Consider the following 115,343-nt stretch of genomic DNA (forward strand, 5'->3'; position numbering starts at 1 on the left):
TTAGAACTCCTCTTATCTATGTAATCACATTTATTATGTGTGTAGCATCACTTGGATATGCATATGTGACTATACTAAAAATCGGGTTGAATTTTACTAACCCTATGCTCGTAGTATCAATCCTCCTTGGCATATTAGGTACATTGCTGTTTTTCTTTAGTTTATCTGGATTTATATTATATGTTGTAAAGAAGAATAAAAAAGTCTATTTTAAAGGTTTAAATATATTTATCATCAAACAAATAAATAGTAAGGTTAACACAAATTTTATATCCATGTCTGTAATCTGTTTAATGTTATGCCTTACAATGGTGGCTTTATCTACAGGAATCAGCTTTAACAGAATGATGGACGCAACAACGAAAGAAGTAACACCATTTGATGCCAGTATTACGTTGGAGAATAAGGATGAAAGTTACACTATAGAAGAAGTATTAAAGAAAGCTAACTTTAAAATAAGTAATAATGAAAAATATATATCTTATAATGTATATCAAACAGGGATGAAAGTGGTGGACTTTGTACCAGAACTTAAAGATTATAATATGAGTATAGATTTCATTAAAGTATCTGATTATAATAAAATTTTAAATCTTAAAAGCGAAAAGGAAATCACTTTAAATAACAATGAAATTTTACTTTTATCAAATGAAGGCCGGTTTGTTAATTCGACAAATGAAAGATTAAAAAATAGCAATAAGATGAATGTTAAAGAAAAAGAATATTCGGTAAAAAACACTAAAGTTATACAAGAGAATCTTTACACTTATGATGTGCGAACTAATTACTTCACAATCGTTATAAATGATGAGTTTTTATCAGGCTACAAAATTACTGAATCCGTACTTAATGTAAATTATTTAGATGGAAATAGAGAAGAATATAATAAAAAATATGATAACGTTGCACGGGGCTTTTATGACGAAAATGGCCCGAAATTAAATATTAATCGTATAGCAGGCAAATCAAAGGATGAAGTTTATGCAGGAAGTAAGGGATTGAAAACTATTGTACTGTTTATTGGGATATATATAGGTATTGTATTTTTAATAACGAGTATGGCCGTATTAGCTCTTCAACAATTATCAGAAGCCAGTGATAGCATAGATCGATATAAATCTTTGAAGAGAATTTGTTCAAACGGAACAATGATCGACAAAACGATTTTTATTCAAACTTTCGTATACTTTAGTCTTCCAGTTTTTCTTGCCATAATTCATTCTATAGTTGGAATTTATGTAGTCAATTATTATATTAACACATTTCAACAAACAGACATTATTTTACCAGCATTGATGACGGGCTTAGTACTTCTTGTAGTGTATGTAGTATATTTCTACACGACATATGTCGGGTATAAAAATATTGTAAAAAGTAATACTTGATTTTATAATGCTTATTAGGGCTATTACACCTTGTTTCTCAAGATGTAATAGCCTTATATTCTGTATAGGGAGGGAAAAGTCATGAAAAAAATCATTCTGATTGAAGATGACGAAATTATCAGAGAAGAATTACAAATTTTTTTTGTAAAGTATGGATATGAAGTAAAGGCTCCCACAGATTTTAATCATATTATCAAATATATAGAAGGTGAGAATGCAGACCTTATATTACTAGACATAAATCTTCCTGTGTTCGATGGCTATTATATATGCAGAGAAATACGTAAAACTTCAGATGTTCCAATCTTCATGGTTACAAGTAGAGATAGTGATGTAGATGAACTGATAAGTATGAATTTAGGAGCAGATGATTTTATAACAAAGCCTTATAATACAGAAATACTATTAGCAAGGGTAACAAATATTTTAAGAAGAACATCTGGAGATTTCAAAATGAATCATATCTTAATGTATAGGGATTTTACTTTAAATCTTTCAAATGCAACAGTTACTTATCAAGACAAGTCTGTAGAATTAACTAAAAATGAAGTTAAAATACTCTCATGCTTAATAAATAATCGTGGGAATATTGTAAAAAGAGATTCACTCATAGAAACTTTATGGAAATCTGATTATTTTGTGGATGATAGCACCTTAACTGTTAATATAAATAGATTAAGAAAAAAGCTTGAAGAGATAGGTATAGAAAATCCGATTGCAACAAGAAGAAGCTTAGGGTATATAATGCCATGAATATAGGTGAATTTATTAAAGATAAAATGATAGTAATGCTATCAAACGTACTGGTATTTATTATACTAGCAGGTGTATTGCTAACTGCGAATGTTCAGTTCATTATAATATTCTTTGTCTTTTGTATTTGGTTCTTTCCATTGATTTCATATATGGCTATGGAATTCATAAGATGTAAAAATTATTATAATGAGATTAATGGCATATTAGAAAACTTGGAGAAAAAATACCTACTTCCAGAGGTCGTAAAGGAATCAAACTTTATACATGGAGAAAAGCTTAACGCTATACTGCAAGAAACAAGTAGAGATATGCATGAAAATGTAAAGTATTATAGAGATATGCAATTGGATTATAGGGAATATATAGAAACATGGGTACATGAAATTAAGACGCCTATAGCTTCTACAAAGCTAATAATTGAAAATAATCAAAATGAAGTAACTAATAAAATAGATTCCCAATTGGATCGAATCGAAGGGTTTGTAGAACAGGTGTTATATTATTCTCGAAGCAATAATGTCGGTAAGGACTATATTATAAAACCACTCAACCTTGATGATGTAGTAAGAACTGTAATTAAAAGAAATTATAGAGATTTTATTCATAAGAGAATAAAATTAGATATACAGGATATTGATGAAATCGTATATAGTGATGGAAAATGGGTTGGATTTATTGTTAATCAAATAATAGGGAATTCTATAAAGTACTCAAATAACAAAGAACAAATGATACGTATATACTCAATTAAGAAAACTAATTCAGTAATACTAACTATAGAGGATAATGGAGTAGGGATAGTAACTAAAGATATAAATAGAGTTTTTGAGAAAGGATTTACTGGAGAGAATGGAAGGAAATTTAGCAAAAGTACAGGAATGGGCTTGTATCTATGCGAAAAACTGTGCTCAAAATTAGGTATGAAAATTACCATTGATTCTGAAGTTAATAAGGGAACTAAGGTTACATTAATATTTCCGTTGTCAGGTATGGTAACTTTTGAGCCTTATTTATAAAATAGATGCTGTCATCTTTCCACGAATTTCGTATGAAACTTAAGAACAAACGTAAAACGGTATGAAAAGACTAGAAATTCTCTTCATACCGTTTGTATTATTTAGTCATTTAACACATTGGTATATTTAATTGTGAATCAGATCAATGTTAATCTGGATTAGTCATTACTATTTTTGATGCCCACTAATACTTAACGTAAGATTTGGTTTGGTTGCTACACAGACCTCGTAAGCGAGAAATTGTACACTATATAAAACAGTAAAATAAATATCCGATCCCTTAGCGTACAAGGAATCGGATATTTTGTGTCTAAATGCTGTTCAAACGCACAGTTTTCTTTTTTGATATTGTGACTCTATGCCCATCAAGCTAAGTTTTTAAATTACCCCTAAAACGAAAAAGTTATTTCTCTACAGTCATTTATGAAAAATTAATCGAATTTCTTTTTTTACAGATGATTAATTTTTAAAAATTATACTCAAGGATTAGGGTTTTAAAATAACTTTTATGAACTATTAATATTTCATAAAAGTTATTGTGAATTTTGTGAATGAGTGTTTTTGGCTTTCTACTTTAATAAATCCATGGTGAGCTTCGATAATTGATTTCGCTAGTGCTAAGCCAATTCCAATGGAGCCTTCTTTATTAGAATTTTTTGTTTTGTAAAATCTATCGAATATATATGGCAAATCTTCTGATGCAATACCTTCACCAAAATCTTGAATTATTATTTCAGTATGAATAGGAGAGTTTGTGACTTCAATATAAATAGAACTATTATCATTTGAATGTTCAATGGAATTCTTTAAAATATTTAATAAAGCTTCTTGCATCCAAATACTGTCATGGAAAAGTGATATTTTTTCATTGGTTTTTAAATGTATGTTCATATTTTTTTTATTTAATTTACTGTTCAAACTAGCAATGACCTCATAAATTGTATCAATAATATCAGAGTTTTCTTTTTCAAATAGTATTGCTCTAGCATCTATTTTTGAAACTTTTAATAAATTATGTATTAAAAAGTTGATTCTTGAAATTTGAACATCATTATTGTGTAAAAAATGATATTGTTGTTCATTTAATTTACCTTGTAATAAGATATCATTGTTCACTGTTAGTGTTGAGAGTGGTGTTTTTAGTTGATGAGAAATATCTTGTAAAGTTTGAATTAAAAATTGTTTTTCTTCCATTAAATTATGCATACTTTTTCTAATAACATTTTTCAGTTTATGAAAAGAATTAGCAAGTTTAGCTAGATCACCTTCTCTATTTTCCTTGATATCAATGGTGTAATCACCTTCAATAATTTTATTCGCTGCAGCTGTTACATTTCTAATTTTTAAGAAAAAAGATTTATATTGTAAGTAATTTAGAAAAATTAGGATTAAGCTGAACCCTATTGCTCCAAGGAACATATATATATTGTTTTGAGATATATGTTTATTTAAATAAGGAAAAAGTCTTGAATCCAATTCAGTAGAGAGACCATATTGATTTAATAGCATTTCTCCATCACTGGAATAATCTTTTTTATTCGCTGTATCATTTGTAAGTGCTTGTATTATTTCGTATTCATTTTCTGGGTTTTGTGCAATTAGTTTTCCGGTAATTTCACTCCAAATAGTAATATAATCATTTTTTAAATGGTCATATAGAATATGAACTGTGATAACTTGATATATAATAAATAAAAAAGAGATTAATGCTAATGTAAGTATATTAATTTTTATTTCTCTATTTATCATTAAATTACTCCTTACTGACGTCTTTATTCCAAAAATATCCGATACCTCTTTGAGTGATTATACAATTAGGATTTTGTGGAGTATCCTCAATTTTACTTCTCAATCTTTTTACATAAACAGAAAGAGTATTTTCATCGAAAAACACTTCACCTTCATCTGCTATTTTTTTCAATATCTCATTTCTTTGTAACACTTTATGAGGATTTAGCATTAACGTTAATAAGAGTTTGTATTCTAAATGTGTTAAATTTATACTTTTCTCATGCTTAAAAGCTCTGGCCGCTTCAACTTCAAGCTGTATATTTTCAGACCTCAATATAGTATTAGAAGCTGTTTTAATTTTTTTTCTTAATTGTACTTTTACTCTAGATAATAGCTCTTTTACCCTGAAGGGCTTTGTTATATAATCATCTCCACCAATATCAAGGCCCATTACTACATTTGCCTCCTCATCCAGTGCTGTGAGAAAAATAATAGGTATATCACCTTTTCTTTTAAGATAGGTACATAAATCATACCCATTTCCATCTGGGAGTCCAACATCCAATATAGCTAAGTCAAATTTATTATTTTCGTATTGGTCTTTTGCATCTTGTACAGTAGAAACTCTTATAACCTCAAGTCCTTCTCCTTTTAGAGTAAACTCAATAGCCATTCCTAGATCGTTATCGTCTTCAACGAATAATACTTTATCCACAGTATCTCTCCTCATTTGTCTTTGATTATGGCAGTATTTTAGATTATGAAAGTTATTTTACACGTTGATTGGCTAATTTAAAATAGCTTAGTATGGAAATGGATTTTTAGAGGCTTTTCTGAGTATAAGCATAATACCCAAATCGGCTTGAAGCTTTTCAGTACATAATGAGATACAACAATTACTTAAAGTAGAATATTTACGTAATTCATACATGTACTTGCTTATATTTTGAAAAACCTTGTAATAGTGTCTTGTTGAATTTGTACGTTTTTATACAATCAGTAATGTTTTGTTTAAGTTATCTTATACAAAAATGTTAAATGAAATTTGAATTCGCATTAATTATGTAAATAAATTTTAAAAAAAGATCAATGAGAATAAGAGCCGAATGGGAGCTGATTTTTGAGAATTTGAAAAGTATGTGTGTACTTAAATAAGTGTATAAAAGCCATTTAATTTTAAAGTATATCTTGATCAGAGTTACGAGTATATAAAAAGTTAGATTTAGTAATCTTACTAAATTGTAAGATTAAAGTATATATAGTAAGACAAGAGTTATTCAATTAACAATTAAAGACGTCTATACTGAAGGTAATCATTCTTTATTAAGACTTGTAGCATTTTAGCGCCTGTTTATATAAAGAAAAACCCTACTGTTCTAATCCCAGATTAAACACAGTATATGAGGAGGAAGAAAATGAAAAAGATAATAGGATTTCTAGCAGTAACAGCAATTTTTATAGGTATAGGGTTTGCTGTAAATCGTTATATAAATGGTCCCTCACAACCAGTAAACGGTATCATGGTATCTGGATCGAAAGAAAATATATCTGCTGTTAAAAATCTGTATAAAGATCAAAACGTACAAACAGCAGATTATAGTTATAAATTGGTCACAGAATTAATAAAACAAGAACTCACTACCGAACAGAAAGAAGTTATTAAGAAAGAATGGAAAGAAAAAGGAGAAAATATGACTGAAGAAGAGATGGACAATCAACTTGATAAGTCATCTGTTAGAAAGAAACAATACGCGGTTATTACAAAATCTACAGCAGAAAAATTCTTGAAAAAAGGAATTGTAAGAACACCCTTATCTAAAGAAGATAGTTCAATAACTTCAACCCAGGTAAAAGAAATAAAAGAATTAGCGAGTGAAAAAAATTTATTTTATAGAAAAAAAGCGGAAGATGAGGAAGTTAAGGATGGAAATTTAAATTTAAATGGACAAATGATACCTGTTCAACATATTGAACAAAATAATTGGATTGGCTATTTTTCATCACCGATAGTAATTGTTAATGAGGAAACGTATAAACAATTAAAAGAAAAAGAAGTAAGCCTTTCGTTAATTCAGTTTGCAAAAGAAAATCTTGATTATAAAAATAAAAACAAGGTAAAAAAGGTGGTCGAATACGTTTCAAAAGTGTATGCAGTGAAAGACGAGAATGGTGAGTACGATAAGGATAAAATCTATTTTGTAGAGATTCAAAATTAATCTGTGAAAAGGATGAGTTGTATGGAGGTTGTTAGATTAGAAAATGTAGTAAAAACATATGGAGAAGGAGAAACACAAGTACAGGCGTTAAAAGGAATTAATCTTTCCATTCATAGGGGAGAATTCGTAACCATAGTTGGAGCATCAGGTTCTGGTAAAAGTACCTTATTGCATATTTTAGGAGGGCTGGATCGTCCGAGTTCGGGAAATGTGTTTATAGGTGATGAAAATATCTACAATTATAAAGATAATGAACTCTCTATTTTTCGCCGAAGAAAAGTTGGCTTTATATTTCAGTTTTTTAATTTAATTCCTGTCTTGAATGTACAAGAAAATATTGCTTTGCCAGCTCTATTGGACGAAGAACAGGTAGATAATCATTACCTGGATGAAATTATAAGAACTCTAGGGTTAAATGAAAGACGAGATCATTTGCCTTCTGAATTATCGGGTGGTCAACAACAAAGGGTATCTATTGGTAGATCTCTTATAAATAAACCCGATATTATCTTAGCGGATGAACCAACCGGAAATCTAGATACAAAAAATACAAAAGAAGTTCTGAATTTATTAAAAGTAACGGCTAAAAAATATAATCAGACGGTGATTTTAATTACTCATGATCCTGCTATCGCATCAAACTCTGATCGAATTATAACCATTACAGATGGCATAATTATTTCAGATAAAAAATTAGTGCAAAATCAAGAAAAATGTGGAGGGGAGGAGTATTGATTCATAGTTACAAACAGTTAAGTCAAAAATATCTCAGAAGTAATATAAAACGTACTCTGCTAACATTAACAGGTATTATTTTAGCATTGGGGCTAATAACAACGATTGGACTTTTTTTTAATAGTGGATACACTTCGGGAATTGAAAATGCTAAAAAAGGTTCTATGGGTTCTGCAAATATTTCGGTTGAAAATTATAATCAAAAGCTTTTCAATATGATAAAAAGTAATCCGAATATATCTTCTTATGGCATCATAACTCCAGGAGAGGTGCTCCATGTTGATGATATAGCTGTTTCTTATATGTATGCAGATCATCAAGCATTGAAGCTGTTAAAGTCTAGTATTCCTGTAGAAGGTAAGCTGCCTTCAAATGAAAACGAGGCTGTTTTGGAAAAATGGATGCTGCCTTACTTCGGTCCCAATCTTAAATTAGGCGGTATGTTTACTATTCATGAAAAAAAATATAAACTTGTTGGTTTGCTAAATAAGTCTAGTAGTATTCAGGAAAATAAAACTGGTCAATTATTGACATATAAAAATAAGTCCAAAGTTGGTGAAGGTAGCGTATTGATTGAATTGCATAAGTACGCAAACTTTGATGAAGTTGAAAATCAATTTAAATTATTGACGAATAAAGAAAATATAAGAGTGAATGACCAATTAAAGAAAGCCTTAAAGCCTAGTGTGGAGATAATGGCAGCAGCCGCTATTAGTATTGGGATTGTTGTGATTTCTACAATTGTTATTATTTATAATGCATTTCAAATTAGTATAGTAGAGCGAATGAAACAGTTTGGCCTATTGAGGAGTATAGGGGCTACAAAAAAACAAATCAGGAAAATTGTGATAAGAGAAGCAACATTTCTTTCTATTATTGCTATCTTTTTTGGGATTTTGTGCAGCATATTAGTAGTCTTTTTACTTAATCAAGTACTGATAAACATACTTAAAAACTCTATGGGATATACAATTAAATTAGATTGGTTAATTATATGTGTATGTTCTTTAATTACATTGATAACTGTTTATATTTCAAGCTATTTTCCTGCTTTCTTTGCAGGTAGAATTTCACCGTTATTGGCCGTAAGTAGCCGATTAGCTATAAAAAAAGAAAAAATAAAGAAAAAAAAGAGAACAAAATTAAAGAAACCACTATCTTTTCCGTTAAGTATGGCATTAAAAAACATCCAAAGGAATCCCAATAGATATACAGTTACAATTTTGTCTATTATTATAAGTAGTGTACTGTATATCACGTTTACGTTTCTCATAGATACTGCCATTCAGCGTAAACAACCGGAAATTCAAGCTCTAAAATCGGATATATCAGTTACAGTTAATACAAATTTAGACGAGTCTAGCATAGATCGTATGAGTCAAAATATTTATAAAGTTAATAACGTAGAGAAGCTGTACAAGCAATATCAGGCAAATCATTTTTATACGAAAGTACCAAAAAATAAACAAATTAAAGAATTACAGGGAAATGAATCGCTGTATCAAAAAGTAAAATACAATAATCAAACTGTAGAAATTATGGAAACACAAATAAAAGCATACGATGAGAATAGTTTAAAGAAACTAGCTGAAAATGTAACTAGTGGAAGAATTGATATTTCAAAATTAAATCGTGAAAAAGAAGTTATTTTAGTAAAACAAGCTGCATCAAATGATATGAATACAAGTAAAAAATATATAGGTTCTCTAAGTACTTTTCAGGTAGGGGATGAAATCCAAATAACAAGTCAGCAGGAAAGAAAATCTAAAGAGGAAATCTCTTACAATGAAGAAAAACTAGAAACTTTAAAAATAGCTGCTATTGTAGAATTGGACATTTTTAATATGAGCAGAGTGATGGATACCATAACTTTTATTACTAGTGAACAAATAGCCGAATATATTACACCATCTCCACAAAAATTAACAGGTTTTGAAATTGATTTAGAGAATCAATCTCGGGCTGATGCTACAATTTTAGATATACAAAAGAAACTGGGTGGAGATGCATCTATAGATGTACAAAATAATATTGTTCAAAGTAATTTCCATACAGACAATATACTTTATATAAAAATATTAGGGTACGGATTTATAGCTGTTATTACACTAATTGGTTGTGTAAATATTTTAAATACCATTACAGTCAGCATCATTATGAGAAGAAAAGAATTGGCTGCTTTAAAATCGATTGGTATGTCGCAGAAGGATTTGAAAAAGATGGTTATATATGAAGGACTTCTGTACGGTTTCTTTGGAAGCATACAAGGGATCTTTTTCGGCTGTATGCTGTCGTATATTCTTTATGTAGCACTGTCAAATACGGTGTCGTTTGAATGGATTATACCTTATCAATCTAGCTTTATCACATTTATAACTGCACTTTTGATTAGTTATGTATCGGTACTAATTCCTCTTCGGAAAATTAAAAAGGATAACGTTATAGATGTAATTAGAGAAGAATAGCAGTGATTATAACAATATGTGATTCTGAAGTTCAACCGAGATACGTGTAAAACAGTTCGTAATAGGAGTAGCTAGAAATTTTTCGTAAAGGTAATGAATAGTAAAATCTTTATTATTAATGAAGAAGCCCTAGAGTTAGGGCTCTAGAGCTTCTCGTGATGGTAAATCTCACACGGTTTTATAAATAGAAAAGAACGTATTCAAGATAACACATGAATGTTTCATAAATGTATCAAAAAGTGAACAAAATCTTTGTTTTGTAAATTGAGGTAGTCAGCACAATTAACTAACGGCTTGTAAAAAAAGCCCTGCAGAAAATGTTACAGGGCGGGATAAGATTGAGTTATGTCGTACTCAAAAAAGATTTTAACATGAATCTAAAGATGAATAAATTGGTAAATATGTCCAAGTTCCCTAGAGTAATTATTTTAGCGAAAATGTTATTTTGAATGTAGTTATAAAAGCATTTCGGAAAGTACTCTTCTGTAACAACTATATATTCTAAAAAGAATGGATGCATAATATCATTTGACCTACCCCCACTTTTACATCTTATAGAAAAAGGGGGAGGTCAAGAAAATAAATGTATCTTTGAAAACAAGATGGATTTGTTGAAATGAATCTATCCCCGCAATGACTCATTGTAAGTCTAAGAAGGGGAGAAAACAAAACAATTAAAGTAAAATTCAAACCACACTTTACGGTTCAAATCGAGAAATTCTAAAACAAAAAATACAACAAGCGCCCCTTCCTAGAGGCGCTTGTTGTATTTTTTTAAATGACATAAGATACGTTTACTTGAGTTCTTTAGGGGGTACCGCCAGCATTTCGGAAAAAAACCACGCTAAGCAAATTTATATGAAAAAAGAGCCGTATTTTACTCCGTTAAGAGTAAATCGGCTCTTTTATATTCAAAGGGCGTAAGGATTGTAAACTTGTTGCATGTAATCCCTCAAACTTATATTCACCTAAGAAATTGATGTGTTCCCAACCTAAAGGCCATATATACGGCATTAAATCCTCTCGAAATTCGCCTGTATCTTTTAATTCTTCTACGGCTTTTTCCATATAGACCGTATTCCATACACTTATCGCATTAATAATAATATTAAGTGCACTGGCCCGTTGCAATTGATCTTGGAGGGCTCTTTCTCTAAACTCTCCGCTCTTTCCGAAAAATATAGCTCTGGCTAAGGCATTTGTGGCTTCGCCTTTATTTAAGCCTTTTTGTATTTTTCTCCTCACTGATTTACTCGAAATATAATCTAAGGTAAAGATCGTTTTTTCTATTCGACCCATTTCACCAAGGGCGGTCGCTAATTTATTTTGTCTTGCATAAGATCCAAGTTTCCCCATTATAAGTGAGCTAGATACTTTACCTGTTCTTACGGAGTATGCTAACCGTAAAACATCATTGTAATTTTCTTGAATAACCTTTAAATTAATTTTCCCTTTTAATAGTGACTGAACATTTGGATATTCTTGCACACCGTTAATAGTAAAAAGTTTTGTATCCATTAAGTCACGAATACGTGGTGCAAAGCGGAAGCCTAGAAGATGTGTTAATCCGAAAACTTGATCTGTATATCCGGCGGTATCTGTATAATGTTCTTCAATCATGAGGTCTGTTTCATGATGAAGTAAACCGTCAAGGACGTATAGTGCATCTCGGGCATTTGTATTAATTACTTTTAAATAGAAGGAAGCAAATTGATCACTTATAAACCTATAGATAGTTGCTCCTCTTCCTGTTCCATAATGCGGGTTTGAATCAGCATGTAAAGAGCGAACGCCAATAGGTACCCGCATTCCATCTGAAGACGATGTATTACCGTCTCCCCAATATGTTGCTAATTGTCGCCTGTGTTGAAAGTTAACTAGAACAGACTGAGCTCGAACCATAGCATCATCATACATTCTCCATTGTGCAGTGTTTGCCATTTGTCTATAAGAGATTCCAGGAGTAGCCTCTGCCATTTTTGTAAGACCAATATTTGTACCCATTGCCATCAGAGTTGCTAATACTACATTCTTCTCTTCTTTATCAGGAGATTTGTTCGTTGAAGCATGAATAAATTGCTCATGAAATCCAGTCCAGCTGGAAACTTCTAATAGTAAATCTGTGAGCTTTATTCTTGGTAACATATTATGTAGACGGATACTAAATGCTTTTGCTTCTTCTGGAGTCCCTTTATCTAACCTCTCCACATATAGCTTTCCTTGGCTGATATCAACACCTTCTAATTTTTCACTATTTTTTGATAACCAGTCCAAACGTTGGTTTAGCGAAGTAATCCTTTCTGTTAAGTACTCCTCGACCGTTAAAGGAACTGCCAAGTAATTTTCCGCATTTATTATGTTTCTCCAATCCTCTTCAGATATTAAGTAATCATCAAATGCCTTATGCTGTCTACTTCCTGAAACAAATACATCTCCTGATCTTATGTAATTTCGCAACTCTGTTAATGCTGCAAGTTCGTAATAATGTCGGTTAACATTACCTTCGTCATCATATACATGTTTTTGCCAACGATTTGATACAAAATTCAAAGGTGCACTCATCGGTACTTTTCGCTTTCCGTTTATGTTTAAATCATGTATAGTATGAAGCGCTTGAAGTACTGGATCTGCCGATTTAGTTGATCCAAACTGGAAGACCCTTAATAGAGTAGGCGCATACCGCCTAATATAGGAATATCTAGTCTCCAATAAATCTAAATAATCATAACTTACAGGTCTTGATAGCTGTTTGGCTTCCTCAACCGATTCCACCATTTTATCCCACGGCATAACGTCATCTAGAGCTGTAAAAGCATCTTTTCCTACTTCTTTTGCTTCAATAAGTGCTCCACATATCTTGATAAATTGTATAAGTTTTTCATTCAGTTTTTTACCATTTACTTTTTGCATCTCATCTTGTGCTTTTTTTCCTTTTAATTGAAGATTCATCATAATACGATCGTGTATTTCAATTGCATAATCAATTAAATCTTGTGTGATTTCTAACATAAAAGCAACTAAAATACTATATCTTCTTACTTCGTCAAACCTTCTAAAGGCATATGGTTCATATTTTGATCCTAATCTTGCAAGTTGCCGAAGGCGATTAGAATTAATCTTGCTCGTATCAACTACAAGCCCTATATCTTTTACATATTCAAACCGCTCCACAACCTTGAGAAAAGACTCTGGCGATGGTTGAGAAGGAAGCTGTTTCAACCAAGCTAATGGCGAAATTCCATTGTTTGTGGGGAGAAGCAAAGCATCTATTCTTTTCTTTTGCTCAGATGTTAAGTCATCATACAAAATACTGTATATCTTTTGATCTGCTTGCTGTTTAGCTTCCCAGACTATATTTTCAATTACATACATGGCAGGAAGAATAACTTTTGATTTCCGCAACATGGACAGTGCTATTTCAATTAAATGAAGTGAGTTGCTGTTTTCCATAGCTTGTTGTGTGAGATGCATTAACAAATTCTCTTCATGTTTAGAGGAAAAATTACTAAAATCATACTCCTCACGAATTTCACTAAGATGCTCCCATAATGTATTACTACGATTGGCATATCTAGAAAACTCTTCTGCAGGAATCTGTAGCTGTCTTGCGATATGCTTGATTACTGACATAGGAATATCTTTATACTCGGTTAAAGCCCATCCAGGATAACGAATTAATGCCAGTTGAAGAGCAAAACCTAAACGATTATATCCTCTACGGTGCTTGAAAATTAAATGTAAGTCATGTTTAGAAAAGGTATGAAATGTTACCAAATCCCATTCTGTTAAACGTGATAAATCCATTAACTCAATTCGTTGTGCCTCCGACAGTAATTGTTTAACTCCCATTATTTCCGTTTTCCTCTCTTTAAGAATTTATTTTTATTTTTTAGTTTAGGTAGTTTAAAGTTATGTAGGGCAATGTTGTATATACGGTTAATTCTTTAACCACTTGTAGAAAGATCTCTGCAGATGCTATAAGGGGACATGAGAATAGCCTTTATTATACAAATTATAACATTTAACTAAGTATAATTTGATTAGTATATATCAAATGTAAAATCCCAGTCTTAATCCATAAAAAAAGAGCCCTATATCCCTTGGGCTCTACCATAAATTCGTATACAATAGTAGTCCTTCAAAACTAGTATTGTATGTATATAGTATTAATTTTTTTAAACTGCAGTAGATATAAATACAGAGTATACAGCACTTTGAGTAATTCCTGGAGTTATAAAAAGTGAGATAGCATCTGTCCTTGCAACTGGATTACCAGGTATTGTACTAGTCCATGTAACTGTTGCAGGGGCTACCACTGGATTAGGATTAAATACCTTTACAGGTTGTGCTCCAATATCAGTTGGTTTAATCGAAAACACTATAGTTCCAGTAATATTGGCTGTAAGTGTAAGCGTAATTGTAGAGACTATTTGACCAGCACCCGGTGAAGCTAGATTAGTAGGTACATTATCACATACTCGCAACAAATATACACCTGTACCTAAGTTATTTACATTTATAGAAGCAGAAAACGCAACAACACTACCAGCTCCTGCTGTTACATAAGGGAGCGTTTGTGAATCTGCACCAGGTGATCCTGCTATGCGCTGAAATCCCGCATTAGTACCACCAAAAAGGATAGCCTTTGTAGAAGTTGTTGCTGTAGCGCCAGTAGCTCCGGTAGGACCTGTAACTCCCGTAGGACCTGTAACTCCGGTAGAACCAGTGGCTCCCGTAGGACCAGTAGCTCCCGTAGGACCAGTAGCTCCCGTAGGACCTGTAACTCCGGTAGGTCCTGTAATTCCCGTAGGACCTGTATCTCCGGTAGGTCCTGTAGTTCCCGTAGAACCAGTGGCTCCGCTAGGACCGGTGGCTCCAGTAGGACCTGTAACTCCGGTAGAACCAGTGGCTCCCGTAGGACCAGTAGCTCCAGTGGGACCAGTAGCTCCGGTCGGACCGGTCGGTAGTGTAAATGGTGGAGTTGGCGGCAATGTAGGGCCTACAAGACTAGGATCAAACGCTGCAGCAGATATGAAATCAGCTTGGGCTAATTCGTTTGAATACTTTTTTTCATTCTCATCTGACATTATATACCTCCTTTCTCTTTAAAAAATTTATTCAATGTAGGGCTTGTACATACTATAAATTATAAAAGAAACAGTCTTTTCTAAAATAATTGAAAATATTCTTTGGATTTTCAAAGATTTATTTATTATTAATCAAGGTTAATCTCATTTGTATTTTATAAACAAACCCATTAAAAGAACTCTTACCAAAAACCAATATTTTTGTAACATTTCTCCCCTTGCTTCTATTTCTATATTTATAAGGGTTTTCGAGTTACAAAAAATAGTTACCAAAAGTATTACCAAATACCTTTACAATAAATGAACCTTCGGTACAATGAAAATATATGATTGTACAGGAGGAAGCAAATGATTATTGGTTATGCACGCGTATCTACGATTGATCAAAATTTAGATCGGCAAATCCATTCACTTACTGAATATGGATGTGAAAAAGTCATTCAAGAAAAATTCACTGGAACAATTCGAAAAAGACAAGGTCTTATAAATTTGTTTGATGTGATAAGAAAAGGAGATACTGTTGTAGTTGAAAGTATCTCACGTTTAGGACGGAAAACATTAGATATCCTAAGTATTATCCAACAGTTCGAAGAAATAGGAGTTCAATTTGTATCATTGAAAGAGAATATGGATACAAGAACGCCTACAGGTAAGGCTATGTTGCAAATGATGTGTGTCATTGCAGAATTAGAAAGAAATTTGATTGCAGAACGAGTGAAAGAAGGATTAGAAGCAAGTAAGAAACGTGGAAAAAAATTAGGTAGACCCAAATTAGAAAAAGAAAAACTCTCAATTGCATTACGCATGTATGACAGTAAAGAATACTCTATTAAAGAAATTGTAGAAGGAACTGGTGTATCACAAGGTTCTCTTTATCGAGCAATTAATCAACGAAAACTCGAATAAACACAGAATTAATAACCCTCTAAGTTTTCTATGCACCCTCTACATATTAAAGAGCCAATTTACTCTTAACGGGGTAAATTTCGGCTCTTTTTTAGATAAATTCTCTTAGCGTGGTTTTTTTCCGAAATGCTGGCGGTACCCCATGCCCATCAAGCTAAAATTTTGAAGTGCCCCCAAGACGAAAATTTTATTGTTTTACCGTTATTTATGAGAATTCAACTCATTTTCTTCGTTTTGGGGAGCTACCAATTTCTTAAGTTAATGGATGTGGGGCGGTATCCCTACTATTTTAATATTTACCTATCCGATTAGAACGAGGTAATTATCGAGCGAACTTATTTTTTTGAAGGGAAATGGAAATTTTATGTTAAAATAAATATACAGATTGTGGAATGTTGTACTTGAACTGATGAAGAAGTTTAGTAGAACAAGATTTTTAATAAATTCAATAGACGGAAAATTTTAAACATATCAAATTCTAGGAGGGACAAATGGAAACAAAATTAGGTGTAAAAAGTGAAAACAAAATTAGTGATATAAAACCAATTACATTGTATCTTTTCGTATTTTACCTCGCTTGGACTTTTAAAGAATTATGGTTAGCAAAATATATTCATTTATTTGGCGATACTACTGCAGCTTTTTTGACTGCGTTAATTAAGATTTCCATTTGGATTGTTCCAACTTGGTTATACATAAAATATTATTTAAAGACTAATCCAATTGGCTACTTAAAAATAAATATCAATGTGAAAAAAGGATTATTTTTTGGGGTAGTTCTTTCATTGCTACTTGGTTTATATTTTGCCTTTGAAACCTATATGCTTAATAATCAAACATTTGACTTCACATTATCTTTCAACAACTATCTTAATGCTATTCTTTTAGTAGGAATTACAGAAGAGATTGTATTTAGAGGATTAATTCTGCAAGAGATTAGTAAAAGATTACCTTTTTGGAACGCCAATCTTATCACAGCTTTCTTATTTTTAGCAATACACTATCCAATCTGGATTTATAACGGGGATTTTTTAAATTTATGGAGTCAAATATATGTTTTTCTTCTTGGATTAATTTTTGGGTTTGTGTTTAAAAAGACAGGTTCGTTATGGTCGGTTGTTATATTGCATTCATTTCATAATTTTTTTGTTAGTATCACTTAAAACAAAAAATACATAATTTACTTTCCACAACTTAAGTGTGCATCTTGTTTAAAAATAAAATTAAACACACCGAAAACGCTTGGAGATTTCTCCAAGCGTTTTGATAGCATAGTTAAACCATTTATGTGGTTCAGCTCATCAAGAAAAAACGAATTTGTATCCATAAAACGAAAAAAACGCTATTCTTTTTGTAGAAATATACAGAAAGGATGGCGTTTTTTGTATGAATCTATCGATTCAAGATGAGTTTCATTTGTTTGCTGAAGAACTAGAGCGATATCTATCTCCACATATTCTTCAACAACTCGCACAAGAGGTAGGTTTTGTAAAACGTAAAAGTAAGTATGGTGCACGAGATTTGGCTGCCTTATGTATCTGGATTAGTCAACAGGTAGCAAGCGATTCTCTTACTCGATTATGTAGTCAGCTTTATGCAAATACAGCTACACTTATAAGTCCAGAAGGACTTAATCAACGTTTTAACCGATGTGCTGTTTTATTTCTACAACGTGTATTTTCCCTTTTAATCAAAAGCAAATTAAACGATTCGTCTCAAATCTCAAATCAATACACCTCTTATTTTCAACGTATACGTATTTTAGATGCTACTATTTTTCAAGTACCCAATCATTTAGCTTCTATTTATCCTGGTTCAGGAGGATGTGCACAGACAGCTGGTATTAAGATTCAACTAGAGTATGATTTACATAGTGGGAAATTCCTCAATTTTCAAATGGAACCAGGTAAAAATAATGATAAAACCTTTGGTACAGAATGTTTGGATACCTTACGACCAGGAGATTTATGTATCCGAGATTTAGGATACTTTTCTCTAAAAGATTTAGATCAGATGGATCAACGAGGGGTATTCTATGTTTCACGGTTGAAATTAAATAATAGAGTATATGTGAAAAATGAATCTCCAGAATTCTTTCGGGATGGGACAGTAAAAAAGCAATCTTTATATGCTTTACTTGACCTTGAACATGTCATGCATCAGATAAAACCAGGAGATACTTATGAAATTCAGAATGCCTATGTTGGACAACAAAAATTACCCTCACGGGTTGTAATATATAGACTCACATCAACTCAAGTTCATAAACGTAGGAAACAGCAAACTTATGTTGAAAAGAAAAAAGGGGTTACATACTCTGAAAAAAGTAAACGTTTAACAGAAATCAATGTTTATATTACCAACATCCCATGGGAAATTGTTCCGATGGAACATGTTCACGAGATTTACTCTCTACGTTGGCAAATAGAGATTGTATTTAAAACATGGAAATCTCTTTTTGGTATCAATCATTGTCACAATATTAAGCGAGAGCGTCTAGAATGTCATCTTTATGGACAGTTAATCGCTATTTTTCTTTGTTCTTCCACTATGTTCAAAATGCGACAGCTGTTACTACAGAAAAAACAAAAAGAATTAAGTGAATATAAAGCAATTTATATGATTCAAGATCATCTGTACTTAGTATATGAAGCTATACAACAAGACACTCAAGAAGTATCAAAAATTTTTCTTCGTCTGTTTGACCTCTTACAGAAAAACGGACGGAAATCCCATCGATATGAGAAAAAGACAGTTTTTGATATTTTAGGCGTTGTTTATCAGTGCACTATATCCAATATAAATAAAAAAATTGCATAACTTTTAAAAATAAACCTTATTAAGGTTTATTTGGAATGCGTATTTTTAAAAACAAATAAACAAAATATCAAGCATGTAGGCAACAAGAACGGAAGTTCATGGAATACCCAACCTTAGCTTGATGGGCATGTGGCGGTACCCCTTTAGGTAGTTAGGGTTTGATATACTAACTTAAAATAAAAATGTTGAGTAGTTCATTTTTATTGTACATCAATATATCTGAATTAAATATGCAATTTTGCATCTAATACATATATTATCATTAAGAGTATGTTTTATTAGATCAGTATTTCTCAATAACAACAGCTACACATTCCATTTACATTTATTGTATGTAAGGCGTATGCTAGATTTAGTTGTAATAAATGGAAGGGAGCTGTATTTTTGAACAGAAAATTTTTTTCTTCAGTTTTACTATCGTCACTTTTGTTTTTAGGAGTAACTAGTTCAGGAGGAGTAGAGGCTTCTATGATTACACAAATAAAGTATAAACAAGGCGGAGCAAAGTACATATATACAAATGCACCAGAAAGTGTATACGATAATCCAAATATGGGATCAAACTTTGAAGCTGGTAAGTATGCTTACTACACAAATGAAAGAATATTAGAAGCAAATCAAGAGTATAGTGCTGAATTTTTTAATCGAAATTATACTGGAGGTCAATTGAAATTTGGATATGCTATACACAATGAAGATCGTCAACCGCAAACTATAAGAATTAAAAATAGTGCTGTAAATGCAGCATATCCAGTTAGTTCTGATGGTTCATGGGATATAATGGGCATTACATCTAGTACCATAGTTCAATATGGAAATAGTAACAATGATCAAGTTATTACTATTCCAGCAGATGGGCATGTATTTATATTAGAAAAAGATGTAGAAGATACTTTTGCAGTTAATGGAAAAATTAAGTTTATTCCGAACGCAAAATTAACCCTACGTCAATTTGTTTCAAAGAAAAAACCAGATAGACAGTTCTCTAGCCCAGCAGAAATTTTTGATCCCTTAAAAACAACACAGGTTAAAAATTATAATAAAACTACTTCAACTGCTAATTATAATTACGATGAAAGGTATGCTGTTATTGATAATGTAACAACAAGTACCTTTTATGTAGGTTCAAAGACAAGTAAAGCCTATCCTCAACCTCGTGTTGGTATTAATGAATACGAAGCACCTATATGGTATCTAGAAAATTCTAACCCGACGCTTGAAGGAAACTATGGAATTGTTTATGATTTTCAATTTAAAAATGCAGCAGGAAAGAAAATTAGAATTAAGCCTGAAATTATATCAGATAATGATAAGTCAACCGATCCAGAGAAATTCCCGCCACTAGCATTTTTTTCACAAGTAACGTACTGGACTTCAGGAACTTGGAAAAGTACAACCAAATTAACTAAACCTGATCAATATCATTATATAACTATTCCAGCAGATCAACATGTGAAATTTATATTACCATGTGGTAATAATGGCAATAACCTTTTTGAAATTATAGAATAATGTTTTGGAAGTTAGAATTAAATAAATAGACAGAGTCATATTGTTGATGCCAATTTAAATAAAAATGTAAGAGAATAAAAAAATCGTCAGTTGCTTTTTAAAAGCGCTGACGATTTTTTGTATAGTCTCATAGCTAGACTTAATTATTAAAAGCTAAATAAATTTCTATATAGTGTAAAATTAAAGAAATTAAATAGGAATTGGGGACTATAGTTGTTTTAAAGGGATTGAGGTGGATCTAATTTCATTGAATCTATCATAACTTTAATATTTTTCGAATTACCTTTAACAGATAGTTTCACTTTTTCAATTTCCAATGTTTTTGAAAAATCTTCATTTCCTATTGAACCAATTAACTGATCTAATTCATTAGTCCATGTAATGTTAGCAGCTTGAATCATTGCCTTAATTGTAGGTATATCTGCATAGCCAGTATACATAATTCCATCAATTACTTTTCCGTTTTCTCCTAACATGACACTTACCCATTTCATATCTTGATCTGATTTATCTACTTCTTTAGGGTAATAAAACCTATATGTATTGGATTTCTTTTCTAGTTCAAGATTAAATGGAAGAATTTCAATACCTTGTGTAGATACAGTACTCTTAATTTTATTATAGTTTTTTAAATATTCTTCTGCTGTCATATGTTTAAGTGCAACTTTTTCTTTTGCATCCACTGGTTCTTTTTCGGGTGCTTCTATTTTGTCGAGAGTATCTTTGTGTTCTATATTTGTGCAACCTAAAAGGCTAGCCGCTATCAGAAAGGTTCCGAGTATAAGTATTTTCTTTGGCATAAAAATCTCTCCTTAAGTGATATAGGAAAAATGCCGAAAGAGTTGATATCCTTAACAATTTCGGCATTTTCAAGTTTGGATACTTAATGTTTTTTTATAACGAAAAAGAATCATTTATATGATCTAATTGATTTAAGAAAGAACAGTACAATTAGTCCTGAAATAAATAATAAGACCCCATTTATTAATAAGATTAATGGTGGACCATAAATGTCAGCGAAAAATGAGGAAATTGCTAAAGCGACTGGCGATGCAATACTTGTAAGAGAACCAAGTGTTCCAAAAGTCCTTCCCTGTAACTCAGGATCTACCTCAACTTTAATAATCACATTGACAAGCAATGTGCAAAATGAAAAAAGTATTCCTAAGAGGAGAATTAATGGTACTGCATAAAGAACAGATGGAGCAAAAGATAGCCCTACAAAGATGGGAGCTAGTAAAACCATACTAAGGATTATCCACCAACCCCGTCGATGTAACTTATTATCAAAAAAGATAATAATGCCTGCGCCTAACATATAACCTATTGGAATGCTAGATTCAATTATCCCAAATTCAATTGGATTTGCTTTCCACACTTTTACAGACATTACTTGAATAAGCATTAATGAAGCAGTGAAAAATGTGATTAAAGTAGGCGAGAGTATAATAACAGATTTAGCAAAAGGGTTCTGCCATATATACTTGAAGCCTGCAACAAGGTCCTCCTGAAATGAATTTTTGATTCCTGTTTTTTTTGTAGAATTAGGAAACTTTCCACTTAATAACACTAAAATAGCGGATAACATAAAAGTAACTGCGTCAACTGAGATAGCAATGCTACCACCAAATGCTGCAACTACAACTCCTCCTATTGCTAGCCCCGAAATACGAGATACATTATCTGCTACATTTAATACTCCAGTAGCTTGTTGAACTTTGTCTTTTCCTACAATATCAACTAAGGAAGCATGGAATGCAGGAGACTGAAATAATCCTGCACAAGAAGTAAGAGCGGTTAAGATAATAATAAGAATAAAGGGGGTACCGGGTATTGCAATACAAAATGCGATACTTAGTATTAAAAGACTTCTTATTATATCTGTTATCCACATTAGTTTTCTGCGATCTACCCTATCTGCAACAGTACCTGCAATGGAAGAAAACAACATGCTCATGACCATATGAGTTATGGCAATTGTAGACATTAATTTGGCACTTCCTGTTGCTTGTAGTACCCAAAGGTTTAAAGCAATACTGTGAAATGAATTTCCGAACATTGATAAGGTATAACCTGTAAATACAAAAGTAAATGTACGATTTTTCCATAATGTCTTTTTCGAAGAAACAGCAAGAGCGGAATCTAATTCGACCTGTTGTTGCATAGTATTGTCACCTCACAAATTTAAGTATCTAATTTATAAAAATTTGTTTGCAAACTAATAGTGGTGAACTTTAGTAATCAAGTTAATTAGATGACTAATGAAATGGAATCTAATTGTAAAAGAGATATATTAATATAAGATATTGTTATTTTGAGGTAAAAAAGGTAGGTATGAAATGGATTTAAGTACATAAATGTTTGAAAAATAAAAAGCAATATAAATTGACGATAGAAATCTTAAAATGTAAGTTGATTTAAGTTTTTATGAAATTAAATTACTAGAAAATATCTACTAATAGCATTATCAAATTTGTAGAAGTAAATCTTTAATTTATAGAGAAAATTTTAATTAGCATTTAGAGAGGAACATTTTAACTGTACAATACTGTTTTAAATTTTATATAAGATTTTTACAAATAAAATATTTCTCCAGATTATTTTGAAATTTCTTTACAACTTTTCCCTAGGTTTTTAATATTTGTAAGAGCGGAAGTTATATTTATATTTTATAGTTTATTTTGGAATATAAGATTGGTATTAGTAGTATAAATAGTATTTTTATTAATAATCTAGTATTTATTTTTAATACTCCTCTCCATATAAAGTTTTACCAAATATTTTCAGGTGAATATTACCAAATAAAAAATGTTTTGTCTATATATTTTATTGGGGCTATATTTTGTAAGCTTAATTCTATGTAAGAATTTTCTATATTTATCCTCCCTATATAATGACATTTTTTCCCTTACTTCGACATAAATCAAATGGTACAGTTTATAGGACAAATATAGAACCCACTTGTAGACATTATTTTGTATGAAAAACTGAGTCGAAACATGAGTTACTAGTTAGGGGGCGAAATATATTTTAACTATTTTTCAAATAGTACTTAAGGGTAGAGTTCTAAATGTTTGAAAATAGCTGGTAAATGCTTCTATGGGATGGAGGTTGTCATTTGAAAGAAAAAGATAAGCTTAGGGTGAATAGGAACAACGTTAATTTTTCTAAAGATATAATATATCAAATTGTAACGGACAGATTCCATAATGGATGCCCATCATATATTCCCAAAGGGGGATTATACGATGAATCTAGGAAAAATAAAAAGAAATACTTTGGTGGAGATTGGATAGGGATTATTGAAAAATTAAATACAAATTATTTTACTGAACTAGGTGTGACGTCATTATGGATATCTCAACCAGTAGAAAATATCTTTACTCCAATAAATGATTTGGTAGGAAGTACTTCATATCATGGATATTGGGCTCGTGATTTTAAAAGAACAAACCCTTTTTTTGGGACATTTGAAGACTTTCAAACCTTAATAACAACCGCTCATGCAAAAGATATAAAAATTATTATGGATTTTGCACCTAATCACACTTCGCCTGCATTACATGATGATGCGACCTATGCTGAAAATGGTAGATTATATGATAATGGATTATTACTTGGTGGATACGATAATGATTACAATCATTATTTTCATCATAATGGTGGGACAGATTTTGAAGAATATGAAGATGGAGTGTATCGTAATTTATTTGATCTTGCAGATCTAAATCACCAAAATATAGCTATTGATTTGTATTTTAAAGAAGCTATTAAACTATGGCTAGACCAAGGAATAGATGGTATACGAGTTGACGCAGTAAAACACATGTCATATGGCTGGCAAAAAAGTTGGCTAAATTCAATCTATAATTATAGACCAGTATTTATTTTTGGTGAATGGTATATCAATCCAAATGAGTATGACCATAGAAATGTTCATTTTGCAAATAATAGTGGTATGAGTTTATTAGACTTTAGTTTTGCTCATAAAGTACGTGAAGTTTTTCGAGATGGAATGGATTCCATGCATGGGTTACACAAAATGATTGAAGAAACATATCAAATTTATAATGATGTAAATAATCTTGTTACTTTTATTGATAATCATGATATGGACCGTTTTCACATTAATGGACAAAGTAAACGTAGAATAGAACAATCATTAGCATTCTTGTTAACTTCAAGGGGAATACCTTCTGTATACTATGGTACAGAGCAGTATATGGTTGGGAATGGAGATCCTAACAATCGTGGTCAAATGGAATCTTTTGATGTGAATACAGATAACTTTAAGATAATACAATCTTTATCTTCGCTTCGTAGTTTAAATTATGCACTTCCATATGGAAATACCAAAGAAAGATATATAACGGATGATATTTATGTATATGAAAGGTACTTTGGAAGTGATGTGGTATTAATAGCTTTGAATCGAAATTTAACAGAAGGATATGAAATAAAAGATGTTAAAACAATTCTTCCTTCTAGAAAGTATAAGGACATATTGGTTGGCCTTTTAGATGGTGAAGCAATTAGAGTTGAAAATAATAATATAGATTCATTATGGCTTGGACCTGGGTCAGTACATGTTTGGCACCATAAAGGAGTAAATAGTATACCTTTAATAGGAACTGTGGGACATAAAATGACAACAGTTGGTCAAATAATTTGTATTGAAGGATGTGGCTTTACTTCTAAAAAAGGATCAGTATTATTTGAGGAAAAAGAGGCGGAAGTTGTTTCATGGTCACATACTAGTATAAAAGTAAAAGTTCCAGCAGTGAACGATGGTAAATATGAAATTACTGTTGTAACAGATACAGGAACTAGGAGTAATATCTATAAACATGTAGAGGTCTTCAATACAAAGCAAGTTTGTATTCGATTTGTTATTGAAAATGGATATGAAATACCAGAGAGTGAAGTTTTTATAATGGGGAATACATATTCATTAGGAAATATGAACCCATGCAAGGCAGTAGGGCCATTTTTTAATCAAATAATGTATCAATTTCCTACGGGTTATTTTGATATAAGTGTTCCGGCTGATACCTTGCTTGAATTTAAATTTATTAGAAAGATCAATAAAACACTATTGATTGAAGGCGGAGAGAATCATAAGTATCGGACCCCGAGCTTTGGAACTGGAGAAGTGGTTGTAAAGTGGCAAACTGCAGAAAAAACTATCTTGGTGGAGTCTTAACTATAGGGGGCTACTTTTTTTACAATTGTAATTAAAATGAAGGATAAGGATTTAAAGCTAAAAAATTTGAAGAGAACTGTATTAATGCAAGTGAAAAATAGAAAGTTGGAGGTTACTATGGAACGGGCTTCTAAAGTGATTACGATTGAAAATTTTCATTCTGAAATACTTGAGAATAGTAGAAAATTATTTATATATTTACCACCTGGTTATGAAAGCAATTCGTACCAAAAGTATCCTGTATTATATATGCATGCTGGGCAGCGCTTGTTTGAGCCAGTAATAAAAAATGATGAATCATGGAATGTCCACAAGACGACTGATATGCTAATTTATGAAGGTAAAATTCAAGAGATAATAATAGTAGGTATAGCACATAAAAGAATCATAGAAAATAATGAGTTTTGTCATTTCATTTCACCAGATAAACATATAGAATGCTCAGGGTTATTATATGAAAAATTTATAATCAATGAGGTGAAACCTTACATTGATGAAAATTTTAGAACATTGACTAATGCTGAAAATACAGCTCTAATAGGATCATCAGCAGGTGGTTTATCAACTTATAATATTGGTTTCCGCAATCCTGAAGTGTTTGGGAAAATTGGGATGTTATCTCCATTCTTTGTGAAAGTTGAAGATGATCATTCGGAATTAAAATTATATGAAATGTATGAAGGAAAAAAAGACTTAAAAATATGGATGGATATAGGTAGTGCGGAAGGTTTTTTCTTGGTAAAACATGTGAGAGATATTGCAGAAACTTTATTGGAAAATGGTTACAAATATAGAGATGATTTAATTTTTTATCAGGATCCAAATGGTGCACATTTTGAGAAAGACTGGGGAGAACGTATGCATCTACCATTAATATATTTCTTTGGAGATGTTGGCAATATAGTTAATGTTACATTAGATGGTCGAGATGTAGTTGGATTAACTGGAATGAAAGTGAAAATTAATCCAATTGTTACGTACGATAGTGGTTTTGAAATGAGTGTTTTAGATGGTGTATTTTTAGTTGATAACCCAGACGTGCTAGAGGTTATGGGGGATGGAACAATTATACCTAAGAAAATAGGAGAAGCCGAAGTTACCTTTGTGACACAAGGTGTAAAAGGAATACCTAAAAAATATAAGGTAATAGAAACATTATCAGAATTTGTAGATGTTTCTGTAACAGTCGAAGTACCTGAAAATACACCAGTTGGTGAACGAATTTATATGAGTGTAGGCATGATACTAGATAGAATAGAAAAAAATCGTTTTGCAGGGAATTTTAAAGTGCCAAGGGACCTTGCATGCAGGTTTAAGTTTTCAAGAGGCTTTAGGCTCTTTGAAGTGGATAAATTAGGACAACCTATTCCAAATAGAAAATTTAAAGCTACTAAGGACTTACAGTTGAATTATACTGTTGAGAACTGGATAGGGCTGTAAAAATATAAATATGGGGTGAGTGCTGTAGTGAAAATGAAAGAATTAATTCCAACTTTTGATGTCCCTTATTATTATTCATGCTATATACCAATTCTTCACGATAAATTAAAAAGTATGGGTAGCGTTAGTTACATGAGTTTAATAGCGAATGAAGAGTTATATAGTATACCATCATATCGTATGGATACTATCACATCGATACCTTCTGTAGCAAGATATACACAGTTGTTAGAATATAATCAAACATTTCGTATGGAGAAACATGTATATTCTAATTTCGAAAAGGGGCTTCAATATATAAAAGAATGTTTGAATCGTCAAGAAGTATTTATTGCCTTAGGAAGCACCTTTTTTCTACCATATAGTAATGATTATTTGAACCCCAAATTTATAAAAAGTCATATAGATGTCCATACGGATAAATATGTTACAGACCATTACCTCGCAATTAAAAAACTTACAGAAGATAAAGTATTTGTTCAAGATCCAGTTCCTAATAAATTTATGGGTGAGATATCAATGGAGGAGTTCCATTCTTTTTGGAAAGGAGGAAAGGCTATACCTGAATTGGCTCAAGCAAAAGGTATAGAAAGGATTTCACCTTACTCATCAATTGATGTAATTATACAAGAAAAAATAAGCATGGAAAATCTTAGAGATATTTTTTTAAGAACACTAAAAAAAATATCAAGTGAGTATGTTCGAGGTTTAGTTATGCAAAAAAACAATAAGATATATTATTTTGGTAAGATTGCAGCCCTGGAACTTAAAGAAAATATAAATGAAGATTTTCATAAACAAAGAAATATGTTTCCTTTGTATTTGAAATGTTTATTTGATATGAGATGGAGTAGATATTTTTTATATGACTTACTTATAGACATGAATGAGTTATTTGAAGATAAATTTATTCATGTTACTAGTGAGTTAATGGATATAAAACAATCATGGGAAAGACTGTATAAGATTGCACATATTAAATTATTAAAAAAAGATAGTAACTTAAGTGATCTCGAATCTTTTAATTTGATAATGATGGATATTATTAATAGAGAGTGTGTCTTACATGAGAATATTTTATTTCTTCTGCAACATAATTATAGCCTTCAGTCTTGATAGGGAAAAGATAATTGAGAGAAGTAGAGTAAGGCTACTACGTACACTTACGAACCTTACCAGTAGTTGAATAAGTGTATTCAATGTTCATGTTATACAGTACTACAGTTGCTGAAAGGAACTCTTCATAGTAAAAAGATGATTCATAAAAAGGAGTGTATTTACTTGGAAGATACAAATAAAGAAAAAATTATTCAAATCGTATTGTGCTGTGTTGAAGAAGTGAATGAAAATCTTGAAAATAAAATTGATCTTGAAAAAGGAGTGAAAGCACATCTTTATGATTGGGAAGGGTATTTAGATTCGTTAGGATTGGTATCTTTACTGGTAAGTATTGAACAAGGCTTGGAAGACGAATTGGGTTTATCAGTTGATTTGGTTAATTTAGATACAATGTCGCAACATAATAGCCCATTCAAAACAATAGAAACATTAGTTGCGTATATTTTAGAATGCCAGGAACAATTAAAATCACTGACATGACAAAATATTAAAGGAGAAAATTTAAAAGGAGGTTAGGTATGCATATTGATTTTTTATTTGAAAGATTTGAAATGAATAAAGAATGCGAAGCTATTGTTTGGGAGGATAAAACTTACACATATGAGTGGTTTCTAAATCAAATAAAGATTTATACAAGGGAGTTAAATGAACATAGAAAGATGGATTATACAATAGTCTCTTTGGAAGCGGATTATTCTCCATACTCTATAGCAATGTTTTTAGCACTTATTGAATTAGGATGTACTGTAGTACCGATATTAAATTCATTGGTTGACAGTAAGAAGAAAGAATACTATGAAATAGTTGAATTAGAAAATGTAATTAAAGTTGAAAGGGCAAGCTTTGAAATAATCAATATACAAAGGGATTACATTCAAAATGAATTATTATTACAACTGAAAAAGTTAAAACATCCAGGATTAGTATTGTTTTCATCTGGTACAACCGGACGTAGTAAAGCAATTGTACATGATTTTACATTACTTCAAAAGAAGTACAGTGTCGCAAGGAGTGCAAAACGTGTTATACCATTTATGTTATTTGATCACATTGGAGGAGTTAATACTCTATTCCAAATTATTTCCAGCTCAGGGTGTTTGGTAATTATTGATGATCGTACCCCAAATCGAGTATGTAACATGATTGAGAAACATCAAGTACAAGCTCTACCCGCATCACCAACTTTTATAAATCTACTTATACTGAGTGAGGTTTATAAAAAGTATAATTTAAATAGTTTGCAGACCATTTCTTATGGATCAGAAGTTATGCCTGAGGCTACACTAAGTAAAATAAACGAAATATTCCCTCATGTTAAAATTACACAAATGTATGGGTTGTCAGAATATGGAGTTTTATATTCACAATCTAAATCGAATGATTCTTTGTGGATCAAACTAAGCGATAAGAATATTGAGTCAAGAGTAGTGGATGGAATGTTGCAGATCAAATCAATGTCTACAATGATTGGCTATATTAATGCTCCAAGTCCATTTACTCAAGATGGTTGGCTTATGACAGGAGATATGGTGGAAGTAGATGAAGATTATATTAAAATTTTAGGAAGAAAATCAGAGATTATAAATATTGGCGGAGAAAAAGTATTTCCAGCTGAAGTTGAAAATGTAATACAGGTAATGGATGGAGTAGAGGAGGTTGCTGTTGTTGGTGAAAAAAATGCAATCACAGGGCAAATGGTTAAGGCTGTGGTTAAATTAAGTACAAATGAAAGTGTAAGTGAATTTAGAAAGCGATTAAGAGAGTTCTGTAAAGATAAACTACCATTATATAAGATTCCACAGAAAGTGGTATTAACAACTGAGAAAATGCATACAGAGCGTTTTAAAAAAGATAAGAAGGTATTTATGTAACCAAAAGTTGAAGTCCTTTTATACAATAATTTAAAAGTAAATTATAAATCCCTTATATTTTGAAAAAACTTTTTCAAAATATAAGGGATTCTTTTTATTTTTTTCGGATCTAAATTGAGTAATTCATATAAATAAGCTTCATCGCGAAATAAAAATTTACGTGTTAAGGAGAAACTTTATGTTTATAGAGTTTGTTGTTGTTTATTATTACGATTCGATAGGAGTTTATCTAATGATATAGATTGGCTGTTATTTACTACAAAAAATAAAGAAACAGCCAATAATAATAAATCAAATTCATACCCTCCTATAAATCCTTGATCAAATTTCACAGTAATAATAGCTCCGACTATAAGTAAAGAAAATAAGGTTGAAATAATTCGTGTACCAAGCCCCAGAATAACTAAAATTCCACCCACTAGTTCAAGAATTGCTACTGGATATGCAAGCCAATCGAATATTCCTAGGCTGTTGAAGAAATTTTCCGTATTATGAATGCCATCTTGAAATTTTGTGAGTCCATGAGCAAAAAAAGTTAAACCTAATACTAATCTAATAATGAAAAAACTTAACTCATTTTTGTTTGACAATTGATTTTCCCCCATTCAATGATTTTGAAGTACGGTTAGCCATAGATTTTTCCTTATTCTAATGATCTATATATGATATAGAATTAAAAAACAGTATATTTTTTTGTTTTTCAACTTTACTACTTGATCACTTCTTGTTTAAAGGAATAAGGTTCTATCCCTTTAATATGTATTTCAATATCCTGAAGTACTGTATTGTTAATCGATCCTTCAATCATTCCAAATGTCTTATTTAGGATGTGACCGGCACTTTTAAACCCAACATAATGTCCACGAACCATACGTGGAAAACATGCATGAAGAAGAGGTAAACTAATAGTTTGACAGATAGAATAATTAATAACTTTTGAGAATAAATTCCATTTTATGATGTGGGATTCCTATCAATTAATACTCGTTAAAAATTTATAAAGATTTGATTGAATTTTAGGAAAATAGAGGCTGTTATTGGAAATCTAACTAAGGATAAAGTTATGGATCAATAAACGGATTATTAAGGATGTAAAATAACGGATGAATAGCAGAGAGATGAATGCGAACGAAAGAAAATCTTGTGGATCATAAAGAATTTTAGAGCTAGAGGTATAAATAACAGTACAGATAAAGTTGAAGAAACCTACAAAAGGTTATATTAAATCTAGCTAAATGATGAAAGCCCTGCAGGGGATGCAGGGCAAGACTAAGGGTATTGAAGAATTGTCGATTCTAAAAGTAAAGGACTTCTTGGAATGCTATAAGTTTAACACATAATATTTAAAAACTTTATATATAGATGTTACAGAAATGTGAATATGAAAAACTCAGATAAAAATCATGAAAAAGTTGATGATCCATAGAAGCTATAAGGGATTATGTTTGTAAAATTGTCTTTATATAGTTAATAGAAAAGGCTTTTGTTGGTCTTAATATCCGGGAATCTAGTAGAATGCACTGCCTAGTAGACAGGTTCCTGGATATTACGATGCGTGAAAGCATTAAAAAAGCCCGTACAGAAGCACAGGCCGGTTGATACACATATCGGTAACTAAATATTAACAGAAATACTTAGTAAGTACTATTGAAAAAATAAAAAACTGCTTTCCCCCTAAGACGGTTTGAAGAAAACACATATAATAAAGCACTTATATTATACCAAATGTTTTCTCCTAATTAATATATAGTATATATTAATCATCCAGCAGAGGTGCTTTTTACTTCTTTTATAGAATTTCACATTAAACATATATGTATACGCATTGCATTGTTACTACACGCTCAGGAATAGTAATAAAAAGATGATACCAATAAAACTGTATAAAAATAAAAAGAATCCTAATAGGGGTAATTCTTTATGAAAGTTGAGCATGACAAACCTCCTTGGATATATAGAATATTTTAATATATTGTTGGTCTATTTAAAAAGAAAAACATAACTTGGTACATTGGATTAGAGGATATCTATATGTATAGGTAGAATCTAATTATCTGGTTCACATTTTAAACCAAGGGGTACAAATTCGATGCGACGTGAAAAGGATTTGTTGAAACAATGGAAGGCGGATTTGCAAGCTATCCAAGAAGAGAAAAGGCTGAAGAAGAAGTCTAAGAAAAAGAATAAGAAATATAGCATTCCTGGTAATACAGCTGACTTCATGAATGGAAAGAATACTTTTCGTAAAGAGAATAGGGTATGGAAGCAAAGAAATAAATAATGTGAGGATAAATGATTTTGATTAAATGTATAGGAATTATAGTAGGCGCTGCCTTGATTTGGGCGGCGTCTTATTTGTTGTTAAGGAAAGATAACAAAACAAACAAATACAATGAACGAAAAAATACCTGAGACTATTGCCACAGGTAGGCATGTACAGCTAGTAAAAACAATTCTATTAATGTACTATTTTAGATGTTGATTTAATTCAGTGAGATTCGAAATTATAATGCCATGATTTGAAAATGAGTTCAAGAGTGTTTGTAAATTCAAGCAGCTCTATAATCTTTGTTTTTAAGCTTCTTTCTAATATCAATAAATCCTATAATCATTATTGCCATGCATATTAAATTGAGCCAACGAACCCCCTGGTAGAACATTAAACCAGAGAAGAATTCATAAGCGTATAATAAACCGATAATTGGGAATAGCCAAGTCATAAATTTCAAATCTTTTAGATGAAACTTATAATTATTAATCTTTTTCCACATAAGTATCAACTCCTATTTTCCTGATGTTCTGTAGTCTTTCTTGATAATATCTCGCATGTTTAGGATAAAGAATAGAAGGAAAACCAAGGCTATGATTCCGTTAACCCAGTAGTATGTATGTCCTGCTGTGAATCCAGTGTAGAAAGAAAAGGCATTCCAAACTAAAAGGATTGTTGAACAGATAGTAGAGATTAATAATGAACTAAAACTCCTCATGATTGTCACCTCGATTCAAAATGTTAGTTGTTATTTATAATTATACATACAAATAAATAGATTTAAAAGGGGAGGATATAATAAAATAATATAAAGGAATCACTGTGAGGCGAGAAATATGGATAGGTAGCGAATACGCTGTTTTTTTATTTTAAATAGAAAAAGGAATCTCAAAAGATTCCTTTTTCTAATTCCGATATATCTTAATCGCATATAAGTAAAGACGTGAAATATTATATAAAAATTTAAAAATGTGGACAAGAGAAGTTATACAAATGACATTAAATAGTATGTATGAACATAGTAAAGGGTTACGTGTATATATTGTTAACCATATTGTTGAGATAACACCAGAGAGTATAGACAGCCCAGATATAACATTTAAACAAAAAATCTATGTTAACTAAAAGTAATAATCTCCTATCACAATGTTTGATGGGAGGTTATTACTTTTCTGAAGATGAAATTAAATATCTTTATTATTCCTAAGAGTGCGAGAAGGATATTGGAATAAATCTACTGCGCTTGAGGTTTTACATATATTATTGAAGGAAAAATATAAGATGGCAGAGGAAGATGTATTAGTAACATGTGATACGAAGTGGGCTGTTGCAAATGGCTAATTAACGCCCTTACATAATTTTTGGAAGAACAATCCGTTTCATATGTTGCATGACTACAATCCCAAAGTATATACAATAGAAAAATGGGAAGTCATAAAGAGGATGAGAAGAAAGAAACGAGTTAGAAATAAAAATACACCTAGTTAATAGGTGTATTTTTTAGACTTGAAAACCACTTATGTAGTAGAGATTTCTCTCGGGTACAGTGTATCACATTAGAAAACATGCGTATACATCATATTTGTTACGTAAAATGGATTTCTTTTGGTATACGATTCATTTAAAATTTAATTTGATCGCCTTTTGGGAACTTAGATACCTTCGCCAGGTTCTGTATTAGAAGGAGCCCCGCCATGGTCCCCATCTGCTTCTAGTTTTGGAGCTGGATAATGTCCATGCGTATCTTGTATCGGAACAGGTGTTTCCCTGCAGTTTAAAGCAGGAGCTCCACCAGTATGACCATGAGATTCTAGCGGAGGAGCGATTAAATCTGCATGAGTCTCTTTTTTAGGAGCCATTCCTTCCCCGTGTGTATTTGTAAAGGAAGGAGCCCAAGTATCTCCTTTGTTGTATGATGAAATAGGAGGTCTTCCGTGATCATAAGCAGGAGCCCATGAATCCCCATGCGACTCTAATTTCGGAGCAAAAGTTTCTCCATGTTCAGCTTTTACAACTCCGCCATCTCCAATGTTTACACCAAAAAGACCAAAACTAAAGACAGATAATCCTACAATCGTTAATCCAAGTTTTCCTTTCAAACTATACCTCTCCTTTTTGCTTTGTTTTTGCTATTTTGTCTAAACGTGGTAGATAAAATGAAACAAATTGTAAAAAATTACCAAATCCATACGGTATACGACTAATTCTGTGTAAGATTTTGTAAAACCTCACTAAAAATAGAATTTTCTAAAAATTATTTCGGCAAAAATCAATGTTCGTAGGAAGTTGTTTTTTAGAAGTGCCAATTTACTTGAAAAAGGGAGAGTGATCCACTGTAGAATCCAAGTAATTATTTAATTGACCAAAAGTGTTAAGCAAAAAAGAGCATCTAACATAAGTTAAATACTCCTTATTTTAAGACTATGTTCAGTTATATCTCTAATGGAATAGTTATCACTAAAATTAACAATAACAGAAACTTTTTGATGTTTATTGTTTATGACATGTCCATGCAGATAAATTTCATGTGTTCTATACTCTTCTGATGGTTTAATTGTTTCGATTACAATATCGAGATTTCTTTCTTTTTTGAAGTAACCGATAGTTACTAGTTCAGCAGTCTTTTTTACTTCTGGCCATTCCTCATTGTATTCTTTTGGAATGAAATGAGCTGACGCCAAAAGTATAAATACAATAGGGATGGTAATAAAAGCTATACTTATAATTCCATAGCGTAATAAGTTTCTTCCCATTAAGTGACACCTACCAATGATGTTGTATTAAATATAGTCAATAGTCTGTATAATAAACCAAAATTAACCAATTTACTATCAATTAAGGTGACAATAGTATTACAAATTTGTAAGGTTTATCAGGTAGAGAAACTAATGAAAAGGATATACAATCGTTATTTTTCAGCATATCCTCTTCGGAATTTATCAAATACTTACTTGAATGTCGTTATCTCTATATAGATATTTTATTTGAACAAAAAAATGACCCTTCAATTGAGTAAGAGTCCTAAAAGTAAAGAAAAAGTCGTATATGATACTACATAAAATTGTTTTTTATTATAATATTTAACCATATAGTTGTCTATAAAATAATGTGCGGAAGAACTGACAAACATACTATTTGCAGATGAAAAAGTCCTAGAATGGACTAGGACTTTTCTACTGAACGATGCGATTTATAAAAAGAATATAATTAATATATTATAAGAATGTTTCATAAATGCATCGAAAAAGTGAACATTTTGTTATTCGAATCTAAGTTGAAAACCACATATTTAAGCATGTAGTTTAATAAGGAAAGAGGAACTTAAAATCTGGTGAATCTCCACCAATATCGTTTAATTGTCCAATGTAAAGGTGAAAGGATATTAACGAAAAGGCCAATTTAGTAGGAAGTAAATTTAAAAAGTCCTGTATTTTGACAGGACTTTCAAAAAGGGAACAACAGTTAACAACTGAAGGTATCTTTATATTACTATTACTGGTAGTTTTGTTCCATGTGTTATGTGTTGAGAAATAATCTCCTATGAGATGAAAAAAGTAACCAATAAAGTTAAGTGACGAATTGATGTAAAAAGGATATTCGGACCTGTAAGTAATGGATATGAAACATATAGTTATAGTCGAGAAAATGAACAGTTCATAAGCTAGAAAGTTTAGCTTGCATATAGCATATGTTGTAAAGAAAGGGTGGGGATGAAGTATGGAACGACTGAACTGGGGCATCGAGGGGTTAGTATTTGTGGGCTGTACGTTTCTTGGCGCGGGAGTGGGATTTATGTTTGGGAGCGCCCAAACTGGGTGGCTGATAGGGATGGGCGCTGGGTTTCTTGGTATGGCTTTGACGAGATGGATTGGAAAATAATATAACAGGTTTACTTTCTTCAATAAATAAAGCGATAGGCACATAAGAATGTACTTACATAGAATTTCAAAAAGAGACACCAAAGGGCGTCTCTGCATACTTACATTTCCACTTTAATTATTACAATACCCTCTTAACATACATTTAGAAAAACGATTTGGATATAAAGCAATAAGCATTCCGTAGGGGCTTCCTTTCCAATAGCGTTGTAAGGGTGTCCGTAATTTTTGTTTTATGAGCCATCGTTGACTAAATACGTTTAATAGCTGTTTTTCATCCAGTTTTTCTTTCTCTTCAATGGTCCATCTTAATGCTTCTAGTGCTTTACATTTGGACCAAAAGCCAACTGGTGTAACTTTAAATTCCCATTCTTTAAAGCGACCTGAATATAAGTCGTTTATCATTTTAAATGGACTATTTCCCCACATTAATTGACATGGAGACGCTAATCTGTGAGTCTTTAGAAACTTTATACTGTATACATCCAGTATTTGTTCGGGCGTTAATTTTTCTTTTTCTTCAATGGTCCATTTCAATGCTTCTAATGCTATTTCTTTTGTCCAGAAGTTATTGGGCGTCATGAGAAATTCCCATTCTTTAAAACGACTAGGGTACAAATCGTTAATCATTGCAAACGGACTACTATTCCAGTACATAGCCAGAGGGGCACTAAGTTTGTTTTTCTCCAACCATTTTTTACTGTATACGCGTAAGAGCTTTTCGTTCGATAAACCTTTTTTTTCTTCAATCATCCATTTCAAAATCGTTAATGCCTTTTCTTTCGTCCAAAAATTTAAAGGAGTCATACCAAACTCCCATTCTTTAAACTCACTTGGGTATAAATCATTTATTGCTTTAAAAGGGCTATTTTCGTATCTATGTTTGAGTAATCCTCGTAATTTATACTTTACAAGTAATTGAGTGTTCCATTTTTTTCTGATGTCTTCCTTATCCCATTTTAAGATAATGTGTAATAAATATGTGATTACTCTGCGGGCGAGCTTATTATCCATATCTTCTTTCCAAGTATTCGGAGGGAATCGTTTCCTTTTTCCATCCAATATTTCTTGATAAATATCTTCTATGGCAATGACTTTCATTGACAATATATAAATCCTCCTACATTTGTATTTATATTTATATTTATACAGTATTAACATTTTAATTAATATATCTATATTATATAATTTAAATGAAATCACCATTAAAAACAATATATAATTTATTTTTTCTAAAAAATCCAATCATTTAACTAATTAATATTTGTTTAAATTTTCTATTTTTTGTTATATACTTAATTAGAATCATTATATCTGTATATTAGGAGTGTATTTTTATGGAGAAGCTTAACAAAAGCGATATTATTCGCAGCGTTCCGCAAAATGGTTTCTTTGGACATCCCAAAGGACTATTTACTTTATTCTTTACAGAATTTTGGGAGCGATTTTCTTACTACGGAATGAGAGCAATATTACTTTACTATATGTACTATTCCATTTCAAAAGGTGGCTTAGGGATGGATCATGCCACAGCTGCATCCATTATGGCTATCTATGGTTCGTTAGTTTACATGTCAGGAATTATTGGTGGCTGGATTGCTGACCGCCTATTAGGTTCAAGTAGAACAATATTTTGGGGTGGCGTTTTAATAATGATTGGTCATCTCATCTTAGCTCTACCAGGAACGGTTAGTACATTATTTATCTCAATGGTATTTTTAGTACTTGGAACAGGGTTATTAAAACCGAATGTATCTAGTATTGTTGGTGATTTATATAGTGAAACAGATACTCGTCGTGATTCAGGTTTCAGTATTTTCTATATGGGTATTAATTTAGGAGCACTATTATCTCCGTTTGTGATTGGAACACTCGGTCAAAAGTATAACTTCCACTTAGGTTTTGGTGTGGCAGCAATTGGTATGCTATTTGGATTAATTATGTATGTTCTTACGAAAAAGAAAAATCTAGGATTAGCAGGAACGCAAGTACCAAATCCTTTAACAGACAAGGAAAGAAAAAAGGTTCTTATACAGTTTAGTATTGGTATTATCGCAATTGCACTAGTTTGTGTGTTAACAATTCCAACAGGTATTTTAACGATTGATCGATTTACTTTACTTGTAAGTATCTTAGGTATTCTAATTCCAACAGGCTACTTTGTCTTTATGTACCGTAGTCCAAAGACGACAGAAGTTGAAAAATCTCGCTTAATTGCTTACATACCACTATTTATCGCTGCTACAATGTTTTGGGCGATTCAAGAGCAGGGAGCAATCATCTTAGCTAGTTATGCTGATCAACGTACGCAGTTAAACTTTGCAGGATTGGAGGTTCAATCTTCATGGTTTCAATCTTTAAACCCTATTTATATTGTTTTACTAGCACCAGTATTTGCTTGGCTTTGGGTAAAGCTGAATTCACGCCAACCAAGTACAGCAAATAAATTTGCTATCGGTTTATTATTTGCTGGTTTATCATTCTTAGTGATGATTATTCCTGCATATATCCATGGTACCGAATCCCTTGTTAGCCCAATTTGGTTAGTCATTAGTTTCCTTCTAGTCGTAATCGGGGAACTTTGTTTATCACCTGTAGGTTTATCTATTACTACAAAACTAGCCCCAGCAGCGTTCTCTGCTCAAACAATGAGTCTATGGTTCTTAACGAGTGCATCTGCACAAGCTATCAATGCGCAGCTTGTGCGATTATATAATCCTGAAACAGAGATTATTTATTTCGGTGTAATTGGCGGAGTATCCATTGTTTTAAGTGTTATTTTATATTTCATGGCTCCAAAGATTCAGGTACTGATGAAAGGGATTAAATAATAGAACTGTGCCAAAAACTTGTTACCATGCAGGTTTTTGTGCACAGTTTTTTAGTGCTTTATCGTATGTAAAACTAGCTCCTTTTAAACGAAGAACAACAAAGGCAATTGATCAGAAGTAAGTCATTTATCGATATGGATGATTAGGAGAGAGCATTTACGGTAACCCCAAGTCGAGAATATTCCGATACTAATATAGTTTATACATCTAACTCTATTTAATAGGTTAGTTTTGAAAGATGGAACTCCTGCATTCGAAAATGATGTACATAAGTTTTCCAAATGGGCAGCTTATTTTTTGTTTTAGGGTTACTTCAATATCTAAGCTAAATCCCTATGGAGCAAAACTAAAAAAAGACGCCAAATGGCGCCCCCAACTTGGGTTAATGAGGTTTTAGTTTTCCAATCTAAAGAAATATCGTATCAGCTCACAAAGAGAGTGTATCATAACATCCAAGAGAAATAATATGCATTCTTACATATCGAAATAAATTTTGTATTCTTGCACTGACGGACAAGGAATAGCAAGATATGAAGCAAATAAGCACTGTAAAAATATCAATTCATAGAAGCGATTAATTTCTGATATAACATGTTTTAATATCACAAAAGCCAACACGAAATGATGATTGCATGATGGCTTTTGTTGTTTTCTTATTTCTTTGTCTCATTGACCCATGTAACGATGTCCTGGATGACATACGCAGGAACATTGGAAGGGGCTTCGTATTCACTAGGGTGACTGAATTCCCCGTCACCCTCCGTGAAGATGTGATTCAATTTCGGATATTCTTTGAACTGAACATTACTGCGGCTTGAAAGCCCTTCTTGCCATCTCGTAAACTCGTCTTTTACAGTTACTTGATAATCACGTGCGCCTTGCAGAATCAGTAATGGCTCTTTTCGTGATTTCGCTTCCTCAACTGGACGCCAACGAGTCACATCATACATGAAATGTGGAGAAGGATAATTATAACCAGCTGGTGGGTGATCTGGATCGAAAGTAGGATCCTTAATATAAGCGAATTGTTTTTTTTGTTCATCAATAAATTCCTTAGGTGCCCCGAGTTACTGATACTGATCAAGGAGCATGTCAGTAAAAGGACGTGCAGGAGGTGCCATTAAAATAGTGCGAACAATGAACTAGAGCTATCCTTTGCAAATACGAAGGAGGGCAAATGGCTAAAAGATAACGCACATCGTGCAGGATTTATCATTCGTTACCCAAAAGGTAAGGAGAATATTACTGGATATGCTTATGAGCCTTGGCATGTACGTTACGTAGGAGATATTGCTGAATATATATATATAAACTAACTTTAGAAGAATATATGAATCTGAAAAAATAAAGAATTGATCTAGTTAGTATTAGTAGTGAGAGTGTTAAAAGATAGGATATATACGCACCTGGCGCAAACGCTATTACAATCTCAGTTGATAATCAAAAGATTAAACGATATATACTGGAGCACAGTTATATAAGTCAAATTGGTATATATCATGTAAGTGCGAATGCGGATGTACAGATTCGCACTTACATGAAGCCAAAAGCATACATTACAATAACTTACTTATAATCAGTTTACATAACACATCTCATAGGTATTTGTAAAAAACAAGTGAATAAATCTCAAAATAAAAAGAATACTTATGTCATTGAGATAGAAAGAGAAATTTAGTAGTTATATTTTGAAATCTGCATTTAAATAATATTTAGCGGAATGCTCAGCTAAATCAAGTACAATAAAAAGAATTAAAGGAAATGCTCTATTTCGACATCACAACAATTATATTTTGTAAAATACACCATCTATTTAGTCTTAAGGAGTTAAAGTTAACTGATTTGTATTAAAATGTTATACACTGGCTATATCCTATAAGCGACCATTTAATCAATATTAATAATGTATAGCTGAATGTATATGAAACTAAAAGATATTTAGACTGATGAAAGGTAAGGTATATGATACCTTTATAAAGAGGTGGAAAAATAAATACTCACAAATTCGCACGAAATACCAATTTCACGAACAATAAGATGTATAATTAAAAATATAATACAGTATTTAGGGATTTCGAGCTCGATAGCCTGCATCTCTGTATATTGGTATGTGTCTATATAATTCATGCTTTATATAGAAATCATAAAATGCTAAGTTAGTTATTAATATTTTTTATGGTAGATTACATTTTAATTTATAAGATTTTTTCTTAAGTTGATCTAATTAACCCCTCATAATCATGATTAAATTAGCCAATTCATGTTAGATAACGAATTTTAAACTGTTTTCATATATTGATTTTTTGTATGAATTTATATAAAAAATTTTTTTATTTTACATACATTTATATGTAGTTTTTACACTAATTTTTATGGTCTTATACAAATTTATCACTTAGTTAGCTATAATTTTCATTTGACTAACTACACTATATCATTCAATTTTGTGTATATTTTAGTATTTCATAATTTAATTATGTAAATAAGTTTGTGTAAAAATTGAATTTAATGCGAACTTGTGTTCGCTTCTGTTTTCTGTTATATTATATATGAGGTGATTTTTATGGACTACAGCAAGCAACGTCAAAAATCCGTACATCGTAAAAAATTATACGAAAATTTAAACGAAATGCCCTTTTACATAGAAGAATTTGTGGAGTACAAAGAATTGCATGATGCCTCTCCCTCCACCCTACTGAATTATGTATATGATTTTAGAGTCTTCTTTAATTGGCTATTATCTGAACAAGTTATTGAATTAAAACCCATTAAAGACATATCCTTCGCTGATTTGGAGAATTTAAAGAAAAAAGATGTTGAGAACTTTATGAGATTTCTAAAACTACAACAGAACATGCAGAATTCTTCTGTTAACAGGAAAATTTCAGCCTTAAAATCCTTATTTAAATACCTTACCTCCCTATCAGAGAATGAAGATGGAGAATGTTATTTTTATAGAAATGTAATGGCTAAAATCGAAATACATAAAGATAAAGAAACATTAAATGCTCGTGCAAAACGTATGAGATCTAAAATATTTCATAATAATGATGATCAAGAGTTTTTAAATTACGTTAAGTATGAGCACGAAAAATCTTTAACAAAACATCAGTTGTTCTATTTCCTAAGAGATAAAGATCGCGACGTAGCAATCCTCTCGCTTTTTCTTGGCAGTGGCATTCGTGTAAGTGAATTGGCGGATCTTCGTATGGAAGATATAAACTTAAAAGAAAGACTCATTGATGTAATCCGAAAAGGAAACAAAGAAGATTCTGTATGGATTACCCCAATTGCATTAAATGATCTTGAAAAATATATGGAAATTCGAGATAACAAATTCGCTCCAGGGAAAGAATTGAAAAATGTGTTTCTATCAAAATATAAACATACTGCACAGCCTCTTTCAGTTAGGGCTATCCAAGATATAGTAGAAAAATATACTAAAGCTTATGGAAAAAGAATGTCTCCTCATAAATTAAGACATACATTGGCAAATAAATTATATATGGAAGAGAAAGACTCATTACAAGTCATGCAGCAACTTGGACATACGAGTCAAGATACAGCTTTGCTATATACACAACTTGGGGAAACAACTATTAAAGATAGTTTAGGCAGAATAGGAAAGAATAAGGAATAAAAGTTCAGCAATTTTGCATTGTTGAACTTTTATTTTTTTACATACTTAATACTTAAGATTTAAAAGCTATTTATTATTCGTTTTAAATTTGATTTTATTATGTAAAAAATACATAATTTGAATCCTTCTATAATTGGTATATAAAGACTCTCTCTTGATGAGATTATAAATGAAAATTTTAGATTCCTACAATTGTTGGTTACTTTAAACTCATTTTTAATGAATAATTATGGATATACTGAAATAAAAATAATTATTTCCAATTATTTTATTTTTAATGGTAGTGAACGACATATCAGCGATAATTTATGTCTATTCTGTATAAGTGTTAGCAAGATCATTTGCAAACTTGTTAGCACTTTTTTAAAACATAAACCAGAGGAGATTCATACTATTTAGTAACAATGTAAAATTGAATTTATCATGGATAAACCATTTAACAAATAGTTTGCAGCACTGAATGATTTACAAAAGAATACCCATCGATACACTACGAATAAAAATAATCAGCTAATCGAGGGAATATAATTATTTTTATTTAATTCGCACTTGTACTTCTTGTTCTTGTATTACTTGAATGATTAACTCCAATACAATATTTTGTATTAACTGATGCTCATTATCATGAAGTGTACTTTGTTCTGATATGTATTGAATACATTGATATATATACCCTTCTACCAATAAGCTCCCTTTTTCAACTGTAAGTGTATTTTGCCCATTCTTTTTTACCTTTGGTATTAAAAATTCGGTTTTTGTCAAAATAATCTCCTGTTCAACCTCTTTTATTCCTATGACTTTTTCTTTAAATACAACCTTTTCTCGTAAACTAATTTCACCTTTATATCTTCCTATTTCTATTGGTAGTTTCGCTGTAATAAAATTATATACGTCTTCCCCATTTTCACTCTCTAATATTATACTGTGAATAGGAATCCATGAAGATGCCTCTACCTTATTCTCTTCTTTATTCCCTTCATTTTTTTGGTTATATAATTCAAAATGAACTCTCTTCTCATGAAGATTTAAAGAAATTAATTTACAATAACTATCCGAATGATATTGTTGCACTGTATTTAATAACTTACAATCTAATTCACGCCCTTTTAGACCTTTTTCATTCCTAAATACAAATGCTTCTTGATTTTTCACATTTATTTTTGGAAATATTTTAAAACTAGTTACTTCTGAAAAAATAGAAAATGGAGTTTTGACCACAAGTGAGTGTATTAAAGGCCCTATTTGTGATCCAGACGCTTGACCTTCTTTCTCTAATTTTGATGCTACATCTTCTCCCTTTAATTCAGGTGGTACTTCTTCTTTTTCCCCTCTTTTTTCGTGTGAATTATCTTGTATATTCAGGTTTTTATACTTGTAAATTTCATCCCATATTCCCTTACCAATCCATGGATTTTTCATCACCATCCCCCCGTCTGATGAAATTCAAAATTTTTTTGTATGTGACCATTTCATCATTATATATGTTGTATAAAAATAAAAAAGAAATTGTCTTTTTAACAAAGACAATTTCTTTTTATTTTTATAGTGCTACTTGTACTTGTTGTACTTGTAAAACTTTTAAAGTAAGATCTAGTACAATTTTTTCACGAAGCGTATCAAATGGTTCGTTTAGGTCTGTAGAACAAGGTGAAAAGTCTAATTCAAAAAATTGAGCGCTTACTAATTCACAATATGGTTGTTCGTTATAAAAAACTGCATTTTCAAAGAAATATTTGTCTAGACGTGGTAAATCACCGTTTTTAGGATTTATAAAATGAGAAGTAGTGTCCGAAGAAGAAGCTACTAAAGCTAATGATAGAAAATCACCTTCTGTCAGATCTGCAAAACCAGAAAATGGAACATTTGCAATACGATCATATAGAACTCCATTACACTCGTTATTTGCATATTCAATATTTTTACGAATATAGCCTTGTACAAATAATTTTGCTCTTGTAACTCGTCGGTAAGGTGTACCTGGTACTGGTACGAATGCTACAGGCACTAACTTACATTGTGTTAAAAATACGTTTTTTAAGATGCGTTTAATTTCGACTGCTGGAGGATCTAATGAAATATCGGACTCTACAACAATTTGAAGTGTTCTTTCAGCTAATACAACTGGAATCTTTACAATGGGTGCTCCTGGAGTAACAATTGGTGTTGCAGTCTCATCACTTAATGGTGTTTGTGTTTGTCCTTCTACCTGACATGGTACATTAATTGGACATTGTTCGCTCATGTTTCATGCTCCTCTTTTTATAAGATTTTAGAGTTTATGAAATTTTCAAACTCATAATACCTGTATATGTCTTTCTTCTATTAATGTTTGGGTTCTATAGTAGTCTCTTTAATCATTATCATTAAGTTGGTATAATCTAATCATTTTTATTGAAAATTCAGAAAATTAATATTTTTAGACAGATACTAGCTTATAGTAATTAAAAAGCTGACTAAAATTATTTTCAGCTTTTTAGCTTGCGAAGCTGGAGCTTCAATGTACTCAGAACCTTTCACCGTTTTTATCATTGACCAGGCTTTCTTTAATTCTTGCCAAGATGTTTCGATTACTTGGTTTAATTCATCTTTTTTTACCACTTTTCATCGTGTTCCTATTTGTTGATTTTCTTTTTAAATATTCTACCGTGTTCTTTATTATGGCGATCCACACAGATTGTTTCGAGATTATCTATATCAAGTGCAAGCTCTGGATGATGTTCAAGCTCTTTGATATGATGAACAACTAGTTGTATCTTCTTACGCTGGGCACTCTCACTGTACTCATTCGTATCAAAACGAACCCGACCATTACGTTTACATTCTTGATATTCATAGTTGTCACGTTTCTTTACTTGTTCACGTATACTCTTCCAGTCACCGCTGTCATAGAACTTACGCTTCTGTTGTTTAGTTTTATATTCATTCATCTGTCTTTACCCAGCGTATTCGATTCCCTCTATCACTTTCCAATAAATCTTTTATTGGCGTTTGTGTGAGATATTCTACAGAATAAAACATCGGCTTCTGTTCATATAACTTATAATATTTGAATTGATTAACATCAATCCCAGACTTCTTATACGCTTTCTCATGAGGTTTAATGTATTTGATATATGCTTTTTTATCAATAGGTATAAGACCGAGTGCAGCAATCTTACCGTTTAATACACTTTCCAATTATCCTCATTCCTCTCTTAATTTTCTCCAAAATAAAAAGCACCCAATTATGGATGCTTAGATATACTTTAGACGTATCTTCATTCTTTTTTATTGAATTGTGATCTATGTCTTTCAATGTCAACTCTTGGTGTTTTTACTCTTTCAGACTAACAGCACATATTAATCACATGTAAGCTTTTCAAACTACACCAATGCATACTATCCTACACTTAATTACAGAAATTAATATCCTTAAGCTTTTGCAATTAAATAAAATTCAATTGGTCTTGGGCTCCCTGTTCCTGGCGTTGGATTAAACGTAGTAATTACCCATTGATCTATTCTTCTAGGAAAACTCTCCATTGCATACAAAGGAGCGTAATCCTTTGGTGCCCATCCTCCATTTATAACTTTCATTCCAGGCGCATTTAAAAAAGCAACAAGATATTCGTCTGTATTAATATCATAGCCTGCCCATCTAAATGATATAAAACCATTTCCAAGGTCGGTTTGTGATGCTGAACCAGGTGATAACTGAATTTCTCTTCTTGTAGATCGTTCATCTTTATATTTAGTACCAGGATTTGAATATAAATGGTAATCCTGTTCAACAGTCGACATATCATTTTGGTAATACTGGTAATCAGAGTTCACACTTGAAACAGGGTTTTGATACAAATTATAATTAGCCCCTACAACTGGAACAGGATTTTGATTCCAATAATTATTATACATACTTAGTCACTCCCCTATTGATATTTACAATTTTCATGATATTAATTATCATTATTAATGTGCTTTATCAATCAAAAATAAGGCTTCTTTATAAGAAAACAGCCTACTTGGGGTAACCATGAATTAAATAAAGTTTAGTTATTACTTTATGCCTTGATTTACGTTTTTTTACGTAATAAAAAGCACTCCATAAGGAATGCTTTTATAATTTTTAATTATTTACTACTTGTTCCGTAAATTATTTGTATTTAAAAATAAATTTTTTTCACAAGAGCTAATTGTTTAGTTGGCTTGAACTGATTTTAGGCTCTTATAATAAGTATTTTATAGCAATTTATAAAATAGGTTTATGCAATTAATTTTGTAACCAATTAAGTATTTTTTCTGATACAACAGGATGATTCAAATATCCATATAATTTATGGGGATTACATTTCCCTTTCTCATCTACCCAAAATGTGTAGATTTCAGGCTCATCTGTAATACTTCTAATAAGATTCCTCTCAAGCATTTGATGAAAATCATCCTTTATGTCACCATCATGTGCTACAAAATCATCTACAGCTCGAATATTAATCCAATCCATAATGTTAGTTGGGTACATTCCATCATTTGGTTCGTTTGAATCATAGAGACTTTTTTTCACTGCAGGCTCGCCCAATGGATTACCTAATGTCATCCACAATGAAATTTTTTTCTCCCATAAATCTTTATATTCACTCATCCTTGAAAACTTCCATAAAACGTCATAAGATACCATACATCCCATGCTATGTGATATTAAGGCAATATCATCATTTGCTAATAAAGATTCCCTTAAAATTGGTTGCAAACGTTCACGAATTTGCGAACCTACTACCCTGCTAGTTAGATAAGAACCTAAATCTGGAAGGAGTTTATTTATTACTTTTTGAGTTATTCCAATTAAAGATAAGAAGGGGCTGGCAATTGTAGCTAAATCATCACCAAATTTTATAATTTCTTGTTTTTCAATTAATCGATCATAATCTTCTTTTGTGTGCTTTTCGAGGGGTCTTTTTATTAGTTTTTGTAAGGGTTTGTTATAAGTATTATCTGGAACATACCAATTATCCGGAATCCACACGAGTTCTTTTTTTAATTCCGGTCTATTTTCCACTAATATCTGGTTTAAAATATCACCATAGTATACAACCGTTACTTTTACATCACCAATTTCAATCGCTTTTGCCATTTTTTTATTTATTCGCTGGATTCCATTTATTAGAGCGTTATTAACTAAAGTTTGCTTTATAGATTGTTGTGGTTTTGTAGATCTTCCATGAATAATGATTATATGTTTTTTTCTTGTCATAATTATCTTTCTCCTGTTGCACAAAGCTATGATGCGAAAGTGCAAAAAATTTGCAGTTAACTAAAAAACTTTAACTTTAAGATGTTTCTAAATAAAAAGAGGCACATCATATTTATGATGTGCCTCTTTTTATTTTTTATTCAAACTAATATAGCAGATAACTTAAAAATCCCCCTTACTAAAGAAGAAATTTTATGAAACATGAAGTGGAGATAAAATTTCTTCTTTAGTTGGAGCTATTTTACGATTATTAATTATTTAATTGACATAAAATCTATGTGCCATTTCTTATTAATTATTTCATACACCCCAAAAAAATAATCCATATTTATAATAAACTACAAAAAATAAATTTGAGCAAATGGATAATAGCTTTTTAAAATACCTACATAATCCATACCTTGATCAGCAAGATATTTACTGCCCCATTTACAGAAGTATTCATTTGAATTATCTCTTACCCCACTACTATATACAATTAACATCGGTTCAATACTATAAGGTTTTGCAATGTATTGATTAAAAATTTCATCAACTACATCATCTATTTCTAAGAACATATTTCTACCATAATTAAAAGATTGATCAAACAAAGAAGAACTACTAATTGTAAATCCTCTTTCAAAATAATGTTCTTTATATATACGATTCAATACAAATGAAGTTATACAAATGACATTAGCCTTTAAAGCTTCTTTCGGCCAATTCGGGTATAATTCCGAAGCGCTAACATTTTTTATATATTCCTTAAAATCCACTTTGTATCTTGGAGCATTTTCATAAGGATTCCCATCATGAACTATAACATATTGCGGTATTTGTAGATTATGTGCATGTAAAGGAATATCTGTAGAATACATAGAGTACTGCTGAAGTTGTCTTTCTAAATGCTGTTTAGTTAATTTATGCTGAGGTACATCAATAATTTCTATTGATTGCAGCTCTCCTGTTCGATTTATAGGAATCATTTCTACTCTTTGTTTAGCTGTAGTCCCCGCAAAGATTTGTACACCCCTAACTATTTTCACACCATAATTAGGTGCTTCAATTGTAAGGATATATTCTGAATAAGGTTTAGGGCCCGAAGGATCTGAAGCATATTCTTTAGGGGGAGCTGATAAAGAAATGACACTTGTTAAACCAATATCATTTGTTTGAAGTGTAGTAATAACTTGACTACTCTCATCTTGCTTACGAATGAATACCTTTGCACCCTTAATTGGTTTATCTGTATTCATTTCATAAACAGACACAATTAACTTACCACTTGATGCGCGAAAAGTATCCCGTGTATCATAAAAAGATTGTTGATTATTCAAAAATTTATTTGGTTGATAGCTTAACTGCTTTCCTGTATCCGATGGATAAGAGTGATAATCAATCAAAACTATTCGCCCTCCCTCTATAACAATTCATTGCAATCACTCCTTTATGTTTTTATTACTTTCAATGATTAATATTTAGGATAGTATCCATTTTGATTATAGAATGATTGTGGGTAATGAGATGTGGAGGAATTTGTCATAGAAGGTGTAGAGGAAGGGTTAATAAACAATTGGTTTGTATGTTGAGAAGGTGTGTATGTTTTAATATTTGCACCTGTATTTGCCTGTATTAGTATGGGATTATATTCCAAATTCCTTGTGGTACCTGCAGTATATTGTAATTCTTCAAGTAATCTCCATAGTTCTTTACGCACTACTCCTGTTACAGTAAAACTTTTAATTTTTTGAAATTCCTTTACTGATTTTTCAGTTCCAAGTCCAAAAAATCCATCTATTTCCCCTGTATAAAAACCAAACCTTTTCAATAAACTTTGTATCATTTTTACACTTTCTCCTTGGCTACCATTCTGCAAAATCGGGTAAAACCCAGGAAGATTTGTCACATATACATATATATCATTTAGCTTATTCCAAGTTAGCTCATCTACAATTCCATTATCAGGAATTTGAAAATTCCTTTGGAAAATTTTGACTGCATTTACTGTATTTGAATCAAACGTGCCACTTATTATTATTTCAGGGATATTTGAATATTTTTTTCTTATTTGAAATAAGTATTTCTGAATAGTCCTAACAGCTCCTTTTTGGTCTCCTTCCTTTATATTATAACCTGGGAATGATTTGGTTACTTGTATAAAGTCAGCTAAACGGATTTCTACATTTTTATAATAATATTTTAAAATCTCCATATAATTCATCCCTCGTTCTGCAAGGCATGCTGTCCCCCATTGATAAAGCATCCCTGGTCGACTTGCGAATGGACATGGTTGCTTTTTACCAGCACGATATTGCGCAAAAAGTGGTGCGTTTTCACCAGGCTTTGCAATGTATTGTTTAAATACTTCTTCTACCACATCATCAGTTTCTTCAAAAGTATTTCTGCCATGAGTATATTTATGATCAAACTGTGTAATACCTGTGATTGTAAATCCTTTATCTTTATAGTAATTTGTATAAATCCGGTTTAATGTATAGGAAATGACACAAAGTGCATTAGCTATCAATGCATCTTTCTTCCATGTTGGATATACTTCAGAAGCAAGCACATTTTTAATATAATCTTTAAACCTTAGCTTGTATTTTGGAGCAGGCGTATTCGGATGACCATCATGTACGATAACAAATTCCGGTAATACAACATCCACATCTAAGTTTTGTCTTGCCTCTTGTTGTTCCTTATGTTCTTGTTGCAGTTCCTGTTGTGATTCTTGCTGAGGATATTGTCCGATTAATGTATGTTCCGGAATATCAATTATTTCAACAGAATCCCGTCCTTCTGTTCCACTAACAGGTATAAGTTCCATTTTTTGAACAGCTGTAACATCAGCGAAAATTTGTGTACCCCGCAGTACTACAGGTGCATAACCTGCAGCCTCAATAGATATAGCATATTCAGAATATGGTTTAGAACCTAAAGGGTCTAAAGCGTTCTCTTTAGATGGGGTAGGTAAAGCAACTATATCAGTTTCACCGAATTCATTCGTATACAAAGTAATAATATCACTTTGGCGGGAAGATAAAATACGTCCTTCCTCTGTCATTTTATAAATAGATACTTTGACACCCTTAATCGGACTTTCTGTATCTTTTTCATATATTTTTGCAAATATCTTTCCACTTGGTTGCCGATAAAAATCTTCCTGGCCTTCATCACTCACTCCTGCTACAGGATATGGTGGTTTATAACCTCCTGAAGAATATGGATAAGAATTATACAAATTCACCTCTCCTCTCGATAAATCCTATTTATATTAAAACTCTAGTATATAAACAAAATAAAAAGGCCCTTTATCCATGATATTATGCTCAACTCTATTTTTTGAAATCATATAATTGCCTATTTTCTTTTAAGATTCTCTAGATTTTTTTAAAATAAGTATGGACTACTCTACTTTTACTTGACCACTTCCTGTAAATCTACCCAAAATCTCCTTTAATCCAAAAGGTTAATCTAGTTATATTTTTGTTACATACTATAAAAGTCAAATAACCTTATTTACAAAGATAATTTTATGTAATTCATATTTATATTTGTCTATTACAAAGAAAGTTATGAATTGAAGATTTAAGTTGATTTATAAAGGGATTTTTTAGAATTACTCCTTTAAAATCTATATTTTATAAGTAGAAAAAAACACTTACAAACATTCAAATATAGTAACTTTAATAAAATCAATTTTATTTTTTTACGATTAGTACCTGTCATATTAAAGTTCAATCTAACTATAATAAGTAACAGTATTCTAAAATCAAGGGGGAAATATGGATAATTTACCCACTCTTAAATCAGGTTCCACAGGCTATTACGTAACATTACTCCAATTAAATTTAATTGGTTTGGGAGTAAGCTACGAGAAACTTGCTATTACCGGCTTTTTTGATGAAAAAACACATAAATGTACAAAAAGTTTCCAAGAGAAAGCTAAATTAAACCCTAATGGAATAGTAGAAGTTAACACTTGGAAATCATTGTTTGAGAACGTAATATTAATACAAAAGAAGCTACAATCTATAGGGTTTTATTTTGGACAACTTGATGGAGTATTCGGTTTATCAACTACCAAAGCCACACAAGAATACCAAAAAGAGCAAAATTTATACCCTTCTGGAGATATTACACCGAGAACACGCCACAAATTATTTAATCCCAATTCTCAATCTGAATTTTATACTAACTCTAATCATTTACAATCCTTACATCCATATGTGGAGATGTTGGCTAAAGAATTTCTTCAATTAACAAAGACTAATGGCTTAGATGTTCGAATATATTCAGTGTTTAGGAGTTGGAGTGAACAAGATCGGTTATTTTCTTTAGGTAGATGGAAACCGGGTATAAAGGTTACAAACGCTCGAGGTGGGGAATCATATCACAATTGGGGATTAGCCTTTGATGCTGCACCTTATGAAAATAATTCTGTATCCTGGAATAACATCAAAAAATTTAAGCAAATGGGGTATATAGGGGAACAACTTGGTCTAACTTGGGGTGGGCGCTTTACTACCCTAGTTGATTATCCGCATTTTGAATATTCTTTTGGATTAAGTACTTGGGATCTACTTAACGGTACTAAGCCTCCTATTTTAGATATATAAATTTCAGTAAATTCAATTCACATCAAGAAATTTTTCTATTCATAAAGAAAAAGTATCCGACCGGATGCTTTAATAGTTCATTCAAAAGGTAACTGAACAATTACATATTTAATATCAGTAAATTCAAATATGACATTGCTTGTCCGAATCTAATTCAGCTCCCACCTACTCCTTAGGCACTAGAGAATGACACTTTACGTTGTTCCTTGAGAAAGGAATCTTCTTGGCAAAATGATAAATGTTTTATACATTTCAACAAAAAAAGATGCCATCTAATCATCTCGTTTTTAATCATGAAGTGGAAAATGGTGTAACTTACCCTTGCTTTACCATATGTAAAATATATTAAAAATTGTTGGCGATAATACAATAAATACAAATGAAAAAAGATAACTATTAAGCCCCATTACTGGGGCTTTGTTTAACATTGGGATTCTAAAATTTCATCTAAGTCAAGCCCTACTTGTTTCCATCCTGAACCTTGTATCCATACCGATCCCGCTACAGACTTAGAATCGATATGGGTAACATACATATTTATAACTCTTCCATCTTTCAAACGGAATCGTGCCCACTTATTCATGCAGCCCTGACCAGTTGGAGGCACAGGAGGCCAAGATGGGGTAGGCCAAGATGGAGTAGGTTGCGGTTGTATAGCACCTGGACCTATGTGTGGTTGTATAGCACCTGGACCTATAAATGGAGCAACTTGTGGTGCAGGTCTCGGATAATCTTCATTATAAATAGGATAATCATAAGAATAAGGGTAAGGATGATAATACATTTTTCCACGTCCTTTTATATATTAAGTTTCTAGATATGTCTATGAGGAGTGGGTATATCTGTATCCGCGCATGACTATGTTATATAAGCCTATTTTTTCAAAAGAAAAGCCCTGTATTTATTGGACTACTAATCTGAACAAGTATTCTCATAATTTTAAATACTATATAATCACGTTCAGAGCAAGATATTTATGAGAATCATCGATTCTGACCATCAATCATAATGAACAAATCCACTGCATTGCGCTACAACAGATGCTATCAGATAGGACACGGACTTAATTAGAAAGATAATCAATTCAAAAGCATTTACAATACGAATCTAAAGTTCCCCCTTCTATATATTTCTTGAACTTCCATCATCTAATTGCACAATTTTAAATACAACATTCACCTTTGGTTCAGACCCTTATACAAAACATGAGGAATATCTATAAAATTATTGAATATAATTATACTGCCAATCATAATTCCTACTCGCGCCGCCACGGGTGCGTATTTTTTTGCATTCTTTTTGAATAGTATCCATTTTTTACTTTTAATTATTTTTACTAATTATGAAGTAAAGTTCGCATCAAATTTATCTAATGTTTTAGGATCTACTTTTTCTCCATCGATTATCATCTTTATTTTTTGCTTTGAATTTGCTGTTACCACCCAAGCATTCGGCAAATAGCGATCTTCATGAGATAATGTAGAAGGTGTATTTATAACTCTTCCTCCTAAATATAGAGTAGCCGAAGATCCTCCATCCATTGCCATTGCATTTATAGCTCCTTTTTCATATAGGATGTCTTGACACTCTTTTAACGTAGCTCCTATACTATGCGTCTGTCTACCGTCAATAACTAGAAACATAATTGTACCATCTTCTTTTTGGGCCATAATACTTCGTGGAGCCGAACCCCAACCACCGTCTCCTTCTGTAATCATTTTTTCTCCATTAACAATTAACTGTGGCATGAATCCAGCTGCAGAAACAACTTGTTTATCCAAAAGTTGTTGGGTAGAATAATTTCCTGTTATCATTTGTCCAAACTTTGTTAAACCCGTAATAATTGTAGGGGTATTACTATCCATATTCGTATCAATAGCTTTCCCATTTTCTATTACTATCCCAGTTGCAACATTTCCTCCACCCCTTCCTGTTTCATCAGCAAATCCACTTGCATTCACAGCAACAAGTGCATGATTACGCTTTGCCATTACGCTAATTTTTTCTCCTCTGTTAGCGCCCTGGGTTCCTTGATGGCTAACAAGTTTAACATTGAAGGGATTGCTAATAGTAACTAATTTTCCTTCAAAAAGAAAGCGACTATCTTTGTTACTTTTAATCGTTTCTACATTAATTTCTAATGGCTGATTTTTAAATTCTTCTAATCTTTTTCCTGCTATTTTTTTATAAATATGCTCATCACTATTTGACCATTTTGGATGATTAATTCTATCTTGCAATTTATCTAGTTCCTTTTGGGGTAGGAATGTATACTTCGCATATTGTGGATGTTGAGAAGTTAGTATACTCCCAGCCATTGTTATGCGAAGCTCCCGGCCATAGCTAGTACCAAATAATATTCCTATGCCAATAAGCATGAAAATAGACAATAGAAGCAAAATTCGTTTGAAGATTTTTCTGAGATGTTTCATAGTTTTATCCTCCAGCATTCATTACATTCAATAAATCCATTAAAATATTATTTATCTAAAGACAAAAGTGTTCAATTTCCTCATGCCTGAATTCCCCGCTATATTTTAGCAATTAGGGAAAAATACTTATTCTAAATTTCGTTTTTTCAGTGTATATTTATAAATTTAATAACGTTTTTGCAACCATGAAATAAATTACTAATCCTGTTCCGTCAACAAATGTTGTAATAAATGGACCTGAAACAACTGCAGGATCTAGTTTTAATTTTCTTAGAATCAAAGGTAAAACAGCTGCTACAAGAGAGGACCAAATAACAATAAATAGTAAAGTAATTGCTACAACTTGTGCAACTTCTGTTCCAACTCCTAACATATAAGCACGAGTGAGCCCAGCCATACCAAGTGCAAGTCCAAGAAGCATACCTATTGCAAATTCTTTTTTCATTACACGGAAAATGTCTTTAAATTTCACCTCTCCAATACCAATTGCACGAGTAATTGTTGCTACAACCTGTGTTCCTGTATTCCCTCCAGTACCTACTAATAATGGAACAAAGAAAGCAAGGGCAACTACAGTTTCAATTTCGTCTTCAAAATACTTTAATACTGTACCTGTATATGCCTCAGCAACAAAAAGAAGTAATAACCATGGTAGACGTTTTAAGAAAATGCTCCAAATGCTAGCTTCAAAGTAAGATTGATTCAATGGTTCACTTCCGCCTAACTTTTGAATATCTTCTGTAGCTTCTGCTTCCATAACATTCATTACGTCATCAAATGTTATAATACCAATCATTTTATTATTTGCTGTTGTCACAGGTATCGCTGCTAAATTATAATTCAGTAGCTTTTTTACAACTTCTTGTTGATCAACTTCAGCCTGTACTGAAATTACCTCTTGAATCATGATAGTAGATAATATCTCTTCATCTGCTGCTAGTAATAACTCATGTATGGAAACGATTCCCTCAAGATAACCATGACTATCAAGAACATAACTATAAGATATTGATTCTACATTTTCAGAATGTTCCCTAATGTACTTCAATGTCATTTTTACTGACCAATTTCCTCTAACTGCAACAAAATCACTTGTAACAAGACTTCCTGCCGTTTCAGGTTTGAAAGTCATCAATTTTTTTACGTTATGTTTTGTAATTTTATCTAGATACGCCATTAATTTAGCCTGTTTTTCCGGATGAACCGCTAGAAGTAAATCTACTAATTCATCAATCGGTTGTAAAGTTAGTAACTTTTTAGCCTTATTTTCAGATAAATGAATTAAGATATTATATTTTTCTTCTGCACTCATATATTGAAGAATTTTAGAGCTTTTTAATACAGGAATCGTATTTAGCAATATGACTTGATCTTCAATTGAAAACCGTTTTACTTCTTGCGCAACATCATACGAAGAAAGACGTAAAACCTTCTCTGCATCCAAATTATTTTGGGTTACAAGTAATTCATTTAATAATTTCTTCATGTTAACTCCTCCTCATATTGCTAAGGGAGACTCTAGAGTTTCATGAGTGGTTTTGTTTTATTTTATCTGTCTTAGATTTTTTATTAGAGCAATAATAGTTACATTGCAATCAATTCATTAATTAGAATTACCTCCTTTTTGAATATAGACAAGATAAAAATAAATAAAATTAAACAGAAAAACCTTTACTCAAAAAGGAGTAAAGGTTTTTTCACAATACAAATAAATGATTATTAAGACAGCTCTGCCAAAATCACAGAGGTGCCTTTCTATCAAATCGTATACCACTCCCTCGTTGAGTTTTAGCACTGTATAGCATAGGTTTTTATAACCAGCTACATTAAGAAGGGCCTTAATCCGACCGTTCCTGTTGACCCATTGGCGTCTCTCGACATTTTTGGGCAGCAGCGTTTCTCTATACAGGAGCCTCACCTAACAAAGATTATTGAATTACTTCAAAATTTAAACCAGAATTTAATATTTGTCAACTAACTTTCAGTTCCGCACATAAAAAAACTTTTATAGAAAATGAAATTATATTTTATTATAAATTTAATATTCCACTTAAAAACATATGAAACTTATTGTTTTTAATCAAATTCCAACTTTATAACAGAAGATGAATGATTAGTTATTCTTTACTTCAAAAAAACATTTTTCAAAAAATCTTCTTTTATGATTAAAATCTTCTTTACTGTTTATCAAATTTATATGATTAAACTACTTAATCATACTTTACACTACAATTCGAAAATATGTATTTATACGAAATGATTACATACATTTTCTCATATTATTTCTCAAAGGGCTATAAAGCTATAATCATATAAAATTAGCAATACGGTTACTTGACAAGAAAAAAATATATATTTATGCTTGCTACACGGAACAAATACATAAAATTTATATCGCTGAACCTGTTAGGTGAGGCTCCTATGCAAACACAGGCTATTGCCCAAAAATGTCGAAAGACGCCAATGGGTAGAACAGGAATTGTCGGATTAAGGCTCTTCTTAAGATAGCTAAGTGATGAATTTTCATTACTTTACGTTGTATAGTGCCAAAGCTCTACTAGGGGGAAAAAGCCTTATTTAGTCATGCCATTTTGAATCCCTCTAGTTACATACTAGGGGGATTTTTGCGTAAGAAAACAGGATATAAACGATAGAATCTGCCTTAACAAAAATCCTATTTAGTAATTGACGAGAACAAGATTTTATTGATTAGCAAATGTAATATTATGTTTTGTTTTAAATCAGGAGGATATTAAAATGAAAAAAATATTAAAACTCGATTATCTATTGCTCCTTCCTCTATTCATAACATGTACTTTAGGTATTATCATGATGTATAGTGCGAGCTCCATTATCGCTGTCCAACATTATGGTTATAACAGTAGACATTTTGTTGATTCTCAATTAACAAAGCTACTTTTAGGAACAATAGGGTTAATAGTCTGTTCTATACTCCCATATGAAATATGGAAAAAACGAATAGTCTCTATCTGTATTATGGTTGGAGGGATTTTTTTATTAATTATGGTTCTATGGAAAGGAAAAGTGGTAAATAATGCTCAATCATGGATCTTTGGAATACAGCCAGCTGAATTTCTTAAATTAGGAACAATACTTGTAACAGCCCGTTTTTTTGCATTACGACAAGAACAAGCTAAAAATAACTGGAGTGGTATCGGAAAACTTTTATTTTTTTTAGCTACAATTTTTTTTTTTATCTTTAAACAACCAAATTTAGGATCTGCACTTTTAATATTAGGTATAGGTTTTAGCATATTTCTTTGCTCAGGAATAAATATAAATCTACTAATCAAAAGAACTGCCATCGGTTCTATTTTGTGGTCACCTATTTTATATTTTTTAATTAAATATAGTTTGTCAGAAGTTCAAAAGACACGTATTACTACAATTTTTAATCCCTTTGTTGATGCACAAGGAAATGGCTACCAGCTTGTAAATTCTTTTATTGCCATTGGCTCTGGAGGAATTACTGGTTGTGGATTTGGAAATAGCATACAAAAAACAGGTTATCTTCCGGAACCACATACTGATTTTATAATGGCCATAGTTTCTGAAGAACTAGGATTTATTGGTGTATTTATTATTTTGGCTGGAGTTTTGACTATAGTACTTCGCTCCTTAAAAATTGCACAATTATGTGTAGATCCATTCGGCAGTTTTATAGCAATTGGTATAGCATGTATGATCGGTATGCAATCCGTTGTAAATTTAGGTGGTATTACGGGACTATTTCCTCTTACAGGTACTCCATTTCCATTTGTAAGTTTTGGTGGAAGTTCTTTAATGGTCAATTTAATAGCAATAGGAATATTAATTAATATTTCAATTTTTAATAAAATTAATTTTAATAATCGTAATATATAATTTTTTTATTTTTATTTAAAAATTTTTAAAATTCGACCACATTAATCAATCTATATTTAAAGAATTTCTAATTAATTTTAACTGTATGAATATAAATATTTATGTTCATTTTAATACGAAAAAAGGCAAGCATAAATTTACGCTTGCCTTCCGTTCTCAAAATCAATTACACCTAAAACAACGTGTGGTTAACCAAATCCAGATACTGTCTTCTAAGCCCTATTTTTTATTTTTCTAAAACAATTCCTGCTATTTCATTAGCATATTTTTTAGAGTCAAATTCATCATAGTTACTTAGTACAACAACAGACAAATATTCTTTTGGAAACCGCATGAAGTATGAACGATAACCTGCCCAGCTACCTGAATGTTCCAAGTATCGACAGTTAAACCCTTCTGCAAGCCTTAGCCCAAAAGCATACTCTTCATTATCAATAATCGTCTCCCTAGTTGGAGAAATTTTCGGACCTATTTCGCTCATTTTTTTAACAAGTTCTTTTCCACCAACGGTACCTGTAGTTAGATTTTCTCCCCACTTTACCAGGTCTTCAACTGTTGCATGTACTGCCCCATCACCTGTATGTTCCCAAGGGCTTTCATAGATTTTATATGTTCCTTGCTCATTCTTCGAATACCCACTAGTAATTGGTATAGTAGTTGGGTAGTAATCTACAATTGTTGTGTCTTTCATATGTAAAGGATCAAAAATACGCTCCTTTGTAAACTGAAGTAGAGACTTGCCACTTACCTTCTCTACCACTTGTGATAATAAAAAATATCCTGTATTGCTATACTCAAATTTTGTGCCCACTGGGAACCTTGCAATTTGATGACCATTTAGGTGTTTTAGAGATTCTTCCACAGTTAATGTATCAGTAAATTTAATATTTGCTGCTTCAGCCAATGCCATATAATCAACTAGCCCACCAGTATGATGAATTAGATGCCTCAATGTTACTGGTTCAGCATATGTTCCTATAGAAGGGACAAACTTTACAATTGAATCATCTAAACCCAATCTTCCCTCTTGTTCTAAGAGTAATATAGAAAACGCTGTAAATTGTTTAGAAACTGAGGCGATATTAAAAACGCTCTTTGTGGTTATGGGCAGATTTTCCTCTATAGAAGCTAAGCCAACTGCACCTTTATACGTTACTCCACTATCAAAACTAGCAATATATGCAAAGCCAGGGGCTTTGGATGAAAATTTGTTCAATAATTGTTTAATGAGAGCATGTGTCTTTTCATTATATGTATTATTCATCTCAATCACGTACCCTTCGCTTAAAATGATTACAAATATAATAAAAAATACTATCTATAAAATATCAGTGTAAGTGTGTAAAAGTTATAACATGAGTCGTATGGCCTATTATAAAAAGGCAAACTTAATTCAGTTTGCCTTTTTGATGTTATTCCAAATCTAATTAATTTTGATAATATATCTTTTGTTTACGCTGAAATGGATACGTTCTAATTTCATCTGTATCTAAATTTTCATGAAATAGATGTATAGCTATAATTTGTCTACAATCATAGGTATGATAATAATATATACCAGACTCCATACACATTGCGCTTGTATAAATGGTATTATCTAATGTACCTTCTTCCGTTATCACTCCACCTTTTGGAAGCTCACAATTTGATAAGATATGAAAAACGGCCGATACCCCTTCCTCTTCGTTATCTACCCCTTGAATATTTTGTTTGCTATACGCCGCCCGAACAAACCTTGATGGTGGAGTGAAATCCCCAGGGAGTCCCATCGAACCTGAACCTTGTCCAAAAGCACTTAATGGTACATCCCCCCATTGAGTTGGTGCATATGGCTGCGATTTAAGACCTATATATTGTCTTAAATTTTGTAAATGCCAGTTAAACTCAGGACTATTAGTCATTACCCCTAGCGGATTATCATACATTTTTAGCCCCTCAATTGTCGGCTCTATTACAATACATTCTCCCCATTTATCCGCTAAGATCCAATGTAGCGGTGGGGTAACTCCTAAAACAGATAATGATACATCTAAAAAAGAAATACTATCTACAGATTTCTTTAACTCTTCGACAGAATTGAATTGTGTGAGACTCCATGCCACAAAATCAAATGGAGCCAGATTTGTTTTATCGTCATCTATACTGTTACTATAAGTAGCGAATCCTGGAAAATAAAGTGTTGCACATGCCATACCTGATTCATTTACTCCATCTGCCAGAATGACCCTTCCTTGATAGTTGATCCCCATCCCGACAACTGCTTGTTTCGTTTCGATGGTTTCACCAGTTATATTGTTCCATCGATAACTTCGAGGAACTATTATTACTTCTTGATTGAAATCTAATGTAAAATCCATCGTTCTTGCAAAAAGATGTTGACCGTTTTTTGTCTGTAATGTCAAACTAGTACACATAAAGAACACCCCTTTGTTTAGTTTATTTAAACAAAAACCCATTTAATTTCTATCCTTAAGTTGATAAGCACGTATCTTTTTTCTTACTCATATTTATTGATTCCCCTTTCAAAATTCGAATTTTCTAATACAATAAGTCCAATACTATAAGGAAAATAAAAATGATCAAAGAGATTACTAATCTCCTTTATGATTCCCCCTAACAAGTTAAAAAGCTATTATAAACAAACTTCAATAAAAGATACCTTCTCCCTCCTTTTTTATCATTTTAGCCAAGAAAACTCCTTCCTCAAGGAACGTGAAGGGCTAAAATGATAAAATTTTCAACACATACATATGGCACTAGAAGTCTTTAATTTTTTTATTATCTTTAAAAATAATAATGTACTTTTATACCGCTACTCTTTAAACAGTGGCATTTACAAATATTTTTAATTACACAATACTTAACTTTATAAATTATTTAATAGTGAAAAATATCAGTGAGTATAACTGCAAAATTTTTTTAGTAATTCATGAATCAGGAAAAAGAATGAGTTGTTGATTCATTTTTAAATAAGGGATATTTTATAATGTGGGATTATGTATTAATGAAGAAATAATTCTGTTTACAAGATCATCTGTAATCCACTCTTTTTGCATATCATCGGAATGTTTTTGATTCATCGAATCAATAAATTTTTTAAATTTCGGAAATAAGACAATAGAAGTAATCCAATAAATCGTATGGTTTGTGGAAAAGAAATGAAAAATCCCTTGTTCTTTCCCTTCCAATAAGATTTCTTTTAATTGTTCAAAATTTACAATTATATATGGTTTAATTTTTTCTAATTGTGAACTTTCTTTGATAATTGCCTCATATGCAAGAGTTCCAATTTCAGGATGTTGTTTTATATGTGTAATAAAGAAAGTTAAATATTGTCTTAGAGCAGTTTTAGGATTATTTTGCGTTTCTTCAAGAAAATTGGGTAGTTTTTTTGCAAAACCATATTTTTTAAATACCTCTAAGTAAAGGTTCTCTTTTCCGTTAAAGTAATACGATGCCATAGCAACATTCACTTTTGCTTCTTTTGCAATTTCATGGATACTTGTACCATCATAGCCATGTTCTCCAAATTTTTTCTTAGCCGCTTCTAGAATATTTTCAATTGTTTGTTCGCGAGATTTGCCCATTCTATACACCTCAAATAATAATAAATGATTTCAAAAAAAATATGTGATTTAAATCACATATTTTTGAAATTCAATTATATATTTAAAATATTGATTTAACAACTGATCAGATATTAAGTTCTTTTTATAATAACCTTTTCTCTCCATTAATAAAAATAGATACTAAATATAGATTTTAAGTGGAATTTCCTAAAAAATATAATATTATAAATAATAAGATAGTTTTTAACTTTTTTCTCCTTGTGAAAAAGATAAGATCCTACTCTCCGATCTTATCTTTTTTATTTTGGAAATTCTTAATACAAAAAAACAGCATTCATATTACAAGAATACTGCAACAAAAAAGAAAAATATAAAATAAGACAAAAAACATTGAGAAATTCCCGAATGAATTGAATATTTATGGATGCTTAATTATAATTAATTAAGAGTTGGAGTAGTATTCTGTCATCTGTTCTTTTTTTGAGGGGGATTTTCGTCTCATATCACCAAATTGAAAGAAAAAATTAATTAATAATTGTGGAAAGTGCTTGTTTGAATACTAGTTGTTGCTTACCCTGAACCATCATAAAGACAGTAAATTTATCTGTTGAGAGGATTTTCCCACGTATGAGAACACCACTTTTTAAAAATATAGTAACCGTTCTTTTCTTATCTATTAGTTCTTTATACATATCTTCCTGTATCATTTTCATATATTTCCCTCCCAGTTCAAATCGTAACATATTTTAGAAATTGATAACATTGGATTAAAGTGATTATTACTTGAAAAACTAATAAGTAAGACCCTTCTACAAGAAGCGGAGCTCTAATCTATTTGTAAATGAATCCAATTTTATGATTTTGAAAATAAAAGTCCAAACAAAAATAAAAGACGCTCAAATGAACGTCTTTTATTTTTGTATAATAAGAGTGCTCTCACATTTACGACAAGCAATTTTCTCTTCTTCAAAAATGAATAGATTCTCAGCATCACATTCTGGGCATACAACTGCAAATGGTGTTTTTATATTTTTATAGCATAGGAAAGACATGACTGCCAGGAATAGAGCAGGTATAACAAGCATCATAAGTAAGAATAGGCCTGCAAAAACGCCTGCAATTATGGAAAGTGGTTTCATTAGTTTTCTACCCACGGAGTTTACTTGATTATCCTTCTTACGAAAAGCAGTAACAAGGTAAGTATTGGTTTCTCTTACCGGCTCAAATGCTTTTATCGTATTGTAATCTTGTTCATTCATAGTGGGATAGGAAGCGTTTTGTCTTTGAAATCCTCGTTGTTTATAATAGTTGTTTGACTCTGCTATTCGTGGTGTATACGAGATTCCGGTGCCAGGTACATAAGTTGTTACTCTCGATTCAGGCGGAACGGTTCTTCCTCCCGAATCAGTGTATGTAAAGTTAATTTTCACACCCGGAGAAACTTGGATAATTCTACGAAGCTTATAACCCATACTATTGTATCCTCTCAATCTAATTATTAGAAATCTTTACTAATTATAACATTTTTAATATTATCATTAATATATTAAGATTTAAAGGTTGAAATGAAAACTTCGATTTACTAATTTAAGGCACCTTAGGGAGTCTTCTTGGCTAAAATGATAAAAAGAGAGCACTCCCAGTAAGTGCTCTCTCATAAAAAGTATCGGTAAATGTATTTATAGCCAATTTGCACACCGTTTTTAAAATGGATTTACAAAACAGATTCTTACTAAAATGTTTTTAATGTTTACTTTCTATATACCAAAGAAAAAAACATTTATTAACGAGCATTTTGCATTACTTTTATTAGGTCATTTATATTTTCAACTTTCTGCTGAAACTGACTAAGTCTACTATGTAGTAATGAAGGATTTTTATCTTCTCTTGAAATAACTTGTTTTAATTCGTGTTCAAATTTATCATACACATCAAAGAAATTATCAAATTCTACACTTGCAAGTTCTTCATTTTCACGATAGAATCTTTTAGCTTCTAAATAAGTTATATATGATTTATTTAAAAATCCTAATGAAATTAGATATTTAGAATTGTTTTCTTGATAAATAGCAATATCACATGCTGTTTTAATATCAGAATAAGTTTTTTGAATGAATTGTTGTAATTCGTAAATATTATACTTTAGTTCGTTATTCATTTAATTCCATCCCATCTATTCTACAAAAATTTTCACTTTGATAAAAATAAGAATATATTATTGTTACTGTATCCACATTTATTAATTTTTTTCTTGTTCCGTAATAATAAAGCCTGATAGCAATTCAGTTAATGCTTCTACCTTTTCTTTCATCCTGTTGGATTGAATTGAAATTTCTTTGATTGAAACTGCTTGTGATTGAATTGATTGTACTGTTTGAATTGTTTCTCTTTCTACTTGTGTTGCAGTATCAGATACTAGTGAAAGAGACGCATTTACTTCTTCTGTGCCGGCGGACATCTCTTCTGTTGCTGCAGAGACTTCTTGAATTTGACTTGTAATTTTATCAATATCTCTCATAATAGATGAGAATGTTTGATCCGCTTTGTGGGCCGCTTCTTTTCCTTCTGCTGCCTTTTGTTCTCCTTTTTGCATGACTTGAACTGTATCTTGAGTATCTTGTTGAATAGATTTAATTAAATGGTTAATTTCATTCGCGGACTCTTTAGACTTTTCAGCTAAATCTCTCACTTCTGCTGCAACAACTGCAAACCCTTTCCCATTTTCTCCAGCACGTGCCGCTTCAATAGCAGCATTTAGAGCAAGAAGATTAGTTTGCTCGGCAATATTAGTAATTGCATCCAAAGCTGTATCAATCTGTTGTGTACGTGTAACAAGTCTATCTATTACTTTTGATGTTTCCTCGACAACATCATGGACACTATTCATTTGAAGAATAGAGTGCTTTATCACTTCACTGCCGGTATGTATTTGTTCTGTGGTTGTTACTGCTACCTCAGCAACTACTGCTGAAGATTCAGCTACTGTTTGCACACCAATTGTTATTTCTTCCATTGAGGATGAACTCTCTTGAATACTAGTTACCTGTCCTGCTATTTTTTCTTTTACTTCAGTAATGGTCTGAACAACCTCATTTGAAATATTAGATGCTCGCTTTGTATCTTGTAAAACACCCTCCGTAGAAGAAATCACCTCTTGTGTTGTCGCCTTAACATTCGCAATTAATTGTTGTAGGTTATCTAACATACTATTAAAAGACTGTACAATGATTCCTAACTCATTATTTGCTTTATAAGAAGTACGTATTGTTAAATCACCTGCAGCTACTTTTTCCATATCATTTTGTAATAAAATAAGTGGTTTTCGTATAGTAAGTTTAATAATATATCCAATAAATATAACTATGACAATTGCTAAAATTGAAATAACCACAAATATTATCATTGTATTTTGAGCACTACTATTGTTAACTTTTTGTAACTGGTCTGCATTATTACTATTATATATAATTAGTTCACGAATTGACTGAATTGTTTTTTGCATATTAGGTTCAATTTCTTTTAGATAATAGGCATAAGCTTCCTCATTATTAGATTTCCCTAATTCTTGTGCTTTTTTCATCTGAGTTCTTAATTCATTAAATGCTTCATGAAATGTGTTATATAGTTCTTTTTCTTTATTAGAGATAATTTTAGCTTCATACTGCTTTAATAACTGATCATTTTCCTTACGCATCCCATCCATTTCTTTTATTAAATCGTTCATTCTTTTCTCATCTTTGGATAGCATTATTTCCATAAAGTTCATATTAACATGGTAAAAGTTAGATTCTATGGTTCCTATCCACTCGATTGGTTTTAAATCATCTTCATACATATTAGAGGAAGCACTCTTTCCTCTTTCTAGACCCCATCCGCCTATTAGGGATAATACTATGCAGGAGATACAAGATATAAGTATTAATATGTTTAGTTTTGTACCAACCTTACTGTTTGCTAAAAATTCCAATTAAAACTCTCCATTCTCATATATAGTTCAGGTAATATATTGTATACTAAGAATCTAAAATATACGATATTAATTTTTAAAATATAAAAAAATGTATAATTCTTAAAAAGAATAAATATCGAATTTTTCAAGAAGTATATTCTATTGACTCAATATCTATATATTATTTAATTAATACTCTCCTAGATTTTATAGCGTTTGGCTAATCTAATCCTTCGTTTTATGTGTAATTAAAAAGACACCTTAATTTAAGGTGTCTTCAATTTATTAAACAACAAGAAAATAGCACAATAATCATTTTCTATCTTTTTGATATCTGTTTCATGGTTATTTTACTTGTAATATGTGATATTGGTAATGAATAGAAATATAAAAACTATTGAATTGGGCCTAATAACCCCATAATTTCTTCAGCTTTTGGATTTTTAATGCTGTAGTAAATTTCTAAACCCTGACGATTTCCCTTTAAAATCTTCCCTCTCATTTTAGATAAATGTTGGGATACTGTTGATTGTGGGATGTTTAAAATTTCGGTCATTTGGGTTACATTTAGTGTTTTATGTTTAGAAAGCTCACTGATTAGTTTTAAACGCATTGGGTGTGCCATAACTTTTAAAAGCTCTACATCCTCTTCTAAAATTGTGTTCTCTACGTTGTGATTTACAAATCTCGTCATAGTATCTTCTCTCCCTTATTTGTTTTCTTCTATTGTAGTGTAACTTCCTTATTACATAATATTAGTATGTTTGAATGTTTACCGTTAAATATATTACTTGAATTATACAACTTTAGTTTGTGCTATTAGTGGAGTTAATGTGTGGTTCGTATGAAGTTTTTATTTACTATTGTCTGTTTAAGTGTGAATGCTCTTTTGGAGAAATTAATTATTAAGGCGACAACTTTTAAAGTGATCTACTCGTCACTTAATAAAGCTTAAAGTAGAAGCTTCTCATTTCCATGACACAGGTAGCCTTTCAACAACCTGAGCGTAACTTCAGGCTGTCCCCCCTAGATGTCCGACACTTGGACGCTCTCTTGGTACGATTGATATTTTACGCAGGAACCGAATGGCATGGTTTTCCCACTCTATTTTCTCCCCACCACCTCCTATATCAAGTTATCAAAGAACTTCATATAGCTAGTAAAAAAGTTATGCACATAATCAAAAAAAGACAAACTCTCCAAGATGAAAAGTTTGTCCAAAACCGTGACCCCTTTGGTTCAACACTATAAAATTCAGTTCTGATAATAACCCCTCTTTTTTCCATATCTCACGATTTTTGCATCAGTACTAACAATAGTGGATTAGAATAATGAATTAATACTTGCTAGGACAGTAAGGATACCTATAATAATGACAAATACATTGCTCGCTTTCCCTTTGTATTTAGCAAGTACTGGTACTTTATGGATCGCATACATTGGTAATATACATAAGATAGCAGCAACTAGCGGACCGCTAAGGGCATCAATGATTCCAAGAATACTTGGATTTGTATAAGCAACATACCAGCATGTTAATACGACAAAAGTAAGAATCATTGTCTTAACTGTTTTTTCTCCTATATCTTTCCCACGTTTTTTACCGGACTTGATAATCATGTCACGCATTACCTCATACGCTCCTATATAATGGCCAAGGAAAGACTTTGTAATAGCCACAAACGCAATGATAGGAGCTGCAATAGTGATTACTGGCGAATTAAGCTCATTAGCAAGATATGATAGGATTGACAAGTTCTGTTCTTTTGCCACCTTAAGGTCATTTGGAGTCAAACTTAAGGTACTGCTCCAAACAAAGAACATAACAACAGCAAATGTCATGATATAACAAACTTTTTGTATTTGAGCACATTTGGCATCAGTAGCTTCTATTCCATACGTAGCTCTCTGCTTCATAACAAATGACGAAATCATAGGCGAATGATTAAACGAGAATACAATAATCGGAAGTATCATCCATATTATCCCTAAATATCCTGTTCCTGTTGAGGCAGTAGAAACACTTGAAAAACTAAGCATTGACGTATTCCACTGTGGAATCAAAGATATTGCGATAAAAAGTAGAGAAACTATGAAAGGATACACTAGCATGCTCATAATCTTTACAGTTATATCTTGACCAAAATTTAGTATAGCGATAAGACCGAGTACTAATATAAGCGATAAAATGGCCCTTGGAGGCTCCGGCATGTGCAATTGATGCACGATAAAACTACTGGATGTATTTGTAAGTGCGACCGAATACATTAGCACGATCGTATAAATCGAGACGAAATATACAATGTTAAAAATGATACTTGCCTTATTTCCGAAATACTCTCTTATAGTACCTGTAATTCCCTCATCGGCAGAATTCGAAGCGTAAATCATTTTAGCAAGCGCCCTATGTGAGTAATACATAACAGGATATGCAAGTATAGTAATTAACAGCAATGATAATAAACCACCTGAACCTGCATTAATCGGTAAAAAGAGTACCCCTGCTCCAATTGCTGTTCCAAAAAGGCTCAATGCCCAGGTAGTATCCTGTTTATGCCACTTTTTAGGGTCTAGATATTTCTCATTTGTTACTGCAGTAATATCAGCTTGAAACTCTATGTTTTTTGCAGTATTCCCATTCATATAATAATTCCTCCTTGTGTCCTATTCTTAATTCTATATTTAAGGTATAGGAATATAGACCGTTCTTGAAAAATGAATTGCTTATATAGTGCATCACAACGAATATCCCTCTTCTAAATTAATCAAAATCAAAAAATTAGCGAAGCATCAACCTGAAGGGGTTGTTACCACTTACAAAATATTTTAATTATATAGTAGTATATTTTATTGATAATCCCCCAACATACAGACATCCTTAGGCGAACAATAGAGCACATATCGTTAAACATTTCACAATATACTCGATAGCTGTTTATTGATTTAATTGTTTTTCCCCAAAGATTTTATTTTTAATGGTAATCCCTGTAGGTGTAGCGGCGATCCCGCCCAAACCTGTCTCTCTTAACTCACGAGGCATCTGTCTTCCAACCCTATACATTGCTTCAATAACTTCGTCAGCATTGATGATATTGTTTACGCCGGCTAATGCGATGTCTGCTGCTGCTAAAGCATTTGTCGCTCCAATGGCGTTTCTCTTTACACAAGGAATTTCTACCAAACCAGCGACCGGATCACAAACTAAGCCGAGTAAATTTTGTAATGCGGTCGAAAAAGCTTCAGAGGATTGCTGTGGCGTTCCTCCGGCAGCTTCTACCGCAGCTGCCGCCGCCATCGCTGAGGCACTTCCTACTTCAGCTTGACATCCTCCGTACGCTCCTGAAATACAAGCGTTGTTTGCGGCTATCGTTCCAAATAACGCTGAAGTGAATAGAAAATAAATCATATCTTCATGACTTAACTGCAATGTATCTTTAATACTAAATAGGACTCCCGGAATCGTTCCACTCGCACCTGCTGTTGGAGTTGCACAAATAGCTCCTAATGCAGCATTCACTTCATTAACACCGATAGCACTTTGAATCCCTAACACCATCAAATCTCCAGAAAGAGTTTTCCTATTTTCTCGATAGTTTTTAATTTTCACAGCATCCCCTCCGGTTAAACCGGTTGGAGAAAATACACCGTCACCTTCGATACTTTTATTTATTGCATGTTGCATAGTCGCTAAATTTCGTTCCATTTTACTCCAAACTTCTTCATAAGAAGTTTTAGTTTGTTTGATTTCCTGTTCGATTGCTAATTCATAAATTGGCTTTTGGCTTTTATTAGCTGCATCCACAATTTCTTTTATGGCCATATACATATTTTTCACTCCTTAATGCAACTAAAGAATAATAAGATTAGCTATATTGCTTAAATCTCCTAATTCCTTCTGAACATAACCAGGCAATATCGAATCTAACACGAATGCATATAAATATTTTGTTTTATCTTCCAAACTATGAAAGTTGTTAATTTCCACATCATATTGTTTAAAGATCCTGCGTAAAACAAATTCAAAGTCCGCTCTTTCTGAAATCGCAATAACAACTGGCAATGGCCCCTGCAGATCTAAGTTAAATCCACCAATTTCAACATGTATGACTTCAATCAACCCACCACCGACCGAAATACCCATCGTTCTAATACTTCGACTTTCATCCTCTACATATACATCTGCCGTATTTGGATGACCGGCAGGACTATTACCCGATTTTTCAATAAAGGTAATGTCAATTCCTTTAGACTCTGCTATTTTAATAGCATCTGGCACTTTGCTGTCATCAGCAGCAAAGCCTAATATACCAGCAATAATTGCAAAATCAGTTCCGTGACCTTTATGGGTTTCAGCAAATGATTCATAATACTTTACCACAACTTTTTTTGGAAGACCTTGAAATAATCTATTAGCAACTGTTCCAATAGCCAAAGCACCTGCAGTATGTGAACTTGAAGGGCCTATCATTATGGGCCCAATCACATCAAAACAACTTTTGTATTTAACAATCTTTTTCTCTTTAATAGAAGCTACATTCATGTTCATATAAACGCCCCCATAATTTATTATTTTTAATTGCAGTTGAATCTAAGTTATTGGAATGACCAATTCATAATAAAATTTATTTGATAACGCTTTCTTTGTTGAGTTGAATAAACTTCCCTTCTGATCCACTACCCTCCGAATAGTAATCAGATCAGTATGTAAAATTTCAGAAAATTACTGGCAAGGTCTTTAGAATTTTTAAACTAAAACGAGGTTTGATATTTTCTCTAGAGATAATAAATTATGTCTCGACGCCCTCATTATAACTTGTATATTTATAAGTTTAATCTTTTTTTATTTTTAGAAAGATTGAATAGACAGAATTTTGAATGGGTAATAAATTACACTTAGTATGTAGCAATTGTGTCCTTTGTTTGAAGCTGTATTAGTTAGTAAAAAAGCAAAAATAACACAGAGTTCCTTTCATAAACACATTGATTATATTGAAAAATCATTATAAAGATACTTATATTGTCCTTTGTTAGAGTATCTTATTTGGGACGGAAAACCTGTTGCAATAAATAATTCATGCAGATGAAAAGGAATACATTAATGAAATATAAAAACATTTACGTATATTAATTATACAAAACGTATTAATATTAATTATCAGAAAAAAATAACTTCTTTTATAAATCTTAACATAAAGGATACGTTCCAAATAACAATGGAGATTCCTAGTAGAATCCTTTTATGCCGATTTTATATGAAATATCCTCTTCAAGACGCAAATAAAAAAGGGCTATTTTAGCCCTTTTTTATTTATAAATCCTCTATATCATATTCAGTATATCCCTCATAATAGTAACTAATATCAATTCCTTTCATGAATACTTCACGGCTATTTATTTTATCCACAAGTGCATTTTGGAGTAAATGCTTAATTTCAATATCTTTAATCGGGCTGCGTTCCATTGCCAGTAAATAATCTTCTTTATCAATCCCATTCCAGTCAACCACCTGTTGAATTTCATTCTTAAAGATTAAATCTAACCATATTCTAGTCGCTCTACCGTTTCCTTCTCTAAAAGGGTGGGCAATATTCATTTCAACATACTTTTCAACGATTTCATCAAAGGTTGTTTGTGGCATAGTGTTTATATGTTCTAGTGAATGGCTTAGATACATAACAGGAACAAATCGAAAATTCCCCTTCGCTATGTTAACCTTTCGAACCTTTCCAGCAAAGAAATAAATATCCTCATATAGGTATTTATGAATGTCAGAAAGACCCTTGAATGTACCAACTTCTATACAGTTTATCTCTCCTGAATCATATAAATCTTTGATTTTCATTTTTGAAAGCCGTTCTTCCACTCGATTCAATTCCAACTGATTTTTGATACCTAATTTATTTTCTAACACAATCATTTCCCTCTTTTTCTGTAATTAATTCTTTTAGCATATTTAAATCTTCTTGTGTGGCTAAATTCTTGATGAAACTTCTAGCCATAGTTTTATAATTGAGATATTTTGCTTGTTCTCGATTACGTTTTTTATAGTTTTTTGTGGCTTCATTTTACGCCTTGCTGTATGCCATTTCGATTCAATATGATAATGTACATAGGAATAAACTTGCTCAATCCTTAAAAAATCCTTTTCGTAATAGTAACGTTGCTATTTATCCCTTGTGTCTTCTAATATCCATCTTCTGATTTGCGAAAACTTAGGTTTTAACACATCTGCAGTGGCAAGTAAAGATTTCCAATTGTATATCTTCACAACGAATAAACGAACATATATAATATTTAATTATGTAAAAAACATATAATTAAATACCCTTATAAACTATATATAATTCAAACCAACATATCTGCGAAAGTAGATCCAACATTATTTTTACGCTTCATATGCTTTTCTAAATATATTTTAGTCGTTTGAATATTTTCATGACCAAGTGTTTGCATTAAATGATATAAATCTGCATTACCTTGTTCTACTGCCATAATTGCAAAAGCATGACGAAATGTATGCGCTGTTACTGGATTTTCACGATACAATAGAAACTCTAAGTTTGTCTTTTTTATCATATCTGTTACTTGATTTGATAGTGTTTTAGAGTTATAAGTATTTCCTCTTTGATTTATAAATAACGGACTCTCATCCCCTTTTTCCAATACGGTTTGGCATCCTCTTCTCCGCCTCATTTCACAAATACACTGGTATAAATGTTCCGAAATGAAAAGTTCACGCACTTTATCCCCTTTTCCAGTAACTTTTAACCAGTACTTTCCGTCATAATGTAAATCCTTCACTCTCGCGTTGCACAATTCTTGAATTCTTGCACCAGTACTTGCCAGTGCAAGTAAAATTGTATAGTTTACTAAATGTCCTCTTTCTTTATAAAACCCTAAAATTTTCATAACCTCATCATAGGATAGATCCCGATTTGGCCGATCCTGCTCATTTACATTTGCGCGCTGCAGTTCTTCATGAAGAGGTTTTTCAATATAAGAAAATACATGAAGATGTTTTAGAAAAGAACGAATGAGCACTGTTTTCTTTGCAAGTGTTGCAACTGCATATGTGTCACCATTCCTACCGTTCTCTACCCGTTTCAACCAAGAATTGTATTTACGAATATGCCAAGGTTGCAATGTTTTCAATAAAGATTCCTTTTTCTGTACCTCTTCCCCATTCAATTCAAATTTTTCTGCATGCTGCACCATGCACTGACAAAATGATACAATTTCTGAGATATAACTCTTTTTCGTATCCTCTTTTCTATTCTTCTTCTCATCCATATCTTTTTGTAAATGTACGAAATGATAAATGACTTCTATGTCACTTAAATACGTATATTTACTCTTTCCCTCTTTTTCTGCAACCTCCATCTTCTCTTCCACCTTATCTAAATAACTATTGTTATGCAGAAATGGAACGATATCTCTTATATTCTCTACATATGTATCTATATACTCACTTTGATTGTTTATAATTGATAAATTTTCTTTTACATATTTATTATTCATATTTCGAATTAACCTCTCCTATTGAAGATTATTAATATAATTATCTTTATTACTTATAATTATCATTTTATTTTACTTCTATTAATTATACAAATGATATTTCATTTTCTTTCTGTAAGAACGCTACATTCTTCTCTGTTTACTTATACTTATATTTTTTTATAGTTTATTAGTAAATAGATATTTTTTAATAGTTAACTCCATAATTTTTATATTACTTTAATAACAAAAACAACAATAAAAAGTTATTAACATATAAAATGAATTAAAAAGATTTTCAAACCATAAAAATGATTAAGATGTTTAATAAAATCTATTTCTTATTTTAAATATAAATCAGATTCTGATATGATATATACATATCTAAAATATTAGCAAACGATAGTTATGGAGGTGTCCTTTTATGACACACGATTTATTGTTCATTACAAAACCTACTGTAACGACCAAAGAGGCAGCCGACTTATTAGGAGTAACGGTACAAACAATTTTAAAAAAAGAAAAAGATGGATTAATAGAATGTGTATATAAAGATAACTGGAAGCAATTCGGTAGTAAGATTTTCTATTTAGAGGATATTGAACGTTTAAAAAATAAAAATAAGGTTAAAGGCCTTAGCACGAAAGAAGTAGCTGAAATTCTTAATGTTGCACCATCTACTATCTTTACATACATCAAATCTGGAAAATTACCCGCAACAATGGTAGAAAAAAGAGGAAAACAAGTATATATTATCGATGAGGAAGAGCTCGAGATTTTTATGCTTGATTATGAAAAAACCAAAACAAAAGAGCGAAAAACATTCATTACGAAGATTCAAGATGAAGATATATACTTATATCAATTATTAACACATCAACATAACGGAAAAACAGCTAGGGTAATAGAGATCAATGGAGCAGACGGGAAGATTCTTACAGAGGACGAAGAAATTTTCCCTCTATCCACTTATAAGGAACATGATTACACCTTTGAACCTTTCATTAAAAAAGCGGTAATTACAAAACGAGGGTATTTATCTTTTTCATTTAAAAAACCTCAACTATTTAATTCCATAACTTATAATCTAATAAATTTATTTTATAAGGAGCTAGGTGTCACAAATATGCGATTGAGTATTTCATCAGATACTATCAGATTAGAAATTAAACCTTTCGTATTACAAGTAGATCCATTGCAGTTTCAAGAGGAGATTAAGTACTTATATTCTCATATGAAAGCCGGCACGATCCTTCCACATGTAGAAGGTATTTACTTTAAAAGTAATGTAGAGCCATTAACTTTTCATGCAGATCATGAATTCAAGCAAAAAGTAGTTCAAATGGCAGAGGAAGCTGGTATGAGACAGGAAGAATTCTTATTACAAGCTGTAAAATCTTATATAACAAATCTGAAAAAACACTAAATCTACTACTTATTAAAAAGAAGCGTAGAAATAAGATCTTTCTACGCTTCAAAGATATCTGTCACTTGCAATAAATGTAACAGGGTTAAAATATCATAAATATAAAGTAATTATAGCCAAAAATTTATAAAATCTTTATTATTTCCAGAATTAATTGAGCTGATAAGGACACGAAACAATTAATTCTTTATAGACCAATCAAAATAGTCACTTAACTTAAAACTAGCTATGAATTACAAACCTAAAAACCAACTAAGCTACCACTATAATAGGAATAGAGTTCCAGTATCCAAGAGTTCGTTAAATAGGAATTTAACGAACTCTTGAGAAGATGAGAGTTAACCCCTCCCCCCCCATCTTGTTGTTGTAGAAAGACATGAAAATGGCCACTTTTTAGACAAGAAAGTGGATACTTCCATTCGTATCATTGTTTTAGGACAACCAAGTGGGTACTTTTTTATAAAGGAATTGCTTTAGTTATATATATCTACGAGCATCTTTATCATGATTTTTAATAGTAATTCTATTAATAAACAGAGAACTTTTCTGTACATTCGCGTAGAATGATTCTTTCTAAAAAAAAAATAGAGCCTCAGGAACAGGATCCTCAGACTCTATTTTTTTATTTTATATAGGACAGGATAACTTTCTCTAATTCTTCTTTACTAACATCATTTGCAAGTATTATGATTTGATAAGCGCTATTTTTTCCTTTTGCAGGAACAATTACTTCCATATACTTCGTAGTACTTTCAGATGATTCTGCAAAAGTAATGTTTGCACCTTCTAATTCATAATTTGTTAACTTTTCACTCTCTTCTACTATACCGTAAAATGGATTTTCTTCTTTATCTCTAACTACAGATTGGTTCACAACATACCAAGACAACGAATCTCCTCTGCGATATTCAGAAACAATAACAGGATTCTTCCTGCCAGGAGTCATCGAAGTTTGAACATCTTCTCCAGCTAGTTTAAACTCTTTTACTACAGAAGTTGGTGTCTTAATTGGAAAATCAAGATACTTCTGTGCTTCCTGTTTAGTTAATCTAAAATTCCAATAAATTTTCTCTCTAAATGGTCCAATTTCTTTATCATTTTCCTTATATTTGTTCTGTTCCTCTGTGTCTAACTTTTCAGGACTCCCAACTAGCTTTATTTTTTTGCCCAAAGTATATGACTCTGTTTCTAAATCAACAAATCGTTCAAATTCTTCTTTCGTAAACAGGTTTCGTGCCACTCCAAGTTCTTTAAGTAAAATATTGTACTCTCCTTCGGAAACTAAAAATTCTGCTTCTGCCTGTTCTTTTGTACCAATCATTTTTTCTACAATTTGCTGTATAAAGATTTCGGGTTGTGTTTTTAATTCGTTCATATTATTTTTCACTTCTGTTTGTTGTTTCTCAGAATTAGTTGGTATATCAGCACGGGCATTTAATAAGGATACAGATGATACTGCAATAACTGCTACAGCTCCTAGTGCAGACCAACGATATGAATTTTTTTTGAATTTTTTAATCATTAAAATTCTCCTTTTTAACATCCTTTTATTTTTACTGAAATTTGCCATACTCGGTACTTGATAATAACTTGAGTAATGTTCCAATAGACTAATAATAGTATGTCCATACGCAATTTGTTCCTCTGAATCTATATATGTAAGGGCTAATGCATCGCATGCTAGTTCTTGATCTTCCCGCATACATGAGTAGGCATACCATAGAATGGGATTAAACCAATTTAAAATGAGTAAGCCATGCATAAGCCAATTTACTCCAACATCTCTTCGTTTGATGTGAGCTAATTCATGATGGAAAATATATCGTAACTGTTGTTCATCTAATATTTTCATATGTACAGTTGACAATAACAACTTTGGCTTAATAAATCCCAACACTGTCGGACTGGAAACCTTTCCAGATACAAGCAAAGGAATATTCCTTTGAACAGACATAGATTGCTTACACTTTTCAAAAATTTGAACAATCTTCTCATCTGTAATAACAGGCTGTTTTTTTATGTAAAGTAATACACGCCTGTTCATTACAAAAGTAGCAACACTTAGAAGGATAACGCCAGTAAGCCAAATGCATATACAGACTGTATAAAATGAAATCGTCTCATTATCCTGCTTTTTATTATTGTGTGTTTGTGTCTTGTTTGCCTGATCAGCTTGTGTTGAACTTGAGGTATAAGTATCTTCTTTTGGGAGAACCTTTGTATCGTCTATACCTTTCAATTCTTGCATGCGTTCTTTTGAAACAAAACTAGCTACAGGGTTTTGGCTAGAAATGAATGCATCATCACTCTTGTAAGTAAGAACAGAATAGATACTATAGGAACTATCTGGCGACCAAGGTAATACAAGTCTTATAATTAATATGATCCACAGCATATATTGCCAGCGTGGCGTTAACTTATTTTTAAACAAGACCTTGATACATAAGATTAGACCCACTAATATACTAGCCATAATGGAGGTCTCAATCATCCAATCAAAAAAAGCAGGTAGATAGATATTTATAAATTTTTCTATCACTATAATCTATCCTTCCTCTGATTTTCCTCAGTTTTCTCATCAAGAATGCGTTTAAGTTCGTTAATATCTTCTGAAGACAGCTTTTCTTCTTTCAAGAAATTTACAAGCAAAGGTTTAAATGCTGCACCATAGAAACGTTTAAGTAAAGATTTCGTTTCTACTTGTAAATAACTATCTTGCGATACCAAAGGATAATAAGAGTACAAACGCCCTTTATCTTGATGGTAAGCCGCTGCTTCTTTGTGTACTAATCGATTAATCAGCGTTCGAATCGTTTTGGGTTTCCAATCCATTTTCACCTCCAACGCTTCAATTACTTCATTTGCCGTTTGTGGAGAGTTCGCCCACAGTACTTTCATAACTTCTAATTCAGCTTCTGAAATTTTAGGTAATTCTTTCATTAGTTATAATTTCACCTCCATAGATTACGAATGTAATCTCAACTGAATATTACACTTGTAATCTATTGTTGTCAATCTTATTTTATATTTGTAGAATACTTTCCTATACCCATTAATATAAAAACGAAAAAATTAACAGAAGTTTAGACTATCATGTCCCGTTATTAAGACATGATAGTACCTCTAAAATTTATGATAATGGCAATTTATCATAAATTGTTCATGAGATTCTAGTTTAAACTTTCGCTTTTATATTCTCCTACTTATATAATTAATACATCTTTAAGTATTTAGCCAGTTAATTATGTAGGGCTCTTAAAACGTGATGCCATCTCAATAAATGCTTTTAAGAACAAAAAAGAATCCTTTTAAATTAGGGATTCTTTTTTGTATATTTTTAATTTTCCTTTTTTTAGCATCCACATTTGTACAGTGACGAAGTATTTCTTCCATCATAGCTGTAACCCTGTGATTACGCCATCTACACTATTTAATCTAAATCTTCGCCATTCGTGGAAATAACTTTTTTATACCAATAATAGCTCTTCTTTTTACTTCTTTTTAGTGTTCCATTTCCTTTATTGTCCTGGTCAACATAAATAAATCCATATCGCTTATCCATCTCACCAGATCCTGCGCTCACTAAATCTATAGGCGCCCATGTTGTGTATCCTAGAATATCTACCCCATCAAACTGAATCGTATCTTTCATCGCTTGGATGTGTTCTCTTAAATAATCAATTCTATAATCATCTTCCACATAACCATTTTTGTCCACTTCATCTTTTGCCCCTAACCCATTTTCTACAATAAATAATGGCTTCTCATAACGATCGTAGACATGATTTAGAGTAATTCTTAGCCCCATCGGATCTATAGGCCATCCCCATTGGCTATACTTCAAATAAGGATTTTTGGTAGATGCAAATAAATTTCCTTCTGCATTATCTCCCCCATCACTATCTGTTCTAACACAGCGACTGTTGTAATAGGAAAGGGAAATAAAATCTACTGTATATTTTGCGAGGAGCTCTTCGTCCCCATTCTCCATTATTGGCATCGTCCCATTACGTTCCATTTCTTTCAGAGCATAGTTTGGATATTTTCCTCTTGCTTGTACATCAACAAAGAAATAACTTTCTCGATCTAATTTTGTGGCTTCCCAAACATCTTTGGGATTACAACTATAAGGATACACACTTCCTGCTGCAAACATACAGCCGACTATATAATTTCCATCTATTTCACGAGCCAGTTTAGTTGCCTTTGCACTTGCAATAAGTTCATGGTGTGCAGCTTGATATTTTATCTTTTCTTTATTCTCACTTTCTTCAAAATAAATTCCTGCCCCCATGAATGGAGCGTGTAAAATCATATTAATCTCGTTAAACGTTAACCAGTATTTAACTAAACCCTTATATCTTTTAAAAATGACCTGGCATAGTTGTATATAGAAATCAATCATTTTACGGTTTCTCCAACCACCGTATTTTTTTATTAGGTGCATCGGACAATCAAAGTGAGTAATGGTAACGAGCGGCTCTATATTATATTTACGGCATTCTTCAAATAAATCTTGATAAAATTGAAGTCCCGCTTCATTTGGTTTTTCTTCGTCGCCTAATGGGAAGATTCTAGTCCAAGCAATACTCATTCGATAAACCTTAAAGCCCATTTCAGCAAATAATTGAATATCTTCCTTGAAATGATGGTACATATCAATGCCTTTTTTAGCTGGATAATAGTAATTTTTATCAAAATCAAACATTTTCATCTTTCCTGTAATTACTAAAGATCGAGCTTCTCCTGTTGGGCATACATCGACATTCGAAAGTCCTCTCCCACCTTCGTTATAGCCCCCTTCACATTGATTGGCTGCGGTAGCTCCACCCCATAAAAAATCATCACTAAACTTCATCACTCATTCCTCCAATATCGAAGTATTATTCTTAATAATCATGTATAGATAACTTTTTCGTCTAAACTTGGTCGTCTTTGGTATCAAAATACAACCGTAATTAAATTCGATCCTCTATCCACGTTACCTTCCTTACTCTCCGCAACCTCCAAATAATCTGCGGAATTCGTAATAACTATTGGAGTAACAACACTGTAACCAGCTTGTTGTATTTCTTCAATACTGAACTCTAACAATCGTTGACCTTTCTTTATCTTTTCGCCTTGCTTTACATAAGCTTTAAATCCTTTACCTTCTAATTGGACTGTATTTAAACCAACATGAATTAGAATTTGCACTCCATTCTCCGATGTAATACCTATCGCATGTAAACTAGGGAATAACGCTGTTACTTCCCCATTTACAGGAGACTCAACCACTCCTTCTGCAGGTACGATTGCAACTCCACTACCTAATACACCTGATGAAAAAGCCGCATCTTCTATATCTTTTAATTGCAGCACTTCACCTTTAATTGGGCTTTCAATTATTTCTTTCTCTAATCTACTTTTCTTTTCATCTTGGCTAGTTTCAATTTGAGACTCATTCACACCTGCGTCAGCAGTCTCTTTCTCTTTATATACAATCAGCGTCAATATAAATGCAACTGCCATTGAAATTACAATACCGATAACCGCAACTATTAAATTCCCCATTGCTCCATCCGGTTCAATCATCGCAGGTAATTCAAAAATACCCATTCCACCAGCCATAAACTTTCTTAAATTAAAGAATCCATAGAATCCCCCACCGATACCACCAGCAATACAACTAATAATAAATGGTTTCTTTAAGGGTAATAGAATTCCATAAATAGCTGGTTCTGTTACTCCGAATATACTGGATAAGAAATTTGGTAAAGACATTTCCTTCAATTTCTTGTCTTTTGTTTTAAATAATATAGCTAGGACAACTCCCGCAGTTGCGAAAGTACAAGCAAAGAAAGGCATCATCACGTTATCGTATCCCATAGTCATAATATTATTTAGATATACAGGTATGAATCCCCAATGTATACCAAAGATAACTAGTATTTGCCAAGTAGCTCCTACTATGATGCCAGCAAACAATGGGCTAAAGTCTCTAACTACAAATACAAATTCAGAAACAATTGTTGAAGCAAAGGTTGCAAGTGGTCCAATTACAATAAATGCAACCGGTAATGCAATTAATATTGTAAGCATTGGAACAAAGAAGAATTTAAGTAAATCTGGTACAAACTTATTACAAACTTTTTCGCATTTTGCTGCGAAATATACAGCTAAAATAACAGGAATAACTGTACCTGTATAGTTTATCGAAATTAAAGGTATGCCAAAGAAGTCGATATAAATCGGCGATTTAAACATAGAACCTTGAAATAATGTATACATTGCACTAGTACTTGAAGAAATAACACTAGCTTGTATACTTGGATAACACATAATAGCCCCTACAATTAAGCCTAACATGGGCTTTAAACCAAACTTTTTAGCTGCAGTATAACCTAAAAATAATGGTAGAAAAGTAAATAAAGCATCACCGATTGCGTTAATGACCATCGAGCCACCCGAAGTTGAGCTATATAATCCTATAGCAATAAACAGCGCATTTAGTCCTTTCACCATACCACACGCAGCCATAATACCTAATATTGGTTGGAATATACCTGATATGATATCAATTGCTTTATGTAGTAGTTTTTCAGGCTTTTTCTCAACTTGTTTGGTTGCATTCAGTTGATCTCCGTCGATTAGTGCGCTAATATCATCATATACTTGTGGTACATGGTTTCCGATAACGACTTGATATTGGCCACCACTTCTCATGACGGTGACAATACCATCCATATTTTTTAAGTTATCATCATTTGCAATGGACTCATCCTTCAATTTAAAACGTAGTCGAGTCACACAATGTGTTAAGCTATTTATATTTTCCTTTCCACCTATATCTTCAATAATTTTTTTTGCTAATTCGTTGTATTTACTCATTTTTCAATCCTCCATCTTTTCATGTATTTATTAACAGAAATAGTGAAGGTCTGGCCAACTTAATGTTACCATCCAGCTATGTATTACATGTTTACAGTCATCACCACCTTTAATGCTCCTTTACCTATCTACTCGACTCTCGAACTACCTTTGATACATGAATAGTCAAATAAATCATTTCATTAGAGCTTAAATAATACCCGTATTTCTTTTGGATAAATAGTTGGATCTTTGAAACACATTCAAACTCTTTTACATACTTATTTTTAATAATCTCAAGTAGCTCTTCATCAGCCTCATCACTATATGTGCTATTGGTAATTAGCCGGGATGCAAAAAACTTTAAATGACTAATAAAACGATAAGAGGAAACCGATTCTTCTATAATCTCAATACCAAAGTGAACTCTTACAATTGTCAGCACTTCTTGAATCAACTGCGTGATCTCATGTACGATTGGCTGTTCTTTATGCAACTGAGCGTTTACGATATGAAAAGCAATAAAACCCGCCTCATCATCAGGTAAACGAATGTGTGTCTCTTTTTCTATAATATCTAGTGCTTTCATTCCAATGTGAAATTCATCTTTATAAAACCTTTTTATTTCCCATAGCAGTGCATTTTTAATCTGAATTCCTTCTTTAATCCTTTGAATTGCAGTATGCATGTGATCACTCAATGAAATATAAATACCTTCATTGAGTTTTTTACCTAATTTTCTTTGGGCATATGCAATAATTTCATCCGAAAGTTTCATGTGCTCAATGGGTATGTTATTTAGCAGTTCTTGTAATTTATTAGATATATCTTGGTTAGCTATACGGAAAATTTTGTTTACCTTACTTGCGTCAATTACATCACCTTTTGACTTTTGATAGCCTATTCCTTTACCCATAACTATAATCTCTTTACCGTTTTTATCCTCCGTAATAACGACATTGTTATTTAGATTCCTTTTAACTTCCATATATCTCACTCCAATCAAGGATATTTAAGTATGGGTTCTTTATATCTTTCATTTTATAGGGGTTATATATTATTCCGATATAACATAAAAAAGCCCATCCATTAAAATGCATAGAAGTACCTAAAATCTTCTATACACACTAATGAATAGGCTTAGCTTGTATTAAAACAATTACTACCCAATTCCAATGATATACGTACATAATATCCTAAATTAAAAATTTCGTCAACGTCATTAAAGGTACAATTCTACAAAAGGAGTCCTACCGACAAATCGTCTTTTTTATTATTCTTACAGCACATTTGATATTTTCTATTGCTTTTTGTCTTGCTACTCAAGCAATAAATTTGGAAACTAATACTGATAATGCTTCTACTTTTTCTTTTATTTTGTTAGATTGATGCGATATCTCCTCTATTGATGCTGCTTGTGATTGGATAGACTGTACAGTTTGAGTTGTTTCCTTAGCTACTTGCGTTGCGGTTTCAGAAACACTCGACATAGAAGCATTTACTTCTTCTGTACCCGCAGACATTTCCTCTGTTGCTGCAGATACTTCTTGAATTTGGCTGGTGATTTTATTAATAGCCACCATAATAGATGAAAAGGCTTGATCTGCTTTATTAGCAGTTTCTTTTCCTTCTAAAGCTTTTTGTTGGCCTTTTTGCATTGCATCAACTGTATCTTTTGTATCTCTTTGAATTAATTGAATTAAATTATTAATTTCATTCGCGGATTTTTTAGATTTCTCAGCTAAATCCCCCACTTCTGCTGCCACCACTGCAAATCCTTTACCGTTTTCTCCAGCACGTGCAGCTTCAATTGATGCGTTTAAGGCAAGTAGGTTTGTTTGTTCAGCAATATTAGTGATCGTATCCAAAGCTTTATCAATTTGCTGCGTACGTGTAACAAGTCTCTCTATTACTTTGGATGTATCTTCAACAACTTCATAAATATTATTCATTTGAAGTATAGATTGTTTTATCACTTCACTACCAGAATTAACTTGTTCTGTTGTTGTGATAGTCACTTCTGTAACCGTTGCTGAGGATTCAGCTACTGTTTGAACTCCAGTCGCAATTTCTTCCATTGATGATGAACTTTCCTGAATACTAGTAACTTGTCCTTCTATTCTTTTATCGACCTCAGATATTGTATGAACAACCTCTCTTGATATATGAGATGCTCGTTTAGTATCTTGTAACATCCCATCAGTAGAAGAAATAACTTCTTGTGTTGTGTTTTTTACTTCTCCAATTAATTTTTGCAAGTTATCCAGCATACTATTAAAAGACTTCACAATGCTTCCCAATTCATTATTTGATTTATAGGTAGTACGTATCGTTAAGTCACCTTCAGATACTCGCTCCATATCTCTTTCTAATAGTACAATTGGTTGTTTAAGCGCACTTTTAATGATATATCCAATAAAAATAATAAATGCAATTGCTATAATAGAGATACTAACAAATAGCATCATGGTATTTGTTGCACTGTCAGTATTATTTTTTTGTAATTGATCTGCATTATTATTATTAAATTGGATAAGTTCGCGAATTGCCTGAATTGACTTTTTCATATTAGGATCAACCTCTTTTAGGTAATAAGCATATGCTTCTTCATTATTAGATTGTCCCAAATCTTGCACTTTTTTCAGTTGTGTTCTTAAGTCTTTGAATATTGTATAAAATGTGTTATACAATTCCTTTTCTCTATTCGAACTAACTCTTGTCTCAAACTTCTTTAATAACTGATCAGTTTCTATACGAGCTACATCTATTTCATTTAAAAGCTCTTTTATTCTTTTTTCATCTTTTGATAGGATCGTTTCTTTTACATTCATATTGATCAGATAAAAATTAGACTCTATAGCTCCTATCCACTGGATTGGTAATAAACTATCTTCATACATAGTAGTAGAAGCATGCTCCCCTTTTTTAAGGCCCCAAAATCCTAGTATAGATAATATGATACAAGAGACACTTGCTATAACTACCATTGCGTTTAGTGTTGTGCCAATTTTACTGTTTTTTAAAAATGACAATTAAATTCACTCCATTGTTATATAATGATTAAATAATTATGTGCGTAAAAATAAAAGACTTTTAATTATTTATATCCATTAAAAGAATCAGATAAAGTTTTCTAACATAAGAAAGTCTATACTTAAATCTAAAATAAAAAATAGTTGGGTAAAAAGAGCGTGTTTTCATCTATTTATCTAAACACGCTCTTACAAATATTTAAACCCTATATGAATTGCTTATTCTATTCTGATTTTCTTTTAACTAATACATATCTTTTTATATACGATTATCATGCCAGAAGTTTATTGGGAAATGATTGTTCTCATCATAAGCTTCAAATTCATACCCTTTTTCTTTTAATCCTTTTATAATTGCTGGAACAGCCGCAACAGATTGTGGATGAATATCGTGCATTAAAACAATTTCCTTCGAAGACGTCGCACCTGCTAAGACATTTTGAGCAATTTTTGCGGCTGCTACATCCACAGGTAATTTATTGTATTTCCAATCTAGAGAATCAATTGTCCAATCCCATACTTTTAAATTATTTCCGACCACTTCATTTCGAAGTGATTCATTTAATCCAGGCATTGATCCATATGGTGGGCGTGTTAATTTTGGTATGTTTCCAATAACATTTCTAATTAAAGATTGATCTTCTTTCATTTCCTTAACATATTCCTGATTGGTGTATAGCTTTTTAAAATTATGTGTCATACTATGCATGCCCACATAATTGTTCTCTACATGCTCTCGTTTCACCAAATCTGGGAACCTTTTCACATTGTCGCCAATTAAAAAGAATGTTGCTTTCACATCATTTTTCTTTAATACATCTAATAAATTAGCTGTATATTTTCCTGGTCCATCATCAAAAGTTAAATATACAACTTTTCTTTCTTTACCATCAAAACGAGTAGGTATCGATTTTTTTAATTCATTTTTAGGTAGACTGCTCACTTGTTGAACACTATTTGCCTCTTCCGCATTTACCAGGTTAGGATTCGTAATAGATTGAAACATGTAATACCCTATTGCTACTAATGTAATAGCCAACAATACACTGATAATTCTTTTTTTCTTAAGCTTAATTTTCATATTATAATCTTCTTTCCATCCTATTATTCCACTTTAGGTTGTTTAGTTATATTATCTTATTAGTTTATAATTTTTAATTTAACCACTTTCAATTTTGGGTTACTTATTTTAATAATCTATATAGATAAAAATTAGTGTCCTGCACTAGCATTCATGCCATTTCCTATGATAGTTAGAACCAAAGGATATAATACTGGTCCTAGGGTAAGGAAAATATTTAAAATCACAATAAATGTATATAACAGGCTGTAGTTTTGACTATTTAGATGTGTAAATACTAGGATAACTAATGTTATTATAGTAATGAAATGTAGTAATAACATTATCAACCAATAATACATCATTATAGTAAGATTCGCCTTTCCTAATAGTTGGCATGTTATTCCTAATACTGTAGCATTAAAGGAAATAAACAAAATTCTTTTTAATATTCTAGGTACTGTTTTGTGATCCACAGTTTTATTATATAAGCCTATTAAAATGCCCAAAGATAGATATGCCAGTAATAACCCTACCCAATCCCAGATCCAATCTTGACCTCCCATTAAATTAAACAAAAGCGAAATGACCCCTCCTACTGCAAGAATCAAGGAGATTATAATGTTAGTTAAAGCTGATTTCATAATGTTTTCACTTCCTAAAAAATTTTATAATAAAGCATTGGTGTTTACTCATATGTTGTCATTTATTTATTAGAACTTCTTTTTAATTAACTGAGAATCTGTTTGATCGTATTTTCTTCCATTACTTTTTTTGGAATCATTCTTCCTCCTGCTCCCTATACAATTTGTGTACCTTGATTCAATTTATGTTTTAAATCATTATTTTGTAAAGAGCCTCTCCCCACTTTATGCAATTTAATAGGTCTAATCATTCCTGCTAATATTGTTGGTTCTAGCTAAATATCCTCTTTACCCACTATTTTTTTAATAGTTTATTTAAATGATTATCACCAACTGTATATGCCCCACAAAAAAATGGTTCCATTGCTTTCCCTACAAACCCAAATGCTATTCCAAGTGCCAGTCCATCCGCTATTGCATTATTGTCAATCCCAAAATCTTATACAGAAATTTAATCATATAATCAGGTCATCATAATTAATAGTTTACATGGAAAAATAAGTATCAATCATTTCTTGTCTTATTTACTATTCTCACAACTATACAGGTGCTTGAAAATTAATCATACTTTATTATAATTAAGTATATTAACAACATGTTTAGTATAAGTGAATAACATTAATTTTAATTTTATTTACTTATTTAAAGGGGATTACGCATATGAACAATATTAATATCGGTGAAAAAATTATGGTATTTAGAAAAGGTGCTGGATTAACTAGTAAACGGTTAGCTGAATTAGCTGATATAACACCTTCCATGTTAAGTCAGATTGAGAAAGGAATCACGAATCCATCCTTACAAACACTAAAACTAATTTCTGCAGCATTAAATATTGCTTTATTTAATTTTTTCTTAGAAGATACCATTACAGAAGAATTAGTTGTAAGAGCTAATCAAAGAAAAAAAATAACTTTCCCTGAAAGCGGCAATGTTTCGTATGAGTTATTATCACCTAATTTAGATGGATCACTGGAATTAGCTTTAATGAATCTGTTACCTCAAACCGCTTCTTCTATGGAGCCTATGGCACATAAAGGTGAAGAAATAGCATTTGTTATGGAAGGACAAGTAAAACTATATCTAAATGATGAGGTTTTACTTCTTAACCCAGGTGATAGTGTTAAAATCCCACCATACGTAAAACATAAATGGGAAAACACTTCTTTACACAAAGTCACTGTTATATTTGGAGTAACCCCACCATCTTTTTAATTTCAAGTACTAGCGCATAAAAGTTAGAGAAAATAATTCTCTAACTTTTTTGTGTACATAACTATATTTAAAAAAGTAAAAAACTTGTCTCATAATTATATGTCATTTAAATCTAAACGATTATGAGTAGTGAAAGAGACCTTTCTAATTACATACTTAATTTACTTTTTAATGTCCAGTATTTTTCTCCAGTAGTGTCAAAAGAGAATTCCACCCATCCATTTGGATCTTCACGATAAATAAAGATGTTTGTTCCACGAGTTACTGTACCAACTTTATTTTCCTCGAAAGCTACATCTGATTTACTTTTAATTTTTAAGTTAAATGGATACGGTACATGGTAATAAGCAGCTGTTGATACAACATTTGCTGTTGTCCCATCTTCATACATGTTAAATGGAATGTTATTAGATAACGCTTCAACATCTAATGTTTCGGGGTTTTTCGGTAATTTTTTTGCGGATGTATAGTCTGCCACACGGAACGGTTTAATACGTTCCATAATATTTGCAATTTTTCCAGCCCAGCCTTTGTCTGATGCATATTTTACGTTCATACCATCTAATGTTGGTCCGTTATAATGCATCCCATCTTCTTCTAAATATCTTTCTCGTACATAATTGGCATTATAAGCAATACTGTCACCGTAGGTTGGTAAATATTTTGCATATTTAAACGGATCCTTATCATACGCACGTAACCCAAATAAATTGTGTTTTCGATATGCAATTTCTGATTTTCCATATCCAGATTCTAAAATTGCATGTGCCGCTAAATACTGTGCATTCACGCCATATTTATTTTGCGCATTTATAAAATCTTGTCCATGTCCCATTAATGGACTATCTGAATGGTATTGTGCAATAAAACTATCAATCTCTTGGGCAGTAATATTAGAAGCCACTGTTAAGTTTAAATCTTCATATGATGTAGCAGTAATGATTTCTTTTCCTTCTAAACCATCGTTTAGATTTTGTTGTAACATATCAGTTTTAGCAGTAAGTTGAGCGGCCTCGGCGCGTGTTATAGACCTATTTGGTTGCCAGCCATTATCCGTACCATTGGAAATATTTAAGTCAATTAAAATATTGGCATACTTTTCTCCCCAATGCCCTTTTAAATCCTCAAATTTACTTTGGCCATTATCATTTGCTGTACTTTGTAGTTTATAAGCATTTACTAGCATCGTAGCCATAGCAGCACGTGTAACTTTTCCAGTTGGATTGAAGATGCCATTCCCTTCTCCTTTAATAATGCCAGCTTTTTCAGCTGCAGCAATATACGGAGTAGCCCAATGATTTTGGGAATCTGTAAAGGATGGTTTTGCATCGAAGTCAATTTGTATACCTAATACTTTTGTCATGATTTTCGTAGCGGAAGCTCTGTCTAATGAATCATGTGAACCAAAAGTTCCATCTGGATAACCAATTATGACTTGTTTATCCACTAAATAGTTTACAGATTGCTCTGCCCACTTGGGAACATCAGGAAATTTGTGAGTATCTGCAAATATATTAGATGAGTAGGATAGTAGACTTCCTGCAATAATTCCTGTAGCAATTAACTTGGATTTCATAAAATATTCTCCTTCTAAATCTTAATTTCTATCCATTTTCATGCATTTAATTTACATTATTCCTTTATTAAGAATTAGTAATAAAAAATTGCAATAAATGTTGGTGAGCTTATTTAATAATAAACTATATTGTTAATGGACAATATATATAAGGAGTTGCATAAATAAAGGTTCTTTCCCCAACAGAGTATATAGAGAAAAGATTTTCTATCATTTTCTATCAATATGTATCGTTTAAAAATTTTTAAGCATAACATACATTTGGTTCAACGATTTTAGCCGCCTGTATATAAGTGTCAATGAACAAATATAAGTTTATATTCAATTTTTTTAATTAAATTCAAGTTAGTTTTTGTATACTTGTTAAACTAGTATACAAACTTGAAAATCAATCTCAATTAATCACGATTAATTATAGTTAAGTATACATTAATACGTCAACACCTTATTAATTTTCAGTAAATAAAATTAATTTATACTGATTTTTCATGTTAATATTAAACATTTTTGTAAAAGTTATTCATTGACACTCATGCATATAAGTAACTATAATCGTTACACCAAATTGAATAGATGTCAGCATCATCACAAACATATAAATATAAAAATAAAAAATCTCAATTTGGTAATACAATAGATTGGTAGAGGTGTGTATTTTTATGAAGCGCAAATTAATTACAACAGGTATCCTTGCAGGAGCTATATTATCTTATTCTTCTAATATTTTAGCGGATACTCACAAATTTCCTGATGTTCCAAAGTGGGCAGAACAATCTGTAAACTATTTAGTGGATAAACAAGTCATAGTTGGTTATCCAGATGGAACTTTCGGCTCAAACGTTACGTTAGATCGAGCTTCCGCTGCAACAATTATAACAAAAGCCTTAGGGATAAAAATTGATACAAAAGCTAAACCTTCTTTTACAGATACCCAAGACCACTGGGCTACTCCGTATATTGCTGCAGCTGAAAAAGCTGGCATTATTAAAGGAGAAGGGAATGGCATCTTCAATCCAACTGGAAAAGTTACACGTGCTGCTATGGCTACGATGCTAGTAAATGCTTATAAACTACAAAGTACAGCAAATGATAATGGCCAAAGTAAATTTGAGGATTTAAAAGGGCATTGGGGAGAAAAGTATGCCAATATTTTAATTGACTTAAAAATTTCTAATGGTACTGATAACGGCTGGCAACCAAATAGATTCATCACACGAGCTGAAGCCGCTCAACTTACTGCTAAAACTGATATACTGTCAAGAGAAATGAATATTGAATTAAAAGAAAAAGACAATACAAGTACTAATACCCTTCTAAATCAGCACCAAAAATTTTCAGGTAAAGTAATTGAAAAAACAGAAGACGGATTGGTAGTTTCTGGTGAAAAATCAAGTGTATACGCTAACGTTCCTTCCCCTGAGGTACTTAAAAGTATTCAGATTGGGGATACAGTTACCATTTATGCTCCTATGTTTATAGGGTCAATACCAGGTGATCCAGCTACAGCTAAATATGCAATTGTTCAAAAAGAAAATGAAGAAAACGTTCTAAAAAAGCAATATAAAATGCACACTGGAAGTGTAATCAATAAAACCAAGGAAACTGTTGAAATTTCTAGTGAAGGCCGGACTGTTACTGCTGTCGTTTCTTCAAAAGTGCTTGAGGATATTCAAGTTGGAGATACCGTTACTATTTATGGAGCATCTTTTATAAGTAATATGGCAAGTGGTGAATTATCTGCTAAAGCTCCAATTATTGAAAAGTTGGCAAGTAAGACTGTGATCCCTAATGCAAGTATAGATAAAGCGAATTCTATATCAGAAGTCGATAAAAAAGAACAAAATGCTCTGGATCAACACCAAAAATTTTCAGGTAAAGTAATTGAAAAAACGGAAGATGGATTAGTAGTTTCTGATGAAAAATCAAGTGTATACGCTAACGTTCCTTCCCCTGAGGTACTTAAAAGTATTCAGATTGGGGATACAGTTACCATTTATGCTCCTATGTTTATAGGGTCAATACCAGGTGATCCAGCTACAGCTAAATATGCAATTGTTCAAAAAGAAAATGAAGAAAACGTTCTAAAAAAGCAATATAAAATGTACACTGGAAGTGTAATCAATAAAACCAAGGAAACTGTTGAAATTTCTAGTGAAGGTTCGACTGTTAGCGCTACCGTCTCTTCTAAAGTCTTACAAGATATAAATATTGGAGATACAATTACTATTTATGGGGTATCTTTTATGAAGAATATGGCAACTGGTGAATTATCCGCTAAAGCTCCAATCATTGAAAAGTTGGCAAAATAAATATTATGTTTCCATTGGGAAAATCCTTATAATAATAAGTATATAGATGCTATTTCTCTAAGATCTATGATTCTTTTAGTTATTTAAATTTGATATAAATTTGCTTTGTCTAAAGCTAAAAACAAGAAGCTTCTTGTCTTTTGTATAAGTGAATGAGATTTATAATTATTAAAATGGAACATTTTATCCCCTATAAATCTACTTATTTAGAATACTTTCATGTCTCTTTTCTGGGACATGAAAGTACCTATAAAATTCATAAAAGTAGCTACTTCACCCTGTTTATTAATACGATTTTAGTTTAGAGATTCATGTCCTTCTACAATTATACAACTAGTATTTTTCCATACATTTTGTAATTCGTAAAACTTTATTAAACCAAATATCATAGTTTAAGCTCGAAATCCCCTGTATCTTTATTAAGAATAGTAAACCCGTTTTTTTCATAAAGCGCCATTAATCTGGAAGGACACATGTTCGGATCAGAAATATTTAAAGGTCTTGCAGCACCAGCTATTTTTTTTACTTGTAAGTCGTTTCCCAATTTTAAAATGAAACGAAGTATCCAAGTACCAATCCCCATATTTCGCTTACTATTTTCTAGTATTTCAATAGTACAAATGCGGAGCTCTTCTGAATCCCCATAATATCCAATCATAAACTCTGCTATCTTCTCGTTCTTAGTATGCATTTCATACCTTAAATAAGTAAGTAAGTCATAGGATCCATTTTGTTCAATTAATACTACTCTTATTTTTCCTTTAAATAAATCTTGTGTCTTTAATAGGATTTCAGAGGATTCTACCTTTTTTTGTAGTGAATTAGTAAATTTAGCTAAGGAATGCATGCTCTTTAATTTCGCTAATGAATCACTGCGTGCTAATAGCCAGTAGTTCGTATTATTAATAATCCCTTTTTTAATAGTTGTATAAATGTACTTAGATCCATCTAGATGAATCTTGTTTTCTTTTAATCCATTTAATTTAGAAGTTAAAGACAAAGTTTCTTTTTCAAGATTTTTAGTTCGGTTTATTTTATTAAAAAAGATGTCTATCCCTCCTTTTTTATTAAACTCAAATGAAGCAATAATTTTAGGATATGTTTACTTTATGGTAACCACAAATAAATCTTATAAATCGTTTATTTTGTAAACCATTTCTTTTATTTCTTTATTAATATCTTTCGGCAAAGTGGTAAAACATACTGATATATTTCTATTTCCTATAATTTTGTTAGCATAAGGCAAGAGTTTTTGTGTTTTTGCGTAATTTTCTAGACTACGTTTCTCCCCTCTTTTATCATTATCTCTAAAACTGAGAAAATAAATTTTTTCATGTTCATTATCTTTGCTTGTAGGATATGAGTATGAGCAAGCCCTTCTATCTAGGTTGTCTTGATTAGCTTTTGTTGGTATGGCAGCATTTAAGGCTTTAAAAAAGTGCCATGGATGAAAATCTCCATGTTTTGACTGATCAATTTCTAAAAAAATTTTAAGTTCATTGTACAAATTATTATCAAGTTTTAGTGGTAATTCAAATGATTCAAATTGCTCCGTTTTTTTATGTTTTAGTGGTAATTCTATATACTCTCTGGTTCCTTTCTTAAATAATCCTAATATATATTCTTTGTCTGAGGATTCATTGTACTTCTTTTTCTTTAAATCTATGTAATCATATTTAAATATGGCGCATATTTGCAGATCATTTTTGTACTGAATGCCATTTATAACTTGGTAATCAAGCTGCTGTTTTAACATTGAATGTGACAATGAAAAAAGTCTTGTTAGGTTAATTGTTTTTGACATATAATACTCCCCTTTAATTACTTACATTTCACATTTGGTTAGTATATTGCTAATTCATTTGGTAGTAAATTATTTAGTGATGGAACGCTTGACCTATATTCTTCTTCTGCTGAAAGATTTTTTACATTTTCCAATTGTTCTACACTCTCAACCCCTAATAATTTTTTTATTTCATTAAAGTGCTCTCTTGATTTTAATTTTTGAAGTATAGGTAATATAGGATCTGAAAACTGGACATAACCATATGTTACAGGATACCAACGTTTACTATATTCTTGCTTCTTTCCTAATAATCGTTGAATATCTTTTATGCAATACAATAAACAGTCGGCCTCTATTAAATTCTCCCATGAGTATCCAGAGGAAATTGATTGTTCCTTGATTAAATCAGCATGTACACTTGTACGGTTTAATTGTAATCTTCTATTTCGAGTGTCTATTAGGCTATGTAAATAAAAATAGAAGAATCCATAACTTCCATCTTGTAATTCATCATAATTATTATATTTTACAAAATATCGATGCTTACAAATTTCATGAAGTTTATCATACATATTCCTAGAAATTAATATTGTTATAGTGTATAAGAAAAGCTCATGGATAAAATATCGAAAATGTTCAAATTCAATTGGACCAGTCGTACCAAAAGAACCAGAATAAATATTTAGAGTCTCAAAAAGATCAGTAATCATTTTAGTATCAAATACTGTTTGATCACTGCATAATAGCTCCATAAATTTAATGTAGTTATTTCTTAATGGAATCATTTCTTGAATTAGATTATATACTTGTTCATCATAAGGTTCGGATAATTCTAATACTCGATATGCTTCTAAATCTTCTAAAAGAGCTTTTTTATAGTCATAGCATAAGGATGCTATTCTTCCAGGTCGGTGAATGATAGCATCCTGCATAGAAGATAAAATTCCATCTACCTTAAATCTCGTTTTTTTTCCTCAAATATATAACTTGGGGCTGTTCCTAATTCTGGTTTTCGTAATAATGGCTTGTTGTATAATAAGCGAAGTAATTCTTCAAAGCCCTTTTCAAATCTACGATCTAAATCAATATATATTAAACCACTCATATGAACAGGGATATATTCCGTATCTAATTCTTCTCTTTCTAAAATAACAGGAATAAACTTTTCTTGTCGCACTTTGTTATATATGTGAGGTCCTATTATTTGTGTTTCTGTACCGACTCCACCGGTATAAGCAGCAGCTTTATCAGCGTATATCTTATTGCATAAGACTAATACTTTATCAATCGTAGGATCTGTTACCATACTTTCCATAAATGCAAATAGACTATTACCAGGATTTAAGTCCCAAAAATCTGCCACAACATCAATACCATTTTCCCTTAGACGCTGTGCAAATTTAATGACTTTTTCTTGGTATTCCTCAGTTGTCCAAGCATATGATATGAATATTTTTGGTGGTCTTGAATTAGAATGTAACTTATTTTCCATATAGGTATTCACTCCTTTAGTTAGTGCATTCATAGGTGATTCTTATATATCCCCTCTTTAAATCGTACCACATTTTGGGTATTGATATTATTAAAATACAGTATGCATAGATTGAAATTTCACAAAATATTTATCTAAACAATAGCTTTAAGATCGCGAGTTTAACTACACTTCCCATTTATAAAATAGTAAAAAACCTGAAAATATACGCTCTTAAATAAGAGTCTCTTTCCAGGTCTCCACTTCAAATAATATAAGACTGTTATTTTTAATGTGTAATATTTACTCTGCCGTCTTCGAAGATCTGAATTGATTGGTATGATTCCATGAATCCTTTTGTTTCTGGATTTCCAGCGTTAATAAGACGTGTACTTTGCTTTCCCATATAATCTTGCATTTCATTAAATTTCTCCTTATCTACAATATACATGTAGAAATATACTTTTTTTACCATCTACTTCTAAAGATTCAGAAAACTGGAAGGCATCTCCATACTTCTCTTTAAAATACTTTCTTGCTTCTTCATGGCCCTTAAAATCAGGTATTTCTGCTTCTTCCTCACGACTAATCCATAACTTAAATGGCATTTTATTCACCTCAGTGTAGTTATTTTTAGAAATTTTTCTAATGTATCGTAAAGTATCATTATAGGTTATTGTTCAAGTAATCCCTATAACAATTATGAATATTCTGTTTTTTAATTGTAATTTTATATAAATCGTGTTTTCTCGAACAACACCTGCAGATACAAACTAAATAACTATTACTATATTTCTGCTTATGTATATGCCGTACTCTTCAAGCAAAGATAAAAGCCCTCCTAATTAAAGAAGGGCTTTCGTCTTTCATATAAGTGAATCCGATTTTATGATTTAAAGAATGAATGTCGTCTGTTATATCCCTATAACTCTGACTTTATTATGTTTAATTTCATTCTTCTAATGTCTTACTAGCTGTGCTTAGTGTCTTCATTGTGATAATCCCTCCAGTTGTCGTTTCATCTCATCAGCGTTCTCTTCATTAAGCTTCTGAAGTTCCTTCCGTTCCTTTTCTTGCTTATGATTGTCGAGACGTTCCTGGCGGTTCTTATACTTTAGAGCATCTTCTTCAGTTTTCTTCTTGTCATCTACTTTCTTCTGTTCTTGCTTCTTTAGGAACTTCTCCCGGCGTTCTTCCCGTTGTTTGTTGAGTTCTTTCAACTCTTCAGAGTTTAAGTCCTTCTCAAGAATTTTTTTAGCCTTCTCATAGCTATCAGCTTGCTTTTCGGTCATTTCCTCTTTTGTGATAGCTCCATGCTGATAATCTACATAAATGCTTCTCTCCTTGTAAGGTACTTTTGAGTAATCCATTTTAGAATTCAGTGATACTTTCGGATCAACTTCCTTTTCTTTCGGGATTCCGCAAGCTCCTACTCCTATTGATAAGGCTAGGGTAAAAGCGATAGTTTTCTTGTTGAGTTTCATTGTGATTTTCTCCTTAGGTAGTCAATTTTTTAAGGTAATAATACCATAATATTATGAATAAGCAATAAAAATAAATACATATCGTGTCTTCTGGAACCACACCTGCAGGTACATAATACATAACTATTACTACATTTCCACTCATGTATATGTGTACTCTTCAAGCAAAGACAAAAGCCCTCCTAATTAAAGAAGGGCTTTTATCTTTCATATAAGTGAATCCGATTTTATGATTTTAAAAATGAACGTCGTCTATTATACCCCTATAACGCTGACATTATCATTATACTAATGTATATAACGTAAATCAATATTATAGTAATTGATAGATTCTCTCTCCTTCCCTATTTTTAACACTATCAATATCATAAAAATAATATATAAATATATACAGTTTTATTTATTATATACTTATACAAGTAATTTAGCTCTTTATAAGAGTAGAAATTACGTTTTATATAAGGAGTGGTTTGAATGAAGAACAAATTTACGCGTATGATCATGTTAATGGTAGTAATGGCCTTATCAGTTACAGCACTTGCAGCATGTGGAGATAATCGTGATCCTAAAGAAGTTGCTACAGCATATTTTGAAGATGCAAAAGAAGGAAATGCGAAAGATTTTGGAGAGTTATTTACTCCAGAAGCAAAAAAAATAGTTGGTTTTATTGGCGGAAATGCAGAATTAATGAAATCAATTAATGAAGATCTTAAAAGCTATAAGATTAGAAAAGTTGAAGAGAAAAATGAAATCGCTACAGTAACTGTTGATGCTGTATATAAAGATAATCCTAAAAAAGTAATCGTAATTGAACTAGAGAAAACGGATGATGGTTGGAAAATTAGTAAATCATAGAAAAAACGGTCTATACATACTAGACCGTTTTTTATTTTGTCTGCCCTGTTAAAGGCAAAATAAACACTTCCACACGTCTATTCTTTGCTTTTCCCTCTTGTGTATCATTTTTATCAATTGGACGATATTCTCCATGAGCAATTGCACTAAATTTTTCTGCTTGCAACTTTTTATTTTGAAGCATTACTTGCATAAAGTTCACAGCACGTTGTGAACTCAATTCCCAATTTGATGCAAAATTTGCTTTGGCAATGGGGACATTATCAGTGTGACCTGAAACAGTTATTTCACGTGGAGCTGCCGAAACAAGCAAATTAGACATTTCTTTTGCAATCCCTAACGATTCCAATTTCACATCCGCTTTCCCCGAATCAAACAGTACATTCTCTAATATTGTCACCATTAATCCCTTTTCGGTTAACTTAGTTTGAAAAGAAGAAGTTAATTGCTTCTCATCAATATATTGATTAATCTTATTTTGTAATGCTTTCAATTCATCCATTTCTTTTTCTTCTTTAGCTTCATACTTATCTTGTTTTTTTCTTGTTCTGCCTCAAGGGTCCTTAATGATAATTCTTCTTTCTCATTTGGCTTTTGATTACTCAAAAACTCTTTATTTCCAGTTCCACCTGCTAGTTCACTTTGAAAAGCTACTGCCATCTGTTTAAATTTTGCTGCATCTATACTACTCATTGCAAATAAAACAATGAACAAAGCAAACAACAACGTTAGCATATCAGAATACGGAATTAACCAAGTTTCATCAATATGGTCTTCGTTTTTTTTATTTTTGTCTCTTCTATTTCTCTTACTCCGCATTTTTTTCGCTCCTTTTTCTAGCTTCATACACTCAGTCGCAGAAAGCGCATCTTAAAATACGGTTTTTTCACAATAAACGGATATGCGCCTTCTAATAGCTTAATAAGCAATTAAGAATTAGACACTACTTCTATATTTCAAAAATATATTTCACTTTATTTGTAAATGGGTTTCGTGATAAGTAACCTGATAAAATACTGAAAACCGTTGCGAAAAATGCACCAGAAATAACATTCCTTAACTTTTCAATATCAATTAAACATTATTAGCTGTAAAATTGATTTTCTAGCTCTTTTTTTAAAATCTTTATCGGGCTCTCCTTTTGTTAAATTTCCTGATTTTAATCATGCAATTGAGTATGAATTACCACATGCTGCTAATAATAAATCACTACTTATCGCAATACCAACAGAGATGTTTTGTTTCTTCAACTTTCGATCTCGCTCTATCTAAAAATTTATTGCCAATCTTCAGCAATTGCCTAGTTTCTCATCCCATATTTCTTAGGATATTCTTCTTTCTAATTTATTAACCGAGGTCCTTTTACATAAATTAATTTTTCATTCCATTACTTGATCAAAAATTTATACCCCTACCATATAGAATATTAATTAATTATTATATAAAATTTTAAATATATTATTTTCTTATCAAATTATAAAAGCTACATCCGTTTCATGCCCATTATATGCTTTAGCGAAAGAACCATAAAAAGAAATGTCAACTTCATCTGATTGTTTACCAAATCATGCTCTTTCCGTAACATCTGTCCGTGCAGTACCAGTAATATGTGAACTAGATGGACTTACCATCATTGGACCGATAAAATCGAACATTGATTTGCATTATATGTCTAATTTCTCCAAGTCTAGTTTTTTAAATTAAGCAGAAATTTCTCGAGGGGTTTCTCTAATGTCTTTCACTTTTCTGATTTTGAAATTTTTAAATACTAGTGACCCGATAAATCCAGATAATAGCCCAGTAGTCATAATAGTTGCAGTACACAATAATACTTTCATAGGATCATTAAATCCAAACATAACCACTAATCCAGCAATTGGTGTTGCTGTACCAACCGCGTTATTGATAAGTCCAAATGAGGCAACAACTATACCAGCAATCATGCCTCCCATGGCATTTGTTAAATAAATAGGAATTGGATTTGACGCAATAATATCAAACTGTGTTAATGGCTCAATAGCAACTGCTGTTGTAGTGGCCTTATTACCAAATTTCATACGTTTAAATAACATATAATTAACAAAAGAAGAATTTGTTACTGATAGGGCACCAATCGCCATTGGCATGCCAGTTAAACCAATTAAACTTGTAAGTGCCATGGAACTTAATGGACTCATGCCAACGAGTGGGATAATCCCACCTAAAATGATTCCTAATAAAATTGGACTTCCTGTACCGGCGGATATTAGAACATCCCCTATATTCTGTAATAATCCGACTACTACTGGTGCTATTGTTGTTGCTATTAAACGTGCTATAACCGGAACAACTATAACAGTAACAATTAAATCAAAGCCTTCTGGAATACGTTTTTCAATTTGTTTAATTAGGAAAGATACCAAATAACCAGCGATAAATGCTGGTAGTAACTTGAAATCAGCTACTGCTACCCCAACCATCATGGAATAGACAGGATTTACCCCCAATTTTAAACAAACAAGTGTACCAGCAGCAATTCCACCAAGTCCTCCAGCCATTTGACCAAGATCTTTTAAAAATGGAATTCCAATTAAATCACCAGTTACATAACTATGAAAAGCTTCTACTAAAAAGGTTGCACAAGCAGCACCTGAAAGTCCCCCCATTGCTTTCATTCCATGTGGAGCTTTGTAGCAAAATAATGACATGCATGAAAGAACAGTAAGTAAAAGTAAAGTACCTTTTAACATTTCCATCTCTATTCGTTCTCCTTTATTGCTTATTAAATATAATTATTGGGAGGATTGATATTTCTTCAAAGTTAATAACTTATCTCTCGACGCCCTTATTATAATTTTTATATTTATAAAATTTATTTTTTCTTATAAAAAATTTTCATTTGATATGAAGCGATTATGTTCATTGTTTGAAGGTCTATTAATTAACAAGTAGAACAAAATAATGCAGAACTACTTTGGTTAACACCTTGACTATATTAAGAAATTCTTTTAAAAATGCTTATATTTCCCTCTATTGAAGCAGTTCCTTTTATATCGGAAAGCTGTTGTAAAAAAATAAATGTTCTTTTCCTACGTGTATTTTTCGGGGTATTAAATATCGAAAGTTCTGAATTTATCGATTGTGTTTTCAATATTAAAAGTATGTCTAGTAGTATTTAGACTTATTTACATATCCTCTAAATGAGCTTTTTAAATATTTATTTGGATACAAATCATTAATCATTGCGTAGGGACTTCCATTCCAGTATCTTACTACTGGTGTCCATAATCTCTGTCTTTTTAGCCACTTCAGTGTGTACTGCTGTAATAATTGATCATCTGTCAACTCTTCTTTTTCTTCAATTGTCCACCGTAACGCATCTAACGCTTTTTTTCTCGTCCAAAAACCACTAGGTGTCATCTTAAATTCCCATTCTTTATATTGATTCGGATATAAGTCATTAATCATTGCATATGGACTATCATTCCAATATATTTGACAGGCCCCTCTCAATCCAACTTGCGTTAACCATTTATGTTCGTATATATTCTTCAATTGTTCCGGATTTAATTTTTCTTTTTCTTCAATCGTCCATACCAGAGCTTGTAATGCTTTTTCTTTCGTCCAAAATTTATTAGGAGTTTTAGTAAATTCCCATTCTTTAAATCGATTTGGATATAAATCATTAATCATCGCATACGGACTTCCATCCCAAAGCGTTCTTAAAGGTGCGCTTAGTCGTCGTTCGTTTAACCATTTTTGTCCATAAGTTTGTAAGAATATTTCGGGTGATAATTTCTCTTCTTCTTCAATTATCCATTTTAATAATTCTAAGGCCTTTTCTTTTGTCCAAAAATTTAAAGGTGTCATTTTAAATTCCCATTCTTTATATCTGTTTGGATATAAATCATTGATCATTGCGTACGGACTATTTTCATACTTATGCTTCAATACTCCACGTAATCGATACTTCGCAATTAATGCGTAATTCCAATTCTGTTTAATCTCTTCGTCGTTCCACTTTAAAAGTTTTGTTACTAAATACCTAGTTACTCTTCTAGCCATCTCATTATTTTTATCTAATTTCCATGTGTTTGGTGGGAATCTATTTCTTTTTCCATCTAAAATTTCCTGATAAATTTCCTCTATCGTAATTGCTTTCATCTGCATCTCACAACTTGCATCCCTTTCTTATCTTCCGAACAAAGAAAATTCAGACTTTATCACGTGAGTTATCATGTCAATCTATAATAAGAAACTAGTTTAATTCTATTGCTTTGCTTTTCTAGTGAAAAGCTTTAATAAGTCTTTAAAAGAAAATAAAGGCTGATATTTGTAATACGATTCATATTGCCACTTATCACTATTCAAAAGTTCTAGATTATTACATTTTTCTTTAGTACTATTTAAATCATTCTTTTTATTCATATCTTCATCTCCATCTAATACAGGTAATATAATTGAAAACTAAATTATATTATTGGTTGAATATCCTTAGTAGCCATCATGAAATTTAAGTAAGTGCTTTTAATTTTTGTTGTAAAACTTCATTTATTATCCACTTATTAGGATTGAACTTCAAATATACAATCAATTTCCACTGTAATATTCATTGGTAGTTGATTTGCTCCAATTGCCGTCCGAGCATGTTGGCCTTCTATTCCAAATATATCGTGTAACAACTTTGAGGCCGCATTAATAACAATATGTTGTTGATCAAAGTCAGTTTCACTATTCACAAAGGCTTGTAGTTTAATTACATTTACAATGCGGTCTAAATCACCAATATATTCTTTGACTGCTGCCAGTGTATTAATGATACAAAGTCTTGCTGCTTCTTGTGCTTCTTCTAAGGTTCTTTCTCCCCCAGCTTTCCCTGTATAAGCGAGGTTAGCATTAATAAATGGAGCTTGTCCTGATACAAATAGGAAATTTCCTATTTGTTTAACTGGTACGTATAATGCTTTAGCAGGCGAAGTTTTAGGTAATATAATACCTAGTTCCTCAATTCTTTGTTCTACTTTCATTTTCTAACCTCATTTTTATTTTATTTAAATATCACCAATGGCATATACAACTGTTGTTCCCGCAATTTTTACTCTGTCTCCCTCATGTTTACAATATAGTGTTCTTCCTCGGCCAGACAGTTGTCTTGCTACCATGTATAAACAGTTACTTTTTGGGCATATGACGTCTCACAAATAAAGTCACATTGGGTAGAAGCAACCATTAAGTTCCAGGATTTTATCTTTAGACTTGGATTGAAAATTTTAAAAAGTTCATTTCTCGCTTCTTCAAAATAAGTAAAATAATTTGCATTGTTTACATGTCCCAAAGAATCACATTCATTAAAACGTACAGTAATATCATGCTTAAACATAATATATCTCCTTTTAAGCTTGGTAATATAAAGGTCTCTGATTACATAGAAAAGTATTTAGTGAATAATAAGTATTTGCATGATTTAAAAAAATGAAGTATAGTGCCACTATGCTATATGGCCAGTCTAGTTAATATTGCTATATAGGTTGTAAATATATATTGCCTTTGTGTTAAATGATTAAAATATCGTAACAAATGGGTATCCTTTTAAGGCAAAGATGTTTAACCTATCTCTTGTTAATAGAGTTATTTCCTCCTTTCGAATTCTATTTTTTAATTCTTTATTTCAGAGATTTCCTTAATCTACTTGTATGTTATAACGGAACCGTATATAACACTCAAGCCCCTTCTATAACACTGAAAGGAGAATTAGTATGCATTTTGAAATTCAACGTAACAGTGAAATTTCACTTTCCAAACAAATATACCTATCTATTGTCGACCAAATTCGTTCCGGCTTTCTACAGGAAGGAGCACAATTACCTTCTATACGCAGTCTTACAAAACAATTAAAAGTGAGTCTGGTGACAGTAGCAAAAGCATATAAGAAACTTGAAGAAGATGGCTTTGTTACCTCAATTCAAGGAAAAGGATCATTTGTTAATCCAGAAAGAAAGGAAGTTGTTAATAGGCAACCTAAAGTTTCTCCTTATAATTGGCAGGTATCAATTCAGGATTACTTACCTAGATCTCAATTTTCACGCTTTCATTATGTTCCAGAAATGATTCAATTATCATCTTCGATGATTGATCCAAAGCTTTTTCCAAATCGTTTTTTAGAACAAGAAGTTCAAAAGATATTTGTTGATAACCCAAGAATTTTATCTCAATATGGAGAAGTACAAGGAGATCTTGAACTAAGACATGAAATGGCCGCATATTTGAAAAGAATGGATATTACTACAGTTCCAGAAAACATTTTAGTTACAAATGGTTCTCAACAAGGAATTGGTCTTATTGCTCGTACGTTTATCGGACCGGATGATGTGGTTATAATGGAGGCTCCAACTTACCCAGGAGCAATCGATGTCTTTCGTGGGAGAGGTGCTACAGTCCTTACCGTTCCAATCGATAAAGATGGTATGAGAATAGATATCCTGCAGAATTTATGTGACAAATATAAACCAAAGATCATATATACAGTGCCTACCTTTCATAATCCAACAGGTATTGTCACAACTGCTAAAAGACGTAGACAAATTCTTGATATAGCTCAAAGTAGCAATAGCATAGTTATTGAAGATGATCCATGGAGCGAAATTTACTTTAATAAAAAACCACCGGCTCCCATTAAAAGTTTAGATGATTCCGGACATGTCATTTATTTGAAAGGATTAAGTAAGACATTTGCTCCTGGTTGTAGAATTGGAGTATTAATTGCTTCTGGTTCTATATTTAATCGATTATTAGCAGCAAAAGCTAACGCAGACTTAGGAAGTCCTTTACTTACTCAAAAAATAATATTGCCATTTATGAGATCACAAAAATCAATGGAACATATAAAAAAATTAAGAACTGCTTTGAAATTACGAAGAGATCTAGTTTTGGAACTGTTGTCAAAACTTGCTCCATCTGAGGTTTCATGGTTCATACCTGAAGGAGGATTAAATCTTTGGATTAGTCTTCCTGATTGGATGGATACAAATTCTATTCTTTTAGAAGCACAAAAGAAAAAAGTGACATTTTTGCCTGGTACAGCATGTTATCCTGTAGAACTAGAAAATCATCATATGAGATTAAGTTACTCTTATATGAGTGAGAAGCAATTAAAAGAGGGTGTTGAAATTTTATGCGGTATATTCCATTCTTTGATTTCAGAAAAGAAATCTTACGACAATTCCCCCTTCTTTTAATTGTAAGTTGATAGTAAATAGATCAGGTGTTTTTCATTCAAAATGAATATACACTCTAAATTGATAAATGTAATTTATAGCTAAAAGAATATTTAACAAACAAGATAGATAAATGAACCTAAGAAATAGGTTTTATCTATCTTGTTTTTTATAATTTACTCAAATATTTTTTGACTAATTTAACTATATCTATAACAAAAAAGGCAACTAAGAATGAAAGCAACATAAGTCTAAGTTCCTGTTATTACTAGCCTATGAAAATGATTCGTTAGATACTTTTAATATGTAAACGCACATGTACATAAGCATATGTTTTATTTCAAGATTTTAATTTACCCACTCACCTCTTATATCAAGTAAATTTCAGTTTTTAAAACATTTAACGATTAACGTCTACTTTTTATCTTTTCTACCACTCTTACTTAGAGGGTAATTTAACGTGTTATTCAAATTTAAGTGTTATAAAACGTACTTGACTGTTATGCATATGTACCCGTTAGCATAATTGTAATGGGGTAGATATGCTTTTATATGCCTACCTCATATTATATAAGCGGAGGTGTAAGAGACATGTCTTTTAAATTTTCTTAATTTATAGAAATAATAGATTTTAAACGGTATTCAGTCGGATTTATATTAGATGGTTATTTCTCAGTCATCAAATTGGCTTAGCGCTAGAGACGTATTTACTAGGAATACTATATAGTAAGAAGGGCAACTATAATTTATCCTTTTATTTGTCGATAGTCATTTTAATAGGAGCAGTAATTTTAAATCTTTTACTGCCTGAAGCTAAGCAAGCCTTCAGTGAGAATAAAAATATAAAAGCAGGAGTTAAATAAAATTGAGGTTCCCTTATGTGAAAGCACATACATCTTGAAAGGATGATAAAGTATGTCAAAACAAGAGTTCATACTATTAAAAGAAAAACTAACATTACCTGTTATTGCAGCTCCAATGTTTCTGGTTTCAAGTCCAGAAATGATCATTAATGGCTGTAAAGCAGGAATAGTAAGCTCTTTTCCACTACTTAATGCTCGTACCACGGAAATGCTAGAGGAATGGATGAAACATATCACATATGAACTTTCAACAAGTCAACTTAAAAATGGAGCACATTCTATTGCTCCTTGGGCAGTGAACTTGATTGTACATCGAACAAATCAGCGATATGAAGCAGACCTTGAACTAATAAAAACATATCGTCCCCCTATTGTAATTACATCACTAGGAAATCCATCTTTAGTTGTAAATATTGTGCATGAATATGGAGGATTAGTTTTCTCCGATGCTACTAATCTAACTCATGCAAGAAAAGCTGTGGAAGCAGGAATAGACGGTTTAATCCTCGTTTGTACAGGGGCTGGCGGACATGCGGGAATGCTTAATCCAATTGCCTTTCTAACGGAAGTAAAAGAGTTCTGGGATGGCATTACAGTAGTCGCTGGTTGCGTATCTCGTGGTCAAGACATCTTAGCCATGGAAATTCTGGGGGCAGATATGGTTTATATGGGCACCCGATTTATAGCCTCATCTGAATGTTTAGCAAGTGATACTTATCAAAATATGCTGGTTGAATCCAATGTTGAAGATTTGATTTATACCGATGCATTTAGCGGAGTGCATGCAAATTATCTTATTCCTAGTATTTTAAAGGTAGAACTTGATCCCAATCATTTGCAAAAGAAAACATCATTAGATTTTTCTTTTGCTCAAACCAATGAAATGGGAATAAAGCCGTGGAAAGATATATTTTCTGCAGGTCAAGGTGTAGGAAACATCAAACAGGTGCAACCAATTGCTGATATTGTAACAAAATTAAAAGGAGAGTATGACCAAGCATTTACCTCTCTAGTAAACAGTTATTCCACTTCTACATTGCAGAAGAATAATTAATAAACTGTCTATTTCTTATAAAAAAGAACTTGTAAAAAGATTACAAGTTCTTTTTAGATATTATTTTAGCTATGGATAAACAATCCACGCTGATAATTAGGAGTTTATACATGTGTTGGTTAGTATAATTGATAGAAAAGATTAATAAGAATTAGATGGATTTTTTTATTAAGACCAAATCCATTGATCATCCTCATTATTATTGGTGTCATTTAGAATTTTCAATTCTTGAATTTTTTCAATGTTATTTTTTATATTCCAATGAATGGTACTCCCACCCCATTCTACAAGTTCCATATTATTCACTTTAACTTTGTCACCGACATTAAATTGTTGTCCTTGAGTTAAGTAAACTTCTATGATGTCATTTCCACCTTTGATTTTAGGATATTTAACATGTACATAATCTGTAGATGTATTTCCGTATTTATTAAGTTGGCCTTTTTTACTAATCTCTCCTACTACATAATCAGGAAGGCCATTTTCTTGGAAATAAACCCCTGGTTTTAACGATTTACTTTCAATGGAATTTGCAACCATATATTCAGTGAAATTATTCATCATGGTACCAGTAACCTTTACTTCCTCCCCTATTTTCACATTTGGTGAAGTATTAAAATAGACACTGATAGGATCTGTAAACTGTTTTGATTTAACAGATATAACATTTTTATTAATCTCAACTACACGCCCTTCGATTGTTAGTGTAATTGATTCAATAGAAGCTGCATTTACTTTTGTTGCTTCTAATCCTGGCAAATTTGTACCTGCAAGTGTTGCGATTCCTAATGCACCAGCTAAAATGATTTTTTTCATACTCATTTCATAACATCTCCATTCATATTTCACTTTTTTATTAGTTAATATTAAATATGTTGTAACCAAATAAGTTACACATGTTGTGTTAAGCAGTTATAAATTGTATACAATCTTATATACGAAGAAAATAGTTTGTTAAGACATATGTATCCTCTGAATGAATTTTCTATATGTTTATTTTGATATAAACCATTGCATAACGCCATGTAATTGACGCTTCAAAATTAATAAGGTATCTCAATTCTGTTTTTTCTCTTCTTTATTCCAATTTTTAAAGATAGGTACTCTTTTTTCTACTAAGAATTAACAAACAATAAAAGTCTTTATCAATAAATCTAATCACTCCTTTGGGGTAAAATTATGACAAGCAAATTTTCATATTTTATTTTAAGAAATTCATTCAGCTACTTGTATGTTACAACAAAACCATATATAACAATCAACCCTCGTTTATAACACTGAAAAGAAATTTAATATGTATATAATGATACTGCTAACAAGATCTATACATCAGTTTTAAAGACATCTGTAAATTTATCTTCTTCAATTTCTTCTTATTTTCTTCCTCACCATGAATTATAATATTTTAATAATTTAAAATTAAGTGTTATATATAACCGTTGACTGTTATGTATGTGTATCCATTATTATATTATTTGTAACTGGAAGGTTGTTTTCTAACCAGTATACAGCACTTTCATCAGACCGGTCGGTCCGGTCTGAAATAATGATAATAGGATGTGTGTACAATATGAAATTCCAAGTTGTTTTATTTGATGGTTTTGATTTAATGGATGCAATTGCTCCTTTTGATGTCTTTAACGCAGCAGCAGGACTTTCTCCAGAAGAAGTAACAGTAGAGTTGGTGACTGTTGAAGGGAAAAGATTTGTTAACAGTGGAGTTGATAACGTAAGAGTCGAAGCTTCAGGCATACTCGACCCAAACGCCGAAGGTGTAATTCTAATTCCAGGTAGTTCCGGGGATTCCTATGAGGATGGACCAAATTCAATTGTAAATAGATTAAAAAGGGCTTCTGAGACGGAGTTGAAAACCTTGTTACACCAAGCGGCAAAAAATCCAAATATTACTTTAAATATAGTATGCGTAGGTGCTAACCTTCTAGGGATGATTGGGCTTCTAAATGGTCGATATGCTAGTACACATTTTATGGGAATGGATGCCTTACCTAAAATGGGCGCTATACCGGTGCATGCTCGTATAGTAGATGATGGGGATATAGTATCAAGCGGTGGTGTAACTTCAGGGATAGATCTTGCCATTTACACAATTGAACAAAAACTAGGATCAAAAATTGCACACGCTGTAGAAAAACTGTTTGAATTTGAACGTAGAAGTACAGTTTGGAAAAATGAAGGTCAAAATCCTGTCGCGTTTTAATTAAATGATTTTGTATTAGGGGTATCACCATATCTCTACCAAATTAAGAAAAATAAATACCCCAGAACGAAATGTTTACTTTTCTACAATAAACTAACAAACCAAAGTTTATATATGTAATAATAATCGCTGTTGTTAAATAAGCGACTTGAGTACTCCTCATAATTATTCTTATGAGGAGTACAAAAAAGTTAGTACTTTACTAGCTTTTTTGTGTATACATTGTTCGTGAATAATAAAGGTGTTCAAAAATATTGATTATGTAATAGAATTTCATTATACATCTTTTGGATTATTGTTATTCGATTAGATATACTTATAAATTTTAATAATTAATATCTAATTTATTTATATCAAAAAGAAGTCTATGCTTTAATTATAAATTCGTTTGAATGGAGTGATCCTATGAAAGTATTTGACACACATTTACATATAATCGATCCAAAATTTCCATTGTACGAAAATCAAGGATATATGCCAGATCCATTTACGTCTGAAGATTATTTACACACTGTCAGTAATTTAAATGTAATTGGTGGTGCGATTGTCTCTGGTTCCTTTCAAAAGTTTGATCAAACTTACTTAATAAATGCATTGCAAACATTGGGGAAGAATTTTGTTGGTGTTACGCAGTTACCCTATGATACATCAGACGATGAAATTATTAAATTGAATGAGAAAGGTGTTAAGGCACTTCGCTTTAATGTAAATCGAGGTGGTTCAGAGGATATATCACGTTTAGACAATTTTGCTAGAAGAGTATATGAATTAGTAAATTGGCATACAGAGCTTTATATTAATTCAAATGCCTTACCAGAGATAACTAATATATTAGAAAAATTGCCAAAAGTATCAATTGATCATTTAGGTTTGTCAAAAGCAGGTCTACCTAATTTATTAGCTTTAGTCGAAAAAGGAGTTCGAGTAAAAGCTACTGGATTTGGAAGAATTGACTTTGATGCTGCTGAAGCAATGAAAGCAATTTATTCAATTAACCCTGATGCGTTAATGTTTGGAACTGATTTGCCTTCAACAAGGGCAAAGATACCATTCCGACATTCAGATATAGAGTTAATTAAAAACGAATTTGAAGAAGAAGCCATAAAAAAAATTCTTTATAAAAACGCCTTTGACTGGTATCTAAAATAGAGTTTGACCGCATTGTCATTGAGCTAACAAAGCAAAATATCCCCTAAAATGAAAAAATACGCTATTCTTTCTGTAGATTCATAGGAAAGGATAGTGTTTTTTATGTCTGTTTCTGTGTCTGAAGAATTTCAAATATTCACTCAAGGGATTCAAAGTTTTTTATCTCCAAATAGCTTACGGGATCTTGCTAGGGGTGTTGGTTTTGTACAACGAACCAGTAAGTATCAAGCAAAAGATTTAGTAGTTTTTGTGTATGGGTGAGCAAATACGCAGATACCGTTCAACAATAACCGGCTATTGCTTCTGATTATGTATGATGTTCAACATTTTGGTTTTTATGTGGATGACATAAAAGAAGCTGCTAAACGTTTTGTAGAAGCTGGTGGAGAACTATTGAATGATCCTGGCGAATTGTTAGGAGATGTGGAAGATGGAACAGGCCATTTTGTTTATGGTCGTGTTCCTTGGGGAATGTTAATTGAACTAATTAGCTATACACCAACTGGTCTAAATTATCCAAAAGAGAGTGCAGCAAAACGTTTCACTCCTTAATAAATGAATATTAGTTATATTTTACTTGAAAAAGTAACAACTCAAAAAATAGCGATTCTATAAATTATAGAATCGCTATTTTTTGTTAATAGAAATAATGAACTTTACTAGATATTTAACCATACTTAATATAATAGAAATCAGATTTATCGAATGTTAGAAAAATTATAACGATCCCATTGTTCACTGCCATCCAAGCCAATAATAAATAGCATAACTAACTTATTATTTATCTCCTTAAAGTTATATACTGCATTGGGATTTCTACTTTTTGCGATAATTCATGCCCCCTTCTTAAACCAATAAAGAAAAGAAGCATTCCTTTTCATGTCTTTCTTTGTCCTTTTTTTGTTCAAAGAAAAGAAAGTTTAAATTGAAAATTAATTATTAAAGACTCTATAATAACTTTTAAATTTATAAAGTACATAATTTTATAATTTACAAAACATAATTCTAATTATGGGTATTCTATAGAAAATGAATAAAGTTTTTACCCTTTATTATAATCACAAATAGCCTAGTCATCTAAAATCATAATTTATATTTTATTTATCCATACAGGATGTGACTTCACTCATAAAGTGGCCACTAGTGGAAGTAAAACTTTGCCGGAGAGTGATTATTAACCCATAAACTTGCCGTGAATCCTGGTACTTTGTAATAAAGTTTGATCAAAAACATGCTACAAAAAAAGACCATTTAACAGAAGAAACCCAAACATTTTGAAAAAATCAGTCAAAAATGCTTGGGTTATTTGTTGCTAGTAAATAATTTATATAAGAAAGTTTATTCATTTTTCTACCTGTGTTTGCGCAACAATCGCGCTCTTTTGTGTAATAAGGGTTTATAATTGAATTTAAGTTTTAACAAATAAAACACAGAACAATCCTTTTTATAAACACTCGTGAAATTTAAGCAATAAATGATGCAATCAGTTTAAAGAAGAAACTGTTAGTTAAGCTGAATTTTCAACCTTCTTTTTGTGGCGCCTTTGTTTTGAATTTTAATAATGGAGAAGTCGCCAATTTCAGTTATTTTGTTAACATGGGTTCCACCACATGCTTGCTCGTCAATATCATCAATTTGAACTAATCGTACTTCGTTAAGAGAAGCTGGAAGTAAGTTAATAATTGTCTTAATACTCCCTTCTTTCTGCTCAGCTTCTCTTCTACTCATCGTTCTCATTTGAACATTATGATGTTTAGATATTAACCTACATATTGATTGTTCTAAATTCTCAAACTGTATTTCTTCTATAACTTCAGGAGAAAACGCTAGCTCTAATCTGGCATAATCCTTTTCAATCTGACTGCTTGTAGCTAAAGCACCGTAATGCTGAAATAAATAACCAGAAATAACATGTAATAATGTATGATAACGCATGTTTTGAAAACGCCAAGACCAGTTGATATGCATGATGACTGCTTGTTCTAAGTGCTGCAATGGACGATCTAATTCATGAACGATTTCACCATCTATTTTTTTTACATTTACTACTTCGTAGATTTCATCTCCCTGTTTAATGGTCCCTTTATCGCAAGGTTGTCCACCACCACCTGGATAAAAAATCGTTTGGTCAAATGCAACAAAATTGCCTTTTACTGAAACAATCTGCGCTTTACACTCTTTAATATAACTATTCTCTGCATATAATTCCTTTGTTGACATTTTGCATCTTCCTTTAACTGATAAACTATTGATTCAAATCAATTCACTCATTCACAAATCGCGATTCTAATTTCTTAATATCTTCTATCAACATTTCTACATTTTCCTTTTTTGTAGCCCAACTGGTACAAAATCTAACAACACTGTGCGTTTCATCGACTTTCTCCCAAATGGCAAAGGAATATTTTTGGCTCAATTTCGTTATTACATCTTTATGCAAAATAGGAAACTGTTGATTTGTTTTTGAATCGTACCTTAATGAAAATCCTTTTTCAACAAATGCCTCTCGGATCATCATCGCCATTTCCACAGCATGTCTGGAAATATCATAGTATAAGCCGTCTTCAAACAAAGTTTCAAACTGTATTCCCAATAATCTCCCTTTAGCCAATAGTCCTCCCTTTTGCTTGATTATATATCGAAAATCATTTTTTATAGCATCATTTATAATGACTACTGCTTCACCAAACAATGCTCCTATTTTAGTTCCCCCAATATAGAAAACATCACAAAGTGATGCGATATCTGCTAAGGATAAATCATTGCCTTTGGAAACCAGACCATATCCTAATCTAGCTCCATCCATAAATAATGGCAAACCACATTCCCGACAAGCCTTGCTTAATTCTTCTAATTCGGATCTACTGTAAGTTGTTCCATTCTCTGTTGGGTTAGAAATATATACTAAGCCCGGCTGTACCATATGCTCATGAGTCGCATCATTCCAATGAGCATCATATAATTCTTTTACCTGTTCTGCACGAATTTTACCGTCATCACTCGGCAAAGTAAGCACTTTATGACCAGTAGCTTCAATTGCTCCGGTTTCATGTACTGCAATATGACCGGTAATTGCAGAAATTACCCCTTGATGCGGACGTAATATGGAAGCAATAATTGTTGTATTTGTTTGTGTTCCTCCAACTAGAAAATGTACATCTGCATTTTTTGTATCACATGCTTCTTTAATATATACTCTCGCTTTTGCACAATGTTCATCCATACCATATCCAGGTGTCTGCTCTTCATTAGTTTCAACTAATTGCTTCAAAATTCGCCCATGGGCACCTTCTGCATAATCATTATCAAATCGTAGCATTCATATCCTCCTCAGTTCTATTTAATTTCTTTTCAATCAACAACATAGAAACATGTATTTCTTCTATTTCTTTTTGTGACAGCCCCTGTAGTAATTTCACTATTTGTTCATTAGATTTTTCATTTAAATGATTAAAAAAAGCAGTCCCGTTTGGTGTCAATTGAATCAGACTTGTTCTATTATCAATTGTCGAACTTTCCTTAATTAGTAGACCATCTTTAATAAGCTTTGCAATTATTCTACTCATATAGCTGCGATCAATATCGAGTTTTTCGACTAAATCGTTTGCAATACATTCTTCCATGAAACCAATCTCTAAAATTACCCGAGACTCCGTAAAAGAATATTCACCATTAAATACATGCTTATCTAACAAACCAAGTATATTCGTATAAAATCGGTTAAATCGCCTTATATCACTAACAATATTTTCATTATGGTTCATAATATCCCCCTTTATTAGTGGACTATGTCAACAAATGATAAATTATTTAGTGGACTATGTCAACATTTTTAAATTTAGAATCATTAAGTAAAAGTTAAGATATACAAATTACATATTTAGGATTGAATAATATGGTAGCTATACTGTTTAAAAAATCAAATTTATCCTAGTAATGAGATGAACTAAAAAATAGTTGTATTGAAATGTATAATTTCTCTTGTTATTAATTCTTTATTTCAATAAAAAGTGAATTTCTCTTTCTTGAAGATATATGCCCTTAAATTTTTCTTCTTATTCAACAATCTGCCACTTTTAGTGGAGTAACTTTATTGCTGCTCAACAGTTTCTTCATTCACCTTTCAGCTCAGATTTTCTTTTAGCTATAAAAACATCCCTTTAGATAGACTAATCAAAGTAAACAAAACATTGAGTCTTTTTATAAACATCTTGAATTTATTTAAAAACGACATTAAAAATATTCTTCAAATCCTGGAAGCATAAGTTTGCCGCAAACAAAAAGAACCATAAACTTGCCGAAACGGCAAACTTATGGTCCAAATCACACAGGAGATGGTATGGATAAAGCATCTATGGAAGCACCGTTACTTATTTAATTTCTAAGAAACTATACCAAAGTTTCAATCCACAACAGATAAAATCAAATATATTTAAAATATGCTCCGGGAATCTAAAGATTTATCTTGTTCATTTAATTTTTTAATTATATGTGCTGGAATATCTTCTTTTTTAATAATTGAAACATCATGCATTCTTGTATCGCTTCCTCTTTTAACAGCTTTAATATATGTGCCAATAGGGAATTTGTTTTCAGACCCAAAACCTAATTCAATTTTATTTAAATCTTCATCATACCCAAGTAAATCATATGAATACTTAATTACATCTTTAGGTGCGTTAGAATCTCGTTTAGCTTCTTCTTTTACTACACCGTATACACCTGTCTCGCTTGCAAAAGGACTATAACGATCCCATTGTTCACAGCCAACCAAGCCAATACTAGATAGCATAACTAATATTAATATGCAAAATCTTTTTTTCATACTTACTCAACCTCTCTTTATTTTAAAGTCCTATTAAAATATCGTCAGACTGTAGATTTTCATAAAATTAGTTCTTAGTTTACAAATCCCTTACAGACATCAATCCACTTTAAATATTCTGAGTATCTTTCTAGTTCTTCTATTGTTAATTCAATTGCACTGTTCCCACTACCGCAGGCAGGAAAGACAGTTGTAAATCCTTGTAACGATACATCCAAATACACTTCAACATCTTCATTTACAGCAAACGGGCAAACACCACCTATTGCGTGACCAATTAGCTCTTCTACTTTG

At 31.7% G+C, this 115,343-nt stretch carries 94 protein-coding genes, 8 pseudogenes and 2 riboswitches (2 of these 104 only partly in view); of the genes and pseudogenes, 34 read left to right on the top strand and 68 right to left on the bottom strand.

Annotated elements, in window-relative coordinates:
- The 3 genes from NZ044_RS28550 to NZ044_RS28560 all read left to right on the top strand — a co-directional run.
- Positions 1–1,385, top strand: the 3' portion of a protein-coding gene (locus NZ044_RS28550; protein ID WP_340950142.1) for an ABC transporter permease. The gene continues 598 nt to the left of window position 1, outside the view; the window shows 1,385 of its 1,983 coding nt (coding positions 599–1,983); the start codon falls outside the window, past its left edge; it ends in the stop codon at positions 1,383–1,385.
- Positions 1,386–1,466: 81 nt separating this feature from the next.
- The gene (locus NZ044_RS28555; RefSeq protein WP_098506587.1) at positions 1,467–2,138 is read left to right on the top strand and encodes a response regulator transcription factor; all 672 of its coding nucleotides are present in this window, start codon (positions 1,467–1,469) and stop codon (positions 2,136–2,138) included.
- Positions 2,135–3,157 (top strand): sensor histidine kinase, encoded by a 1,023-nt coding sequence (locus tag NZ044_RS28560; RefSeq protein WP_098506588.1) that lies wholly within the window; start codon positions 2,135–2,137, stop codon positions 3,155–3,157. The genes NZ044_RS28555 and NZ044_RS28560 overlap by 4 nt, the downstream gene beginning before the upstream one ends.
- A 516-nt stretch (positions 3,158–3,673) precedes the next feature.
- On the opposite strand, the gene NZ044_RS28565 is transcribed toward NZ044_RS28560, so the two are convergent.
- Both NZ044_RS28565 and NZ044_RS28570 read right to left on the bottom strand, forming a co-directional pair.
- Positions 3,674–4,906 (bottom strand): sensor histidine kinase, encoded by a 1,233-nt coding sequence (locus tag NZ044_RS28565; protein WP_098506589.1) that lies wholly within the window; start codon positions 4,904–4,906, stop codon positions 3,674–3,676.
- Positions 4,907–4,910: 4 nt separating this feature from the next.
- Positions 4,911–5,603 (bottom strand): response regulator transcription factor, encoded by a 693-nt coding sequence (locus NZ044_RS28570; protein ID WP_097861754.1) that lies wholly within the window; start codon positions 5,601–5,603, stop codon positions 4,911–4,913.
- Between the two features lie 700 nt (positions 5,604–6,303).
- Between NZ044_RS28570 and NZ044_RS28575 the strand changes: the two genes are divergently transcribed.
- From NZ044_RS28575 to NZ044_RS28585, 3 genes are read left to right on the top strand one after another with little or no spacing between them, the layout of a single operon-like run.
- Entirely contained in the window at positions 6,304–7,104 is an 801-nt protein-coding gene (locus tag NZ044_RS28575; RefSeq protein WP_340950144.1) for a lipoprotein BA_5634 family protein, read from the top strand.
- Between the two features lie 21 nt (positions 7,105–7,125).
- Positions 7,126–7,839, top strand: a complete 714-nt coding sequence (locus NZ044_RS28580) for an ABC transporter ATP-binding protein (protein WP_098437628.1) — start codon at positions 7,126–7,128, stop codon at positions 7,837–7,839.
- Positions 7,836–10,304: an ABC transporter permease gene (locus NZ044_RS28585; RefSeq protein ID WP_098506591.1), complete on the top strand. Its 2,469-nt coding sequence runs from the start codon at positions 7,836–7,838 to the stop codon at positions 10,302–10,304. Before NZ044_RS28580 ends, NZ044_RS28585 begins: the two co-directional genes overlap by 4 nt.
- An 885-nt stretch (positions 10,305–11,189) precedes the next feature.
- Here NZ044_RS28585 and NZ044_RS28590 read toward each other — a convergent pair.
- Together NZ044_RS28590 and NZ044_RS28595 are read right to left on the bottom strand one after the other, a co-directional pair.
- Complete coding sequence (locus tag NZ044_RS28590) at positions 11,190–14,153, bottom strand: Tn3 family transposase (protein WP_340950146.1); 2,964 nt, start codon at positions 14,151–14,153, stop codon at positions 11,190–11,192.
- Between the two features lie 326 nt (positions 14,154–14,479).
- Complete coding sequence (locus NZ044_RS28595) at positions 14,480–15,391, bottom strand: exosporium leader peptide-containing protein (RefSeq protein WP_340950147.1); 912 nt, start codon at positions 15,389–15,391, stop codon at positions 14,480–14,482.
- 348 nt (positions 15,392–15,739) lie between these two features.
- Between NZ044_RS28595 and NZ044_RS28600 the strand changes: the two genes are divergently transcribed.
- The 4 genes from NZ044_RS28600 to NZ044_RS28615 all read left to right on the top strand — a co-directional run bounded on the left by NZ044_RS28600 (position 15,740) and on the right by NZ044_RS28615 (position 20,629).
- The gene (locus NZ044_RS28600; RefSeq protein WP_340950149.1) at positions 15,740–16,297 is read left to right on the top strand and encodes a recombinase family protein; all 558 of its coding nucleotides are present in this window, start codon (positions 15,740–15,742) and stop codon (positions 16,295–16,297) included.
- A gap of 491 nt (positions 16,298–16,788) precedes the next feature.
- On the top strand, positions 16,789–17,460 hold the full coding sequence (locus tag NZ044_RS28605; protein ID WP_000448501.1) for a CPBP family intramembrane glutamic endopeptidase: 672 nt from the start codon (positions 16,789–16,791) through the stop codon (positions 17,458–17,460).
- Between the two features lie 223 nt (positions 17,461–17,683).
- Positions 17,684–19,117, top strand: a complete 1,434-nt coding sequence (locus tag NZ044_RS28610) for an IS4 family transposase (RefSeq protein ID WP_097946452.1) — start codon at positions 17,684–17,686, stop codon at positions 19,115–19,117.
- 384 nt (positions 19,118–19,501) lie between these two features.
- Positions 19,502–20,629: a copper amine oxidase gene (locus NZ044_RS28615; RefSeq protein WP_340950150.1), complete on the top strand. Its 1,128-nt coding sequence runs from the start codon at positions 19,502–19,504 to the stop codon at positions 20,627–20,629.
- Positions 20,630–20,847: 218 nt separating this feature from the next.
- Here NZ044_RS28615 and NZ044_RS28620 read toward each other — a convergent pair whose 3' ends face one another.
- Complete coding sequence (locus tag NZ044_RS28620) at positions 20,848–21,429, bottom strand: hypothetical protein (protein WP_340950151.1); 582 nt, start codon at positions 21,427–21,429, stop codon at positions 20,848–20,850.
- A gap of 110 nt (positions 21,430–21,539) precedes the next feature.
- Positions 21,540–22,793 carry an MFS transporter gene (locus tag NZ044_RS28625; RefSeq protein ID WP_001187351.1) on the bottom strand — a complete coding sequence of 418 codons (1,254 nt, stop codon included), beginning with the start codon at positions 22,791–22,793 and terminating at the stop codon, positions 21,540–21,542.
- Between the two features lie 954 nt (positions 22,794–23,747).
- Between NZ044_RS28625 and NZ044_RS28630 the strand changes: the two genes are divergently transcribed.
- From NZ044_RS28630 to NZ044_RS28650, 5 genes are all read left to right on the top strand, one after another.
- The gene (locus NZ044_RS28630; RefSeq protein WP_340950152.1) at positions 23,748–25,832 is read left to right on the top strand and encodes an alpha-amylase family glycosyl hydrolase; all 2,085 of its coding nucleotides are present in this window, start codon (positions 23,748–23,750) and stop codon (positions 25,830–25,832) included.
- A gap of 117 nt (positions 25,833–25,949) precedes the next feature.
- Entirely contained in the window at positions 25,950–27,272 is a 1,323-nt protein-coding gene (locus NZ044_RS28635) for an alpha/beta hydrolase (RefSeq protein WP_086398650.1), read from the top strand.
- Between the two features lie 27 nt (positions 27,273–27,299).
- Positions 27,300–28,388 (top strand): hypothetical protein, encoded by a 1,089-nt coding sequence (locus NZ044_RS28640; RefSeq protein ID WP_086790673.1) that lies wholly within the window; start codon positions 27,300–27,302, stop codon positions 28,386–28,388.
- Between the two features lie 165 nt (positions 28,389–28,553).
- Positions 28,554–28,871: a hypothetical protein gene (locus NZ044_RS28645; protein WP_000390268.1), complete on the top strand. Its 318-nt coding sequence runs from the start codon at positions 28,554–28,556 to the stop codon at positions 28,869–28,871.
- Between the two features lie 38 nt (positions 28,872–28,909).
- Entirely contained in the window at positions 28,910–30,262 is a 1,353-nt protein-coding gene (locus NZ044_RS28650; protein WP_063549991.1) for an ANL family adenylate-forming protein, read from the top strand.
- 182 nt (positions 30,263–30,444) lie between these two features.
- Here the strand turns inward: NZ044_RS28650 and NZ044_RS28655 are convergent, their stop codons facing one another.
- Positions 30,445–30,852, bottom strand: coding sequence for a DoxX family protein (locus NZ044_RS28655; RefSeq protein WP_000066508.1), 408 nt, complete (start codon positions 30,850–30,852; stop codon positions 30,445–30,447).
- A gap of 119 nt (positions 30,853–30,971) precedes the next feature.
- A pseudogene (locus NZ044_RS30930) lies at positions 30,972–31,151 on the bottom strand (hydralysin-2); the annotation flags it as partial.
- A 1,200-nt stretch (positions 31,152–32,351) separates the two neighbouring features.
- Between NZ044_RS30930 and NZ044_RS28660 the strand changes: the two are divergent.
- Positions 32,352–32,543 carry a hypothetical protein gene (locus NZ044_RS28660; protein ID WP_016090630.1) on the top strand — a complete coding sequence of 64 codons (192 nt, stop codon included), beginning with the start codon at positions 32,352–32,354 and terminating at the stop codon, positions 32,541–32,543.
- Positions 32,544–32,811: 268 nt separating this feature from the next.
- Here NZ044_RS28660 and NZ044_RS28665 read toward each other — a convergent pair whose 3' ends face one another.
- Both NZ044_RS28665 and NZ044_RS28670 read right to left on the bottom strand, forming a co-directional pair.
- Complete coding sequence (locus NZ044_RS28665) at positions 32,812–33,033, bottom strand: hypothetical protein (protein WP_340950154.1); 222 nt, start codon at positions 33,031–33,033, stop codon at positions 32,812–32,814.
- 12 nt (positions 33,034–33,045) lie between these two features.
- Positions 33,046–33,249: a hypothetical protein gene (locus NZ044_RS28670; RefSeq protein WP_074790762.1), complete on the bottom strand. Its 204-nt coding sequence runs from the start codon at positions 33,247–33,249 to the stop codon at positions 33,046–33,048.
- A gap of 491 nt (positions 33,250–33,740) precedes the next feature.
- Here NZ044_RS28670 and NZ044_RS28675 point away from each other — a divergent pair, with 491 nt between their 5' ends.
- Positions 33,741–33,872, top strand: coding sequence for a hypothetical protein (locus tag NZ044_RS28675; RefSeq protein ID WP_257147536.1), 132 nt, complete (start codon positions 33,741–33,743; stop codon positions 33,870–33,872).
- Between the two features lie 311 nt (positions 33,873–34,183).
- Here NZ044_RS28675 and NZ044_RS28680 read toward each other — a convergent pair whose 3' ends face one another.
- Both NZ044_RS28680 and NZ044_RS28685 read right to left on the bottom strand, forming a co-directional pair.
- The gene (locus NZ044_RS28680; protein ID WP_340950156.1) at positions 34,184–34,630 is read right to left on the bottom strand and encodes a hypothetical protein; all 447 of its coding nucleotides are present in this window, start codon (positions 34,628–34,630) and stop codon (positions 34,184–34,186) included.
- 300 nt (positions 34,631–34,930) lie between these two features.
- Positions 34,931–35,284, bottom strand: coding sequence for a phosphoglycolate phosphatase (locus NZ044_RS28685; protein ID WP_088070564.1), 354 nt, complete (start codon positions 35,282–35,284; stop codon positions 34,931–34,933).
- 1,003 nt (positions 35,285–36,287) lie between these two features.
- Between NZ044_RS28685 and NZ044_RS28690 the strand changes: the two genes are divergently transcribed.
- Complete coding sequence (locus NZ044_RS28690; RefSeq protein ID WP_255285307.1) at positions 36,288–36,410, top strand: hypothetical protein; 123 nt, start codon at positions 36,288–36,290, stop codon at positions 36,408–36,410.
- A gap of 113 nt (positions 36,411–36,523) precedes the next feature.
- Here NZ044_RS28690 and NZ044_RS28695 read toward each other — a convergent pair whose 3' ends face one another.
- The gene (locus tag NZ044_RS28695; RefSeq protein WP_430793822.1) at positions 36,524–37,510 is read right to left on the bottom strand and encodes a DUF4046 domain-containing protein; all 987 of its coding nucleotides are present in this window, start codon (positions 37,508–37,510) and stop codon (positions 36,524–36,526) included.
- 236 nt (positions 37,511–37,746) lie between these two features.
- Between NZ044_RS28695 and NZ044_RS28700 the strand changes: the two genes are divergently transcribed.
- Entirely contained in the window at positions 37,747–39,240 is a 1,494-nt protein-coding gene (locus NZ044_RS28700) for a peptide MFS transporter (RefSeq protein WP_000413411.1), read from the top strand.
- A gap of 653 nt (positions 39,241–39,893) precedes the next feature.
- Here the strand turns inward: NZ044_RS28700 and NZ044_RS28705 are convergent.
- Positions 39,894–40,370: pseudogene (locus tag NZ044_RS28705) on the bottom strand (alpha/beta hydrolase); the annotation flags it as partial.
- Between NZ044_RS28705 and NZ044_RS28710 the strand changes: the two are divergent.
- Positions 40,368–40,588, top strand: a pseudogene (locus tag NZ044_RS28710) (M15 family metallopeptidase); the annotation flags it as partial. The pseudogenes NZ044_RS28705 and NZ044_RS28710 sit on opposite strands and share 3 nt — an antisense overlap.
- A 1,215-nt stretch (positions 40,589–41,803) precedes the next feature.
- A complete protein-coding gene (xerS, locus tag NZ044_RS28715) occupies positions 41,804–42,880 on the top strand; it encodes a tyrosine recombinase XerS (protein WP_340950157.1) in 1,077 nt (358 codons plus the stop codon).
- Between the two features lie 534 nt (positions 42,881–43,414).
- Here xerS and NZ044_RS28720 read toward each other — a convergent pair.
- From NZ044_RS28720 to NZ044_RS28760, 9 genes and pseudogenes are all read right to left on the bottom strand, one after another.
- Positions 43,415–44,299 (bottom strand): BC_2427 family protein, encoded by an 885-nt coding sequence (locus NZ044_RS28720; protein ID WP_098506600.1) that lies wholly within the window; start codon positions 44,297–44,299, stop codon positions 43,415–43,417.
- A 121-nt stretch (positions 44,300–44,420) separates the two neighbouring features.
- On the bottom strand, positions 44,421–45,122 hold the full coding sequence (locus NZ044_RS28725; RefSeq protein ID WP_001294996.1) for a CsxC family protein: 702 nt from the start codon (positions 45,120–45,122) through the stop codon (positions 44,421–44,423).
- A gap of 203 nt (positions 45,123–45,325) precedes the next feature.
- Positions 45,326–45,478, bottom strand: a pseudogene (locus tag NZ044_RS28730) (phage head closure protein); the annotation flags it as partial.
- A gap of 14 nt (positions 45,479–45,492) precedes the next feature.
- Complete coding sequence (locus NZ044_RS28735; RefSeq protein ID WP_098506602.1) at positions 45,493–45,807, bottom strand: HNH endonuclease; 315 nt, start codon at positions 45,805–45,807, stop codon at positions 45,493–45,495.
- Positions 45,800–46,057, bottom strand: a complete 258-nt coding sequence (locus NZ044_RS28740) for a hypothetical protein (protein ID WP_000446718.1) — start codon at positions 46,055–46,057, stop codon at positions 45,800–45,802. The genes NZ044_RS28735 and NZ044_RS28740 overlap by 8 nt, the downstream gene beginning before the upstream one ends.
- A gap of 234 nt (positions 46,058–46,291) precedes the next feature.
- Positions 46,292–46,774 (bottom strand): hypothetical protein, encoded by a 483-nt coding sequence (locus NZ044_RS28745; protein ID WP_000282651.1) that lies wholly within the window; start codon positions 46,772–46,774, stop codon positions 46,292–46,294.
- Between the two features lie 355 nt (positions 46,775–47,129).
- Positions 47,130–48,107, bottom strand: a complete 978-nt coding sequence (locus NZ044_RS28750) for a hypothetical protein (RefSeq protein ID WP_000197074.1) — start codon at positions 48,105–48,107, stop codon at positions 47,130–47,132.
- Between the two features lie 338 nt (positions 48,108–48,445).
- Positions 48,446–49,492, bottom strand: coding sequence for a SpoIID/LytB domain-containing protein (locus NZ044_RS28755; protein ID WP_340950161.1), 1,047 nt, complete (start codon positions 49,490–49,492; stop codon positions 48,446–48,448).
- A 68-nt stretch (positions 49,493–49,560) separates the two neighbouring features.
- Positions 49,561–51,330, bottom strand: coding sequence for a peptidoglycan-binding protein (locus NZ044_RS28760; RefSeq protein WP_340950162.1), 1,770 nt, complete (start codon positions 51,328–51,330; stop codon positions 49,561–49,563).
- Positions 51,331–51,874: 544 nt separating this feature from the next.
- Here NZ044_RS28760 and NZ044_RS28765 point away from each other — a divergent pair.
- A complete protein-coding gene (locus NZ044_RS28765; RefSeq protein WP_086398623.1) occupies positions 51,875–52,708 on the top strand; it encodes a peptidoglycan-binding protein in 834 nt (277 codons plus the stop codon).
- Positions 52,709–53,129: 421 nt separating this feature from the next.
- Here the strand turns inward: NZ044_RS28765 and NZ044_RS28770 are convergent, their stop codons facing one another.
- The 3 genes from NZ044_RS28770 to mgtE all read right to left on the bottom strand — a co-directional run bounded on the left by NZ044_RS28770 (position 53,130) and on the right by mgtE (position 56,626).
- Complete coding sequence (locus tag NZ044_RS28770) at positions 53,130–53,492, bottom strand: hypothetical protein (RefSeq protein WP_340950165.1); 363 nt, start codon at positions 53,490–53,492, stop codon at positions 53,130–53,132.
- Positions 53,493–54,048: 556 nt separating this feature from the next.
- Positions 54,049–55,140: a phosphodiester glycosidase family protein gene (locus NZ044_RS28775; protein ID WP_340950167.1), complete on the bottom strand. Its 1,092-nt coding sequence runs from the start codon at positions 55,138–55,140 to the stop codon at positions 54,049–54,051.
- 157 nt (positions 55,141–55,297) lie between these two features.
- Complete coding sequence (gene mgtE / locus NZ044_RS28780) at positions 55,298–56,626, bottom strand: magnesium transporter (RefSeq protein ID WP_098506609.1); 1,329 nt, start codon at positions 56,624–56,626, stop codon at positions 55,298–55,300.
- Between the two features lie 279 nt (positions 56,627–56,905).
- Positions 56,906–57,073: riboswitch (M-box (ykoK) riboswitch) on the bottom strand.
- Between the two features lie 462 nt (positions 57,074–57,535).
- Positions 57,536–57,712, top strand: a riboswitch (M-box (ykoK) riboswitch).
- A gap of 185 nt (positions 57,713–57,897) precedes the next feature.
- Here mgtE and NZ044_RS28785 point away from each other — a divergent pair.
- Complete coding sequence (locus NZ044_RS28785) at positions 57,898–59,025, top strand: FtsW/RodA/SpoVE family cell cycle protein (RefSeq protein ID WP_340950169.1); 1,128 nt, start codon at positions 57,898–57,900, stop codon at positions 59,023–59,025.
- A gap of 226 nt (positions 59,026–59,251) precedes the next feature.
- Here the strand turns inward: NZ044_RS28785 and NZ044_RS28790 are convergent, their stop codons facing one another.
- The 13 genes from NZ044_RS28790 to NZ044_RS28850 all read right to left on the bottom strand — a co-directional run bounded on the left by NZ044_RS28790 (position 59,252) and on the right by NZ044_RS28850 (position 74,061).
- Complete coding sequence (locus tag NZ044_RS28790) at positions 59,252–60,289, bottom strand: serine hydrolase domain-containing protein (RefSeq protein ID WP_340950171.1); 1,038 nt, start codon at positions 60,287–60,289, stop codon at positions 59,252–59,254.
- Positions 60,290–60,452: 163 nt separating this feature from the next.
- The gene (bsh, locus tag NZ044_RS28795; RefSeq protein ID WP_000337608.1) at positions 60,453–61,439 is read right to left on the bottom strand and encodes a choloylglycine hydrolase; all 987 of its coding nucleotides are present in this window, start codon (positions 61,437–61,439) and stop codon (positions 60,453–60,455) included.
- A gap of 567 nt (positions 61,440–62,006) precedes the next feature.
- Entirely contained in the window at positions 62,007–62,612 is a 606-nt protein-coding gene (locus tag NZ044_RS28800; protein ID WP_000520476.1) for a TetR/AcrR family transcriptional regulator, read from the bottom strand.
- 506 nt (positions 62,613–63,118) lie between these two features.
- Positions 63,119–63,307 (bottom strand): RNA chaperone Hfq, encoded by a 189-nt coding sequence (gene hfq, locus NZ044_RS28805; RefSeq protein ID WP_000782146.1) that lies wholly within the window; start codon positions 63,305–63,307, stop codon positions 63,119–63,121.
- 198 nt (positions 63,308–63,505) lie between these two features.
- A complete protein-coding gene (locus tag NZ044_RS28810; RefSeq protein ID WP_016078450.1) occupies positions 63,506–64,066 on the bottom strand; it encodes a hypothetical protein in 561 nt (186 codons plus the stop codon).
- Positions 64,067–64,377: 311 nt separating this feature from the next.
- Positions 64,378–64,752 (bottom strand): hypothetical protein, encoded by a 375-nt coding sequence (locus NZ044_RS28815; RefSeq protein ID WP_340950175.1) that lies wholly within the window; start codon positions 64,750–64,752, stop codon positions 64,378–64,380.
- A gap of 81 nt (positions 64,753–64,833) precedes the next feature.
- Positions 64,834–66,561 (bottom strand): methyl-accepting chemotaxis protein, encoded by a 1,728-nt coding sequence (locus NZ044_RS28820; protein ID WP_340950176.1) that lies wholly within the window; start codon positions 66,559–66,561, stop codon positions 64,834–64,836.
- A gap of 376 nt (positions 66,562–66,937) precedes the next feature.
- Complete coding sequence (locus NZ044_RS28825; protein WP_000196663.1) at positions 66,938–67,237, bottom strand: ArsR/SmtB family transcription factor; 300 nt, start codon at positions 67,235–67,237, stop codon at positions 66,938–66,940.
- A 629-nt stretch (positions 67,238–67,866) separates the two neighbouring features.
- The gene (locus NZ044_RS28830; protein ID WP_340950178.1) at positions 67,867–69,186 is read right to left on the bottom strand and encodes an aromatic amino acid transport family protein; all 1,320 of its coding nucleotides are present in this window, start codon (positions 69,184–69,186) and stop codon (positions 67,867–67,869) included.
- A gap of 292 nt (positions 69,187–69,478) precedes the next feature.
- Positions 69,479–70,369, bottom strand: a complete 891-nt coding sequence (gene sdaAA / locus NZ044_RS28835; protein WP_016078453.1) for an L-serine ammonia-lyase, iron-sulfur-dependent, subunit alpha — start codon at positions 70,367–70,369, stop codon at positions 69,479–69,481.
- A gap of 21 nt (positions 70,370–70,390) precedes the next feature.
- Positions 70,391–71,089, bottom strand: a complete 699-nt coding sequence (gene sdaAB / locus NZ044_RS28840; RefSeq protein WP_016078454.1) for an L-serine ammonia-lyase, iron-sulfur-dependent subunit beta — start codon at positions 71,087–71,089, stop codon at positions 70,391–70,393.
- A 762-nt stretch (positions 71,090–71,851) separates the two neighbouring features.
- On the bottom strand, positions 71,852–72,460 hold the full coding sequence (gene fic, locus NZ044_RS28845; RefSeq protein ID WP_153578064.1) for a protein adenylyltransferase Fic: 609 nt from the start codon (positions 72,458–72,460) through the stop codon (positions 71,852–71,854).
- Between the two features lie 428 nt (positions 72,461–72,888).
- On the bottom strand, positions 72,889–74,061 hold the full coding sequence (locus NZ044_RS28850) for a tyrosine-type recombinase/integrase (RefSeq protein WP_053513970.1): 1,173 nt from the start codon (positions 74,059–74,061) through the stop codon (positions 72,889–72,891).
- A gap of 403 nt (positions 74,062–74,464) precedes the next feature.
- Here NZ044_RS28850 and NZ044_RS28855 point away from each other — a divergent pair, with 403 nt between their 5' ends.
- Complete coding sequence (locus tag NZ044_RS28855; RefSeq protein WP_170264925.1) at positions 74,465–75,466, top strand: helix-turn-helix domain-containing protein; 1,002 nt, start codon at positions 74,465–74,467, stop codon at positions 75,464–75,466.
- A 622-nt stretch (positions 75,467–76,088) separates the two neighbouring features.
- Here the strand turns inward: NZ044_RS28855 and NZ044_RS28860 are convergent.
- The 8 genes from NZ044_RS28860 to NZ044_RS28895 form a co-directional block, all read right to left on the bottom strand.
- Positions 76,089–78,005: a M56 family metallopeptidase gene (locus NZ044_RS28860; protein WP_340950183.1), complete on the bottom strand. Its 1,917-nt coding sequence runs from the start codon at positions 78,003–78,005 to the stop codon at positions 76,089–76,091.
- Entirely contained in the window at positions 78,005–78,406 is a 402-nt protein-coding gene (locus tag NZ044_RS28865; RefSeq protein WP_170264923.1) for a BlaI/MecI/CopY family transcriptional regulator, read from the bottom strand. Before NZ044_RS28865 ends, NZ044_RS28860 begins: the two co-directional genes overlap by 1 nt.
- Positions 78,407–78,896: 490 nt before the next feature.
- On the bottom strand, positions 78,897–80,324 hold the full coding sequence (locus tag NZ044_RS28870; RefSeq protein ID WP_170264922.1) for a 6-phospho-beta-glucosidase: 1,428 nt from the start codon (positions 80,322–80,324) through the stop codon (positions 78,897–78,899).
- A gap of 83 nt (positions 80,325–80,407) precedes the next feature.
- Positions 80,408–82,336, bottom strand: coding sequence for a beta-glucoside-specific PTS transporter subunit IIABC (locus NZ044_RS28875; protein WP_170264921.1), 1,929 nt, complete (start codon positions 82,334–82,336; stop codon positions 80,408–80,410).
- 124 nt (positions 82,337–82,460) lie between these two features.
- Positions 82,461–83,303, bottom strand: a complete 843-nt coding sequence (licT, locus tag NZ044_RS28880) for a BglG family transcription antiterminator LicT (protein ID WP_170264920.1) — start codon at positions 83,301–83,303, stop codon at positions 82,461–82,463.
- A gap of 334 nt (positions 83,304–83,637) precedes the next feature.
- Positions 83,638–85,347, bottom strand: coding sequence for a methyl-accepting chemotaxis protein (locus tag NZ044_RS28885; RefSeq protein ID WP_170264919.1), 1,710 nt, complete (start codon positions 85,345–85,347; stop codon positions 83,638–83,640).
- Positions 85,348–85,606: 259 nt separating this feature from the next.
- Positions 85,607–86,428 carry a peptidoglycan-N-acetylglucosamine deacetylase gene (locus NZ044_RS28890; protein ID WP_170264918.1) on the bottom strand — a complete coding sequence of 274 codons (822 nt, stop codon included), beginning with the start codon at positions 86,426–86,428 and terminating at the stop codon, positions 85,607–85,609.
- A gap of 131 nt (positions 86,429–86,559) precedes the next feature.
- Positions 86,560–87,051, bottom strand: a complete 492-nt coding sequence (locus NZ044_RS28895; protein WP_340950186.1) for a DUF3902 family protein — start codon at positions 87,049–87,051, stop codon at positions 86,560–86,562.
- Positions 87,052–87,711: 660 nt separating this feature from the next.
- Between NZ044_RS28895 and NZ044_RS28900 the strand changes: the two genes are divergently transcribed.
- The gene (locus NZ044_RS28900; RefSeq protein WP_170265104.1) at positions 87,712–88,266 is read left to right on the top strand and encodes a helix-turn-helix domain-containing protein; all 555 of its coding nucleotides are present in this window, start codon (positions 87,712–87,714) and stop codon (positions 88,264–88,266) included.
- Positions 88,267–88,414: 148 nt separating this feature from the next.
- Here NZ044_RS28900 and NZ044_RS28905 read toward each other — a convergent pair whose 3' ends face one another.
- A complete protein-coding gene (locus tag NZ044_RS28905) occupies positions 88,415–89,842 on the bottom strand; it encodes an S-layer homology domain-containing protein (RefSeq protein WP_340864009.1) in 1,428 nt (475 codons plus the stop codon).
- A 659-nt stretch (positions 89,843–90,501) separates the two neighbouring features.
- On the opposite strand from NZ044_RS28905, the gene NZ044_RS28910 reads away from it, so the two are divergent.
- Positions 90,502–92,151: an S-layer homology domain-containing protein gene (locus tag NZ044_RS28910; RefSeq protein WP_340950188.1), complete on the top strand. Its 1,650-nt coding sequence runs from the start codon at positions 90,502–90,504 to the stop codon at positions 92,149–92,151.
- A 385-nt stretch (positions 92,152–92,536) separates the two neighbouring features.
- Here the strand turns inward: NZ044_RS28910 and NZ044_RS28915 are convergent, their stop codons facing one another.
- The 7 genes from NZ044_RS28915 to NZ044_RS28945 all read right to left on the bottom strand — a co-directional run bounded on the left by NZ044_RS28915 (position 92,537) and on the right by NZ044_RS28945 (position 96,892).
- A complete protein-coding gene (locus NZ044_RS28915; protein ID WP_170265014.1) occupies positions 92,537–93,151 on the bottom strand; it encodes a GNAT family N-acetyltransferase in 615 nt (204 codons plus the stop codon).
- Positions 93,152–93,280: 129 nt separating this feature from the next.
- Complete coding sequence (locus tag NZ044_RS28920; RefSeq protein WP_170265012.1) at positions 93,281–93,955, bottom strand: DUF6037 family protein; 675 nt, start codon at positions 93,953–93,955, stop codon at positions 93,281–93,283.
- A gap of 38 nt (positions 93,956–93,993) precedes the next feature.
- Positions 93,994–94,869: a hypothetical protein gene (locus NZ044_RS28925; protein WP_249383816.1), complete on the bottom strand. Its 876-nt coding sequence runs from the start codon at positions 94,867–94,869 to the stop codon at positions 93,994–93,996.
- A gap of 17 nt (positions 94,870–94,886) precedes the next feature.
- A complete protein-coding gene (locus NZ044_RS28930) occupies positions 94,887–95,429 on the bottom strand; it encodes a TIR domain-containing protein (RefSeq protein WP_249383815.1) in 543 nt (180 codons plus the stop codon).
- Between the two features lie 268 nt (positions 95,430–95,697).
- Positions 95,698–95,826 carry a hypothetical protein gene (locus tag NZ044_RS28935; protein ID WP_276568709.1) on the bottom strand — a complete coding sequence of 43 codons (129 nt, stop codon included), beginning with the start codon at positions 95,824–95,826 and terminating at the stop codon, positions 95,698–95,700.
- Positions 95,827–95,842: 16 nt separating this feature from the next.
- The gene (locus NZ044_RS28940; RefSeq protein ID WP_249383814.1) at positions 95,843–96,016 is read right to left on the bottom strand and encodes a hypothetical protein; all 174 of its coding nucleotides are present in this window, start codon (positions 96,014–96,016) and stop codon (positions 95,843–95,845) included.
- Positions 96,017–96,397: 381 nt separating this feature from the next.
- On the bottom strand, positions 96,398–96,892 hold the full coding sequence (locus NZ044_RS28945) for a DNA ligase (protein WP_170265010.1): 495 nt from the start codon (positions 96,890–96,892) through the stop codon (positions 96,398–96,400).
- A 474-nt stretch (positions 96,893–97,366) separates the two neighbouring features.
- Here NZ044_RS28945 and NZ044_RS28950 point away from each other — a divergent pair, with 474 nt between their 5' ends.
- Positions 97,367–97,747: a DUF4878 domain-containing protein gene (locus tag NZ044_RS28950; protein WP_170265008.1), complete on the top strand. Its 381-nt coding sequence runs from the start codon at positions 97,367–97,369 to the stop codon at positions 97,745–97,747.
- Between the two features lie 31 nt (positions 97,748–97,778).
- Here NZ044_RS28950 and motB read toward each other — a convergent pair.
- The 7 genes and pseudogenes from motB to NZ044_RS28985 form a co-directional block, all read right to left on the bottom strand.
- A pseudogene (gene motB, locus NZ044_RS28955) lies at positions 97,779–98,566 on the bottom strand (flagellar motor protein MotB).
- Positions 98,567–98,825 (bottom strand): annotated as a pseudogene (locus NZ044_RS30935) (flagellar motor protein MotA); the annotation flags it as partial.
- 622 nt (positions 98,826–99,447) lie between these two features.
- Entirely contained in the window at positions 99,448–100,482 is a 1,035-nt protein-coding gene (locus tag NZ044_RS28960; RefSeq protein ID WP_170265005.1) for a PTS sugar transporter subunit IIC, read from the bottom strand.
- A 409-nt stretch (positions 100,483–100,891) separates the two neighbouring features.
- Positions 100,892–101,896 carry a DUF4046 domain-containing protein gene (locus NZ044_RS28965; protein WP_170265003.1) on the bottom strand — a complete coding sequence of 335 codons (1,005 nt, stop codon included), beginning with the start codon at positions 101,894–101,896 and terminating at the stop codon, positions 100,892–100,894.
- Positions 101,897–101,995: 99 nt separating this feature from the next.
- A complete protein-coding gene (locus NZ044_RS28970; protein ID WP_170265001.1) occupies positions 101,996–102,154 on the bottom strand; it encodes a hypothetical protein in 159 nt (52 codons plus the stop codon).
- A 137-nt stretch (positions 102,155–102,291) separates the two neighbouring features.
- On the bottom strand, positions 102,292–102,753 hold the full coding sequence (locus NZ044_RS28975) for a RidA family protein (RefSeq protein ID WP_097807856.1): 462 nt from the start codon (positions 102,751–102,753) through the stop codon (positions 102,292–102,294).
- Between the two features lie 128 nt (positions 102,754–102,881).
- A complete protein-coding gene (locus NZ044_RS28985) occupies positions 102,882–103,106 on the bottom strand; it encodes an acyl-CoA thioesterase (RefSeq protein WP_249383813.1) in 225 nt (74 codons plus the stop codon).
- 376 nt (positions 103,107–103,482) lie between these two features.
- On the opposite strand from NZ044_RS28985, the gene pdxR reads away from it, so the two are divergent.
- From pdxR to NZ044_RS29000, 3 genes and pseudogenes are all read left to right on the top strand, one after another.
- Positions 103,483–104,961 (top strand): MocR-like pyridoxine biosynthesis transcription factor PdxR, encoded by a 1,479-nt coding sequence (gene pdxR, locus NZ044_RS28990; protein ID WP_170264999.1) that lies wholly within the window; start codon positions 103,483–103,485, stop codon positions 104,959–104,961.
- Between the two features lie 609 nt (positions 104,962–105,570).
- Positions 105,571–105,803: pseudogene (locus NZ044_RS28995) on the top strand (MFS transporter); the annotation flags it as partial.
- A gap of 52 nt (positions 105,804–105,855) precedes the next feature.
- Positions 105,856–106,857: an NAD(P)H-dependent flavin oxidoreductase gene (locus NZ044_RS29000; protein WP_170264997.1), complete on the top strand. Its 1,002-nt coding sequence runs from the start codon at positions 105,856–105,858 to the stop codon at positions 106,855–106,857.
- A gap of 168 nt (positions 106,858–107,025) precedes the next feature.
- Here NZ044_RS29000 and NZ044_RS29005 read toward each other — a convergent pair whose 3' ends face one another.
- Complete coding sequence (locus NZ044_RS29005; RefSeq protein ID WP_170264995.1) at positions 107,026–107,679, bottom strand: hypothetical protein; 654 nt, start codon at positions 107,677–107,679, stop codon at positions 107,026–107,028.
- Between the two features lie 748 nt (positions 107,680–108,427).
- Here NZ044_RS29005 and NZ044_RS29010 point away from each other — a divergent pair.
- The 4 genes and pseudogenes from NZ044_RS29010 (at position 108,428) to NZ044_RS29025 (ending at position 110,776) form a co-directional block, all read left to right on the top strand.
- The gene (locus tag NZ044_RS29010) at positions 108,428–109,075 is read left to right on the top strand and encodes a DJ-1/PfpI family protein (RefSeq protein WP_340950192.1); all 648 of its coding nucleotides are present in this window, start codon (positions 108,428–108,430) and stop codon (positions 109,073–109,075) included.
- 405 nt (positions 109,076–109,480) lie between these two features.
- On the top strand, positions 109,481–110,224 hold the full coding sequence (locus NZ044_RS29015; RefSeq protein WP_097807861.1) for an amidohydrolase family protein: 744 nt from the start codon (positions 109,481–109,483) through the stop codon (positions 110,222–110,224).
- 102 nt (positions 110,225–110,326) lie between these two features.
- Positions 110,327–110,490 (top strand): annotated as a pseudogene (locus NZ044_RS29020) (IS4 family transposase); the annotation flags it as partial.
- A 43-nt stretch (positions 110,491–110,533) separates the two neighbouring features.
- Positions 110,534–110,776 (top strand): hypothetical protein, encoded by a 243-nt coding sequence (locus NZ044_RS29025; RefSeq protein WP_097807862.1) that lies wholly within the window; start codon positions 110,534–110,536, stop codon positions 110,774–110,776.
- Positions 110,777–111,727: 951 nt separating this feature from the next.
- Here NZ044_RS29025 and NZ044_RS29030 read toward each other — a convergent pair.
- The 5 genes from NZ044_RS29030 to NZ044_RS29050 all read right to left on the bottom strand — a co-directional run.
- Positions 111,728–112,444 (bottom strand): alanyl-tRNA editing protein, encoded by a 717-nt coding sequence (locus NZ044_RS29030; RefSeq protein ID WP_340950193.1) that lies wholly within the window; start codon positions 112,442–112,444, stop codon positions 111,728–111,730.
- 43 nt (positions 112,445–112,487) lie between these two features.
- Positions 112,488–113,543, bottom strand: a complete 1,056-nt coding sequence (locus NZ044_RS29035; protein ID WP_098285096.1) for a threonine aldolase family protein — start codon at positions 113,541–113,543, stop codon at positions 112,488–112,490.
- Positions 113,530–113,991: a MarR family winged helix-turn-helix transcriptional regulator gene (locus NZ044_RS29040; RefSeq protein WP_097807865.1), complete on the bottom strand. Its 462-nt coding sequence runs from the start codon at positions 113,989–113,991 to the stop codon at positions 113,530–113,532. The genes NZ044_RS29035 and NZ044_RS29040 overlap by 14 nt, the downstream gene beginning before the upstream one ends.
- Positions 113,992–114,656: 665 nt before the next feature.
- Positions 114,657–115,049 (bottom strand): DUF1093 domain-containing protein, encoded by a 393-nt coding sequence (locus NZ044_RS29045; protein WP_170264993.1) that lies wholly within the window; start codon positions 115,047–115,049, stop codon positions 114,657–114,659.
- 74 nt (positions 115,050–115,123) lie between these two features.
- Positions 115,124–115,343: the final stretch of a YbaK/EbsC family protein gene (locus NZ044_RS29050; protein ID WP_097807867.1), read on the bottom strand. 254 nt of this gene lie beyond the right edge of the window; 220 of the gene's 474 nt are visible here — the last part of the coding sequence; the start codon falls outside the window, past its right edge; it ends in the stop codon at positions 115,124–115,126.

The organism is Bacillus sp. FSL K6-1338, assembly GCF_038006965.1.
Classification (GTDB): domain Bacteria; phylum Bacillota; class Bacilli; order Bacillales; family Bacillaceae_G; genus Bacillus_A; species Bacillus_A thuringiensis_S.

What these genes read in the sequence shown, in the direction of transcription:
- NZ044_RS28810 (WP_016078450.1), bottom strand. Translation starts at nt 64,066, where the DNA reads ATGGGTTATAAGCTTCGTAGAATTATCCAAGTTTCTCCGGGTGTGAAA.
- NZ044_RS28970 (WP_170265001.1), bottom strand. Translation starts at nt 102,154, where the DNA reads ATGAATAAAAAGAATGATTTAAATAGTACTAAAGAAAAATGTAATAAT.
- sdaAA (WP_016078453.1), bottom strand. Translation starts at nt 70,369, where the DNA reads ATGTATATGGCCATAAAAGAAATTGTGGATGCAGCTAATAAAAGCCAA.
- NZ044_RS28555 (WP_098506587.1), top strand. Translation starts at nt 1,467, where the DNA reads ATGAAAAAAATCATTCTGATTGAAGATGACGAAATTATCAGAGAAGAA.
- NZ044_RS28590 (WP_340950146.1), bottom strand. Translation starts at nt 14,153, where the DNA reads ATGGGAGTTAAACAATTACTGTCGGAGGCACAACGAATTGAGTTAATG.
- NZ044_RS28785 (WP_340950169.1), top strand. Translation starts at nt 57,898, where the DNA reads ATGAAAAAAATATTAAAACTCGATTATCTATTGCTCCTTCCTCTATTC.
- hfq (WP_000782146.1), bottom strand. Translation starts at nt 63,307, where the DNA reads ATGAAAATGATACAGGAAGATATGTATAAAGAACTAATAGATAAGAAA.
- NZ044_RS28665 (WP_340950154.1), bottom strand. Translation starts at nt 33,033, where the DNA reads ATGTGGAAAAAGATTAATAATTATAAGTTTCATCTAAAAGATTTGAAA.
- NZ044_RS28610 (WP_097946452.1), top strand. Translation starts at nt 17,684, where the DNA reads ATGAATCTATCGATTCAAGATGAGTTTCATTTGTTTGCTGAAGAACTA.
- NZ044_RS29010 (WP_340950192.1), top strand. Translation starts at nt 108,428, where the DNA reads ATGAAATTCCAAGTTGTTTTATTTGATGGTTTTGATTTAATGGATGCA.
- NZ044_RS28775 (WP_340950167.1), bottom strand. Translation starts at nt 55,140, where the DNA reads ATGAAACATCTCAGAAAAATCTTCAAACGAATTTTGCTTCTATTGTCT.
- NZ044_RS28905 (WP_340864009.1), bottom strand. Translation starts at nt 89,842, where the DNA reads ATGAAATCCAAGTTAATTGCTACAGGAATTATTGCAGGAAGTCTACTA.
- NZ044_RS28865 (WP_170264923.1), bottom strand. Translation starts at nt 78,406, where the DNA reads ATGAAAGAATTACCTAAAATTTCAGAAGCTGAATTAGAAGTTATGAAA.
- NZ044_RS28965 (WP_170265003.1), bottom strand. Translation starts at nt 101,896, where the DNA reads ATGCAGATGAAAGCAATTACGATAGAGGAAATTTATCAGGAAATTTTA.
- NZ044_RS28620 (WP_340950151.1), bottom strand. Translation starts at nt 21,429, where the DNA reads ATGCCAAAGAAAATACTTATACTCGGAACCTTTCTGATAGCGGCTAGC.
- NZ044_RS28700 (WP_000413411.1), top strand. Translation starts at nt 37,747, where the DNA reads ATGGAGAAGCTTAACAAAAGCGATATTATTCGCAGCGTTCCGCAAAAT.
- bsh (WP_000337608.1), bottom strand. Translation starts at nt 61,439, where the DNA reads ATGTGTACTAGTTTGACATTACAGACAAAAAACGGTCAACATCTTTTT.
- pdxR (WP_170264999.1), top strand. Translation starts at nt 103,483, where the DNA reads ATGCATTTTGAAATTCAACGTAACAGTGAAATTTCACTTTCCAAACAA.
- NZ044_RS28960 (WP_170265005.1), bottom strand. Translation starts at nt 100,482, where the DNA reads ATGGAAATGTTAAAAGGTACTTTACTTTTACTTACTGTTCTTTCATGC.
- NZ044_RS28720 (WP_098506600.1), bottom strand. Translation starts at nt 44,299, where the DNA reads ATGAAAAATCCATGGATTGGTAAGGGAATATGGGATGAAATTTACAAG.
- NZ044_RS29035 (WP_098285096.1), bottom strand. Translation starts at nt 113,543, where the DNA reads ATGCTACGATTTGATAATGATTATGCAGAAGGTGCCCATGGGCGAATT.
- NZ044_RS28830 (WP_340950178.1), bottom strand. Translation starts at nt 69,186, where the DNA reads ATGAATGGGAATACTGCAAAAAACATAGAGTTTCAAGCTGATATTACT.
- NZ044_RS28985 (WP_249383813.1), bottom strand. Translation starts at nt 103,106, where the DNA reads ATGTTTAAGCATGATATTACTGTACGTTTTAATGAATGTGATTCTTTG.
- NZ044_RS28685 (WP_088070564.1), bottom strand. Translation starts at nt 35,284, where the DNA reads ATGGGAAGAAACTTATTACGCTATGGAATTATAAGTATAGCTTTTATT.
- NZ044_RS28625 (WP_001187351.1), bottom strand. Translation starts at nt 22,793, where the DNA reads ATGCAACAACAGGTCGAATTAGATTCCGCTCTTGCTGTTTCTTCGAAA.
- NZ044_RS28815 (WP_340950175.1), bottom strand. Translation starts at nt 64,752, where the DNA reads ATGAATAACGAACTAAAGTATAATATTTACGAATTACAACAATTCATT.
- NZ044_RS28870 (WP_170264922.1), bottom strand. Translation starts at nt 80,324, where the DNA reads ATGAAGTTTAGTGATGATTTTTTATGGGGTGGAGCTACCGCAGCCAAT.
- NZ044_RS28890 (WP_170264918.1), bottom strand. Translation starts at nt 86,428, where the DNA reads ATGAAAATTAAGCTTAAGAAAAAAAGAATTATCAGTGTATTGTTGGCT.
- NZ044_RS28940 (WP_249383814.1), bottom strand. Translation starts at nt 96,016, where the DNA reads ATGCCATTTAAGTTATGGATTAGTCGTGAGGAAGAAGCAGAAATACCT.
- NZ044_RS28600 (WP_340950149.1), top strand. Translation starts at nt 15,740, where the DNA reads ATGATTATTGGTTATGCACGCGTATCTACGATTGATCAAAATTTAGAT.
- NZ044_RS28650 (WP_063549991.1), top strand. Translation starts at nt 28,910, where the DNA reads ATGCATATTGATTTTTTATTTGAAAGATTTGAAATGAATAAAGAATGC.
- NZ044_RS28725 (WP_001294996.1), bottom strand. Translation starts at nt 45,122, where the DNA reads ATGAGCGAACAATGTCCAATTAATGTACCATGTCAGGTAGAAGGACAA.
- NZ044_RS28695 (WP_430793822.1), bottom strand. Translation starts at nt 37,510, where the DNA reads ATGAAAGTCATTGCCATAGAAGATATTTATCAAGAAATATTGGATGGA.
- NZ044_RS28745 (WP_000282651.1), bottom strand. Translation starts at nt 46,774, where the DNA reads ATGTATAATAATTATTGGAATCAAAATCCTGTTCCAGTTGTAGGGGCT.
- NZ044_RS28900 (WP_170265104.1), top strand. Translation starts at nt 87,712, where the DNA reads ATGAACAATATTAATATCGGTGAAAAAATTATGGTATTTAGAAAAGGT.
- NZ044_RS28565 (WP_098506589.1), bottom strand. Translation starts at nt 4,906, where the DNA reads ATGATAAATAGAGAAATAAAAATTAATATACTTACATTAGCATTAATC.
- NZ044_RS28855 (WP_170264925.1), top strand. Translation starts at nt 74,465, where the DNA reads ATGACACACGATTTATTGTTCATTACAAAACCTACTGTAACGACCAAA.
- NZ044_RS28595 (WP_340950147.1), bottom strand. Translation starts at nt 15,391, where the DNA reads ATGTCAGATGAGAATGAAAAAAAGTATTCAAACGAATTAGCCCAAGCT.
- fic (WP_153578064.1), bottom strand. Translation starts at nt 72,460, where the DNA reads ATGATTGTGTTAGAAAATAAATTAGGTATCAAAAATCAGTTGGAATTG.
- NZ044_RS28935 (WP_276568709.1), bottom strand. Translation starts at nt 95,826, where the DNA reads ATGCAAGATTATATGGGAAAGCAAAGTACACGTCTTATTAACGCTGGA.
- sdaAB (WP_016078454.1), bottom strand. Translation starts at nt 71,089, where the DNA reads ATGAACATGAATGTAGCTTCTATTAAAGAGAAAAAGATTGTTAAATAC.
- NZ044_RS28560 (WP_098506588.1), top strand. Translation starts at nt 2,135, where the DNA reads ATGAATATAGGTGAATTTATTAAAGATAAAATGATAGTAATGCTATCA.
- xerS (WP_340950157.1), top strand. Translation starts at nt 41,804, where the DNA reads ATGGACTACAGCAAGCAACGTCAAAAATCCGTACATCGTAAAAAATTA.
- NZ044_RS28660 (WP_016090630.1), top strand. Translation starts at nt 32,352, where the DNA reads ATGCGACGTGAAAAGGATTTGTTGAAACAATGGAAGGCGGATTTGCAA.
- NZ044_RS28850 (WP_053513970.1), bottom strand. Translation starts at nt 74,061, where the DNA reads ATGAATAATAAATATGTAAAAGAAAATTTATCAATTATAAACAATCAA.
- NZ044_RS29015 (WP_097807861.1), top strand. Translation starts at nt 109,481, where the DNA reads ATGAAAGTATTTGACACACATTTACATATAATCGATCCAAAATTTCCA.
- NZ044_RS29005 (WP_170264995.1), bottom strand. Translation starts at nt 107,679, where the DNA reads ATGAGTATGAAAAAAATCATTTTAGCTGGTGCATTAGGAATCGCAACA.
- NZ044_RS28605 (WP_000448501.1), top strand. Translation starts at nt 16,789, where the DNA reads ATGGAAACAAAATTAGGTGTAAAAAGTGAAAACAAAATTAGTGATATA.
- NZ044_RS28575 (WP_340950144.1), top strand. Translation starts at nt 6,304, where the DNA reads ATGAAAAAGATAATAGGATTTCTAGCAGTAACAGCAATTTTTATAGGT.
- NZ044_RS28800 (WP_000520476.1), bottom strand. Translation starts at nt 62,612, where the DNA reads ATGGGCAAATCTCGCGAACAAACAATTGAAAATATTCTAGAAGCGGCT.
- NZ044_RS28975 (WP_097807856.1), bottom strand. Translation starts at nt 102,753, where the DNA reads ATGAAAGTAGAACAAAGAATTGAGGAACTAGGTATTATATTACCTAAA.
- NZ044_RS28950 (WP_170265008.1), top strand. Translation starts at nt 97,367, where the DNA reads ATGAAGAACAAATTTACGCGTATGATCATGTTAATGGTAGTAATGGCC.
- NZ044_RS29025 (WP_097807862.1), top strand. Translation starts at nt 110,534, where the DNA reads ATGTATGATGTTCAACATTTTGGTTTTTATGTGGATGACATAAAAGAA.
- NZ044_RS28635 (WP_086398650.1), top strand. Translation starts at nt 25,950, where the DNA reads ATGGAACGGGCTTCTAAAGTGATTACGATTGAAAATTTTCATTCTGAA.
- NZ044_RS28825 (WP_000196663.1), bottom strand. Translation starts at nt 67,237, where the DNA reads ATGACGAGATTTGTAAATCACAACGTAGAGAACACAATTTTAGAAGAG.
- NZ044_RS28875 (WP_170264921.1), bottom strand. Translation starts at nt 82,336, where the DNA reads ATGAGTAAATACAACGAATTAGCAAAAAAAATTATTGAAGATATAGGT.
- NZ044_RS28580 (WP_098437628.1), top strand. Translation starts at nt 7,126, where the DNA reads ATGGAGGTTGTTAGATTAGAAAATGTAGTAAAAACATATGGAGAAGGA.
- NZ044_RS28895 (WP_340950186.1), bottom strand. Translation starts at nt 87,051, where the DNA reads ATGAAATCAGCTTTAACTAACATTATAATCTCCTTGATTCTTGCAGTA.
- licT (WP_170264920.1), bottom strand. Translation starts at nt 83,303, where the DNA reads ATGGAAGTTAAAAGGAATCTAAATAACAATGTCGTTATTACGGAGGAT.
- NZ044_RS28945 (WP_170265010.1), bottom strand. Translation starts at nt 96,892, where the DNA reads ATGAAACTCAACAAGAAAACTATCGCTTTTACCCTAGCCTTATCAATA.
- NZ044_RS28790 (WP_340950171.1), bottom strand. Translation starts at nt 60,289, where the DNA reads ATGAATAATACATATAATGAAAAGACACATGCTCTCATTAAACAATTA.
- NZ044_RS28770 (WP_340950165.1), bottom strand. Translation starts at nt 53,492, where the DNA reads ATGTATTATCATCCTTACCCTTATTCTTATGATTATCCTATTTATAAT.
- NZ044_RS28670 (WP_074790762.1), bottom strand. Translation starts at nt 33,249, where the DNA reads ATGAGGAGTTTTAGTTCATTATTAATCTCTACTATCTGTTCAACAATC.
- NZ044_RS28930 (WP_249383815.1), bottom strand. Translation starts at nt 95,429, where the DNA reads ATGGAAAATAAGTTACATTCTAATTCAAGACCACCAAAAATATTCATA.
- mgtE (WP_098506609.1), bottom strand. Translation starts at nt 56,626, where the DNA reads ATGAAGAAATTATTAAATGAATTACTTGTAACCCAAAATAATTTGGAT.
- NZ044_RS28750 (WP_000197074.1), bottom strand. Translation starts at nt 48,107, where the DNA reads ATGACAAGAAAAAAACATATAATCATTATTCATGGAAGATCTACAAAA.
- NZ044_RS29000 (WP_170264997.1), top strand. Translation starts at nt 105,856, where the DNA reads ATGTCAAAACAAGAGTTCATACTATTAAAAGAAAAACTAACATTACCT.
- NZ044_RS28925 (WP_249383816.1), bottom strand. Translation starts at nt 94,869, where the DNA reads ATGCAGGATGCTATCATTCACCGACCTGGAAGAATAGCATCCTTATGC.
- NZ044_RS28920 (WP_170265012.1), bottom strand. Translation starts at nt 93,955, where the DNA reads ATGTCAAAAACAATTAACCTAACAAGACTTTTTTCATTGTCACATTCA.
- NZ044_RS28910 (WP_340950188.1), top strand. Translation starts at nt 90,502, where the DNA reads ATGAAGCGCAAATTAATTACAACAGGTATCCTTGCAGGAGCTATATTA.
- NZ044_RS28765 (WP_086398623.1), top strand. Translation starts at nt 51,875, where the DNA reads ATGGATAATTTACCCACTCTTAAATCAGGTTCCACAGGCTATTACGTA.
- NZ044_RS29045 (WP_170264993.1), bottom strand. Translation starts at nt 115,049, where the DNA reads ATGAAAAAAAGATTTTGCATATTAATATTAGTTATGCTATCTAGTATT.
- NZ044_RS28735 (WP_098506602.1), bottom strand. Translation starts at nt 45,807, where the DNA reads ATGAATGAATATAAAACTAAACAACAGAAGCGTAAGTTCTATGACAGC.
- NZ044_RS29030 (WP_340950193.1), bottom strand. Translation starts at nt 112,444, where the DNA reads ATGTCAACAAAGGAATTATATGCAGAGAATAGTTATATTAAAGAGTGT.